Below are 111,360 nucleotides of genomic sequence, written 5' to 3' on the forward strand. Positions count from 1 at the left end.
TCAATCTCAAGAAGATGGCGGGCTGGGCATGGAAGAACACCCAGCCCGCCTGAACAGGGGCTCGGGCAGAGCGCCTCAAGGCCCTAAAACGACAAAGTCACGTTTCAGTTCGCCTGAAACGTGACTTTGTCTACAATCTGAAGAGAGTTGACCGCAGATGGTCAACTCTCTTTTTGATTAAGCTTGTTTTTTCTTGCGGAACCGTGCGAAGAATTCATACACGATCGGGACGATGAGAAGCGTCAACAGCGTCGAACTTGTCAGTCCGCCGATGACGGTCACACCGAGCCCTTTCGAGATGAGCGCACCGCCCTCAAGGCCGAGAGCGAGCGGTGACAAGGCACCAATCGTCGCGAGAGCCGTCATGAGGATTGGACGGAGTCGCGTACCGGCCGCTTCAAGGAGTGCCTCACGCGTCGACAATCCTTCCGCTTCTTTATGGATGACACGATCGATCAATACGATTGCGTTCGTGACGACAATCCCGATCAACATGAGGGCACCGATAAGGGCCGAGACAGAGATCGTCTCGCCGGTCACGAGCAAGGCGACGAGCCCTCCGATAATCGCATAAGGAAGCGAGAACAAGACGACGAACGGGGTGACGGCACCACCGAACGTGATGACGAGCACCAAGTAAACGATGGCAATGGCCGCGAGCATGGCGAGACCGAGCTGGGTGAACGATTCTTGAATTTGTTCCGTTACCCCGCCGATGTCATACGACACACCGCTTGGCAGGTCGATCGCCGACACGCGTTCTTCAATCGCGGCCGATGCCTCGGTCGCTTTGTCCGTGCTGAGCTCGACGTTGACCCGGGCGAGGAGTTTTCCGTCACGTTGGACGAGCGTGTCCGGTGTTGTACCTTCTTCGACTTCAATGAAATCGGCGATTGGACGGGGACCGAACGGTGTCGTGATTTCTTGGTCTTGCAAGTCTTCGATGCTGTCATACGTGACTTGTTCGGTCGGGATGATGACATCGAGTTGTTTGTCATCGACCGTCACGCTGGCGAGCGGGCTTTGTTGGGCTTGGAACTGACCGATCGTTTGAGCGATTTGGAACGTCGAGACGCCGGCTTCCGCCGCTGCCTGTTGGTCGACTTTGAACGTGTACTGCACGTACGACTCGCGCAAATCAGACGTCGCTTGACGGACGTAATCGGACTCTTGTTCAATCGTCTCAATGAATGTCGGGACGATCGCCTCGAGATCTTCGAGCGAGTTCGCATACACGTTGTATGTTACGCCGCTCGTTGCTCCGCCGCCTGTGAAATCTTGTTCTTTCCATTCACCGGCCGGGGCGAGTTCGTTCAAGCGCTCGATGTCTTCAAGTTTGACATCGGCGAAATCTTTCGTGGCCGGATCGTACTGGACGATGAAGATTCCTTGCTTATTGTTTCCTGGATTGAGCGGGTTTTCACCGCCGACGGTGAACTGGACGTCGGTCGCATTCGGCTGTTCGTTCATGAAATAGTCTTCCGCCACTTCAGCTGCCGCGATTGAATCATCGAGCGTCTGGCCGGGCTCTGGGTCGAACGTGACGAACAGCGTCTTCTCCGAATCTTGGTTCAAGAAGTTGACGCCGATGGCCGGGACGAGCGCGAAACTACCGACCAAGAGGAGTGTCGCGAGACCGAAGACGACGAGTTTATGGTTGAGCGACCAGTCGAGGACACCGCGGTACCATTCCGCGAGCTTGCCTGGTCCTTCTTCCGGCTTTAACTTGTCCCGGTTCTTAAAGAACGAGTCGGCCATCATTGGAACGACCGTGATGGCGACGAGAAGAGACGCGAGCAAGGCAAAGACGACGGTCAAGGCGAACGGCAAGAACAGTTCGCCGACGAAGCCGGTCACGAAACCGAGCGGCAAGAAGACCGCGATCGTCACGACTGTCGAAGAAGCGATCGGAATAAATACTTCTTTCGTCGAGGCGATGATCAATTCTTTGCCGCGTAACGTCTCGTTCGGACGCGTGAGACGGCGATAAATGTTCTCGATGACGACGATCGAGTCATCGACGACGCGTCCGATGGCGACGGTCATCGCTCCGAGCGTCATGATATTGAGCGTAATGTCGAGTTGTTTCAAGACGATGAGTGCCATGAGAAGCGAGAGCGGAATCGAGATGACCGCAATGATCGTCGAGCGGACGTTACGAAGGAAGACAAGAATGATCAAGATGGCGAACAAGCCACCGAGCAGTGCCTTCGACACCATCGTCTCGACCGATTCTTCAATCGGTTGTCCTTGGTCGAGGGTAATCGAGACGTTCGCCGAGTCATACTCGGCCTCAAAGTCGTCTAAAATCGTTTTGACGGCGTTGACGACGTCGACCGTGTTCGCATCTTGCGTTTTGGTCACTTGAATGCCGATCGAGCGTTCACCATTCGAACGCGAAATCGACTCTTCGATCCCGCGGTCCTCGATGGACGCCAGTTCGCTCAAGGCGACCGTCGGCACGGCAGTTGGTACATCCGCCGGTAAATCTGTCGGAACGTCTGTCGGTAGGTCGGCTGGCAGTTGCGGTGCTTCGCCGGTCGGGAGCTCACTTGGTGTACCCGGTGCCTGTGGTGATTCAGCAGGTGAGTAGGGAATTTGTAAGTCGCGGAACGCTTCGAGCGTCTCCGACTTTCCGTCGATGACGACGGCTTGTTCCGTGTCCCCGAGTTCGTACAAACCGAGGGCGATACGGGCATCATTCGCTTGAATCAACTGTTTGACCGTATCTTCCGTCAAGTTGTATTCGGCGAGAGCAGCCTCGTCAAATTGGAGTTCGACGCGACGGATCTCTTGCCCGGCGATTTGGACGAGTTGAGCACCTTCGACTCCTTCAAGGGCAGGTTGTAGTTCTTCCTCGACGAGCTTCGTCAATTCAGCCAAATCGAGGCTTTCATCGGAGACGGCCGCCCCGATGACCGGGAAAGCGTCGAAACTGAGCCGTGACACTTGCGGGTCTTGGACGGCTTCCGGCAAATCGACGTTACTGAGCGCGTCTTTCACTTGCTGCTCGGCTGCTTCCATATCCGTGCTGAAATCGTAGTCGATTTGAATGTTGGAGGCGTTTTGGAATGAGCTCGAACGGACTTGTTCGACCCCGTTCAAACTTTTCAGCCGATCTTCGAGCACTGTGCTCACTTCATCAAGTACTTGCTCAGGTGAAGCACCTGGATAGATTGTCGTCACCGAGACGGTCGGTGTCGTGATGTCAGGCAGTGTCTCTAACTTCATCGTCAGGCCGGCGAAGATTCCGGCGGCCGTCAAGATAATCGTCATCAACCAGACTGCGAACTTGTTGTTGACGGAAAAGGACGTGATTTTTTGCATGGGGTTCAATTCTCCTCTGCGTGCGGATTAGGTTTCCGTATCGATACGGCGGGCTCGCTCGATCAACCGAGCGATGATTTGTTGTTTTAATTCGGTCGGAGGGACGCCGACATGAAAATGTTCAGACATCATCATCCCTTCGAGTGCATAACGGATGATCATCGTCTCGACCGGATCGCTCGTCTGTTGAAACTGCGCAAAGAACGTGTCGATGTCATGCTTCCATCGTTCGGCGTAGTCTTGATCGACAGCGAACAGCGTCAAAAAGGCAATCATCTTCTCAGCATCGATATGGAGTGAAGAACGTTCTGGGTACAACTTCGTCTCGTCAAACAGCCGCACGAACGCCTCGATTGGACCGTAACCCTCTAGTTGAAGCGATTCGTACATGTCGTTTTGTTCGGTCTGCAACCGCTCGACAATGGCCGTCAGTAACGCCTCTTTCGATGGATAGTGGTAAAGCAATCCACCCTTTGACACACCAGCCGTCTTGGCGACTTCATCTAATGTGAGCTGATGGACGCCGTGTTCCATAATGATATCGCTTGCCGCGTCTAACAGTTTTTGTTTCGTCACATTTGATCGGTTCGTCATCCCGTCACTCCTTTCTATACCGACCAGACGGTTTTTTCTTTTTCATCATAAGTGCCTCATCATTTTGAAGTCAAGAAATGATATCTTCAAAACTGTTAAGTTATAGATAAATAACTATTGGTAACGATTTCAAAAAAAGGTTGACGTGAGAATGATTATCAGTGATGATAGTAATTGAGAGTAATTATCATTACCAATAAACAGACTAAAACGTGGGGGACTTACACATGAACAAGAAGTATATGGCATTAGGACTTTCGGCAGCACTTACGACATCGTTGCTTGCGGCTTGTGCGAGCACGGAAGAGACAACGACGACAGGGGACAACGAAACGGCTGAAGAGTCGAAAGTCGTCAACGTCTACTCAAGCCGTCACTATGACGTCGACAAAGAGCTTTATAAACAGTTCGAAGAAGAGACGGGCGTCAAAGTCAACGTCGTCGAAGGAAAAGGCGAAGAGCTTCTTGAGCGTTTGAACACAGAAGGCGCGAATACGGAAGCGGATCTCTTCATCACAGCGGACGCAGGAAACTTGCACCAAGCGAAAGAGAATGGCCATCTTCAAGCGGTCGATAGCGATGTGCTTGAATCGAACATTCCGGAAAAATATCGTGATACGGATAACGAATGGTTCGGTCTCACGAAGCGCGCCCGTGTCATCGTCTATGCAAAAGACCGCGTGAACCCAGAAGACTTGTCGACGTATGAAGCGCTCACGGAAGAACAATGGAACGGCAAAGTACTCGTTCGTCCATCTGAGAACATGTATAACATTTCGCTCCTTGCTTCGTTCATCGAAGTGAACGGTGTCGACAAGGCGAAAGAATGGGCTGAAGGCATGGTCAACAACTTCGCGCGTGACCCACAAGGGAACGACCGTGACCAAGCGAAAGCCGTTGTGGCCGGAGAAGGCGATGTCGCCATCATGAACACGTACTACATGGGTCTCATGTTGAACTCGGAAGACGCGGAAGAGAAGAAAGTCGCTGAAGAGCTCGGTGTCTTCTTCCCGAACCAAGACACGACAGGGACACACGTCAACGTCTCAGGGATTGCGATGACAAAAGCATCGAAAAACTCGGAAAACGCGAAGAAACTCATGGAGTTCATGTCTGACCCGTCAGCGCAAGAGCAGTTCGCAAGTGCGAACTTCGAATACCCAGTCAACGAATCAGTCGAGCCGAACGAGCTCCTCAAATCATGGGGTGAGTTCAAAGAACAAGACATCAACTTGTCTGTTCTCGGTGAAAATCAGCAAGAAGCCATCCGCATCTTCAACGAAGCCGGTTGGAAATAAGACGACTTCGGCTTGAACAAATGTTCAAGCCGGAGGTTTTTCTGTTTCCGGACAGTCTGACGGTACAACGAGTGGCCGGAAACTGATATGATGGGACAGGAAGTGATTGAACGAAAGAATGGGAGCGGTACGGCATGAACTGGTATGCGATGAAACGACAATTGAATGGATGGGCCATCTTGAGCTTTATCGCCTTGTTGTTCATCGTCTTGCCCGGCGTCGTCGTGCTCGTCGAGCTGTTCGCGCCAGTGAACGACAACTGGCAACATATACGCGAATATTTATTGCCGCGTTACGTCCGCAACACACTCTTCATCATGCTCGCGACCGGCGTCTTGACGACCATCATCGGGACGAGTCTCGCGTGGTTCGTGACCGTGTACGATTTCCCGTTCCGTCGATTCTTCAAATGGGCGCTCATTTTACCGCTCGCGATTCCCCCTTACATCGGGGCGTATACGTATCACGGGATTTTGAACTATACCGGGGTCATTCAGACGACACTTCGGAACGACTTTGGGATCACCGTGAATCAGTCTTATTTCAACATCATGACGATTCAAGGGACGATTTTTATCTTCACCCTGTTCTTGTATCCGTACATCTATACGATCACACGTGCGTTTCTCCACAACCAGTCGTCCTCGATGATCGAGAACGCCCGCATCCTTGGACGCGGGTCGTGGGATATCTTCTTTACCGTCGTCATCCCGATCTCTCGCGTCGCCATTATCGGCGGCGTCAGCCTCGTCTTGATGGAAGTGTTGAACGATTACGGGGTCGTGAAGTACTTCGGGATCCAAACGTTCAGCACGGCGATCTTCAGCACATGGTTCGGGATGAAAGATACGTCTTCGGCGCTCAAACTCGCCGGCACGCTCATGATTCTCGTCATCGCGATTCTGACGATGGAACGGCTCGTCCGGGGACGAAAACAGTTCAGCTATGCGACGACGAAAGTGAAGCCGCTCAAGCCGAGACCGCTGAACGGATGGCATCGTTACGCCGTGCTCGGCTACGTGGCGACGGTGTTCGGGATTGCGTTTCTCATCCCGTTCGTCCAGCTCATCGCTTGGACGGTACTGACGTTCGAGCAAGTGTTCACGGCCGCATTCTTCCGACTCGTCTGGAACACCGTGAGCGTCGCGTTCATCGCGACGGTAATCATTCTCGTGTTTGCACTCATCATCGCCAACTATACGCGGCTGTTCCCGTCGAACATGACGCGGGTCATCTCGAAAGTGACGACACTCGGCTATTCGATTCCGGGAGCGGCGATCGCTATCGCCGTTATCACGTTGTTCTTACTATTGGATGAATGGGTGCTAAAAGCAGCGCTCGCGCTAGACTTAGGTCAGACGTTCGTATTCCGCACGACGCTCATCATGCTCATTTTCGCGTACGTCATCCGCTTCCTCGCCATCGGGTACAACTCGATCGAGAGCGGGTTCGAGAAAGTCGGAAAGTCGTTCACCGAGGCGTCGCGCATGCTCGGGTGGGGAACGGTGCAGACGTTCTTCCGGGTCGATATCCCGATGATCAAAGGGGCGATCATGAGCGCGTTCATCCTCGTCTTCATCGACATTATGAAAGAGTTGCCGCTGACACTGTTTTTACAACCGTTCAACTTCTCAACGCTTGCGACTCAAGCGTTCAAATATGTCAGTGACGAGAAAATTCATGAGGCCGCGCTCGCCTCGATCGTCATCGTGCTCATGAGCGGATTGTTGATCTTTGTTTTCCATAAGGTGCTTGATAAGGAGGCCGACTAATGTTTGTTCAAATCAACGATTTACACTTCAGCTATAAAGGTGCGCATGCCGAGACGATCAAAGGGTTCTCGCTCTCGATCACGAAAGGTGAGATTGTATCGCTCCTCGGTGACAGCGGTTCGGGGAAAAGTACGATTTTACGCCTCATCGCCGGTCTCGAGATGCCGAATCAAGGTGTCGTCGTCGTCAACGATTGCGTCTGTTGTGACGACTGCCAGTTCATGCCGCCTGAACAACGCGGTGTCGGCATGGTGTTTCAGGACTATGCACTGTTCCCGCACATGACCGTTGAAAAGAACATCCGGTTCGGCCTCCACAAACTGAGCCGGAAAGAACGGAACGAACGGGTCGAGGAGATGCTTGCGCTCGTAAACTTGTCTGAGTTCCGTCATCGGTATCCGTACGAGTTGAGCGGTGGTCAACAGCAGCGTGGCGCGCTCGCGCGTGCGCTCGCACCAAGACCGTCGTTGTTGATTCTAGATGAACCGTTCAGTAACTTGGACACATCGCTTCAGCACCGGATCCGCGACGATTTGCGCCGGCTCTTGAAACAGACGGGCACGACGACAATCTTTGTCACGCACGACGAGGAAGACGCGGAAGCGCTCGCCGACCGCATCGTCTACCTCGGAGAAGGAAAAATCAAGAAACAGATCATGACAGAGAACAACAAGACGTTCAATCCGCAAATCCCATGTTTCGTGTAACAGAAAAGCTCCCACAGGACGGTCGTCCTGCGGGAGCTTTTTACGTTCACTTCGTCGTCTCAGAAGGGCTCGACTCGTTCCCGAGCCGATCGATCGCCGTCACGTAATACGTCGCTTGCTCATTCGTCACTTCGACGCTTTTACGAGCGTGTGACGGTACGCTCTCGATCCGCGTCGCGTCTCCAGCGATGACTTCATAGACACGGTAGCCGATGACGGCGTCGTCGCGGACCGCGTGCCACGTGAGCAAGTTACCGCTCAACGTGACATTCGTCGGGGCGTCGAGTTCAACTTCCGTATTCATCTCGCTATCGACAAGCTCCGTATAGACGACGAAACGTTGGTCGTAGCCGCCATCCCCGAACGTGCCGGAACACGTGATCAAGTTCAAGTTGCGATGCGACGTCGCTCCAAAAATCTCTTCGATCGGAGCGTTGCTCGTATCATAGCTTTCTGTCTTTGTGACGCGAAACGTCAACGTATTGCCGTTCTCGTCGATGATCGCCACGTCATCGCCCGCCTTCAGCTGATCGAGTTCATAAAAGACGGCAGGCCCTGTCTTACTGTCCACATGTCCGGCAACGACGGCGTTGCCTTTACTGCCAGGTTTGACACCGGGTTCGAACCAGCCGACTTGATCTTCATCAGTTGGTACGCCCATCTGTCCGTTGTCGAGCACGCCGACTTGTTCGATGGCGGTGTCGACAGCGATGCTCGGGATTTGAATACGGACAGGTGTCGCGGCTTTGGCACTTTCCTCTTCTTCGGCTAATCTGAGCTTCTTCACCTCTTCCTGTAGAAGTGAGAATTCAGCCGTTAAATCTGGGCTCTCCTCTATTTGTTTTTCTTCTACAGGTGGTGACGACGATTCTTGGGCGCTCGTCCACGTCCAGAAGCCAAAACAAAACAGAGAGAGCGCCAGAAACAAATGGCGCTTGTTCATGGGCTCCCTCCTTATTGGTTATTGAACAGATTCTTTACGGTTGCGAAGTGTGACAAAGGCGAGTAAGATTCCGCCAAGTACAGCAAGGCCAGCGTAGAGGGTGTTCATCGATTGTGTTTGTGCACCACCGAGACCTGTCTCAGGCATCTCTTCAGGCATCGTCGTTTCAGCGAACTTGTCAGGCATTTGTGTCACGATCGCGTTACCGAGTGTTTCACCAACACCGAACATGAACGCATAGCCTTCACGGAATGACATCCAAGCCGCGTCCGCGTCACCGGCTACATACTGATCGAACGTTTGAAGCACGAGTGCCTCGTGTTGCATGATCGCTTCTTGGCCAGCTGCTTGTGGCAAGTTGCCTTCTGTCGCCGCATCGAGGAACGTGCTGAAGTCGACAGCGAACTGATCGAGTTTCATACGTGCTTCTTCGATTTTAGCTTCGTCGCCTTCGAGTGTGGCGGCGACGATATCACCTTGAGCCGTGATGTGGTTGCCGTTCCATACTTTCTCGAACTGGGCCGCGCCTTCGTCACCATAGACCGAAGCGATTGCTGCTTTGAAGTCGAGTGTGTTCTGGTCTTCAGCCCAGCTCACGTAGTCGAAGTCTTCCGCTTTATCATAACCTTTCTGCATGCCGATCGCAGCGAGGGCGAAGTGTTCACCAGCGAGGCTATTCAATGTCGAACGGAGCTCGACGGCCGGTGTGTCGGCTGGTGTGTCGAACTTGTCAGGCATTTGTGTGACGATGGCGCCAGAGAGTGCTTTACTGATGTCGAACATGAGTTTGTAGCCTTCACGGTACGTCATGTAAGCCGACTCATAGTCACCGGCTACATAGTTGTCGAACACTGAGAGAACTTGATCTTCGTGAAGCTCGAGTACGTCAGCCGCTGCGTCTTTTGGAAGGTTCCCTTCTGTCGCTGCATCAAGGAACGTTGAGAATTCTTCGACGAACTCATCGACTTCCGCTTCCGCTTCAGCACGGAGTTCTTTGTCGTCCGACTTGGCCGCTTCGACGAAATCAGCCGAGTAGTCGTTATGACCAGCGAAGATGTCTTCGAACTGGGCCGCGCCTTCGTCACCATAAATCGAAGCGATGGCCGGTGTCATGTCGAGCGCGTTTTGATCGAGTGCTTTCATCGCGACTTCGGCGTCAGGTGCCCCGTCGTACGCTTTCATCATCGAGGTGACCGCTAAGACGTAGTGCTCAGACAGCAACTGATCGAGTGTCGCTCGAAGGTCTCCAGCTGGTGTGCTCGCTGTCGGTGCGTGATCTGCCGCCTGGGCATTGATTGGGACGAGTAATCCTAACGCTAATGCCGGTGCTACAATTTTGTTCATTGTTTTCTTCTTCATGTGAATCGCTCCTTTTTTTGTGAGTGTTGTCGTTGTTTACACCCATCTAACGGAGCGGTTCAAAAAATGGATCACTTTTTTTATTCTTTTTTTTCGTTTTTTTGTTGAAGTGTGCGATAAATCCCTGGTGCGACGCCATATTTCCGTTTAAAAATCCGGTGGAAATAAGGGTACGTCCGAAAACCAGACAGCTCGGCGATCCGTTCGAGCGAGTGTTGTGTATATCGCATTTGTTCTTCGGCGAGTTGCAACCGGATCGACTGGGCGTATTCGATAATCGTCATCCCGGTCACTTCTTTGAACAAGTGGACGGTCCGCGACACGCTCAAGTCGACAGCGTCGGCGACGTCAGCGATTTTAAAGTCGGTGGTGACGTTTCCTTCTATATAACGCATCATCCGGGACACGACCGGGGGACGGGTGTTCGACCGGACGTCGACCATCGCGCGGTCGAGCATGAGCAGGAGGGCCTCAATCAACGTTTCCATCAAGGCGGTGCTCTGTTCATCCGTGGGCCGTCTCGCTTCTTCGGTGACGTGTTGCCAAAGCGAGAGCAGGCGGGGGTCAATCGAGATTGAGGTGAGCCGGGAACGATTTCCCGTTGCCCACCATGCGTCGAGCGTCGGGCCGGCACAAAATAAATGGTAGTCGCCGCTTGCGGGAGTGTCGATGTTCAACTCATAGTAGTCTCCTGGTTTGACGAGCAACAGATCACCGGGACGTGCGACGTACGTCTCCCCATTGACGAGAATCCGGGCTGAGCCTTCTGTCTGCAAGCGGATCAAGTACGTGTCTAATCGGTTGGCGAACGGAAAAGTATATACGGCAGTATGATACGAATAGCCACAAAAGCCAATTTCCATCGAGTCACTCCTTTATAATAGCAAGATTGTGCATATATCGATCATATCATGAATGGGCACGGGCGTCGGGACAGGGTACGATGGTGACGTCAGATTGAACCGATGAGGAGGAGATATATATGAAACAATGGTGGAAAGAAGCGGTCGTCTATCAGATTTATCCGCGCAGCTTTAACGACTCGAACGGGGACGGGATTGGGGACATCCCAGGAATCACGGAAAAAATGCCATACTTGGCTGAACTCGGGATTGATGTCATTTGGCTATCGCCGGTGTACGATTCGCCGAACGATGACAACGGTTATGACATCCGTGATTATCGTGCCATCATGGACGAGTTCGGGACGATGGCCGATTTCGATACGATGCTTGAAGAAGCGCACCGTCACGGCATCAAAATCATGATGGACCTCGTCGTCAACCATTCTTCCGATGAACACCATTGGTTCATGGAATCTCGTTCGTCTAAAGATAGCCCGTATCGGGACTACTACATTTGGAAAAAAGGCGAGAACGGTCAGCCGCCGACGAACTGGGGCGCGTTCTTTGGCGGCAGTGCGTGGGCGTATGACGAAGCGAGCGACGAATACTATTTGCACTTGTTCAGCAAGAAGCAACCGGACTTGAATTGGGAGTCGGAGACGCTTCGTCGTGAAGTATACGACTTGATGACGTACTGGCTCGATAAAGGCGTCGATGGTTTCCGGATGGACGTCATCAACATGATCTCAAAAGACCAAAGTTATCCGGATGGCGAGACGCGCGGCACCGGGTACGGGGATGGGACACCGTTCTTCTTCAATGGACCGCGGATCCATGAGTTCATGCAAGAAATGAACCGTGAAGTGCTGTCGAAGTACGATACGATCACGGTCGGCGAGATGCCGGGTGTAAGCGTCGACGAGGCGAAACTGTATACGGCCGAAGACCGCGACGAGTTGAACATGGTGTTCCATTTCGAGCACGTCGACGTCGGTAGCGGCAGTTTTGGGAAGTGGAATCCGACCGATTGGAAGCTGACGGACTTGAAGACGATTTTCTCGCGTTGGCAAGAAGGACTCGAGGAAGAAGGGTGGAATAGTCTGTATTGGAGTAACCACGATCAACCGCGCGCCATCTCGCGTTTCGGCAACGATTCAGATGAGTACCGTGTCGTCTCCGGCAAGATGCTCGCAACCCTTCTCCATATGTTGAAAGGCACACCTTACATTTATCAAGGGGAAGAGTTCGGGATGACGAACGTCGCGTTCGATTCGATCGACAAGTACCGTGACATCGAGACGCTCAATGCATACCGTGATTACACATCGAACGGACTGTTGACGCACGAGGAGATCTTCCGCGGCATCCACGCCCGCGGACGTGATAACTCGCGGACGCCGGTCCAATGGTCGGCTGAAGCGCAAGCGGGATTCACGACCGGCACACCGTGGATTGACGTCAACCCGAACTACGTCGAGGTGAACGCGGAAGCGGCACAGAACGATCCGGACTCGCTCTTCCATTATTATCGTCAGCTGATCGCAATGCGGAAGCAGAATCCGGTCGTCGTCTACGGGAAGTATGAGTTACTGCTTCCGGAAGATGAGGCTGTCTATGCGTTCACCCGCAAGCTCGACGGGGAGACGTGGCTCGTCCTATGTAACTTCTCGGACGAGACGCAAGAGCGAACGCTTCCGCATGAAGTGAAAGAACGTGTCATCGGCAATATGGAACCGATCGAACCGTTCACGCTTCGTCCGTACGAGGCACAAGTGTACAAACTATGACAAAAAACTCGCCCGAGCGGCGAGTTTTTTTCAAGCGTATATATTCTCCCTTGCAATCGGGAATAGGAAAAATAGACTCTGACTTGCAAAGGGGGAAACGAGATGAAGACGTTGATCGCGTATACGTCGCGTTACGGTACGAGCGAGAAAGTCGCCCATCTTTTGGCTGAACGCCTGTCTGGAAACGTCCACGTTCAAAATTTGGTCGACGAGCCGGACGTCGATTGGGAGACAGTCGACCATGTCATCGTCGGAGGATCCATTCGGATGGGGAAAGTCCAAGACGAGTTGACGGACTGGTTGAAGCAAAACGAGGTGCCATTGCTCGAACGCCCGCTCGGGTTATATTTGTGCGCCGGCACGCCGACCGCGGCAGAACGGCAACGGGAGCTCGAGGGCGCGTACGGGGAACCGTTGCGGACGCACGCCTATTTCGTCGAAGTCGTCGGCAGTGGCTATGATTTTGAGCGGATGGGGTTCCTCGACAAAGCCATCGTGCGCATGATGGCGAAGCAGACGGTCAGCTCCCTCAACTTGGATGAAGCGCGGATAAACGAGCTTGTCGAGTCAGCTCAAGCGTCGTTACGCACCCGTTCTGAAAATCCGTAAGCAAATAAGTCGTGGGCTTCAAGCGGACTATGAGTGGAGATGAGAGCATCTCCGCTCTTTTGTTCGCCTTCAATGTGGGTGAGCACGACATCCGTCAAACGGCCACCGACTTTAATGGCGATCGGTGCCGAATGCCGGCACGTCACTTCTTCGACGGTGACACGGTCAGTCCGGTTTGCCCCCCCGAACAGTTCGATGTCGGCGCGTCCTGATACGAAGCCGCTCGTCGCGATCCGTTTCAAGCGGACGTCTCGTGACTTATACTGAACGGCTAAGGCCGGATTGCCTTCATAATCGTAGGACGGATCACCGATGGCCGTGAACCCGTTAATGAATACGTCTTGATAGGCGGACACGACGAGACTGCGCGGAGACGACCGCTCGTATAGCACGGACCGGACCGGCTCGATGGAGACCAAGTTCGTGCCTGAGATGAAACGGGCCGTCTTCGAGTCCGGGTCGTCCGCCAAGTGGTGGCCGATATGGCGGAAATTATACGAACGGTTGTCATGGTATGAGACGTGGCCGAAAATATGGACGTCGTGGGCGGCCGAGGACGTCGCATGTGCTTTTACCTCGATCCCGCCGAAACACCCCTCGGTCATGTTATTGACGAGCACGACATGCCGAGACCCGTCATCGACTTCGATTCCGTTTGAATTCGAGAATCCGGCCGTGTGCGTCCGGCCGTGTGGGTGATGACAGTAACAGTTCGTGACGTAGATGGCGTCACTATGATGGGTCGTGATGCCGTCGTCCCCATAGTTCGTCGCCTCGCAACGATCGAGCCAGATGTAGCGGCTTCCTTTCGCCGCCCGTAAGCCGTCACCGAGATAGTGGTAGTGGGGGGCGGTAATATCAAACGCATGCAGTCCAGCGTTTTTCGACGTGACGTGGTGAACCCAGCCGAATGTGACGTGAGCGAACGTCAACGCGCTTGAAGCCGTGTCTCCGCTAGACGTCCGGTCCACGGCTCCGAGCCGGTCGACGTTCCAATCGAGTGTCAGATGCGCGACTTCAATATGATGGTTTCCGAGAAACGGGGTCGCATTCCGGAGCAGTCGCCGGTGTTTGGGTGCCCGGTCGTCGAGCTTGATCGTCGTCTGATCCTGCCCGGCCCCTTCGAGCACACAATTCGACGGGACGCGGATGCCCCGGACGACATAGACGCCAGCTGGGACGTACACATGACGGTATGAGCGCAGGGCCAGGCGAAAAGCGAGCGTACAGTCGGTCTTGCCGTCCCCCACGGCGCCGTACTCGGTCACATCGATGCGTCGAGTCGTCGCTTGTCTCAAGTTTAAGTACTCGGCATCGAGCCGGCGCATCCAGACGGGGCGGACGAGATCGTCGACGATTTCAAGCGGGAGGGAACTCGTCACGGGGGCAATGCGTTCCGTCAGCGGGATGCGTGACGCATACGTCTTCCGTTGATCGGGATAACGGTCCCGTCTCGTCGCCGCGTGCCAAGCGAGCGTGTCGGAAAGCAATTGATCTTCGTTCCAACTGGAATGGGCTGCGATGCTTGCGCGAATATGTTTCGGGTTGATTGGGTCCATCATCTTGTTTCTCCTCCTAGCAATCGATTCACTTGAATCTACCCGTTTTCAAAGTATTTTTAGCAAACCGAAGTATTTAGTAGACAGAAGCATTTATCCGTGGTATATTACATATGTGCTTAATTAAGAATAGCTGGAAACATAATTCACAATCGCTTGGGATTATTTTTCATGAAAGATAATCCAACAAGGTTTGTGCTTTTTTTTGGTCAGTTTTTTCTAGTAAGGCACTACTAGAACGCACAGCGTTTATTTCAGGAGGGTTCATTATGAACACAGGTAAAGTAAAATGGTTTAACTCAGAAAAAGGTTACGGCTTCATCGAAATGGAAGGCGGAGACGACGTATTCGTACACTTCTCAGCAATCCAAGGCGACGGCTTCAAGACACTTGAAGAAGGCCAAGCAGTAACTTTCGAAATCACTGACGGAGCTCGTGGCCCACAAGCTTCTAACGTTGAAAAAATCTAATCTTCCTTTCTAAGGAATTTTATAACCTGCTCGCTTCGGCGAGCAGGTTTTTTTGTGTCCATGCGTTTAATCGCTTGCCCCCGGGGAAAGAGTATACGAGTGACGATCACAAGGAGGTTATTTGGAATGGATGCATTGCAAACAGCAAAACAAATTCTAGATCATAGTAACGTGGGCACGATGGCTACTGTCTATAAGGGGAAGCCGCACAGTCGCTACATGACGTTTTTTCATGATGATTTGACGCTCTATACCGCAACCTCAAAAGATACGGATAAAGTGGATGAGTTGAAAAACAACCCGTACACACACATTTTGATCGGTTATGACGGGGATGGCGTCGGAGACACGTATCTCGAGATTTTAGGTGAGACGACCGTTTCCGATGACGAATCGATGAAAGAGAAAGTATGGAACGAAAAATTAGAAGGTTGGTTCGACGGCCCGGACGATCCGAAACTCGTCATCTTGAAAATCTCACCGCAATCGATGCGGGTGATGAACAAAAAAGGTCAACCGCCTCAAGAAGTGACTTTATAAAAGAAAGAAGAGACGTCGGAAAGGACGTCTTTTTTTTGTTGACCAATTTCCAAAAAGTGACTGACTTGTGTCACACATATGAACGAAGCGTGAACGATTGTCATAACCTATGTGAATGAATGAACATGGATGGTATATTGTGAATGTAATCACATATAAGCCATCATTCAACCATTCAAAGGGAGGAATTATCATGTTCACAAAGTTTTGGCAAAACCATAACATCGCGACCGGCATCTTGACCGTACTCCGGATCTGGCTCGGTTATCACTGGCTCACAGCCGGATGGGGCAAAGTAACAGGCGACTTCGCCTCAGGCGGGTATCTTCAAAACGCGGCGTCGCTCGCAACAGGTGACCATCCAGCCGTCGCAGGATGGTGGGCCGCATTCCTTGAAGGGTTCGCAATCCCGAACGCTGCGTTGTTTGACATTTTGATCCCGTACGGTGAGGTCCTTGTCGGTCTCGGACTTTTGCTCGGTGCCCTCACTCGCAGCGCCGCTTTCTTCGGTCTCGTCATGAACATGGCGTTCTTGCTCTCGGGTACGGTCAGCACGAACCCGACGATGCTCATCGTCTCGGTCCTCATCCTCGTCGCCGGCTACAACGCTGGTAAAATCGGTGTCGATGGCTTGTTCCTTCGTAAATTCGTAGAAACAAAAGTTATGCACCGTTCACCAAATCGTCAAATAGCGTGACGAATTTATGAAGTTCTCCTGTGACAAACTGCTCGTTCTTCGGCTACGATGAACGTAGTATGGATTGAAAAGGAGAACAATCATGAATGCTACACAATTCAAATGGCTCGGATATACGGAAGGAATGTCATTCCTTCTCCTCTTATTGATCGCGATGCCGCTCAAGTATTTGGCAGGCATGCCGCTCGCCGTCAGCATCGTCGGAGCGGCTCACGGTTTCTTATTCGTCGCTTACGTGGCAGCCGCCGTCTACATGGCGTGGCGCTTCAGCTGGGGCTTCAAAGTGTTAGTCCTCGCGGTCATGGCGTCGGTCATCCCGTTTGGACCGTTCCTATTAGAGAAGCGAGTCCTTCCATCAACAGAAAAGACATCGAACTGAAACACGTTCGATGTCTTTTTTTGTTCATTGATGGGCGGACGCACTTTCAGATTCCACGAGGACGACGGCCTTCTCCGCAGCGATGTCATGGCGAATCCGATGCATCGCGATCAACGTGAGCGACAGTAGGCAGATCATGCAAATCGTATACAGGGATGCGGTCGATAACCACTCACTGAGCGCACCGAATAACACAAACCCGAGCGGTGTGATGCCCAAGGCGAGTGATTCGAGAACCCCCATGACGCGACCGAGATAACTCGGTTCCGTGTTCGTCTGTAAAAACAGCTGGATCGGAATATTGACGCGGAGAATGAAAAATCCGCTCAGCAAGGCGAACCCTGTCAGGAAGACGATGGCCGGTGTGACCGAGAAGTCGAAATAAAGCGGGATGGCCGGGGCGATGAACAGGCAACTGGTGACGAGGAGAGCCGTCCGCGTCGTCGCTAAACGATATTTGATTCGAAATACCGGTAACGCATGGGTGAGTGAGGCGACTAAGAAGCCGACGGCGAACATGCTTTCTAAAAAACCGAACTGCAAAGGACTGACTCCGATTTCTTGTAATGCGGCAATCGGGAATAGTACTTCTGAAGCGACGAAAAAGAAGTTGAGGAACGCCGCCAGAACGGTCAACGTCCACAGAATTCGTTGTCGCTTCAAATACCGAAAGCCGGAACGGACGTCGTCCCATGTCGATTGATCGGTAGGGACATGTTCATAAGCTCGGAACGCGAGGCGGGTGGCGAACAAGGCGGCAATGATGAACAAGAAGGAAGAGCTGAACAGGAATGCGGAGACAGGTAGCAACGTGAACAACGCGCCGGCTAAAAGTGGCGTACCGATGCTCGAGACGGAGATGATGCTCTGAATGAGTGAGTTTGCGCGTTGGAGTCCGTCTTCGTCGAACAAGAGTGGGATCGAACTGTTCAGCGTGACAGACAAGAAAGTGGAGACGATAGAAAGCAGACATGTAATAATCAAGAAAGCAGGAACACCGAACGTCCAGACAAGACTTGCGAGCCCGGCCAAGAAAAACAGCAGACCGTTCAGTGATTCCATCGTAATGATGACGCGCTTGCGGTTCAATTTGTCGGCATACGCGCCGGCAAACGGGGAAAGTAAGACACGCGGCAACGTTCCTGCGAGTAAGACGAGGGCGAACTGAAGCCCTGACCCTGACGTCGTGAGCACTGTCAATCCGGCGACAAACGTGAACAAGCTTGAGGCGAACAGTGACATGAACTTTCCGAGCAACAATACATACAAATTTGATGATGTGGTCGTCATACCGATTCTCCTTTACTATTAAGTTCAACCTGATTTAACTTTATAGTAAACGATAGAAACCCGTTTGTATACAAAAAAGTTCAATTAAATTTAACTTTTGAGAGGTGCCTTATGATTGGACAACGTATTAAAGCGTTACGAAAAGAAAAAAAGTTGACCCAAAGTCAACTCGCCGAAGGGATCATCACGAAATCGATGCTCAGCATGATCGAGAATGGGAAAGCCGAGGCATCGATGCGCAGTCTTAGAGAGATTGCGAAACGTTTGGAGGTGCCAGTGCAGTCTCTGCTTGTCGATCCAAAAGAAGAAGAATTACAACGACTTGTGGAGGAAATCGAGTATGCTCAATTAAGTCTCAACCCTTGGACGGAAGAAGCGACAATCGAGGCGCTAGAAGCCTATATATCGACAGAAATGAATTCGGTGTGGCAAGGAAAAGCGTTCGTGATCATAGGTGACAACATGGAGCACGACAAGAATCGTGATAAGTTGCTGTCCTACTATGATCGGGCCATTTCGATATTTGAGCGGCTTGGTGAAAAGAGTGAGCTAGTGATGGCGCTCATTGGGAAAGCCTATTACTATATCCTCTGGAATCAGTTTGACGAAGCGAGCGCGCAGATCGAACAAATGGAGCTTATGGACGTTCGGAATATGTCATCGAGGACACGGACGGAATATAGCATGCTTCTCGTCATGAAGGAACTGACGTATGATGGGAATCTTCAAGGTGCCATCGGTCATTTAGACGGCGCTTTGAGACATATGCATCAAACTCGGACGTATTATCGAGCTGACGATGTTCATCGAACGATTGCGCTATGTTCGTTGTATCTTAAAGACGAACAACGCATCAACGAGGCAGTTTTAAAAGCGAGGCAGTATATTCAGTTCACGGACGATCACGTGGCGAAAGTACGCCTGACATTGTCGGAAGCACTATACGCGATTCATTATCGACGTGTCGAACAACTTGGGCATCACATTCAAGAGATGGAGCGGTTGTTAGCCGATGACTATACGTTTGTCGCTGCGATTGAAATGTCCAAAGGTGTTTATCATGCGATGAAAGGAAATAAAGAATCTGGAGATGCTGCATTCGATTCTTTATGGAACGGTATGGATGGTTGGAAGTCGCATAGCTTGATTGATCAGGCCGTCTACTTTGAGGGTGTATTGATTGGGGCTAGCTATGGATGCGGGATTGATTTGGTACCGTCTATCCAGGAAGCTGTCGAGAAGTTTCCGAACGGGTTTTATCGGACACATTTGACCGATTTGCTACAAAAAATCAAGGGCTGACGCATCAGCCCTTGAACGTTTGTATGAGTGTGCCTTTCCCGTCTTCGACTTGAATCGAGGCGTGGGCACCGTTGACGAGCGTGAGTTGAGGCGGCACATGGCCGCAGTCGATGTCATAGATGATCGGCACGTCGAGCATCGTCTGAAGTTCAGCGTAGACATCTTCGGCCGTATATCCTTGCACCGGTTGTTGTGCTTCGCTCCGTCCGAACAAAATACCGCTCGTGTGATCGAACCAACCGGCCCACTTCATTTGAAGGAGGGTCCGTTTGAGTGCGGGCACATCGAATTCAGCGTTCTCGAAGTACCAAAGGATCGGTTCGCCGTTCAATCGGTCCCGTTGAAACGAAGCGATGTCGCCATAAGGCGTCCCGATTGTATGCAAGAGGACATCGATACAGCCGCCGAGCAAGCGTCCGGTCGCTTCATTGCCGCCGATCGACTTCCATTCTGTCGTCTCGGTCAAATGATAGATGTGCGGACTTGGGTTTCCGTGTTGCCATTCTTTTTGATAGTGCTCAGAGGCACGTTGAATGACCGTCTCGCCTTCTTTTGCCGAGATGACGTCGAGCCAGCGTGAACTCGTCTCGTCCCATTCCTCACCGCGAAGATCGACGAGATTCGTCCCGTGCGCGGAGGCAATTCCGGTCTTTAGCGTATAGACGAACAAAAACAAACTGACATCGGAATAACCGAGCATCCACTTGGCGGGCAGCCTATCCCAGTCGATTTGGTCTAAAATTTCAATCAAGAGTGTCCCGCCCCATGGCGGGATAATCAAATCAATCGCTTCGTCTTGAAATAATGCCGTCAACTCACGGGCTCGGACGTCCGCCGGCGCCGACTTCGCGTTTGACTGCGTCCAGCTCGACGGCTGGAAGCGTAACGTGAAACCACGACGCGAGAACGTCTTCTCCGCTTCATGCAGTAAGTGGTGGAGTTCGGTCGGGATGCCGGACGACGGTGCGGTGACACCGACCGTTCTGCCGGTTAATTGTGGATAGTGAATCATGCGAGCCTCCTGTGGATAAGTAGTGGGATTAAGTGTGGAATCGGGTTATCCACATGTGGACAAGTCACTTTTGACGCATGTGCTCCGCATGGCGGATGCCCCACGCGTTCATCGTCTCGAGTACCGGGATGAGCGTTTTCCCGTATTCGCTCAATCGATAGTCGACGCGAGGCGGGACTTCCGGATAGACGGTCCGAATGATGATGTCTTGCTCTTCTAAATCACGAAGCTGGGCAGTCAATATTTTTTGGCTAATGTTCGGCAGCGAACGCTTCAGCTCGCTGAACCGGAGTGTGTCGCCGTTGATAAGCGCGAGCAGGATCGAGTGTTTCCATTTCCCGGTGATCAGTTCGAGCGCCGTATCGACTTCGCAGCTTGATATTTTCGTCACGAGCTTCCCCCCTTCACTAGTATCTTTTAAGTAACTATACCACCTTTTTGTGCCGTCTTCTGTCGATTTCACTTAACGGGTATACTGAAGATAGAGGTGAGAAAACATGAAGTTAACCAATATCAAACTTGGCGCCGTCACGTTGCGCGTCAATGATTTAGAAACGATGAAAACGTTCTACGAACGCGTCATCGGAATGGCTGTGCTTGAAACGACAGTCGATCGCGTCACGCTCGGAACGAGTGAAATGGCGCTCGTCGTCTTACATGAAGTGAAAGGTGTTCGCCCGAATCTACGCACAGCCGGTTTGTTCCATATGGCGATTTTGTTGCCGGATCGCATCGAACTCGGGCGCATCCTCCGTCACTTGATCGAGCAACGGATCGAAGTCGGGCAAGGTGACCATTTGGTCAGTGAGGCGTTTTACTTGAGTGATCCGGAAGGTAATGGCATCGAACTGTACGCCGATCGCCCCCGCGAACAATGGGAATATGAAGCGAATGGACACGTAAAGATGGCGACGGATCCGGTCGAGTACGAATCGATGCTCGAAGCGGCAGCCGACCGACCGTTCAGCGGTTTACCGAACGGGACGACGATGGGACACGTCCACTTTAAAGTACGTTCCCTTGAAGCGGCGAAGTTATTCTATCAAACTCGCCTCGGTTTCACCGTGACGACTGATTCGTACCCGGGCGCGTTGTTCCTCGCGGCCGACGGCTATCATCACCATATCGGGACGAACGTATGGGCTCGTCCGAGTGAGCCGATGGGTGAAGAGGCCGGTCTAGAGGCGTGGACGTTGCTCGTCGACGCGGCGACGAACCGCGAACTTGGAGGAACGAACCCGGAATGGTCGCTCACCGACGAAGATGGAATCACGGTCAATATAAAAAGCGTGGACTGATGTCCGCGCTTTTTAGCGTGCTGAAATTTTCTTTTGACTCGAATCAAACGAGAGACGAATACCGCGTTTTTGATACGCTTGTTCGACTCGTTTTGAATTGATGCTGAGCTCGAGATGAGCCAGCTTCAAATGTTCGAGTTCTGGCACCGTGACATCGAGACGGACGAGCTCCATGTTGCGCTCGGCTTTCTTGCGGGTGCGTCTCAAGTTACGGGGCACTTCCTCTGACGTCAGTGCCGCGATCGTTTCATTGATTTGTTGTCGCTTGTCGCCTTTGACGCTGAGCGCGGTATACAATTTCTCGAGCGAACCAAATCGCTTGATCAACTGTACCGACTGACTCTCGTCAAGTCCCGCCACAGGCGGAATCCCGTCGGAACGGTCCCCGGTCAACGCTTTGACGGCGGAGAGTTGTTTTGGCTTCAAGCCTTCATAGAGTGCTGCAATTTCTTCCGGACGAATTTCGAGATGTCGCTTGAGCGGAAGCGGACGGTTGTCTTTAATGTCACAACGCGCCTGCATTTGTTGCAGTTCTTGTGTCTGAAGCCAGACGGTGATGCGTGGGCTCACGAGCTGAAGTAAATCTTTATCCTTCGTCATGATGACGACAGGAGCACTGCAGCTGAACTTCCGAGCGATGTGGGCAATCAAATCTTCACCTTCATACCCTTCTACTTGATATTGCGGGATTCCGCTCTCTTCAAGGAGTTGGCGCATGAGTTCCATTTGAGCCTTCAACTCGGGTGGGGTTTGGCGACGACGGCGTTTATAGCCTGGATATAGCTCTCGACGCCATAATGTTTCACGTGAGACGTCCCACACGACGACAAAATGGGTTGGACGATGTCTGCGTAGAATCGTCCGGATGAGGCCAGTCATTCCGATGACGGCACTCCGATCGTTTTTAGATACCTCGCGTCCTTTTTTCGTTCGGCTCGCGGCGGCACCGTAATAGGCACTGGCCAGCATGGAGTTACCGTCAATTAAAAATAGTTTACGTTCCATGCGTAACCTTCTTTCTGTAGTTGTTGGACCGAACAATCATGAATAGTTCGGTGATGTTGTGTCAATGAGTGACACGCACTCAAATAAGCAACATATGTGCAGTATATCACGACAACGCTTGAAAATATAGCGACAGTTCTGAGTACATAAGAAAAGCCTGCCCCGGTCGAGACGGGCAGGCTAGCGGAATGAGTCAGTTGACTTCGGGTTGAATGTCGTCTTTATGGGCTAGAATCAAATCGACGAAAACGATCCGATGATTGTCTACCTCACGAACGATCAATTCATGGTCACCTTGTAACGTGAACCGTTCGCCGGTCCGGGCGTTCGCTTTTTGTGACAAGACAAAACCGCCGATCGTATCGACGTCGTCTTCGATTTCGATACCGAAACGCTCTTCAATTTCTTGGGTGAGAACGAGACCTGACAACCGGTAATGTCCTGGTGAAATTTCCGTAATCTCGGCTTGCTCATCCCGGTCAAACTCGTCCCGAATCTCACCGACGATCTCTTCGAGAATGTCTTCAATGGTGAGCAGTCCGGCTGTTCCGCCATACTCGTCGATGACAAGACACATCATCGTGCGAGCGTTCTGCATCTTCACCATCGCTTCTTGGAGCGGTGTGAACTCGGTGACGAGCGGTAACTGATGGATGAACGACTCGAACGGGGCGTCACTGTTCGTAAGTTGTGCCGTGAACAGTTGCTTGGCGTTGACAAAGCCGAGCACGTCATCGCGATCGCCGTCACGGGTGACGGGATAACGCGTGTACTGGTGTTCTTGGACGGTTGCGATAATCGATTCGATTGAATCTTCCTCATCAATCGTCACCATATTCATACGGGGTACCATCGCATCCTTGGCAATCCGTTCATCGAACGAGAAGATGTTCTGAACGTACGCGAGCTCGTTCTCATTGATTTCTCCGCTCTTGAAGCTCTCTGTCATGATGATTTTCAGTTCTTCTTCCGAGTGGGCCGTCTCTTGGGCCGTCGTCTGTACACCGAACAAGCGAAGTGTGAGACGGGCCAGGCTGTTCAATACGCGAATGAACGGATACATCAATTTCGTGAACGCATAGAGCGGTCGGGCGACGAGAAGCGTCAATTTTTCCGCCTCATGCACGGCGAGCGTCTTCGGCACGAGTTCACCGATGACGACGTGCAAGAAAGCGATCAGCAGAAAGGCGAGTAAGAACGAGAAAATCGTGGAGACCGTCGGCGAGACGTTTAACAAATTGACGAGCGGTTCCATCATTCCTTCGATTTGATCGGCACCAATCCAACCGAGTCCAAGTGCCGAGAGCGTGATGCCAAACTGTGAAGCGGAAAGTGAGTCATCTAAATTTTCAATCACTTTTTTTGCGACGACTGCCCGTTTGTTTCCTTCGAGCACGAGCTGGTCGAGTCTTGCACTGCGTACTTTAACAATTGAAAATTCGGCCGCGACGAAAAATGCGGTCAAGAAGATGAGCAGGGCGACGATGAGTAAACTGAGTAACATGGGACTGTCCAAAAATTCCCCCAAAAATCGGGGAGTCACCTCCATCAAAATAAGATTATATGTCGTTCAGACGATTCCTAAGAACGAATAGTTGGTTTCAGTATAGTAGATTTGCCATAAATATTCAAAATAGAGGCCAAAAGGTTTCAGTAAGAAGGGAATGAGGAAACTACAAAACGAGAAGCTGAAGGAGGAAACGACATGGCCAACTATCCAGAATTAAAAGGAAAAGTCGCAGTTATTACCGGAAGTTCGAAAGGAATCGGTCGAGCGGTCGCTGAGCGTTATGCGAAAGAAGGCGTCAGCGTCGTCTTGAACTATCGCAGCAGTGAAGAAGAGATGAATGAAGTCATCCGTGGCATCGAAGAAGCCGGAGGAAAAGCCGTGGCGGTCAAAGGGGACGTCGCCGAGGAAGGCCTCGCCGAAAAAATGATTGAAACCGCCGTCTCGACATTTGGGAAGATGGATATCTTCGTCAATAACGCTGGTGTACAAGTCGAGGCGAAGACGCACGAGATGGAACTCGATAACTGGAAGAAAATCATCGATACGAATTTGACAGGCACGTTCCTTGGCGTGCGGGCCGCTTTGAAATATTTTGTCGAACATGAGATTCAAGGAAATATCATTAACATGTCGTCTGTCCATGAAGTCATTCCACGCCCAGGTTATACGCATTACGCGGCGAGCAAAGGCGGCGTCAAGATGTTCACGAAATCGGTCGCGCTCGAATATGCCCCGAATAAGATTCGCGTCAATGCGATCGCCCCGGGTGCCATCGATACACCAATCAATGAAGAGACGATGCGTGATCCGAAAGAGAAAGAAGGGCTTGAGGCGCTCATCCCGACGCATGAGATCGGTCGTCCCGAACAAATTTCGGCAGTGGCCGCATGGCTCGCTTCGGATGAATCGTCTTACGTGACCGGTACGACAATCTTTGCGGACGGTGGTTTATCGCTCTATCCCTCATTCGGTCCAGAAAATAAAGTCCAATAATAAAAGGGATGATTCGCGCAGGCGAGTCATCCCTTTTGTTTAGCCGCTCATCTTGTCTTCGGCGATATATTTCGGTAAGACGATTGTAAACGTCGAGCCGAGACCAATTCGGGAATCGACCCGAATCGATCCGCCGTGGCCTTCGACAATCTCTTTGCAAATGGCCAGACCGAGGCCGGTCCCACCGATTTTACGGCTGGCCGAGTTGTCGACGCGGTAAAACTTGTCGAACAGTTTCGGCATCGCCGACGTCGGGATGCCGATTCCGGCGTCTTGGACGGCGATTTCGATAACGTCTGACTGATCAGATGTGACGCATACGAGGACTTGACCGCCTTCCGGTGAATACTTGACCGCGTTATGAAGCAAGTTCGTGAACAGTTGGCTCAAGCGGTTTCGGTCTCCGTAGACGAGAAGGTTCGTATCACATTCGAGTGACAAATCGTGGTGCTGGCTCGAGCCTTGCTGGATAGCGATCGTCTCCGCAAGGATGTCGTGCAACGACTCAGGCTGATTATGATACGCTTGCTTTCCGGATTCCATCCGTTGCACATCGAGCAGATTGGAAATCAAGTCTTCGAGTCGGAGTGTCTCTTGATGGATCATCCCTAAATATTGATCTGTGCGCACAGGACTCAAGCTACGGTGGCGCAACAGTTCCGTAAAGCCGATGATGCTTGTCAGCGGCGTCCGTAACTCGTGGGATACCGTCGAGACGAGTTCCGTCTTCAACCGGTCGACTTCGGTCTCTTGGGTCACGTCCCGGAAGACGAGCATCGTACCGTGGCTCGTGCCCCGTAAATGGATCTTTTCAGCATACATTTGAATGAACCGTTCTTCTTGATTCATCGAGAACGTTTCACTTTCTTCCATGCTCTCTCCGGCGAAGGCGCGACGCATGAAGGAGAAGAACGAATCCTTCTGATCGACTTGAAGTCCGAGTTCTTCGAGATCGGCATCAAGGTGATATAAATCCATCCCATCGCGTTTCGTGATCGCTTGATTAAACATGACGAACAACGCCTGGTTGGCGAACTTCTCATTTGTCGTATGTTCCACATAAATGACCGCGTCCCGGATCGAGTGCAAGAGGCGAGCCGTTTTTTCGCGTTCTTCTTCGACTTGGTGACGTTGCATAGCGAGCGATGAGGCCATCTGTCGAAACGAGTCGGTCAGCTGTCCAACTTCGTTTCGTGAAGAGGCGAACCGCGTCGGAACGATTTGTTCGTCGGCAATGCGTTCACTGTTGGAGATCAACTCTTGGAGCTGGCCAGTCAATCGTTGCACATACGGACGAGCCGCGATGAAGAGAATGAGCAAGACGCCGAGCAACGCCAGTAACCAAAGCACTTGCGCCCACTTCGTATGTGTGGCGAGCTGCTCACGTAGTTGATTCTCTTCCTCGTTCAAGGAGTTTCGATATTCGGTGAAGACGGTTTCCATGTCGACGATGCTCGCGCTCATATCAGCCGCACTTTTCGAATTGATTTTAAATTTTCGGTCTGCTGGTGGTTCCGCCTGGGGCGTCACTTTTCCAAGTGTCGGCATTTGGAGGAACGGTTCGGTGACCGTACCAGCTCGTTTTGCCACGACGTATCGTTCGAGGCTCGGCATGACCCGTTCTTGATAGGCCGAGAAGAGGGTGCGAGCGTCGCTTGCATACGTCTGTTCTTTTTCAGTGACCGCGTTCGCTTCGAACCAGGCGGTCTGTGTCTCAATTAACGCTTGTTTATCTTTGACACGGGTGAGCATTTCCTCATCCCCGAGAATGACGTACCCGCGCATCTCATATTGCATCGACTGCCACGTCTCGAATAACTCGGTCGCGTTCGTTCTGCGTTCGCTAATATTCTCGAGCGAGGTCGTCGTCTGTTCGATTCGGTTTTCCGTATACACGTATACGGCGAGTGAAGTGAGGAGGATCAGTCCGATGAATAAATAGAAGACGAATAAAAACTGCCTTCCGATCCGCTGGTCAATCCAAGCTTTCATATAGACCGTTCCTTCCTGGAACTACGTACATTCCTGCTGTGACAAATATCCTAACTGCGCCGTCCCTTCATTGTACAGATTTCAACCAGTTGTTGCCACCAATCAAGAAATAAGCGGAAATTCAACTATTGTCTATTGAATAATAGCAAACGATGAGCTATTGTTTAATGTATAGTAGAGGAGGCGAGAAAATGAATCCTCAGTTTAAAAAGGGCGTGCTCAATCTTTGTGTACTCGCGCTCGTCGAAAAAGGCGATCGTTACGGGTATGAGCTCGTCCAAGCGATTTCGGTGAAAGTCGCCATTTCAGAAGGTGCTGTTTATCCGTTGTTGCGGCGGCTCACGTCTGAAGGATACTTCACGACGTACTTAAAAGAGTCGGCAGAAGGCCCGCCGCGTAAGTACTATACGATCACGGATCAAGGCAAGAGGCACTTAGACGAACTGCGCGCGGAATGGGAGTTGTTCACGACCGGTGTCAATGAACTGATCGAAGGGGGAGACGATGTATGACAGAAGAACAATATTTACTTGAACTTGAACGGTTGCTGATGGGGATGAGCGTCATCGAACGAGTCGACATTTTACGGGACGTGTCCGAATATTTCGCGAGCGGACGCCTCGATGGGAAGAGTGATGCTGCGATGATCGAGGAGCTCGGTACACCAGACGCACTCGCGAACGAGTTGCTTGGTTCGGTCGAGCCGTCGTCTGATGTGCCAAAAGAGCCTGCCGTCGTGAAAAGTCAGAACGTGGCATTTCGTAACGTTTCCATCAACGTCCTGCAGGCGCACGTCCAAGTGGTCCCGTCTCATGACGGTTTTGCCTATGCGACGTTAGAGACGGAACGGGATCACGGGGTGACGATGGATATCGTCGGGGACACCCTTGAAATTCGAATCGAATCGGAGCGCCGTTTCGGTCTGTCGAACTTGTTCGCTTGGGCGGTGACAAAGGCGCCGGTATTGCACGTCGAGCTGCCGCGTCATGCGTATGAGCAAGTCGTGATTAAAAATCGTCTCGGTTCTTGTGACGTGCGCAACCTCGAGGCCGCAACGGTCGAGGTCGAGAGCGAGAACGGTACCATCACGGCCAACGTGATCCGGGCCGAGCGTGGCTCATTCCGTTCCTCGAACGGAAAAGTCAGTCTCACATCGATGACGGGACAGACGCTTGACGCGCAATCATCGAACGGGCGTGTAGAGGTGCTTGCCTCGAGTGTGGACCGTCTCGATATTCAGTCGTCAAACGGGCGTCTCGATATCCAGGACGTGAACGGCGCGATCGATGCGAAGACGTCGAATGGACGCATCGACTGTGTGGTTGATGCGCTCGAGCATCCGGTCCGTCTGAAGACGAGTAATGGACGAATCGATTTGCGTCTGAAGGAGAATCCGAGTGACGCCGTCATCCGCGCCAAGACGAGAAACGGCAAAGTCGAGCTGTTCGGGGATCGGGCGAACGAGCGGACGTTCGGGGACGGGACAGTTGAAGTCAAACTGACGAGTTCGAACGGGAGCATCACCGTCGAATAAATGGAACGCAAAAAGACTCGCCGCAGCGAGTCTTTTTCTATTATAGGTCATGGACAAGTAAGTAGGCGACGCGCACCGGTCCGTGCACCCCGACAATCAAGTTCATTTCGATGTCCGCCGAGTTCGACGGTCCTGAGATGAAGTTGACGCCGTTTGGCGAGGCAAGTTCACCGTTACGATCAAGTTCCGCGAGCCGTTTCGCGGCCTGTGTCATCCGGGGCACGAGTACCGATTTCGGGACGATAGCGATATGGTCTTGCGGTAACAGGCTAATCGTCCGTGACTTTCCGGGCTTCGCATATTGAACGATCGTCGCGCTCTCAGCGAGTGCCTCGTCAGCGATGGTGATGCCGATATCGGCTTTGACGGCCAACGCGCGACTTTCATCCGGACGTTCAGCGTCCCACCAGTCAAACGATTGGCTCGTTTTAGGCGCCCATGCTCGGAGGCGGTCATCGTGTTCGGCGATGATGGCCGCTCCTTCGTAACGTTCGATGAGCAGGCGCAACGTATCGTCGAGGTTGTTTGCTTCGCACTCGATGACGTCCGTATGGATACGCATCGCGACCATACGGAACGTCTCAAGGAGCTCCTCTTCAGACGCGTCTTTCAACACCTCGTCTTGCGGACGGTGCTTGTACACACGCTTGGGCGGGGTCAAATCGACGTCGCGTCCGAGTTGTTTGGCAATCCGATTCAAAAAATCTTCCCGGTTCGTAATTGTTCCTGGATTCACTGTGTATTCCCCCGTTTCTTAAACCAGTCCCGTACGGTCTGTTTAGCCGGTTGGGGCATGTCTTTTGAGTCGGTCCAAGCCGGCAAGCCTTTATCGATTTGACCAGCCTTTGTGAACGGCGATGTCGCAAACGGCGCCATCTGTTCGGCCGCTTCAAATAGGAACGGGCTTGATGACGTGACAGCGAACCCTTTCATGGCGATGCGTTCGACGAACGGGGATTGTTTTTTCTCTTCAACGATGACGCGGCGATGCTCGATCAACAGCTCATGGAGCGGAATTTTGACCGGACACGCTTCTGTACAGGCACCGCATAAACTCGAGGCGTAAGGCAATTCTTTATAGTTCTCGTAACCGTCAAGCAGCGGGGCGAGTACGGCACCGATCGGTCCTGGATAAATCGAGCCGTAGGCGTGACCGCCGATGTGTCGATACACTGGACAGACGTTGATGCAGGCGGCGCAGCGGATACATTGGAGCACCGACTGGAACTGCGTGCCGAGAATGCCAGAGCGTTTGTTGTCGACGATGACGAGGTGGAACTCTTCCGGTCCATCGACTTCTCCGGCGCCTTTCGTACCGGCAAACGTCGTGATGTAAGACGTGAGCCGTTGTCCGACGGCGCTGCGGCACAACATGTTGACGAGCACTTCAAATTCCTCGTAGGAAGGGACGATCCGCTCCATTCCCATGACGGAGATGACAGTGTTCGGGAGCGATGTGACCATGCGGCCGTTGCCTTCGTTCGTGACGAGACCGACGGCACCGCTCTCGGCGATCGCGAAGTTACATCCGGTGATCCCGACTTCCGCTTTCAAAAAATCTTTACGCAGCTCGCGACGAGCGTAACGGCCGAGCTCGGTCGGATCATTCGTTCCGAAGTATCCGTGAGCGGTGAACGTCTCGTGGACGGCGTTTCGATCTTTATGGAGGGCAGGGGCGACGATATGGGACGGCGGGTCGTTGTCGAGTTGAAGGATCCATTCCCCGAGGTCCGACTCGACGACCGTACAGCCTTCCTCATGGAGCGCCTCGTTCAACCCGATTTCTTCCGTCACCATCGATTTTGATTTGACGACATGTTTCGCTTCTTTGGAGCGGACGACTTCACGGATGTATCGGTTCGCTTCTTCCGGTGTCTCCGCGAAAAAGACGTTGCCGCCGCGTTTCGAGATATTCTCACTTAGTTGGTATAAGTAATAGTCGAGATGTTCGAGCACGTGCTGGCGAATCTCTTCTGAATGGTCACGGAATGCCTCCCAGTCCCCGAGCTCACCGGCAGCGTTCAGCCGGCCGTCACGGAGCCGGTTTTGGGCCGAACTGACAGCTTGCCGCATGAACGGGTTGTCGATCCCGTCTTTGCGGCGTGCTTGAAACTTTTCATCTAATCGAATCCCCATACTCATGTTTGTTTCACCCCTTCGTTCAACACTTCTGCGATATGCATCACTTTGATCGGGTGCCCTTGTTTATGTAGGCGGCCGCCGATATTCATTAGACAGGAGGCGTCAGCACCGATCAAGACGTCCGCTCCCGAGTTTAAAATCGATGCCACTTTCTCATCGACCATCTGAACCGACACGTCCGGCATCTTGACGGAGAACGTCCCGCCGAACCCGCAACAGTTATGGACGTTTTCAAGCGGCAACATCGTCAACCCGTCGACGTTCCGCAACAGTTGTCCCGGGGCCGCTTCAATCCCGAGGAGCCGGGTCATATGACACGAGGCATGATACGTTGCTTTCGCCGGGAACTTCGCCCCGACGTCTGTCACTTCGAGAATGTCGACGATGAATTGGGTCAATTCGAACGTCTTCGACGCATGGGCCTCGGCCCGCGTCTTCCAGACAGGGTCGTCTTTGAACAAGTGTGGGTAATCGCGCATCATCATGACGCATGAACCCGACGGTCCGACGATGTAATCGGCATCCGCCTTTTCAAACGTCTCGATCATATGTTTGGCGACTTTTTTCGTCTCTTCATGATACCCGCTGTTATAGGCAGGCTGACCGCAACACGTCTGCTCGAACGGGAAACTGACGTCACAACCAAGATGTTCTAATAGTTCGACCGTCGCTTGTCCTACCGATGGGAACAACGTATCGGAGAGACAAGTGACGAACAGCGCCACTTTAGGCATGTTCATTCCTTCTTTCCTGTAAATAGTTATATTCGTAAACGGTTTCAACGCCATTATTCCATAACATCAGGATGAGAATAAAGAAAAATGGGACGATTCTCACAAAAAATTGTAAAATCCTGTCTAATTGAGAACGGGATGATAATGAATAGACGTTCACACCTTTTCTGCTATACGACAGTCATTCCCTGATTAATAACAGAAAAACCCTCGTCTTCCGACGAGGGTCAGTTTAAATATTATAGGAAGAACATTTCCAAAATGAACAATCCTGCGAATAAGTAGATGAGTGGATGGACCGTCTCTTTGTTCATCGCTTTAAAGATCGGATAAAGGATGAATCCGAAAGCGATTCCGCGCTCGATGCTCCCCGACAGCGGCATGATCAGTATCGTCATGAACGCCGGGAAGTACTCGCTGAAGTCCGACCAGTCAATGTAGCGGACGTTCGTCAACATGAGTGCGCCGACGATGATGAGCGCCGGTGCTGTGATGGCAGCGACACCTGAGATGGCACCGATGAGCGGGCTGAAGAAAAGTGTGAGTCCGAACAAGCCAGCGACGACAGCCGTCGTCAAACCGGTCCGTCCGCCTTGGGCGACACCGGCGGCCGATTCGATATACGCCGTGGACGGGCTCGTCCCGACGAGCGATCCGCCCATCGTCGCGAGTGAGTCAGCGAACAACGCGCGATGTCCGTTCTCGATCGTGCCGTCCTTTTTCATGAGGCCGGCTTGTTTGCCGACACCGACGAGCGTGCCGGTCGTATCGAACAAGGTGACAAGGAAGAATGACAAGACAGCGCCGAACAGTCCGTATTGGATCACATCGGTGAACGCCGTGACCGGGTTGACCATGAGCCCTTCCGGCAACGTCGGCATCGCCGTCACGCCTTCAATCTTCAACAGACCCATGAAATAAGCCGCGATGCCCGTGACGACCATCCCGATGAGGAGTGAGCCTGGCACGTTCCGGGAGAACAGAAGTGCCGAGACGATCAAACCGCCGAGAACGAGCAAGACGCTCGGGGACGACAAATCACCGAGACGTACGAGGTTTGCCTCGTCGGCGACGATGAGTCCTGACAGCTTTAATCCGAGTGAAGCGATGAACAACCCGATTCCGGTCGTGATGGCGTGCTTGAGTGACGCCGGAATCGCTTGAATCAGTTTCGTCCGAATTGGGGACAACGACAAGATTAAGAAGAAGACAGACGAGACGAAGACGACACCGAGCGCCGTCGACGGGGCAATTTGCTGTTGAGCGACGAGCGTGTATGCGAAGAATGCGTTCAATCCCATACCCGGGGCGACAGCGATCGGTAGATTGGCGTAAAGTGCCATCAAGCCGGTCCCGATCAAAATCGCGATAATCGTCGCCGTGAACGCCTGGGCGAACGGGATGCCGGCGTCCGATAAAATCGCTGGGTTGACGACCGAGATGTAAGCCATCGTAACGAACGTTGTGACCCCTGCGGTCACTTCTTGTTTAACGTTCGTTCCATGTTGTTCGAGACGGAATAAGTTCATAGAGAAAACTCCTTATAATGATGAATTTCCGAACATTCAATTCGGATATCAGATAAAACAGACGTTATCAACTTGATGACTATACAAAAAGGAAGAAGTATCGTCAATGTTTTTAAGCAAAAAGTCTAAAAAATTCTAATCGGAGTAGATAATGTTCGGAAATAGGTGGAAGCGAAAATAGTTCTTGCTCTGAAACGCGTTTCAGGAGGTACGGTGGAATCAAAGGAGGGGAGCCTGATGAATCCAACGACGTGGAAGACGTGGTGTAGCGGTATCGTCTATGAACTCGTGATCAATCAGTTGTACACACCGCTTGGAAAGATGTTGTGCACCCATTTCCAAGATGAATTTCTTCAATTGCCTATCGAGGAACGGTTCCGTCTCGTCCAAGCGATTCGGTCCCAAGTGATAGACAAAGGTGACAGTCAGGAGGCGCAGTGGGTACACTATATGCAAAGACTGACGAATTGAGGTGAGACAAGTTGGCGAATATTCGAGACATCGCCAAACGTGCCGACGTATCGGTGACGACGGTATCGCGCGTGATCAATGAACATCCCTACGTATCGACCGAAAAACGTGAGCGGGTGCGACGCGCGATGGAAGAACTCGGTTACTTGCGAAACCAGCAAGCGCTCACGTTATCGACGGGCCGGACGCAACGGTTCGTCGTCGTCCTGCCTTACATGGACCATCCGTACTATGGATTGTTCGTCAACGGACTGGCGAAAGCCGCACTGGCGAAAGACTATCGGCTCGTCATGTGGCAGACGGAGTATCGGCTCGACCAAGAACGGCAAGCGCTCGATTTGTTGAAGCACCGGGAAGTAGATGGCGCAATCGTGTTGTCGCATACGATGACGTTCGAAGAAATGGAGACGTATCGTGCATACGGACCGGTCGCCGTCACAACCGTCGGGGCACCGGAGACGATTTCGTCTGTCCATGTCGACCATTACACTGCCTTTTGCACCGGTTTGCGCTTGTTGGCGCAATCTGGTTACGAGGACGTGGGCATCGTCTTGTCGAGACCGGATAGTCCTAGTTCCATCGCGCGTCAGCGGGCGTACTTCGATGAAGTGGCGTCCGCGCGTGAGCGATGGGTATGGAGCGGTTACTTGACGAGCGAGGACGGTATTCGGTTGGCGTCGGTATTCTTGTCTCAACAAGAGCGCCCCCGCGCGCTCTTTTTCTCGTCTGACTATGTCGCCCTCGGTTTTTTAGGAGAGTTGCGCCGGCGCGACGTGCGAACCCCGGAAGACGTTGCGATTCTTGGCTTTGATGGACACCCGATCGGACAGGCGTTCGGCTTGGCGACGATGCACGCACCGAACGAAGACATCGGGCGTACGCTGTTTGATGTGACCTTCAATGAGATGAACGGATGTGCGCCGACGACGAAAAGCTTGGTCGTCACATATCTTCCCGGCACGACGCTCTAGGCAACTTCCTCGCTCGACTATTTAGAAACGATTAGAATGAAGACAGAAGTCGAGAGGAGGATGTCAGATGAAGATCAACGTGACAGAAGAAGCGCTGCAATTCTTTAAAGACGAGATGGAAGTCGAAGCGGGCCAAACGGTGCGTTTGTTTGCCAAGTACGGGGGATCGACCGATTTGACGCACGGTTTCTCGGTCGGGGTCATCACGGAAGACATCGACAACGCTGCTGTTGAGACAGAGGCGGACGGGATTCGTTTCGTCGTCGCCGAGCAAGATGAGTGGTTGTTCCAAGGGCAAGACGTCAATGTCGAGCTTCGCGGGGACGAGGTCGTGTTCGTTCAAGCGTGACATCACAGTTTATTTACAGATTCGAGACATCCGTTTGAATCAAATCTCCTTCGGGAACAGTCTACGACAAGACAATCAACCGAAAGGATGAGTCAGATGTCAGAAAAAGATAAACGTGAACAAGAAGAACGCGAGCAATTAAAACGCGATCAACCCGATATCTCACACGAGGAAGATTCAAAAGGGGATCATTCAGACCTCGAAGAGACCGATGAAGACGAACAATCGTAAAGAGCCGCCCTTTGGCTCTTTTTGTTTTGGAATTGAAAGAACGGGGATTGACGTTATAATGAATGAGGGAAAACTATTTTTAGTGAGGAGAATGAACTATGAGTACAGTACTTGTCTTCGGACACAAAAACCCAGATACGGATACGATCTGTTCGGCACTCGCCTACGCAGAACTTAAGAAAAAATTAGGGATGGACGCAGAAGCGGTCCGTCTCGGTGAAGTGAGCAACGAGACGCAATACGCACTCGACCATTTCCGGGTGAAAGCGCCTCGTCTCGTCGAACGCGTATCGGATGAAGCGAACTCGGTCATCTTAGTCGACCATAACGAATTCCAACAAAGCGCGGACGACATCGCAGACGTCCGCATCCTTGAAGTTATCGACCATCACCGCATCAGCAACTTCCAGACGGCAGACCCGCTCTACTACCGGGCCGAGCCAGTCGGTTGCACAGCGACGATTTTGCTCAAACTCTACAAAGAACACGGCGTTGAGATTGCGCCGGACATGGCCGGATTGATGCTCTCGGCAATCATCTCGGATTCGCTCCTCTTCAAATCACCGACGTGCACGGACGAGGACGTCAAAGCAGCGAAAGAGCTTGCTGAAATCTCTGGCACAGATGTCGAGACATACGGTCTCGAGATGTTGAAAGCCGGTGCCGACCTTAGCCAGAAGACGGTGGCAGAACTGATCACACTTGACTCGAAAGAGTTTGCGATGGGCGACTATCGTGTCGAAATCGCACAAGTGAACACGGTCGACGCAAACGACGTCTTGAACCGTCAAGCTGATGTCGAGGCAGCGATGGCTGTGAAAGTGTTAGACAAAAAACTCGACTTGTTCGTCCTCGCCATCACGAACATTTTGACGAACGACTCGGAAGCACTCGTCGTCGGAGACAAGCATCACTTGTTCGAAAAAGCGTTCAACGTCGAACTCCAAAACGGACTCGCGACATTGCCTGGCGTCGTATCACGTAAAAAACAAATCGTTCCTGTCTTGACAGAGACGGCGACGAAGTAAAAGATCGGTGAACATCCTGTGTGAGCAGGGTGTTCACTTTTTTGTGTATTTGGAAAAAATAGCCTTATAATAAAAAGGGAAGAACGTGAAACGAATTAAACGATGAACGGGGAGAGCAGATGAACAATAAGCGAATCGGCTGGATGATGGGACTTGGCTTCGGGGTGTGCGCTGGTATTTTTTACTTAGGGAATTTGCTGACTGTTGACCCGGCGGACATATCGGGGAACGGGAACCCGGCGTTCCTCGGTCTGTTTTTTCTTTTCTTTTTCATATTGTTTTTCATGCTCGGTTGGATGGAACTGATGGCGAACGTGCGCACGCGCTTGTTATGGAGCGGCTTCCTAGTCCTCCCGCTGATTTTTGTTGCGGCGTACCGGTATCAGATGAATGAATTCGACCGATACCGGACGTACGTGAAGGATATCGTCATGAATCAAGTAGGTCGTGGAGACTTGGACTACGCGAACAGCATCACGAGCGATGTCTTTTCCATCTACATGAACAACCAGCTGTTCAACGTCAACACGTTCTTCATGTATGTCGGGTTGACGCTGTGGATCGGGATTGCGCTGATGTTGTGGCACCGTTCCCCTTTCATGCAACCGAAACTAAACCGCTGAACGTAAAAAAAGGCTCGAAGCGTCTGCTTCGAGCCTTTTTAATGATGCTTGTTAGGATTTTTGTTGCAACCCATACGTTCCGATGCGCCACAACTTCTCGAACGGACCGTAGCGATGCGACTTGAGCCACCACATCGAGAAGAACGCTTGCGCGATCAAAATCGCGATGCTTACGAACACTCCTTGCGTCAACGACAGGTGTCCGTAATAACCGAGTGAGATCACGGGAATCACGACAACGAGCGTGTGCGTCAAATAGTTCGTCAGCGCCATGCGACCGAGTGCCTGAAGCGGACGGAACGCACGCCCTTTGCGAACGGCGATCGTGAACAAACAGACGTATGTCGTCGCGAGCAGTTTCCCCGAGACGAGGACGGCAATCAAGTTGACCCAATAATACACGTACCCGTCCCCATAATGATGCCACAAGATGACGCCGAAGAACGGCAGGGCAAGTACGGCACAGATGATCGCTGTTCGAGTCAAACCTTGGATCGTCCAGGTGAGTAGCTTCCGCTCTCGTCCGATATAGAGACCGAACAAGAACAGGCTGAAGATCTCCACACCGACGAGAAGGGAGTTCGAGATGGCAGAAAAGATTTCAACGTTAAGGCGATAATCGAACCAAGCGCCGAATCCGTCATTATATGCAGTCGGGAATGGAGTCCCGCCATAGAAATTACCGCCGTTCGTCCATTCCACGAGCGCAGATGATACGTAAAACAAGAAGAAGCTCCCAATCAACAAACTCCACGCCCATGTCAAAATCGCGCGATTGCTCAACCCATAAAACAATGGGAGCAATAAGCCCCACATCGCATACGTATGTAAGATGTCACCCGACCAGATGGCCAGGTGAGCGAGTCCGAATAAAAATAGAACGACGATGCGCCGGACGTAACGGCTCGCCGACTCCCCACGCGCATACGAGCGCTCGAGGAAAATCGAGAAGCCGATTCCGAATAAAAGCGAGAAAATCGTATAAAACTTCGTCTGGATGAACAAGTCGAACAACGTCCGGACGACAAGGTCGCTCCCGTAGTAGTCGGGGCGACCGAACATCCAGTCGCTTCCGAGCATGCTTGGGATATTGACGAGAAAGATGCCGCATAAGGCAAATCCTCGAATGATGTCGTACAGCACGATGCGTTCGTTCAGTTGGATCGGGCCATTCATGCGACACTTCCTCTACAAATTAGAATACTTTCGTCGTCCACGACTCGCAGTTCCAGACGTCTGTGACGATGTCTTGATAGAACTCCGGCTCGTGACTGATGAGCAGGATACTGCCTTTATATTCTTTCAAGGCGCGTTTCAACTCTTCCTTCGCGTCGACGTCCAAGTGGTTCGTCGGCTCATCGAGAAGAAGCAAGTTCGATTCGTTGTTTTGGAGCTTACAGAGACGGACTTTCGCCTTCTCCCCCCCGCTAAGGACGGCGATCTTACTCTCGATATGTTTCGTCATGAGACCGCACTTCGCGAGCATGGCCCGGACTTGTTGCTGGTTGAGTGACGGGAACTCACTCCAAATCTCTTCGATACACGTGTTGTTGCTGACGGCCGCTTCTTGTTCGAAGTACCCGATCTCTAAGAACTCGCCGCGTTCGACCGTTCCTTCGAGCGGGTTGATCATGCCGAGTAGACTCTTCAATAGCGTCGTCTTTCCGATCCCGTTCGCACCGACGAGAGCGATCTTCTGGCCGCGCTCCATTTGGAGGTCGAGCGGACGTGAGAGCGGCTCATCGTAACCGATGACGAGGTCTTTGGCGTCAAAAATGAGTCGGCCTGACGTACGTGCCTGCAAGAAGCGGAACTCTGGTTTCGGGCGTTCGGCGCTCAGTTCGATGACGTCCATCTTATCGAGTTTCTTCTGACGTGACATCGCCATGTTGCGCGTCGACACGCGTGCCTTGTTGCGGGCGACGAAGTCTTTCAAATCGGCGATTTCCGCTTGTTGGCGCTTATAAGCTGACTCGAGCTGCGACCGTTTCATTTCGTATACTTCCATGAACTTGTCGTAGTCGCCGACGTAACGCGACAAATCTTGGTTTTCCATATGGTACACCAAGTTGATGACGCTGTTTAAGAACGGGATATCGTGCGAAATCAAGATGAACGCGTTGTCGTAGTTCTGAAGGTAACGCTTCAACCACTCGATGTGGATCTCGTCCAAATAGTTGGTCGGCTCATCGAGGAGGAGGATGTCCGGCTTCTCAAGCAACAACTTCGCGAGCAACACTTTCGTCCGTTGTCCACCTGAAAGATCGGCGACGTCACGGTCGAGTCCGACGTCTAAAATACCGAGTCCACGGGCGACTTCTTCGACTTTCGCATCGATGATGTAAAAGTCGTTCGAGTCGAGCGTCTCTTGCAGTTCGCCGACTTCAGCGAGCATGTCGTCCATCTGTTCCGGCGTTGCGTCACCCATCTCCATGTAGAGTTCGCCGATGCGTGTCTCCATGTCGATCAAGTATTGGAACGCGCTTTTCAACACGTCACGAATCGTCATCCCGCGTGCGAGGACGGCGTGTTGATCGAGATAACCGACACGGACGTTTTTCGCCCACTCGATTTTCCCTTCGTCCGGTTGGAGTTTGCGTGTGATGATGTTCATGAACGTCGATTTTCCTTCACCGTTCGCTCCGATGAGGCCGATGTGTTCGCCTTTCAATAGACGGAAAGACACGTCGTTTAAAATGGCGCGGTCACCGAAACCGTGGCTCAAGTTTTGTACCGTTAATATACTCATAATTCGTATTCGTTCCCTTCAAATTTGACTATCCGATATTGTAGCATGAATTCAAAAAAATTAGTACGCCAGTCCAATCGATTGGCGGATGAAGAGCTGGTCTTCGGCGGCATTCAACATGAACTGGGCGACGTCGGCCCGTGAAATCTGTTTCCCGTTGTCTGGAATGCCATCGACGGAGACGCGATATACCGACGTCCGTGGACCGTCTGTCAATTGCATCGGCCGCACGATCGTATAATCGAACGACGAGTTACGCCACAGGTCGACCGCGGCCCGGTGATCACGGAGCGGCTTCCGGAGCATGAACGTCACGACCGTTCCGGCGATGCCTGGAATCTCTTTGTCGATGCCGGCCGACGCGAGATAGACGATGCGTGTCACGCCGTTCGCTTTCATGGCCGGGACGAGCGCATCGGTTACGCGGGCAAGGAAGTCTTCATCTGAAAGATCAGTTCCAAGACAGCAGATGACCGCGTCGTGTCCAACCATGGCGTCCGTCAAGGCAGAGACGTCCATCACGTCGCCCTCGATGATTTCAAGTTGCGGTGTCGGAATCAATTTTTTCTGTTCACGGACGAAAGCCGTCACGTGATGGCCGTGTTCTGTCGCTTGGTCGACGAACTGGTGACCGGTCCGGCCGGTCGCGCCTAATACAAATAGCTTCATCGCATAATCGCCCCCATCCTCGTTCGTATACGTTCAGTATACAGCAGTTTCAGAAAAATCGAACTTTTGACCGTTTATTCAGAAAGTGTTGCTTTTCCAAATATATCGTCTACAATAAGTTTTATCTTATAAATAAAAGATTCGCACTCGTATATCCGTGAGAATATGGCTCACAAGTCTCTACCGAACCACCGTAAATGGTTCGACTACGGGTGGCGCTAGTCGTGTGTATTCGTTGTGTCTCCATGCGGTTCGTTGCCTCCCGAGTTGGGGTGACGAATCGCATTTTTTTGTTGGAGGGAAAAACAATGAAGCAGTTAGAAGACAAGATCAGAGATGAAGGACAAGCGTTATCCGAACACGTATTGAAAGTCGATGCGTTCTTGAATCACCAAGTCGATCCCGCATTAATGCAGGCGATCGGCCGTGAATTTGCCGAGCGATTCCGTAATGAACAGATCGACCGGATTGTCACGCTCGAATCGAGCGGGATTGCCCCGGCGATGATGGCGGCGCTCGAGCTTGGTATTCCGTTCGTGTTCGCCCGGAAACGGAAATCGCTCACACTCCAAGACGACCTCGTTGAAGCGGACGTCTATTCGTTCACAAAACAAGAGACGAACCGGATCAGTTTGAGCCGCCGTTTCGTCAATCCGGGAGACCGTGTACTCGTCATCGATGATTTCCTCGCAAACGGAGAAGCCGCTCTCGGTTTGACGCAGCTCGTCGAAGCGGCCGGCGCGACGGTCGCTGGTGTCGGGATCGTCATCGAGAAGTCGTTCCAACCGGGACGGGAGAAGTTGCTGGCGCAAGGCTACCGCGTCGAGTCGCTCGCGCGCATCGCAAAGCTTGAAGCAGGACACATCTCATTCGTGGAGGGCGTTCGATGAATACGTTCAAAACTGCCAGTCTCGGGTTTCAACACTTACTGGCCATGTACACAGGGGCTGCCATCGTCCCGCTCATCGTCGGTGGTGCCATTGGGCTCGGTCCGACCGAACTCGCGTACCTCGTCGCCATCGATTTGTTCATGTGCGGGATCGCGACACTGTTACAAGTGTGGACGACACGTTTCACTGGTGTTGGCCTCCCAGTCGTGCTCGGCTGTACGTTTACCGCTGTCGGTCCGATGATCGCCATCGGCAACTCAAACGGGATCACGGCCATCTATGGGGCGCTCATCGCCAGCGGAATCATCGTCATCTTGATCTCAGGGTTCGTCGGCAAACTGGCGCGTTTCTTCCCGCCGGTCGTTTTAGGTTCGGTCGTGACGATCATCGGGCTATCGCTCATCCCGGTCGCCATCAATGATATCGGAGGCGGAATGCCAGGTGAGCCTGGCTTCGCTTCAATGCAAAACTTGGCGCTCGGCGGGTTGACGATTGCGCTCATCATCGTCTTGAACCGACTCGGAACGGTGTTTACGCGTGCCGCCGCCGTTCTGTTCGCTGTCTTGATCGGGACGGCTGTCGCTGCGTTTCTCGGACTTGTTGATTTCAGCCCGGTCCGTGATGCCGGTTGGTTCCAAATGGTGCAGCCGTTCTATTTTGGGATGCCGACGTTTGACGTCTCGGCGATTATCGTCATGACGCTCGTCGCCATCATCTCGATGATCGAATCGACGGGTGTGTTCTTCGCGCTTAGCGATATCACGAAAAAACCAATCGGGTCGAATGAGTTGACGAAAGGGTACCGAGCTGAAGGCGTCGCCACAATTTTGGGCGGCATCTTCAACAGTTTCCCGTACACGACGTTCAGTCAAAACGTCGGGCTCGTTCAACTATCCGGTGTGAAATCGCGCCGTGTCATCTTCTGGACGAGCGGACTGTTGATCTTACTCGGTTTCTTGCCGAAAGTCGCGACGTTCACGACACTCATCCCGAAACCGGTGCTCGGCGGGGCGATGCTCGTCATGTTCGGGACGGTTGCCGCATCCGGGATTCGCATCTTGAGCCAAGTTGATTTCTCGAAGAACGAAAACTTGATCACGATTGCGCTGTCGATTGGAATCGGCCTCGGAATCACCGCGAATCCAGCCATTGTGGCCAATATGCCAGACGCGATTCAACTGTTCACCGACAGTGCCATCGTCGCCGGTTCTTTCACCGCCTTGTTCTTGAACGGCTTCTTCCGTCTTGTCGACCGTTTCCGTCCGGTCGCAGCCGTTGCCGAGGAACGGCAAGTCAGCTAGACTGAAAGCAACTACGCAACAAGGGGGAACAAGCATGGGAAAAACAGCACTCGTGGTCGGCGCGACCGGTCTGATTGGCCGTGAACTCGTTGAGCAGTTACTAGAAGAAGAACGGTACGACGCGGTATGGATTGTCGTCCGCCGCACGAAACGGTGGAGTCATCCGAAGTTACATGAGGTCGTTGGCTTTGAACACATGGACGAGGCGCTACCGCACATCGATGACGTGTACTGTGCCCTCGGAACGACGATCGCCGTCGCAGGGTCGCAAGAGGCGTTCAAGCACGTCGATCTTGAGTTGCCACTCGAAGTCGCGCGCGTCGCAAGACAACACGGTGCCACACGTTACGCCGTCGTCTCGGCACAAGGGGCATCGCTTCGATCGCCGTTCTTCTACAATCGGGTGAAAGGGGAACTCGAGAACGGACTGAAAGTGTTCGGTTTTGAACACTTGGTCATTGCGCGCCCGTCGCTTCTGCTTGGAGAACGGGACTCGTTCCGGCTCGGGGAGAAGACGGCAGAAGTATTGAGCCGTCCGTTCCAAACGCTGTTGCTTGAGAACATACCGGATGCGGCTCCGATTCAAGCGCTCCACGTGGCCCGCGCGTTAATTATCGCCTCGGAAGAAGGGCAAGGCACAGAAGTGTTGACGTCCGGAATGATGCAGCGGATCAGCCGATGAGACAATTGACGAAAAGACGCACGCAAGCCGTCTTGATCGACGGTGTCATTGCCGGACTCGTCAGTTATGGCGTGGAGCAACTCGTTCGAAAGAAAGTGAAGAGCGAGTTCGTCCATGCCGTCATTACCCCGACGCTCGTCTCTTACGCTCTTGAGGCATGTCAAATGAGCCGAGGCGGTCAAACGATTGGCTACAAACTGATGGGTCTCGAACTGAAGAACGATGACGCGACCCCGGTCACGGCCGAACAAGCGTTCAAACGGGCGCTCCACCGCGACACGCTCTCGATTGCGGCCTACTTTAAAGACCGCACGCACTACGAAGCGGAAGACGGTGCCGTCTTGCCGCATGATGCGGCGTTCCATATGCACGTAAGCGAAAAGAACTGACCTCTCGCGAGGTCAGTTCTTTTTTAGTCGTGGATACGGCTCAAGATAGCCGTCGTCAACGCGACCACGGTTCCGAGGACGAGTCCGTTTGAGAAGACAGTCGCGAGAAGCGGCGGTAAATCGTTCATCGCGCCAGGCGGGAGAAGCATGGCTCCGGCCCCGATGACGAGCGGCAGGCCGACGGTGAGCGACGCCGTCTTCTGGTTCAATTCAAACGCCGCCTCGTTGATCCCGATGATGATCATCGTCGCGATGAGCGGGGTGACGATGGCATAGCCGACCGCGGCGGGGATGCTGGCGATGAGCGATACGAACGGTCCGATCAAGGCGAGCACCATCATCAAGGCGTGGGCGACGAGGTGCGGGGCACGATGGACACTTTCTGTCGACGATAAGAAGCCGGCAGTCCCGGAAATGGCGACCGGTCCTGGTGTTCCGAACAAACCGGCGACGATTTGACTGACACCGCTGACGACACCTGACGCCGGGACGTTGCCTTCGACTTGTTGTTTCGTCCGCGAACTGACGATGCGTTCAATCAATTTGATGTTCGCGAGCACGTTCGTCATGAGCAAAAGCGTGATGACGAACGCTGTCGGAAGTAAGTTCCAATCCCATACCCAAGCGCCGAACGGGAACAGTTCTGGGACGAGGAACCATGAATCGGAATGAATGATCGGGTTACCAAGCCCAAGCAGATTAAACAGGCCGAACCCGACGATGAGCGTCATGACGAGACCGTACTGTTTGAAACGGCTTCGTTCGAGCGTGAGCGCGAACAAGACGAGTCCAGCTGTCGCGACGGCCTGGACGGTGTTGATCCCGTCATCGGTCACACCGAAGCCGCCTTTAATGACGGCACCCGATAATTGGAGGACGAGCAGGATCATGTAAACGCCGAGCACTTGCGGCGTGAACAGCGACAACATGCGCCGGAGCAGCCCGGTGACGGTCATGATCACGCCGAGCACCCCGCTCAAGAACAGCATAAAGCCGAGCGCTTGAAGCGTCTCTTGCCCGCTTCCGTAAAGGGCTGGACCGATCGAAGCGTAAAGCGTGAACACACCCCACCAAATGCCGGCCGGTCCTTCTAAAATCGGCAACCGATGGCCGAACAGCGTCTGGATGATGCTGAACAGTGCGAAGACGAACAGTGAGCGTGAAATGAACGTCATCGTGTCGGCCGGCGACAGTTCAAATAAGGCAGCAATCGCGAGCGGTGGTACAATGTTCGTAGCTAAAATAAAAATAAACCACTGAATTGTCGTGGTTACAGAACTTTTGGTCATGGTGTCCCCCTGGTATTTCCCTTTTTTATTACTAGTGTACCGTGACGAGGAAATGGATGCAAATGGAGGTATATAATGAAGAAAAAACTGAAGTGGGTTGGGCTTGGCCTGTTCGGACTCATTTTGGTCGCCGTCATCGGCTTCCTTGTGTGGACGCAATTGACGTATGGACCGACAGAGGAAGCGCTCGGTTACGCGGCCGAGGCGACGGAAGTGGACAATCGGCTCGAATTCGGGGACCCGAAGAGCGAGGTCGGGATCATCTTGTATCCGGGAGCGAAAGTCGACAAAGAAGCATACGCTTATTACGGCGCACAGTTGGCGGAAGAAGGAATCTTTGTCGCGATTCCGTCACTCCGGTTGAACTTAGGGATTTTAGATATCGATGCGGCAGAACCAATCATCGAGGCACACCCGAATATCGAACGTTGGATCGTCGCTGGGCACTCGCTCGGCGGGTCAGCAGCGTCCGGATTCGCCCTCGAGAACGAGGGTCTCGTCGACGGTGTCATTTTCCTCGCCTCGTATCCGATCAGCTCGATGATAGAGAGCGAGCTGCGTGTGTTGTCTGTCTCAGGCGAAGTGGACGGCTTGGCCACGCCGGCCGATATCGAAGCGAGCCGTGAGGACGTCCCGAGTGACGCCACGTTCCATCAAATCGAAGGCGGCAATCACGCCAACTTCGGCATGTACGGCCCGCAGGACGGGGATAACGATAGTCCGCTCAGCGCGAAAGAACAGCTCGACGAAACGATTGCACACATATTGAATTGGTTATGAAAACAGCGTGCCCGCATCGGGCACGCTGTTTTAACGTCAGTCAAGACGATAGCTGATTGCTGTCAATAGCGCGGTCACGAGGGCGACGGCGCCTCCAACGAGGGCGAGCGTCATGACGGGTGCATTCGCATAGACGAGTCCGCCAAGCGCTGACCCCATCCCGATCCCGACGTTACTTGCGACAGGCATGAGTGACGAGGCGAGACCTTTCGCGTCCGGATTGAACTTCTCGGCCAAGTCAATCAAGTAAATTTGCGTCGACGTCGTGAGCAAGATCGCCATGAACGACATGAGTGCGATATTGATGAGGCCGAGCGTCACGTTCGCGGTCGTCACATAGAGCGCGGCGAGCACGAACGCCTGGATGAGAAAGACGAAGCGAAGGCGACCGATCGGATTGTGGCTCGCAATCTTTCCGGCCGCCATGTTGCTGAAAATCGAGATGAACCCGTAAGCGAACAGGATCGGGCTGACCCAAGCAATCGGCACCCCGAGCACCCCTTTTAAGATCGGGACGAGATACGTGTAGACGACGTACGTCGCACCGAAACCGAACGCCGGGATAAAGAAGGCGATTAAAATGCGGGGATTCGTTAACAGACGCAACTGGTCAGCAATCGACGTCCGCGCGCTCGTCAACTGACTCGGTACGACACGGTAGACGGCGAAAAATGCGACGACTCCTAAAGCGGTCGTCAAGATGAACGTCGTTTCCCAGCCGCTTCGTTGACCGATGAACGTGCCGAGCGGGACACCGAACACGTTCGCCATCGTGAACCCGCCGAAGATGAACGAAACGGCGATCCCGCGCTTTCCGGGCGGTACCGATTCGCTGGCGACGAGCATCGCGAGCGAGATGAGGACACCGGTCACGACGGCAGTCAACATCCGGAGTATGAGCAAGATGCCGTACGTCGGCGCCAAACTGCTGAATAAGTTAAAGACGATGAAGCCGAATGTGAGGACGAGCATGAGTTTTCGTTTCGGCAAATGGCTCGTGAATGACATCGTGAGCGGCGTCCCGATGGCGAACGTGATGGCGAACGCCGAGACGAGCGTACCGGCTGTCGCAATCGAGATGGACAGCCCGTCAGCGATATCCGGCAAGATGCCGACGATGACGAACTCGCTCGTCCCGAGCACGAATGTGAGGAGGGCGAGTGATAAGATAAGCGTCCAGTCGGTGCGACTGAGCGTTGAAGAAGTCGTCAAAATGAATCACTACTTTCAAAAATATAGTTGTTAGACATCAGTCGTTTCCAACGATACCGAAATTTCGTCAAAAGCAAAACCCTTTTCTCTCATCGAGTGAGAGAAAAGGGTCAAGTCAGCGCCAAAACGCGGTCGCTTCGACACCGGCATGATCGGAGACGACGGGGCCGTTCTCGCCGTCAAAGACGACAGCGTGCCGAGACACGTGAATCGGCGCGTTCGTCAACATCAAGTCGATTCGAAGCGCCTGCTTGTTCTCGTCCCATCCGGCAATTTTGCCTTGGACGGTGGCGTCACCTTCCCGTTCGGTCGCGAGGAAGAACAAGTCTTGGAGCCCGTTGTCCATCAAGTAATCATAACCTTCACCACGCAAAAAGGCGTCATTATTGAAGTCACCGAGGAGCAAGGCGCGGTCGTCGTCCTCGACACGCCGGAGCAATTCATCAAGTTGATGACGGACCGGCTCTTCCTCGTCGTGCCACCAGCCGAGATGACAAGAATAGACGGCCGTCGGCGCATCAAATCCGTCAACCATCGCTTTGACGATTTTTCGGGACTTGTAGTTGTTCGGGTCGGTCGTCTTCGAGACGAAGAACGATTCGGTTGCGAGGAATGGCGTCCGGGACAGGATGGCGACGCCTTCTTCATAAATATCATAGCCGTAATGAGCGAAGTCCCACGTCATATAGTACGTCACACCGACTTCTTTCAACCGTTCGACGAGTACGTGGGCGAAGTTATTCTCACGGATGATGCCGTCGACGATCGGTGCCTCTTTATGTTGGTTCACTTCTTGCAGCGCGATGATGTCATACTCTTCGCTCGCGATCCGTTCGACGATGGAATCAATTTTTTCTTGTTGGCGGTCTTCTAACCAGGCGTGGCAGTTGAGCGTCAAAATGTTCACGATGATCCTCCTTTAGAAAAAACAGGCCAACTCGTGCGAGCTGGCCTGTTGATTATGCTCCGATGACGTCTTGAATGTCTGACTTCAATACGTCGGCTTTCGGGCCATAGATTGCTTGGACCCCACGGTCTTTCAAGATGAGACCCATGGCGCCGTTCTTTTTCCATTCGCTCTCTTCCGAGACGAGCGACATGTCTTTCACCGTGACACGAAGGCGTGTCATGCAGGCGTCGACGTCTTCGATGTTCTCTTCCCCACCGAGGAGGGCGATAATCCCCATGACCTGCTCGTTGCCGGTCATTGTCGATTTCTCGCTCACTTCTTCCATATAGTTACCGTTGCGTCCTGGCGTCGGCAAGTTCATCTTCTTGATGAAGAAGTTGAACACACCGAAGTTGATGAAGAAAAACGCGATGGCGACGAGGAAGAAGTTGATCAAATCTTGAAGAAGACCGGCTTTCACGATCATCGGGATGCGTGTGAGCAACTCGATGGCACCGAACGCGTGAACGCGAAGGTCGATGATATCCGCCAAGGCGAAGGCGGCACCGGCCATGAGCGCATAGACGACGTAAAGCACTGGCGCGACGAACATGAACATGAACTCGATCGGTTCTGTGACACCTGTCAAGAAGACAGCGAGACCGGCCGATAGGAACATCGGCTTGTATTGTGCTTTCTTGTCAGCGTCGACGTTGCGGTACATCGCATAGGCAGCACCGATAAGCGCGGCGAACGACAAGAGCACTTGTCCGACTTTGAAGCGGGCTGGTACAACATCAGCGAGTAACGTGTTGTAAGCAGCCGTGTCCCCAGCGGCGCGAAGGTTGACGAGGTCCGTTACCCATGCCAACCAGAGCGGGTCTTGTCCGGCTACGACGGATCCGGCCGTTGCCCCTGTCAAAATCGTATACGTGCCACCAAGTTCCGTATAGTTCATCGGGACGGTGAGCATGTGGTGCAATCCGAACGGCAAGAGCAGACGCTCGAGTGCCCCGTAGATGAACGGTGCAAGGACCGGTGCCGTGTTACGCGACGTCGCGATCCACTCACCAAAGCTATTGAGTGCCCCTTGAATCGTCGGCCAAATGATTGACAGCGCGATTGCCGCGACGACTGAACCAAGGATGACGACGAACGGGACGAAACGCTTTCCGTTAAAGAACGAGAGGGCGTTCGGCAATTTGTTGAAGTTGTAGAACTTGTTATAGAGCGCACCACCGAGGAAACCGGCGATGATCCCGACGAACACACCCATGTTGAGGGCTGGTGAGCCGAGGACTGATGTGAAGTAGTCGGCGACGACGAGGTCGGCTCCGAAAAGCGACTTCACGGACGCTGTAGAGTCTTGAAGCATGGCACCGTTGACGTTGAAGATGGCGCCAGTGACGCGGTTGATCAAAATGAAGGCGATGAGTGCCGCGAAAGCACCGCCGGCTTTATCTTTTGCCCATGAGCCACCGATGGCGACTGCGAATAAAATATGTAGATTGACGATGATGCCCCAACCTAAGTCTTCAATGATGCGAGCCGTCGTCAGTAAGATACCGACGTCTCCGGCGGACATACCGATCAATTTACCGATAGAGATCATAAGACCGGCAGCTGGCATGACGGCGATGACGACCATTAACGCCTTGCCGAGTTTTTGCCAAAAGTCGAACGAGATGAGTTGTTTCATGCTATACGCTTCCTTCCTGTGCGGAACTTTTTATCTGGTTAATGCGAATGCTAATGCAATCGCTTGCATAAATGATTGTAATCGATTGCATAGATTTGTGCAACCGGTTTCCTAATTTTCATTTATTTTCATCGGCGAGCCGATCGTGCCATTCGAGGCGGCAACTTGTCAGGCGAAACGAATCTCGCTACAATACTAAAGGTTGAAAGGGGCGAGAATCATGGGTTGGAGACAGACGACGTCCGCTTTGTCGAAAGAGGAACAAGCGGTCTTATTAGATGAGTTGCTACAGACAGGTATATTGAAAGAAGAGGACAGATTGTTGTACGGGCTCCTCATGCCGGATCGGGTCAAGCGCATGTACGACGTCCTCGCACTGCGGACGAACCACATTACGATTTTGACCGAAGGGGTAGACGACCCGCACAATCAGTCAGCGGTACTCCGTTCGGCCGACGCGTTCGGTGTCCAGACGCTTCACGTCGTCGAGGGACGGGCCAAGTTCAAACCGAACTCGATTATCGCGAAAAGCGCCGATCGCTGGGTCGATGTCGTCGAACATCCGTCGATTGAGGAAGCGATTGACCGCTTGAAGGCGGACGGGTATCAAGTGTTCGCGACGGCATTGAGCGAAGAAGCGATTCCGCTCGAGGACGTCGACGTCACGAAGCCGACCGTGCTTTTGTTCGGGAATGAGCATCACGGCGTCTCCGAACGTGCCCTTGCGAAGGCGGACGGGAATTACATCATCCCGATGCAAGGTTACGTCCAAAGTTTGAACATCTCGGTCGCCGCCGCCATCTCTCTGTATGATGTCACGACACGGGCGAGGCACGTGGTGACGGAAGGTTACGGATTGACGATCGCCGAGAAACAACGGGTGCTCAAAGACTGGATGGTCAAGAGTTTGCCGAAGCGTTCACTCGGGGTGTATAAGCAAAAAGGTTTGACCGCTTTTGAGCGGGAGACAGGAAAATCTGAGTAGACGGCGAAGTAAACAGGCGTACGCGCACTGTTCACACGTTGAAAGGGGATGGAAAGATGAGTACGACCAGTTCATTTATCGTGAAAGATGTGACAACGAACTTTAACGAATTTGAAGAGGAGTTCTTTAATCTGTACCGCCGCCTGTATGGCGACATCGATCAACTGCGTTTCAAAGAACGACTGTATCGTCACGCCAACCCGCTCGTATTGCTCGCCTTCTCGGAAGACCGGCTCGTCGGCTTCAAAATCGGATATGAGGCTGAGCCGTATCGCTTCTATAGCTGGGCCGGCGGCGTGCATCCGGAGTTCCAAAAACATGGGATCGGCCGCAAGCTGATGGACACGCAACTCGAATGGGTGAAAGCGCAAGGGTTCCACTCGATTCGGACGAAAGCGCGCAACACGAACAAGGGCGTCATCATCTTGAACTTGTTGTGCGGGTACGACATCATGGGGGCGTATACGGAAGATAACGAACCACGCATCATGATGGAGAAACAATTGAACTGACGATTGAGCCGTGGCGAGTGCCGCGGCTTTTTTTGTAGGCATGAAACCAAACGAAGCGGCGTCCGTATAAAGGAAAAAAGGGGGAGAGGACATGGTCAACACGTTCGCGTTCGGGGAAGAAGGATACATCGATTCGACAGGGATGGGAGATTCTTTTTTTAGTGGGATGTTCAGTATTTTTCCGATTTTTATTATCGGCATTGTGACCGTGATTATCATCGCTATTATAGGCATGATTCGCCAAGTAACGAAGACGAAAGGTCTGTTGAAAGATATGCAACGCTTTGCGACGGAACTCGCTGACCATCCGGACGACGAGGCGGCGAATCGGCTCGCAGATTATTTGCGGGACGTGACGTCGTTCCCGATCGATCGGACATACATGGAGCCGTTCCGGGTCGCACTCGGCAGTTACCAGTTGGTCATGGAGTCGCCACACGTAAGCGACGAGACGAAGGCGCGGGTCGACCGCCAATACAAGCGGCTCGGCATATTGGACGGGGATAAGTTCGCCGATGAGCCGGCTCCGCGACGTAGTTCGAGCTCGCATCACCATCACCACAACGACCATCATAATCATCACATGTAAAACGCGTCGGGATTTGTCCGACGCGTTTTTGTTACATATAGCGGCTCGGATCGAAGTCGATTTCTGTCCGGTAATTGGCCGCGTCGATGGCGCTCGAGATTCGATTTGTCCGTTTCTCGACATCGCGTGCCTTCAACCGGTACAATTCCGGATCGTAGAGGGCATGTTTGATAATGACAGATTTTCCGCCATAACTCGATTGAAATTCACGTTTCGGCCGTTCGGCCAAGTCTTGATACATGCGGGCTTGAGCCTTCAATTGAATGGCGAACTCCATCGCTTCGACGAGCGGGAGCGGTCCGTCATTCGTCTCGATGATCGTTTGTAAGTTCGATTCACAGATCAGCCGGTCAAGGCGGCGCAAATCGGTGCGAATCGCTTGCAGCTCGACTTCGATATCCTCGATCGAACGGGATTGGATGGTCGGGAGCGGTTCATCTGTCTCAAGTTCGATGAACGCGACCCGCTCCACTTCCTCTGACAACTTATCAATCTGCTTTAAGAGCAGGCTCTTCAACTTGATGGCATCTGCCAAATACATAGGGATTCCTCCTTCTGCTTTTTTTAACCGTACCATAAGGCGCTCCCTAAAAAAAGGAAGGCGTTACTTTTGCGAGTCGAGGCGATATGATGAAAGAAAGAGAGGGGGCCGGCCGATGAACAAATGGAAAACGCAGTGGATGATCGCGATGGTGTTGCTCGTATTCGGGACAGCGACGCTCCTCTATCAGTGGATCGACTTGCGACCAGGAGAGATCCGCGATTACATCGTCCAGTTTGGCTGGCTCGCCCCAGTCGTGTACATCATCCTGTTCACCGTTCGCCCATTGATTTTATTTCCAACGTCCGTCTTGTCCGTCGCGGGCGGACTGGCGTTCGAGACGTTGCCGGGTGTCGTCTATACGGTCATCGGTGCCACGCTCAGTGCGCTCGTCGCCTACTATGTCGCGATTCGGTTCGGAGACCGCTTTTTGCGACATTTTGAATCGAGTGAGTATGAAAAAATCCAACACAAAATCGAGGAGGACGGTTTTTTTTACGTGTTGATTTTACGGTTGATTCCGCTCGTCAACTTTGACTTGGTCAGTTACGCCTCAGGGCTCGCGAAAGTGAGACTCCCGGCCTATGTATTCGCGACGATGGTCGGCATGGTCCCGGGTGCGTTCGCGAACAACTTCCTCGGCAGCAGCATCGCGAGTGGCGACTTGAAGATGGTCATCCTCGCCCTTGCCGTCTTCGTCGTCTTGACGCTCGTCGCGACCGTGTTCCGGGAACCGATCAAGCGACAGATCAATCGCTATAAAAAGAAGTAGACGCTCCTCGTCGGGAGCGTCTACTTTTTGAATTAACGGTTGTCGACCGTCTCCGGGTATAAGTCGTGATTGAAGAGGCGATGTTCGGCCATCTTCTCGTATTTCGTTCCAGGTTTTCCGTAGTTGTAGTACGGATCGATCGAGATGCCGCCGCGTGGCGTGAACTTGCCCCACACTTCAAGGTAGCGCGGTTCCATCAACTTGACGAGGTCTTTTCCGATGACGTTGATGCAGTTCTCGTGGAAGTCCCCGTGGTTGCGGAAGCTGAACAAGTATAGCTTGAGCGATTTCGACTCGACGAGTTTTTCGTCCGGGATGTACGAGATGTAAATCGTCGCGAAGTCCGGCTGATTCGTGATCGGGCAGAGCGACGTGAACTCCGGGGCGTTGAACTTCACGAAGTAGTCGTTTTCCGGGTGACGGTTCGGGAACGCTTCGAGCACGTCCGGTGCGTATTCAAAAATGTATGGGACGCTCTTCTGTCCGAGGAGCGACAAGTCTTGTAAGTCTTCTGGTCTCATATTCATTCTCCTTAGACGCCACGTTCGTTGGCGTACAGTAATGTGTGCAGTTGCGGCAAGACACGGACGCTTTGCCACGACGGGTCGCGCGCGACGTCTTCCCATAATTGTTTCAAACGACGGAGCTGGGCGTCGGTGATGTCACCGTCCGCACCAGGCTCTGGGTTACCGGCTGACAAGTACATGACGTCCGGTGTATAGCGCGTCTGGACTTGTTTCGCGTAGGCGAGATCGAGTTCGTCGAAGACGGCGACTTTGAACGTCGTCTGTTCCGGACGGAGGCGCTCGACGATGGCGTCGAGTTTCTCCCAGTCGGTCGACATGCCGGAAGACGGCGGTTTCGGGCTGAGCGTCACGTCGTCGATTTGCGTGAGCCAGTCTTGATAGCGGCTCCCTTGTGTCTCGACGGCTAGCTTGACGCCGCGTGCCTTCAGCTTCTCGACCAAGTCTTTCATGCCGGCGATGAGGAGCGGGTTTCCGCCTGAGATCGTGACGTAGTCGTATGCACCGAGCTCATCAAGCCGTTCGATGATCGTATCGGCCGAGAGCATGTCCGGTTTTTCCGAGCCGTCCCACGTGAAGGCGGAGTCGCACCACGAACAGCGATAATCGCAACCGGCGGTCCGGACGAACATCGTCTTCTGTCCGATGGCGCGGCCTTCTCCTTGGAACGTCGGGCCGAATACTTCGAGGACAGGGATTTTCATCAGTCCACCAACCATTCACGTCGGAACTCGGCGTACGATGTCGGCGTCTCATACAATTTGACGAACTCGACACGGACGTCGCGCTCATCCGGTAAGTGTTTGGCGAGTTGCTCGAAAATCCAATAGCACATATTTTCGGCGGTCGTATTCATATATGGTAATGATTCATTCAAATAACGGTGGTCAAGGTACGGTTCAAGCTCTTCTTTAAAGATGGCTTTTAAGTCACCGAAGTCGAGCGTCATCCCGCGATTGTCGAGGAATCCGCTAATCCCCATTTGGAGCTTATACGTGTGTCCATGGAGGGCGCGGCACTTCCCGTCGTAATCGAATAGATGATGCGCCGCGTCGAACGTCACTTCTTTGACGATTTGCACGCGATGCGGACAATAAATGAGCGAGCCGTCTTGTTTAGCTTCGACGTTCGTCGGGGCGAGGAACGGTGCGTTCTTCATACGCGCACCCCCTCATACGCGTCAAGGCCGTTTTGACGGAGCACACACGCCGGGCACTCACCACAGCCTGAACCGAGGATGCCGTTGTAGCACGTAAGCGTCCGTTCTTTGACGTAGTCGAACGCACCGAGACGGTCGGCCAGTTCCCACGTCTGTTTCTTATCAAGCCACATGAGCGGTGTGTCGATGACGAACGGATAGTCCATCGCTAAATTGAGTGTCACATTGAGTGATTTGATGAATTGGTCGCGGCAGTCCGGATAGCCGGAAAAATCGGTCTCGCACACACCGGTCACGATGTGATGCATGCCGAGTTGTTTCGCCATGACGGCTGCAAACGACAAGAAGAGATGGTTGCGTCCATCGACGAACGTGTTTGGCACGTCCGCATTGTCGATGTCGAGATCATGTCTCGTCAACGCATTTGAGGTGAGCTGTCCGAGCAAGGACAGATCGAGGATGTGGTGCGGGACGTCGAGTTCGGCCGCGATTTCTTTCGCGACTTCGATTTCCGCGTCGTGGCGCTGTCCGTAGGCGAACGTCACGGCTTCCACATGGGAGAATTGTTGTTTTGCCCAAAACAGGCAAGTGGTTGAATCTTGACCGCCACTAAAGACGACCAATGCTTTTTCGTGTTGCAAACTGCACACTTCCTTTTTCGCTAGTTTTGATGTCGGAGGAGGTTACGAACTCCGGAGGTCACCCTCGAGCGTTTACTTTACCATAAAAAGACGTTTGACAGGGAAAAGAGAAGCAGGTATAGTAAGGAACATCACTGAAACACTTTCGCGCATAAAAGCGTTTAAGCGGTTAGGTAGAAAATAATGGAACTGAAAGGAGGGGACGTCGATGCAGATGAAAGGAAAAGAGGCTGTATTCGTCGTGCTGCTGAGCGGAATTTCTTTGCTCGCACTGATGTTTTTGGCCAAAGCGACGCCACATATGGCGATCTTTGGCACAATGGTATTAATAGGGGTGTACGCGTATTATCGGACGCGTGACTTTAAACGAATCGAGACGGCGATGATCAATGGGATTCGCGAAGCGATCATGCCCGTCTTAATTTTACTGCTCATCGGGATGTTGATCGGTGTATGGCAAATGTCCGGCACGGTGGCGACGATCCTCTCCATCGGTTTAAATACGATTTCCGCTCAATGGTTCTTGCCGAGCGTGTTGCTTATCACGATGATCGTGTCGTCGTTCACAGGCAGCGCCTTCACGACAGTCGGTACGGTCGGGGTCGCTTTGTTCGGGATCGGGATGGCGCTCGGGATTTCGCCGGCGCTTGCCGCCGGTGCCATCGTGTCCGGGGCACTATTCGGAGATAAGATGAGCCCGCTCTCGGATACGACGAACTTCGCACCGGCCGTCGCTGGTGTGAAATTATTCGACCACATCCGTTTCATGATGGGGACGACCGTCCCGGCCTTCCTCATCACGCTCGTCTTGTTCACCATTCTCGGCCGTAGCGGTCAAGCGGCCGACACGGTTCAAATCGCCGAGGCGCAGGCTGCGCTCGCAGGCCGCTTCAACTTGTCATGGGTGACCCTCCTCGCGCCGATTCTCGTCGCCGTGCTCGCGTTCCGCCGGATGCCGGTGTTGCCGACGATGCTCGTCGGAATGTTCGCCGGTGTGTTGACGGCCGGGTTCGTTCAAGGCAACTGGAACATCTCGAACTGGTTAGGTGTCATGCAAGGCGGCTTCCAGTCAGGTGTTGAAAACGAAACGATCGCGGCTGTACTCGACCGCGGTGGCCTCGAGTCGATGCTCTGGTCGGTCAGTCTCGTCTTGATCGCGCTCGCGTTCGGCGGATTGCTCCGAGAGCTCGGTGTGTTCCAAGCGATCGTCGATGCGTTGCTTCGCCGTTTGAAGTCACCGGGCAGCTCGGTCTTGTCGGTCGTGCTCAGCTCGATTGGGGTCAACTTGCTCGCCGGCGAACAGTACTTGTCGATCTTGCTCCCAGGGCAAGCGTTCAAACAAGGATTTATCGATCGCGGCATCGACCCGCGTTACTTGTCACGTGCGCTTGAAGACGGCGGGACGGTCATCAACCCGCTCATTCCGTGGGGCGTGTCCGGCGCGTTCTTCGCGGCGACACTCGGTGTGCCGGTACTCGAATACGCACCGTTCGCCTTCTTCCTCTGGCTCAGCCCGATTTTCTCGATTATTCTTGGATACGTGAAGTTGGGAAAGCAACGTGAGGCGATGAAGATTGCATCGTAAGCACATAAAACGATCCAGGACCAATCGAGGTCCTGGATCGTTTTTGTTTCGTTGTGCCGTTTAAAGAATCGGTTTATAAGAGCTCTCAAGTTCCCACAACGTATCTCCGAACTGTTCGAGGAGCGAGTCTTGCGCAAAAAATCGCAGGTCTAGGCTCTCCCCGTCATTCATTTCCATCGTTCCGCTCACGTGCTTCGCATGAAACAAGTGGATGACGCCATGTGTCTCATCTCCGTTTGGATATTTGAAGTAGTATCGTGGTCCAGAACAGACGCCGATGAGTTCGAACTGTTGCGTCGTCAACCCTGTCTCTTCGTTCAGTTCTCGGGCCGCCACGTCTTCAAGTGTTTCGTCCAGTTCCATCGACCCTCCCGGAAAGCCCCAATCGAACGTATCGGAACGGTGTTGGAACAACAATTCATGCTTCTCGTTCGTGACAAGAATTGTGGCACCGACACTGATCAAGGGACGACTCCCAACCATCTTGCGTAAATCTGATAAATAACCCAACTTGATTCGCCTCACTTTCTCCTAACTACAGTTTCGCGCTTATTCCTTAAAAACCTGCGCATCGCGACCAGGTTATGAGACGGGCATCTTCTTTGTGCCCCCCGTCCTCATCTGAGAAAATGAGACCGAGGAGGGATGACGATGAAACGACTGCCTAAAGACTTTTACGAACAACCGACACTTGAACTCGCCCGCTCGCTACTTGGGCACTATCTCGTCCATCAGCACCCGACAGGCGAGATCATCGCCAAGATTGTCGAGACCGAAGCTTATCTCGGTGCCATCGACCGAGCGGCGCATAGTTTCGGGGGCAGACGGACGAATCGGACCGAGGTGATGTTTGGCCTGCCAGGTCACGTCTACACGTATCAGATGCACACGCATACGCTCTTGAACGTCGTCAGCGGACCAGTCGGGACACCCGAGGCCGTGTTGATTCGTGCGGTCGAACCGATTCAAGGCCAGGCGTTGATCGACCAGCACCGTCCCGGACTGAAGCCGGTCGACCAGACGAACGGACCGGGCAAGCTGACGAAAGCGCTCGGCATCACGATGAACCTGTACGGGCATTCGCTCCAACACGAGCCGCTTTTTATCGTGGAAGGTGAACCCATCATAGATGTCGAAGCCGGACCTCGCGTCGGCATCCCGAACACCGGTGAGGCGCGTGACTATCCGTATCGTTTCTTCGAACGGGCCAATCCGTACGTTTCAAAGTATCGCTGAAGGTTTAACCGAGAAGGTCGAGTGGAACACTCCCTATGTGTGAAAAAACAAATTGAGGGAGTGTTTCAATATGGCAAAAGTAGCAACGCTCATTACAGATATGTTTGAAGATGTAGAGTTCACAGAGCCACGCGACGCATTGGTGGAAGCGGGCCACGAAGTCGTCACGATTGAAAAATCGGCAGGGAACACGGTCGAAGGCAAACAAGGTGAGTCGAAAGTGACAATCGATAAATCCATCGACGACGTATCGCCGGAAGATTTCGATGCGCTGCTCTTACCAGGCGGCTTCTCACCGGACTTGCTTCGTGAAGACGACCGTTTCGTCCAGTTCGCGAAGGCGTTCATGGATGCGAAAAAACCGGTGTTCGCCATCTGTCACGGGCCACAGCTGTTGATTACGGCTAAGACACTTGAAGGACGCGACGCAACGGGCTACAAGTCGATTAAAGTCGACATGGAGTATGCCGGTGCGAAGTACGCTGACAAAGAAGTCGTCGTCTGCCAAGAGCAGCTCGTCACGAGCCGTCAACCGGATGACATCCCGGCTTTCAATCGCGAGATGCTCAACCTGTTAAAATAATCGCTCAGCCACGGATGCGTTCCGTGGCTTTTTTTGCGAAATCGGGAATAGAGGAGTAAGGAGGAGATGAAGATGAAACGAAGAGCGCGATCACCTAGTTAAGTTCGTCGAAATATCGGTTTGCTCAGTGCGATGCGGTGGTTTGAGGCGTTGATTCCAGCCTATACGATTGAACGGCTATTTTGGGAATCACGTGGTATCTCGATTCAAGAAGTCGTTTATATCGAGATCCTCTACGCCGTGATTGTAGTGATCCTTGAGGTCCCGACAGGCGTCTTAGCCGATCACATGGAGCGACGTCGTCTGCTTCAAATCGGAATCGCGTTGGAATGGTGCTCGTTTGTCGTGTTGCTGTTGTCGTTTTCATTTCTTGGTTTCGCTTTCGCCATCAGCTTGTCCGCAGTTGGAGCGGTCTGTCGAAGCGGCACGGAACATGCCCTCTTATATGAGACGCTCGAACAAGATGGACACGAATCCGTGTTTGAACGATGGGTCGGACGTTTAAACGCCATCGGCCTAGTGGCTGCTGTCGTGGCAGCCTTTAGCGGAAGTCTGCTTGCGGCAATGTTCTCGTTTGAATTGAATTATGTCGTGTCGATTTGCAGTCTGTTCATCGCCACGAGCTGTAGTCTATTGCTCGTTGAACCGGTTCGGAGGACGCACGATGAAGCGATGACGTGGCGTCAGTTGCGGGCTGGTTTCCGTTTCCTAAGGAACGACCGAGTGCTTCTCACGTTGACCCTCTCATTCGTCCTTGTCATTGGAGCCTTCAACTTCATCGAAGAGTTTTGGCAACTATATGCGCGTGACGTTCGTGTCCCGATTTATTGGTTCGGGGTCATCTCGACTGGTCTATTGCTTATCCAAATTCCAGGACAACTACTTGCCCCGTATTTACTTCGGATTGCGTCGGCCGTGCGTTGGCATCAGATGATTGGCTGGGGAATCGGGATTGGCTTTATTCTACTCGGAAGTATTCCGAGCCCGGTTGGCTTCGTATGGATGGCCATAATGGCCTGTTTCGCAGGCGCAATTGAGCCGATCTATGTTGGCGTGCTCCATCACCGCGTCCCTTCCGCCATACGGGCGACGACCGAATCATCCGTTTCGGTCTTGTTGCACGGAAGCATTATCGAGCTTGGTTTATTGTTCGTCGTTGGAGCCGAGCGCTCTTTATTTGGCGCATTTCTAATGATTGGGATCGTCGTCTGTTTATCCCACGTGAAGAAGCAGGCGACGTAGCGGGCGGAGCACATTGAACGGCTTGTTTTTTTAAAACAAGGGGAAAGGGGGCGTAACGCCCTCTTTTTTTACGTCTTAAGCCCGAGGGCGGGACGACTCACGCCGATGTATGATTAGACCTAATACAGGAGCAGGAGACACATTATGTCATGGTATGAGTTGTTCATCGGTTTTTTGTTAGGTGTCGTCGAAGGGTTGACCGAGTTCGCACCGGTGTCGTCTACGGGGCACATGATTGTCGTGGATGACTTGTGGCTCAATTCGAGCGCGTTTTTAGGACAGGAAGTCGCGAACACGTTCAAGATTGTGATTCAACTCGGCTCGATTTTAGCGGTCATCGTCGTGTTTCGGAACCGCTTTAAACAGTTATTGAATCCGAGGGAACTGGTCTCGTTCCGGCGCGGTCAGACCGATAAGTTGAATCTGCTACATATCTTGATCGGCCTGTTGCCGGCAGCGGTGCTCGGTCTCTTGTTTGAAGACTATATCGATACCCATCTTTTCTCGGTCAAGACGGTATTGATCGGGCTCGTCATCGGGGCATTCTTCATGATTGCGGCCGATCTGTCAGGAGTGAAGCGCCAGACGACGGCGACGCTTGACGAGATTTCGTACAAGCAGGCGCTCGGCGTCGGATTGATTCAATGCTTTTCGCTTTGGCCAGGCTTTTCAAGGTCGGGCTCGACGATTTCAGGCGGTGTTCTCCTTGGGATGAGTCACAGGGCGGCGGCAGACTTCACGTTCATCATGGCCGTCCCGATCATGTTTGGGGCGAGCGCGCTATCGCTTTACAGTAAGTGGAGCTACTTTACGATTGAAACGTTGCCGGTATTCCTTGTCGGCTTCGTCAGTGCTTTCTTATTCGCGCTGATGTCGATTCAATTTTTCTTGAAGTTGATCAACAAAGTGAAACTGACCCCGTTCGCGATTTATCGAGTCGTGTTGGCGGCGGTCATTTACTTCTTGTATTTCTAAAAAAACGCGTGCTTATGCACGCGTCATTGAAACCTATTGTTCAGTTAGTTCGTAAAACCAAGTAGAGGTGAGAACATGGAACATATCGTTGTCGTATTAGGGACGTTGATCGGTCTCGGGACGGTCGGAACATTGCTGTACATGACACGTCTCGCATATGAATCATGAGAACGGATAGTGATAAAAGCGCTCACGTTGGAGTAATTCCATGACGTGGGCGTTTTCTGCGTTGTCGATGGCACGGAGAAGTCCTTCCGTCTGCGAACGGTGAGCGAGGAGCGCTTCCCGCTTCAATGCGCTCTCACCACCGACCTCGATGATGACGTGCGGTTTGCCGAGCTCGGATTCGGTCCGGTGATCGAAGGCGACACCTAAAAATTCAGGACGTTCAGAGGCGTCGATGGCTTGAAGGGCACGGACGACGGCTCTAGCGGTCGCCTCATGGTCCGGATGGACGGCATAGCCTGGGTAAAACGAGATGACTCGGGCCGGTCTCACTTCTGCGATCAATGTGCTGAAGCGATCGGCGAGTTCGGCCTCGTCTTCAAATTCGACGGTCTTATCCCGGAGCCCCCACATGCGGAGGTCGTCGATGCCCATGACGGCACAGGCGGCCTCGAGTTCATGTTTGCGAATTTTTGGCAGCTCTTCACGCGTCGTGAAAATCGGGGATCCCATGTTTCGTCCCATTTCACCTAGCGTCAAGCAGACGTACGTGACAGGGAAGCCGTTCTTTTGATGTTGGATGATCGTTCCCGCGGAGCTGAACGCTTCATCGTCGGGATGCGGGAAAATGACGAGCAACGGTCCAGTCATTGGTCTTCCACCTCCGTGGCCCCTTGCGGGAGCGGTTTTATGTCTAAATGGAGCGCACAGGCGAGGCGTCCGAGCCGGTCGTGGCCAGCGAGTAACAACTGATCGCCGTGCTGTTCGAAATCGGTCAAGCCTTCGACATAGAGCCAACCGTGATCGAGTTTTAACCCGACGCGGTATGGGCCTTGTCCTTTGATTTGTCCGATGCTGTATTCGATGACGACATTGCGGATGAACATGCCGGCGTTATGGAAATCAGGGTCGTTATGGGTCGCATACGCCCCGTTCGTCGTCTCGACGTGGGCATAGAGCGGGGTCGTCACGTGTTTGTCTAAATACGATTGAATCAAGTCAGGTTGAATCGGGTTCACGCTATTCTCCTCCAATGGAAACGATGACCCGAAGCGTTCGCCCCGGGTCACCCGTTTAGGATTGTGTTGCTAATTTTTTACGGTAGCCGGTATGGTTCGTCGGTCCGACATATTGGTTGAGGCGGAACGAGTGGCGAACCGCTTCCGTGATGAACGCTTTTCCGATTTCGATCGCTTCGTCGACGGAATGTCCGTTCGCGAGTGATGCGGCGATCGCAGAAGAGAACGTGCAGCCGCCGCCATGTGTGAAGGCCGGCTCGATTTTTTCGCTCTCGAGGAGGCGATATTCGTTTCCGTCATACAGCACATCAAATGCCGTATCAAAACCGAGCTTGCCACCGACTTTGACGATGACGATGTCCGCGCCGAGCTCATGGATTAACCGGGCCGCTTCTTTGATCTCATCCATCGTTGACGGTGTCTTATCGAGACCGGCGAGCATGCGTGCCTCGAACAAGTTCGGTGTGATGATTTTCGCGACCGGGACGAGGTGCTTGCGCATAGCGATGGCGACGTCCGGGTTGAGGATCTCATCGGCGCCTTTACACGCCATGACCGGATCGACGACGGCGTTTTCGATGCCGTACTCTTTAATTTTACGAGCTGCCAGTTCGATAATCTCAGGCGTCGGGAGCATACCTGTCTTAACGGCGTCGACACCGATTCCGGCGAGCACGGTGTCAATTTGCTTCTCGATCAACGTCGTATCGATTGGAAATACTTCATGATGCCAGGCGTTGTGCGGATCTTGGGCCACGATGACCGTGAGGGCCGTCATACCGTACACACCGAGCTCTTCCATCGTTTTCAAGTCAGCTTGAATGCCAGCACCGCCGCTCGTATCCGATCCGGCGATCGTTAATGCTTTTTTCATCGTCATAGTCGTTCAATCCCCTTTGTCTGTTTGGATAGTTTCACTATAACGACTTTTTGGCGTTACGACAAATCCCATGACCAGGAAAGGTTCTCCTCAACTTTTCATTATAAGATGGCAGGATTTCAATCATATTTGGGGAATAGTAATGAATAGGGTGTAGACCACTTTCAATTGGGCAGGAGGAAAATCGCATGTTAGTGCACAGCTTATGCATTCCGAAGAAAGACGTCGTGACCATCAGTGAAAAAGCGACGTTACGGGAAGCGCTCGACACGCTTGAGAAAACAGGATACCGTTGCGTCCCTGTTCTCGACGAGACAGGAACGTTTTTCCGCGGTAACATTTATAAAATGCACATTTATCGTCACGGTATGAACGAGGGGAGCCTAGACGATAACGTCATGACGCTCATTAAGAACACGCAAAAGTACGTCCACGAGTCGGACGGCTTTTTCCAAGTGTTCTTCTCGATCAAAGAATTACCGTACATCGCCGTGTTAAAAGACGAAAGCAATGAATTTTACGGCATCTTGCCGCACGGCAAAATGCTCGGTATGCTCGAAGAGGCGTGGAGCCGGGACACGGGAAGTTACGTCGTCACGATCGCTTTGAGCGAACAGGCGGGGGCGCTTGAAAAAATCACGAAAATCGTCAGCCGGTACTCATCGATCGCGAGTCTCATGACGCTCGATGCGAAGAGTAAAGTACTGCGACGTGTGTTGATCACGCTGCCGCCGGACTGTGACGAACCGAAAAAAGACAAGATTGTCGCGAAGCTCGAACAAAAAGGGTTCCGCGTCGTCGAAGTCGAGAACTTGAACAACTGATAGGAAAAGCCCTTCCTCGAGCGAGGAAGGGCTTTTCTACGTCAATCGTTTCTCCATCCGGATGTCTGCCCAAAGTCGTCCATCCCAATAGGTGAACGCCTCAATCCGGGCAATCTCTTCGTAGCCGAGTTTCTCGTAAAGGCGGTGCGCCGCTTCATTGAAGGCGAACACACCGAGTTCGATGCGTGGGGTTCCTTGATGCCGGAGCCGATCTTCAAGCAGACGCAACGCGTTCGTGCCGACGCCTTTGCCGCGCCCGTGCGTCTCGCCGATGACGATTCCGAGCCAGGCGCTGCCTGGTTCTTGACGATACAAGTGCGCCGCGTCATACATCACGTTCACTTCTCCGACGAGCTCGTCGTCCGCATAAATTAAGAAGATATCGTGCGTGGCGAGGCGCTCGTTTAATTCATCGACTGTCAATCGATGTTCAGCCGTCAGTTCGGCTTCGGAGCGACTGGGGCGAATCAAATGGACGATGTCAGAATCGTTATTCCAGCGGTTGAACGTCTCGACGATCGCTCCGGAAGCCGCTTCTAGAGGAACGAGCGAGATGGTCATTCGATCCACTCCTTTTTATTTATGCCTCGTCTCAAGACATCGGTTTTAACACGTTCAAATGACTCGGCAGCACCTCGAACGTGAGCGGCAGCTTCCCGCCCGTGTCGCCGTCGGCATTGACGGGGAGTGACTCCGGTGAATCGACATGGACACGTTTCGTCGTGAACGATGTGACGCTTTCCGTCTCCTTCAATTTACCGGTGAACAGGGCCGGGGCGAGTTGAAGCGCGTCTTTGAAACCGAGACTTTCAAACAAATAGACGTGCAACAAGCCGTCGTTCAGTTCGGCGTCCGGCTCAAAGTTCTCAAAGCCGCCGACCGAGTTCGTGAGCGCGATGACGACAAGATAGGCGTCTCCGTCGAACGTCTTTTCCTCGGCCTGGACAGAGAGGGAGTAAGGACTATGCTCCCGGAACGCTTTCACACCTTCGATGAGATAAGCGAACGGTCCCCATTTCGTCTTCTCCTCGACACTCACTTCATCGACTGCTTCGGCAATCAGGCCGATGGCGATGACGTTCATGAAGTAGCCGTTCTCGTATTTGCCGATATCCATCGGTGTCGGCTCCGCTGTCTTCAATGCGTCAATCGCTTCTTCCGGATCGCTCGGCACACCGAGCGCGCGAGCCAAGTCGTTCACTGTGCCGAGCGGGATGATTCCGAAGTCGGGACGATGCGGCGCTTCAGCGAGTCCTGCGACCGTCTCGTTTAGCGTTCCGTCTCCGCCCATGGCGATGACCGCGCGGTAACGCTTCTGCGCCGCCTCGCGGGCGAAATGCGTCGCGTCGTCCGCTTTTTCGGTGAAGCGGACGTCCACGTTGCCGTATCGCTCTTTCAGTACCGCTTCAGCGTGTGGTGCATGTTCTTTTCCTAACTCTTTTCCTGATGACGGGTTGACGATCAACATGACAGGTTCCATTCAGACATTCCCCTTTTACGTTTAGATACTGTGCTATATTCCCGTCCATTCAAAAAGCTAGTCATCAAAAAAAAGCAACGGTCACCCGTTGCTCAGTAGTGGCGGAACGCCGACATGTCGAGATGGCTCGCCTCGGACTCGTCGACGGCGAGTTCGATTTTCAAATGTTCATGAAACGGCGAGTCGAACGCACCCATGCAGGCGACCGGTTCGTGGTCCGGGACGGGGGACTTGCGCTTCGTTTTGACGAACAAATAGTCCTCCCGCGGAAGCGTTAATAAAAACCGTTCAACCGCGTGCGGTTCGCGCGTGACGTTCGACCAAGGCAAGTGATTGAACAACAAAAAGACCGCGCCTTCTTTTCGTAGCGCATAATCGGGGGCAATCCCTTCCCGGTTCAACAACTCGATGACCGAATCCAAATAGTGTTGCTTGATCGTCAATGAAATCTCGTAATATTCACGCATGCCGTCCACCCTTTCTAAAAATCACAATAATTCCATTCTAAACGTTTCGTCGATGGGCGACAATGAAGAAGTTTCTTGACGAAGTGTTTTTCCCCCCGTATACTGCTCATGTCCTGCTATACTAAAAGTAAATGATGAACGAATTGAGGTGAGACCGACATGATTGAATCGCTTGAGTTGAAGGCATGGATCGTCTTGGCACGGACGATGGACGCGATCAGTGACCGTGTGAAAGAAGATCTTCGACGCCACCAATTGAATTCAACAGAGTTCGGTGTTTTATCCGTGCTGTACAAACGAGGGGATACCCCGTTGCAACAAATCGGAGATCAAATTTTGATTACGAGCGGCAGTGTGACGTACGTGATCGATAAGCTCGAGAAACGTGGGCTCATCGAGCGTGTCGCTTGTCCGTCTGACCGACGCGTCACGTACGCCTCGTTGACGGAAGCTGGTAAACAGTTGATGGACGTCGTCTATCCGGAACACATCGAAATCTTTAAAGACATTTATGGCCCGCTCAGTGAAGCGGAGACCGAGACGCTGATCGAGTTATTGAAGCGCGTCGGTTATAACGCGGCAGGCAAATGACGCCTGTCGTGTTTTTTTTTACATATATCTTGAATTCGAAATAATTGACGATGAGATATACAGATGATATAGTACAAACTGTTGTTATTAAAAATAGAGATTTCAATATATGGAGGAACCCATCATGAAAAAAGTACTTTACGTATCTGCAAACCCGAAACCAACTGAATTGTCATACAGCAAACAAGTCGCTGAAACGTTCATGACGACACTCAAAGAAGAGAACGCGTCACTCGACATCGAAGCGATCGAACTATACGACGTCGATGTCCAAGAAATCGATGGCGATGTCCTCAGTGCATGGGGCAAGTTCGCTTCAGGCGAAGCGCTCACAGACGTCGAAGCGCAAAAAGTCGCGACGATGAACGGCATGCTCGAGAAGTTCATGGCAGCAGACGTGTACGTGTTCGCGACGCCGATGTGGAACTTCTTCTTCCCAGCACGTATGAAGATGTTCCTCGACAGCGTATTGACTGCTGGTAAGACGTTCCGTTACACAGAGCAAGGGCCGGTCGGTCTTCTCGAGAACAAACAAGCGATCCACATTCAAGGAACAGGCGGCATCTACACAGGCACAGACCTCAACTTCGCTGACGCCTACCTACGCCAAGCACTTGCGTTCGTCGGCGTGACAGACGTGACGACGCTTGCCGTTGAAGGAATGAACCAATTCCCGGACAAGATTGAAGAAATCGTCGCTGACGCAAAAGCGAAAGCTGAGACGCTCGCGAAAGAAGTCGCAGGCGCGGTAACTGTATAACGTTCAAGGCGGGTCCTGACGGGCTCGCCTTTTTGTGTGTCATCGATTCGGGTATGATAAGACGGAAAGGGGAGAGTGGAATGGGAGAACAGTTATCAGACCGCTTGCTCGGCGATTGGAGCGATATGATCGAGAGCGAGATGGGGCGGCCGTACTTCAATGAGTTGGCTGCGTTTGTCGATGAGGCGTACGCGACAGCGACCGTATATCCGGCTCGACAAGATATTTGGAACGCGTTCGTCTATACGAAATTGAAAGACGTCAAATGCGTCATCCTCGGACAAGACCCGTATCACGGACCGAACCAAGCGCACGGCCTCAGCTTTTCAGTCCAAGACGGTGTTCGTTTCCCACCGTCTTTGCGAAATATTTTTCAAGAGTTACACGACGACATCGGCTGTGACATGCCGACGAGCGGCAATCTCGAGAAGTGGGCCCGCCAAGGTGTGTTGCTGCTCAACACGGCACTCACGGTCGAGGCAGGAAAAGCCGCCTCACACCGTGGGAAAGGGTGGGAGACGTTCACGGACGCTGTCATCGCGGAGCTCGGGAAACGTGAGCAACCGATCGTGTTTATTTTATGGGGCAACGACGCGAAGAAAAAACAACGGCTCATCGGCGACCAACACGCCATCTTGACGTCGGTCCATCCGAGTCCGCTATCGGCGCATCGGGGCTTTTTCGGCTCAAAGCCATTCTCGCAAGTGAACGCAAAACTTGTCGGATGGGGACAACCTGAAATTGATTGGTGTTTATGACAGTCCGCACATGCGGACTGTTTTTTTGGTTGACGTCATAAAAAAGGTCTGTTATCGTTACTACCAACAAGATGCTTTAATGCTTAAAAGCGAATGTGCATAAAAGCATAACTGCATAACAGTGATAAGCGATGACCAAACCGAAGTAGAGACATCTTCCCTGGCCCAGAGAGCGTGTGGTGCTGCGAACACGCCCAAAAGATGAATCGAATTACAGTTTGCGAGCTCTCAATGATTGAGCGGTCCCCCGTTATCGGAATGAAGTGACTAGGCGTCTGTCTAGTAATCAGGGTGGTACCGCGGCCAAAGTCGTCCCTATCGAGTGATTCGATAGGGACTTTTTGCCGTTTCAAACACAAAAGGAGGAACCAACATGTTGACACAACTCATCCCGCGCCACTTGGCCCCACATATCTCACCGCAGTTTTACGACGAGTACACGCCGACCGATCACGCCGTGTGGCGCTTCGTCTTGCGGCTCAATTTACACACGCTTGAAGGGAAGGCCCATCCGTTCTACATCGAAGGGCTGAAGAAGACGGGGATGGGTCCGGAGCGGCTGCCTAACGTCGAGACGATGACCGAAGAAATGCGATCGGCCGGTTGGTCAACAGTCGCCGTCGATGGACTCATCCCGGGCGTTGCCTTCTTCGACTTCCAAGGGAACGGCATGCTCCCGGTCGCAACCGATATCCGAAAAGTCGAGAATATTTTGTACAGCCCGGCCCCGGACATCATCCATGAAGCGGCCGGTCACGCCCCGATGTTGATGGATCCTGATTTTTCAAACATCGTCAAACGGTTCGGACAGCTCGGGGCGAAAGCGTTCATGAATCGTGAGGAACATGCCTCGTTCGCGGCGTTAAAACGATTGACTGTCGTGAAAGAGAACGCCAACTCGACCGACGAAGAGGTGGCTGCGGCGGAAGTTGCCGTCCACGCGGCGAAAGCACAAGTGACCGGCTTCTCCGAAGCGCAGCAAGTCGCCCGCATCTTTTGGTGGACGGTCGAGTTCGGTCTCATCGGGGACGTCGACAACCCGCTCATCTACGGGGCAGGGCTGTTGTCATCGGTCGGCGAGAGCCGGCATTGTCTGACGGACGCCGTCACGAAGCATCCGTTCGACTTGGAGCACGCGCTCGAGACGAAGCAGGATGTGACGAACATGCAGCGAGAACTGTTCGTCATCCCTGACTTTGACACTTTGACCGAGGCGCTTGACGAGCTAGAAGGGCGGATGGCCGTTCGTCAAGGCGGAGTGGCGTCACTCGAGAAAGCACTTGCCTCAGGGAGTCAAGCGACCGTCCGTCTCGAAGACGGGACAGACCGGGTCGGAGTCGTCCGTCACGTGACCCGGAGCGCAGGACACGCGCTCGTTCAATGGAACGACTGCGTGAAAGTCGACAATGGACAGTTGACGAACCTCGAGAACCACGGCTTACTCGTTCTCGACGGTCCGCTCCGGGACGTGTTGGCGACGACGGCACTTCGACTCGATGGGCGGGTCGTCAACGAGACGGCAGACGAGTTGCGTTTAGAAGAAGTAGTCTTGGAGATGGAAGGGCGCCGCATCGAACTGGCGACGCTTGAAGTGAGACAAGACTCGCTTCCTTCCGTCTTCCCTGGGACCGACGTCGAGGAGCTTGTCTTAATCGAGAAACCGGTTCACATCGAGCGAGATGCCCGCGTCTGGACGAATGACGACCCGATGTTCAACCGCATCCGGAACCTGCGGGAACAAGGGACCTCGATCGATGCGCTCATCCCGACGATTCTCGAGGAGCATGCGGACGCATGGTTGCTCCAAATCGAATGTCTTGAACTCGTTGAGTCTGAGACACTGAAACAGGCGCTGGTGGCTCGTCTCGAGGAACTGCGGGCGACATCACCGTCACGCAATGAGTTGATCGGACGGGCGTTTGGGCTGTTGAACGTCTGAACGCAAGGAACGAAAAAACACGACCATCCCTTCATGATCGAGGGGTGGTCGTGTTGTCGTTTCAAAGTGATCGAGTAACAGACGTCTCGCGTAAAAACGCGATGAGTCGACGATACGTCGCATTGGCAGCTGGCTTATTCATCTCGAAATGATAGGCGTGGCCGAGCTCATGTTCCGCTTGATCATAGAAGATACGCGTCACATCGGTGCGACCCGACAAGATCGTCGCGAATTCTTTCGCTTGTGTCTCGAACGATCCGGTGTTGCCATCCGTGATGAACGTCGGTACGAACGTCGCCGGAATATTGACGAGCGGAGACGCTTCAGAGACGACAGGGAGGTTCTCCCAATTATACGTCCCGAAGTACGCCCAACCGATTCGTTTGAACAAGAAGCGGTTGACCGCTTTTGAAGATTCGACAATCGCCCGTTTCAAATCATACGGGCCGGAGAAGAGAATTGCACCGAGAATCGACTCTTTCGGGACGACTTGCTTCACTTCGGCCGAAGGCGCGTAGCCGTCGTTCAATTGAATCCCGACGAACTGGGCGACGAGTTGGGCCCCGTTCGAATCCCCGGCGAAAAAGACGCGGTCGAGGTCGAGCCGGAAGCGATCGTTGTTTTCCGCGATATACGTGTACGCTTCTTCGATTTGTTGAAGCGGGACGGGATACGTGACGTCCGGGGCGAGCGCGTAGTTGATGCTGACGACGTTGTAGCCGTTGCTCGCAATCGACGCGGCATATTTGAAGACGTCAGCTTTGTCACCGCCGACGAAAGAGCCGCCGTGGACCCAAAAGATGGTTGGCACCGGTTTGTCTCCTTCGTAGCGAATCAAGTCGAACGTGCCGTTTTCGTAGGCAGAATAATAGTCGATATCTTTGCGGACCGACGTTTTTTGAACGACTTCGTCAAATCCTTTAATAGCGACTTCATTCCCGCCGGCGAACGAGGTTTTGACGAGGCGGGACGTCGGTTTCGGGGACAAGAATACGTACGCGGCTCCGGCGACGGCTGTCCCGACGAGTCCGAGTCCTGCTCGTTTCAATCCTTTATTCATCGTAATTCCTCCTCAGGTAAAGCGTCTTTCAAAAGTTTATTGATCAACGAGGACGCTGCTCATGAACGTCTCGATGACGTGGGCGATGCCGTCTTCGTCGTTTGACTTCGTGATGAAGTCGGCCTTTCCTTTGACGGTCGCATTGGCGTTCCCCATCGCGACGCCGAGGCCGGCCCATTCGATCATCGTCAAGTCGTTGTTGCCATCACCACAGGCGATGACATGCGCTTGTTCGATTCCGACATGTTTTGCTAAGAAAGCGAGGCTCGTCCCTTTCGTCACACCGGCTTCGGTGAACTCGAGGAAGAACGGTTTTGAGCGGGCAACGGCGAGCTCGCCTTCAAGCTCGACTTGCAATTTCGTTTCGATTGGGGCGAGCGTGTCCCCATCGGCGAGCATCAGACATTTGACGACCGGCGTCGTCACCGTCTCTTTGAAGTCGTTGACATGGATGACGGGCATGCCTGTCAATTCACCTTCGATGTTCGTGTATGGGTTTGGTTGATCGGTTACGATTTCGTTACCGATGTACGTATGAATCGCGATTTCCTCTCGGACACTGATATCATGGAGATATGCGACCGTCTCCGGTGTCAGTGTGCTCGAGAAAATTTCTTCATCTGTCGCACAATCGATAATGGAAGCACCGTTAAATGATAAGATGAAGCTTCCGTACTTGGCGAGCTCGAGCTCGCGGGCAGCTTCCCACATCGCATACGTCGGGCGACCGCTCGCGAGGACGACTTTATGTCCGCGTTCTTGGGCGTCAAGGAGCGCTGTCTTCGTCTTCGGTGAAATCGTATGATCACTCGTCAAAAGCGTGTCGTCCATATCTAATACAATCATTTTGTAACTCATAATCGGAATGAGTCCTCCTTCGGAATCTAATGACTCCATCCTAATACGATTTGAGGTCAATTGACAACCTTGTCGCAAAAACGTAACTATTATGTAGAGAATATGTAGAGAAGTGAACTATAGAAGAGGTGGAAACATGAATCGGATATTAGTAGCCGAAGATGAGCATGCGATTCGCAGCTTTATCATCGTAAATTTAAAGCGAGCCGGGTTTGACGTCTTTGAGGCGTCGAATGGTCGCGAAGCCGTCACGGCGTTTGACCGTCAACCGTTTGATATCGTCTTGCTCGACGTCATGATGCCGGAGATGGATGGATTTGAAGCGTGTGCGGCGATCCGTGATTTAGATGAAAACGTCGGCATCATCATGTTGACGGCACGGACGCTCGAAGAAGATAAGATTGAAGGGCTCGGGAAAGGCGCGGACGACTACATCGCCAAACCGTTCAGCCCAGGCGAGCTCGTTGCCCGGATTCAAGCGCTCCTCCGCCGTGTTGAAAAAGTGAAGCGCAAAGAGAAAAAACGCTTGAAGTCGGGACCGTTCGCCATCGACTTGGCAGCGAAGCAAGTGACGAAATACGGACAACCGATTGATTTGACACCGACCGAGTATGATTTGATTTGTCACCTCGTGCAAAATGAAGAAGTCGTCTTATCGCGTGACGCGCTTCTCGATGCGGTCTGGGGCGTCAATTACTTCGGCGACCGAAAGACGGTCGACGTCAACATCCGCCGGTTGCGTCAAAAGATTGAAGACGACCCGAGCCATCCTGCGTTCATTGAGACGCTGTGGGGACATGGGTATAAGTGGCGGAGACATGACGGATGAAGCAACAGCTCGTCATCCGCATCATGATTGTTATGACGCTCGTTTTGATTCTGCTCGTGAGCGTACTGTCCTACGGAACGTATCGCTATTACTATGAGTATGAATCTGAAGCACTCCTTAGCCACGCGACGACGAGTGCGTACTTGTATCCACAGGCACAAGTCGGGTTCGATACGCCGAGCGCGTTTTCTGTTCTCGTCCGGACGTTCGGCTATCCAGGGACGGATTTGACGATCGTCAACCGTTTCGGTGAAATCGTGAAGACGACCGGGCAACGCGACCATCAGGCGCTGTTCACCGAGCGGCAACTCGAGCAACTTGCGCGAGGAGAGTCCGTCGTTCAAGACTATGACGTTCAGGACGAACACTACTTGTCGGTGACGAGTCCGATCATGACCGGTGAGACGAGTGAACTCGCCATCAGTTTCACCCGGCCGCTAGAAGACTTAGATACACTCATCCGCGAGATATGGATGGCGGTCATCTTGATTGGCGTCCTCATCTGGCTACTCGCACTCTATGCGGTCATTCGCATCGCCGACCGGTTCGTCCGTCCGATTCGTGACATCATCGAGACGGCAGACGAGATGGCACAAGGTGACTTCGACGTCGAAGTCTATTCGAATGAAAAACATGAGCTCGGGGCACTCGCCCGGACGTTGACGTATTTAGGGGCGAAAGTCCAGCAGCATCAATCGACGCGGAACGAATTTTTATCGAACGTGTCACACGAGCTCAGAACGCCGTTGACCTCCATCAAAGGATGGACCGAGACGATCCGAGGCGGAAATGAGAAATTGTCAGAAGAGACTGAGCTTGGCCTTGGGATCATCCATTCCGAGACGGAGCGGATGATCGGTCTCGTCGAACAGCTTCTCGACTACACAAAAATCGAGGAGAGCCGGCTCGTGCTATACCGGCAAGAGCTCGATCTCGTCTCGTTGCTGCGAAAAGTATCAGTGCAGCTGAAACAATCACTCGAAGACAAACAGATTACGCTGGTCGAACGCTATCCTCAAAAATCGATCGGCCTGTTCGATGAGAACCGCTTGAAGCAAGTGTTTTTGAACTTGCTTGAGAACGCGATCCGATTTTCGCCGGACGGGGGGACGTTGACGGTTCGATTCGTCCAGTCGGAGCGTGTCGCCTTCATCTCGATTATCGACGAAGGACCTGGTATCTCGAAGGAACATTTACAGCGCATCACCGAGATGTTCTACCAGGCACAAGTGACGAAAGGGAGCAGCGGTCTCGGTCTTGCCATCGCCAAGGAATTGATCGAGGCGCACGAAGGGAAACTCGTCATTGAAAGTGAAGTCGGTCAAGGGACGACGGTGACCGTTCTATTGCCGCTCGACCCGAGTGAACTACATTAAAAGGGTTAAACCTCCTTGATTCAGGATACATGTAATTGTATGTAGAATAAGGGAGGTTTTTTTTGCGTGGCGACGAAATCATTGAAACCGATCAAAGGAACACCGAACGCTGTATCGACGCAAACATCGATCACGGCGCTCAAGATGGACCCGCTCCCGTACGGACGCGACCGTGCCCACACGGTCGAGACGATGAAAATGGTCATGAGCCAGATGCCTCGGACCGAACTTGTCGAGGAGACGGACGACATGCTTCGGTACGTCGTATCGACGAAAGTGATGCGGTTTAAAGACGACGTCGAATTTTTATTTGACGATGAGACAAGACAAATTGAGTTTCGTTCGGCCGCACGACTCGGGCATTCCGATTTTGGTGTGAACCGAAGACGGATGGAAGATGTGAGTGAACGATATCGGAGGTTGATGAAATGAAAGATTATCAGTTGATTGTCATCGGTGGAGGCGCGGCCGGCATGACGGTTGCGGCCGGAGCCGCCAACCTTGGCGCGAAAGTCGCGCTCGTCGAGAAGAAAAAACATCTCGGCGGGGATTGTCTTCACGTCGGATGTATCCCGTCCAAGGCGCTCATCGCCGCCTCGAAAGAAGCGAGTGCGATGATGCAGGCCGCACGCGTACTCGGCACCGAGTTTGACGGGCGCGATCATTATCAGACAACGAAAGCACGGGTCGACCGGGCCCGTGAGATCATTCAAGAGCATGACGGTACCGAGCGTTTCACAAAGTTAGGTGTCGACGTCTACATCGGGGAAGCGTCATTCCAAAGCCCTTATGAATTAAAAGTAGGCGAAGACTTGTTGATCGGCAAAAAGTTCGTCATTGCGACAGGTTCGAAGCCGACGGTACCGCCGATTGACGGACTGGATACGGTCCCATACTTAACGAACGAGAACGTTTTCCAAGAAGAGACGCTTCCGGAAAGTCTGATCGTCATCGGGGCGGGCACGATTGGACTCGAACTCGCCCAATCGTTCGCGCGTCTCGGCAGTCAAGTGACCGTGCTCGAGGCACTGGATACGTTTTTACCGAAAGAGGACGAATCGGTACAGACGCTTTTACGCACGCAACTCGAGATGGCGATGCGCCTGAAAATCGGCGTGAACGTCAAACAAGTCTCAGAAGTAAATGGAAAGATCCATGTCGACGCTGAAGTCGATGGGGAAAGCGTCCACTATGAGGCGGACAAGCTTCTCATGGCAACGGGAAGAAAACCGCGTCTCGATGCGCTCCGGCTTGACCGGGCCCGCGTCCACGTCAAAGACGGGTACGTCGATATCTCCTCGACGTACCGGACGTCGCAACCCCATATCTTTGCGATCGGGGATACGATCAACACGTTGCCGTTCACGCATGCGGCCGGTGAAGAAGGAAAAGCGGTCGTCGCGAACGCATTGTTCGGTCTGTGGAACAAAGTCGACTATCGGAAGATGCCGTGGATCACTTTCACAGACCCAGAAGTGTTTCATGTCGGGTTGACCGAGGCCGAGGCGCGGAAGCAGTACGGCGAAGACGTTGACATTTTTGAAGCGAAGCTGTCGGAAGTCGATCGGTTTGTCGCCGACCGACAAGAGACGGGATTCGTCAAAATCATTACACGAAAGAACGGGAAAATCATCGGTGGACATGCGGTCGGGATGACGGCTGGCGATTGGATGCAAATCGTCGTCTACGCGATGCAGCGTGGCGATAAGATCGGGAAGTTATCACGCATGATTTATCCGTACCCGTCCCGGAGTGAAGCCGTCAAAAAAGCGTCTGATCTGTACTGGCGCAAACGCCTGTTCAACAGCCCGCTCACAGAACTCGCGCGCAAGTATTTTGAATGGACAAGATGAACATGACAAAAGCCCACTCGGCTGAGTGGGCTTTTACTGTGGCAAGATAATCGTTTCAATCATTTTAGGAGACCCTTCCGATAAATCGACGAGCGGTTTGATCAACACTTCGACGCGCCGGTTTTTAGCGCGGCCGGCATCCGTGTCGTTCGACGCAATCGGTTTATACTCTCCGTAGCTCGCGAGCGTGAACTGGTTCGGATTTAAGGCGTCGTTCGTCAACAAGCCGCGCATGAACGCCGTCGCTCGCGCCGAGCTGAGCTCCCAGTTCGAAGGGAAGCGAGCCGTGTTGATCGGGACGTTGTCCGTATGGCCGGACACGACGATCTCCCGGTTGCCGGCTTGCTCGAGGATTCCGCTGATGGACCGGGCGACGTCACGTGCCTCGGCGTCGAGTGTCGCTTCACCCATGCTAAACAGCGCCCTGTCTTGAATCGTCAGGACGAGTCCGCTCGAGTTGATCGTCGCCTCGATCTGGTCTTGAAGTCCTTTTTCTTCGATATATTGAGTCACTTGTTCTTTCAACTCATCGAGTTTAGCAAGTTCGTACGTTCGCGGGTTCGCCGTCGTATCGGTGTTGTTCGTCCGGTTGATATCACTGTTCGAGGCCGTCGAGGCTTGAAAGACGCTCGTCCCACCAGAGAACACTTGATTGAACGAGCGCGACATCTTCTCGAGTTTCGTCTGGTCGACACTACTCGATGCGAATAAAACGATGAACAAAGCGAGAAGAAGCGTCAGTAAATCCGCATACGGGATGAGCCAGCCTTCTGGGATATGTTCTTCATGGTCATGCTTCTTTTTGCGCTTCATAGTCGGCTCGCTCCTTTGGAGACAAATACACGGACAACTTATCTTCTAACGTCTTCGGCGATTCGCCGCCTTGGATCGAGAGGATCCCTTCAATCATCATTTCTTTGATGAGCACCTCGGTCTTTGAATATTGCTTCAATTTATTGGCGAACGGGAACCAAAGCACGTACCCCGAGAAGATCCCGAACAGTGTCGCGACGAAGGCGGCCGAAATCGCATAGCCGAGCTTATCGATGTCAGACAGGTCTTTTAGGGCGGCGACGAGTCCGATGACGGCCCCGAGTACGCCGAGTGTCGGTGCGTACGTACCGGCTTGCGTGAACACGTCAGCGTTCGCTTTGTGCCGGATTTCCATGTTTTCGATATCACGCGACATGACTTCCGCGATATATTCAGACGGTTGCCCGTCGATGACCATCATCATGCCTTGCTTTAAAAACGGCTCTTCGACTTGTTCTAAGGCGGTCTCGAGTGACAAGAGACCTTCTTTACGAGCTTGTGTCGATAAATCGACGAATTGGGTCAACATGCCGGACTTGCTAGGCAAGTTCTGTTTTGTGAATAGGATTTTGAACAGCTTCGGCACGTTTTGAAGCTGCTCTTTTGAAACGGCGATACTGACCGCTGCTGCGGTCCCGACAAAAATGATGACAAGTGCGGCCGGGTTGATGAGCGGTGCCACACCTGCCCCTTTCAGAATCATCCCGCCAATCAACGTGAAGAAACCGAGTAAAAGTCCTACTAAAGTGACGACATCCATGTCTATGTTTTCCACCTTTCTAAATGAACAGGAATTAAAAAAAGCGAGAGACGCAACTCGTCTCCCGCATAATGCGTTCCCGATGGTTAAGCGCCGTTTTCGTCAATCAGCAATTGAATGCTGATATTTCGTTCTTCACGCTCTATATCGGTTAATACATCGTATTTTTTTAACAATGCGTACAATTGATTCACAACTTGTTGATCAAGCGACCAATGCAGCAATTCTTCGAGCTGGAAATAAAGATGGGCGGGCATGTACTGTGACTGACGCTCCAACCTTCGCGAGACATCCTTTAGCGAATGATCTACCGTACTAGGGTCCACGGTTTCATTCAACCTCCTCAACGTTTATAAAGTCTATCTATCATATTACCAAAAAAACAAAGAAAGGGTTAGCATGACATTTTCCTAGTTGGCAATTTCTATATTGAGGCGTAATATGGGGCTTAGAAACAGTGAAGGAGATACGAACATGCGACATCCATTGTCAGTGCGTGAACGGCAGTTTAAACGAATCGAGGCGTTGTACCGAATCGTTTTCGAGAAACCGGCCCGTTTCATCGCGACTGGTTTTTTACTCACGATTTTTGTCGGTGCGACGCTGTTGTATATGCCGTTCGCACAAAGTGAGCCGGTGTCTTGGATCGACTGTCTCTTCATTGCGACATCGGCCGGGACGGTGACGGGTCTGTCGACCATCGATATCGGGACGTCGTTCACGACGTTTGGAGAAATCGTCATCGTCGCTTTGATTCAAATCGGCGGACTCGGGTTCATGACGATCGCGCTCATGCTTTTGAGCGTGCTCGGGAAGAAAATCGGCTTGAAGCAACGGATTTTGCTGCAAGAATCCCTCAATCTATCGGGTCCGGGCGGAACGGTTCGGCTCGTTCGAAACATCGTCTTCACGACGGTCATCGTCCAGTTCCTCGGGATGTGTTTTTTGACGTTCGAGTTATATGGAACAGGGCGTTACTCGTTTGGGGAAGCGCTCTACTATGGATTTTTCCATGCCGTGTCCGCATTCAACAACGCGGGTTTCTCCTTATGGCCCGACAGTCTCATGCAGTTCGAGCAAAACACGTCCGTTATCATCACGATCGCCATGCTCATCATGATTGGCGGGCTCGGCTTCACGACGATTGCCGATGCGACCGAGGCGAGACGCTGGAAACGGCTAGCGCTCCACTCGAAGATTATGATCGCGTCGCTCGTCGTCATCAACGGGATTGCCTGGTTTGCACTTATGTTATTTGAATGGGTGTCGATTGAAGGCGCACTATACGGACGACCGCTTAACGAAGCGCTGCATGCGACGTTCTTTCAGGCGGTGACGACGCGAACGGCCGGATTCAATACGATCGACATTGCGGCGATGGCACCGGTCTCGATCGGTCTCATCCTCATTCTTATGTACATCGGGGCTGGGGCCGCGTCGACAGGATCAGGGATTAAAGTGACGACCGTGGCTGTCATTTTGGCTGATATGTGGGCGTTTATCGTCGGTAAGAAAGAAACGGTCATCATGGAGCGCACGATCGATGTGTTTCAAATTAAAAAGGCGTATATGGTGGCCATCACGAGTTTCTTCTTTATTCTGTTCCTTACCGCATTGACGATTTTGACGAACGGCCATTTGCCGGCGACAGCGATCTTGTTCGAGGTCGTGTCCGCATTCGGGACGGTCGGCCTGTCGCTTGGAATCACGGCGGAGTTGAACAACAGCGGGAAAGAGCTCATCATGTTCATGATGCTCCTTGGCCGTGTCGGCTCATTGACGATCCTCTTCACCGTGGCGAGACAATTGGACCGCAAGATTCGCTATCCGAAAGAAAAACTATTGATTGGATGACAAAAAGCCCTGATGATCAGGGCTTTTTGTGTGTGTCGTAATAGGCGACAACTTGTGGCAAGTAGTCTTTTAAATCGGGACAAATGATGCCGGTACCGTTTAATGCCCGCATCGTCTGGGTCGTGTCGAAATGGACTTGGTGCTTGAAGTAGTCGAGGAGTTCGCGAGGGACTCCGTAGCGTTCCGATAATTTGAGAGCCGAAAAACCGGCATCGGCGGCGACGTGAGGAATCGTCCCGCGTGGAGGACGGTGGAACATCTCTTCATGAATCATGCGATACACTTCGCGCGCCCCATGCGGGAACGGGTCTGTCAGATGGAACGTCCGGCCTAATCCAGCTGGTGCGTGCGCGAGATACGCCGTCGCCTCGACCACATAATCATACGGCACGAGGTTCACTTCGATATTTTGGCGTCCGATGTACGGAAGCGGTGCGGCCTGGCGCAACTGGTCCATCAATTTCAAGACGAAATAGACACCATCGAATTTTTTCGTCTCGCCGGTCAGGCTATGACCGATGACAATTCCCGGGCGGATCACGGTCACCGGCATCGACCCGAACTCGCGGGAGACGATCGCTTCGGCTTCATACTTCGTCGCCTCGTAATGGTTTTTGAAAGCGACGCGATGCCATAGTTCGTTCTCGTACACCGTTCCTTGCCGCCGTCCCGACACATAGGCGGTACTGAAATAGACGTACCGCTTCAAGTTCGGGGCGCGCTTCGCGAATGCCGTCATATGTTTCGTGCCGAGCAAGTTGATTCGATAACCGACCTCGTAAGGGATGCTCAAATCGTATGCGGCCGCCAAATGAAACACATAATTCACGCTCCGCTCGATGACCGAGCGCATAATCGGGTCGAGGATGACTTCCGGGAGTGTGATGTCCGCCTCGACGAGGACGAGTTGCTCGTCTTGGAGTGACGTCGTCGCCAATAGCTCTTGTTTCAACGCGAGCGCTTCACCGTGTTGGTTCGGAAGATGAAGCGCGTAAATTGTGCCGATTTGACTCGGTAAAGAAGCGAGATGGGTGATCAGCTTCCCGGCGAGAAAGCCGGGGAATCCGGTAAAGACGTAATGGTTCATATCGTTTCCTCCGCTAAGTCGAGCGTGAATGTGAACGTCGATCCGACACCGACCGTCGATTCGACTTCGATGCTGCCGCCATGTGATTCGATGATTTCTTTGCAAATCGAGAGCCCGAGCCCAGTCCCGCCGATTTGACGAGTATCGGAATTATCGACGCGATAGAACTTCTTGAACAATTCCTCGAACGCATGCTCCGGAATCCCGATGCCGAAGTCTTGAATCGAGACGTGGGCTTGGTTGTGCTCCCGACGGACTCGGACTTCGACTTCTCGGTGGTTCGGTGAGTACTTGATGGCGTTCGAGAGCAAATTGATGAGCACTTGTTCAATCCGGTCTTGATCGGCGACGAGCGGGAGCGGTTCATCCGCGTCATCGAAATGAATCGAATGGTCGTTCGTCTCCCGGAAACGTTCAACGACGTCTCGGACGAGTTCGTTCAAGACGAAATGATTTTGTTTATACTCTTGATTGCCGTCTTCCATTCGTTGAATGTCGAGGAAGTCGTTCAGCAAATCGGTCAACCGCTTCGCCTCTTTCGCCATCGTCTTCAAATAGCGCTCCCGCTTGTCGGGAGTCAGTTCACGGTTGAGCATGAGCTCGATATAACCGGACAAGGAAGACAGCGGCGTCCGCAGTTCGTGTGAGACGGGGCTGACGAGTTCGTTCTTGATTTGATCCATCCGTTCTTCTTCGGTCCGGTTGCGAAAAACGAAAAGGAAGCCGCTATCGACACCGATCTGTCGCTTCGTGTCCATGCCGGTCGCGTACATCTCGTAATATTGCTCGTCTCGGTCGTTCGGTTGCGGGATGGAGAAGCGCATCGAGACTTCTCGAGCCGACCCGTCAAGCAACAGGTCGATTTTCTTCAACATCTCGGTCCGGTCACGGGGACGGAACGTCGTGAGGAGCGGGATACGCTCTTGGATCTTGTTAGGAGCGATTCCAGGCAAGTCGAGGAGCCGGCGCGCGTGAACGTTCATAAACAGGACGCTCCCGTTCGACTCCGTCAAGACGAACGCCTCGTTCGACGCCTGGAGAATGGACTGAATGATATCGCGTTGACGGGCGATGGCATTCTTTTCGCGTTCGAGCATGCGCTCGACTTTTTTCCGGTCGCTAATATCGCGCATGACGGCGACACGGAGCGTCTGGCCTTGGTACGTTACTTCTTTCGGATAGACTTCCATCTCGAGGAACGTACCGTCCTCGCGGCGCCCGATTACTTCATAAGGTGTCTGGATGTGGTTGCGGATCCGGCGCAAAACGTCGGCCCGGTAACCTTCCGCGATGAACTCGATCGTTTGGCGCCCGACCATCTCTTCAGCCGGGATCCGGAAGATCGTCTCGGCAGCCTTGTTGGCGTCAAGAATCGTGCCGTCCTCATGGAACAAGACGGCCTCGATGACCGATTCGGCGAACATGCGATAACGTTGTTCTTTATGCAACAGTTCGCCTTTTAAGGCGATCTCTGGGCTGACGTCGAAGACGAAAAAGAAGAAGCCGATAATGCGCGCCTGTTCGTAGACAGGATGCATGAACAGCTTACCGACGAAGTGGGTCCGGTCTTTTCGTTGGAACTTCCATTCTCGGTCCCCGCGATCGAGCGCGACGCGCAACATTTGTTCGAACGACAAGAGACGTTCGGTCTCATCTTGGTAGTGGGTTCGTTTTTCGCTCAATTCGCGCGATTCGAAAAGCGCGAACGGCGTCATCTCATAGAGCACTTCATGGGGCGCGTAACCGAACAGTTCGGTCGCGCCTTTATTGAATCGATTGATGAGCAAGTTCGCATCGGTCATGATCATCGCCATGTCGAGCTCGGTGTGCATCATCGCCTCAAAAGCGTTGTGTTGGACCGTGACCCGCGTGTCGAGCGGGAGCGGTTCAATCGAGAGGATATAGACGTCCCCGTTCGGGATCGCATGGATGCGGATTGTCGGCATCTCATAGGTCCATGGAAGTCCTTGCTCCATTCGGCGGGACAGTTCCATCGTGATCGGGGACTGATTGACCATATGAAACACGTTGGAACGTGTCTGTAAGTCTTCTGGGAACTGCTCTAAAAACGGACGGTTCGCTTGAACGATGGTGCCGTCAGTCTGAATCAAGGCGACACCGTAAGGCAAGGCATGCAACAGGTCGTTCTGGAGATGCACTCTTTTCTCCATCAACGGGTGATCCCTCCTTCTGTAAATCAAACGGGTACATCTTCATTACATTCGACAGATGTGCCTTTGTTTTCCTGCCTTCAGACGGTAAAGTAATAGTGAACAAATGATGGAGAGGACGATGGATGTGAAAGGATTGGGGTTTAGTCTAGTGCTCGCGCTCGGACTGTGGTGGTGGGACGCGCCGTTCTGGACCGTTATCACGGCTGTCGCGCTCGGGCTCGCTTGGCTCGTGTGGCGAAAACGACTTTCGACGATCGATCGGATCGACCGGATGGAAGGGCGTGAGTTCGAACTGTTTTTAGAAGACGTGTTCACCGAACTCGGCTACACGGTCACCGTCACGCCGGCGTCACGCGACTTTGGGGCCGACTTGTTGCTCGAGACACCGGAAGGATGGTCGATCGCGGTACAGGCGAAGCGTTACGGAAAAGTCGTCGGTCTCGAAGCGGTCCAGCAAGTAGCGGCGGCTGTCCCGTATTACGGAGTGAACGAAGGATGGGTCGTGACGAACTCGTCATACACGGACAGCGCGTACGAATTGGCCGAGCCAAATCAAGTTCGTCTGATTGCAAGATCGGAGCTTGAACAGCTGTTGAAAGAAGCCGGTTTTAAGCGGTAATGACGCGTGTTTTCACATGTTTGACAAGATGACGGATTGTGTCGAAGAAAAAGGGGTTGTCTTTTTGTTCAAACGGTGCAATAATCATCTTCGTCATATGAAATATGTAGTAGTTGAATAGAGAGATTCGGCTGCTAGAAACTTTTTGGGGTTTCACAGAATGCCCAACCGGACAAATAGAAAAATCGTGGTTGGAACGTATTAGGAGGAAAAGCGGTGCGCAAATTAATTTATGTAAAAGGTTGCGTCTTTACGCAAGGCGAGGCGACCATTTATGACGAGACGAACGATGCGATCGGTTCTGTTCACCGCGACGCGGAAGGCAGTGTCCAAGTGCACAACTTGTCTGGTCGACAAATCGCTCACGGGAAGTATATCCCGAATTGCCAAAAGTGGGTTGTCATGAACCACGATGGACAGGCGATCGGTCAATTGAAAGACAAATTCTCGTTATTCGGGAAAAAGTGTGAGTACAACGTCTATGAACGCGGACTCTTTACGATTCAATACGATGTCGAGCGCTACAAGTTCAGTGTACGCGACAAGGCAGGGAAGCTCGTGGCGGAACTTCGCCGTCAAGAAGACGACTCTTTCTGTTTGACGAAAGAAGCCGATCAGCTTTCGATGTTCGAACTCTTGTCGGTATTGAAAACGTTGAGTGTGAAGTCACGGATGCCGCTCGCGGTCTCTGTTTAATCGATATGACGAACACCAGTCACAACGACTGGTGTTTTCTTATACACAAAAACCGCTCCATCAAATGAAGCGGTTCAAATAATGTTTTGCCTCGAGTTCGAGCGTCGTGACACGATGGGCGTATAGACAGAGCTTCAACACATGGACGATGTTCGGGTGCGTATGGCCCATCTTCTCGATGGAACGCTTGGCACGTGTGTCGAGCAAATCGATCGGACTCGTCGATTTCGCATATTCCGCGTACAACCGGTAAAAGTCAATCGGCGAGATGAGGTCGTCTTCGTCACGGTCCGGGTTGTTGAAGATGAGCGCAAGCAGTGAACTCGTCTCTTCAAGAGAGAACAAGTGCTTCAAATCATCGAGCAAATAGATAATCGCGGCTTGTTGCAACGAATATTTTTTGCCGACCCGGGGGACGCCGATGATTTTCCGGACTTCTCGTTTCGTCCAGTTTTGAATCGTCGTCGCGGATAAATGTTCGCCCGTCAAGGTGTTCGCTAAAGCGACGATTTGGTTGATGGACAGTCCGTTCTTTTCAATATGAAACAAATGGATTTTACGAAGTTCTTTCGGGAAGTGTTCACGCACTTCTTCCGGAAACAGGGCGATGGCCCGATCGACGTCGCCAACTTGCATGTAATGCAGGCAGTCCGCCAAAGTTTGAATTGAAGTTGCGTCGCGCATACAGCCACCCTTTCTATAGTCGGCTTCGATCGCCGTCTATACAGTCATTTGACCTCATTCTACCAAATGTTTGAAAAGGAAGCTAGGTTCTGGCCCGATTAAGGTATAATGTAAACGTATAAATTATGTAGCTAAAGGTGGTCTACCGATGAATGAATGGGTCAGCTCCATCCTGTCCATCGTCATAGTCCTAGTATTCCTCGTCGGGCTCGAACAAGTCGGCAAGCGTCTAGGATGGACGGATGAAACAATTCGTAAAAGTGTACATATCGCGGTCGGACATTGGGCGTTGCTCGCTGTCTGGTTGATGGAGACATGGTACGTCGCCGCTGTTCCGCTCGTCTTCTTCACGTTCGCGAACGCATTTCTTCTTTATAAAAGTCCGTCGCCGGTCCATCAAACCGAGCGGAAGTCGTTCGGCACGGTCTATTATCCGATCGCGCTGCTCGTGATCTTATTTTTCTTTTTTGAGACAGAACCGCTCGCCTTCTTGGCCGGGTCGCTCGTCTTGGCGTGGGGAGATGGATTGGCCGCCCTCGTCGGACGAAAGTATGGGACAGTGACGTACGACTTGTATGGGCAGAAACGTTCGTTCCAAGGCAGCATGGCCATGTTCCTCAGCTCCTATGCCGTGCTCTTTTTATTGTTTTTGTGGGATGATGTTCCGCTATGGCAAGTGGTAACATATGGGTTTATCATTTCCATCATCGCTACACTGACAGAAGCGATTTCTTATCGAGATTGGGACAATCTAACAATTCCTATCGTAGTAGCGGTCGCAACATCATTATTGTTATAAACCTTTTCGTTCATTGTAAAGAAAACGTTGCTTGTCACTTCTGTCAAACATTTGTATACTGTGTTTCGTACTGAAACCATTCAGCGACGTGCCCGGACGAGTCCGAAGCACCGATAAAAATAGAACGTAAAGGATTGAGTGAACGCATGAGCTTTTTAGACCAATTAGTAACGATCATCCCGGCCGATCGCGTCAAACAAGACGAGCCTTTATCGGCACACACGTATACAAAGCTCGGCGGCAACGCCGATTATTTCGTAGCTCCGCACACGTATGAAGAAGTACAGGCGGTGCTCGAGCTCGCACACCGCGAGCAAGTCCCGTTCATGATTCTCGGATTCGGATCGAATTTGATTGTTCGTGACGGTGGCCTCCGAGGGATCGTGTTGAACTTGAATGAGTTGAAGACGATTCGCCGGGAAGGTGATCGCGTGATCGCTCAAGCGGGTGCCGCCATCATCGATGTGTCGCGTCAGGCGCTCACGGAAGAGTTGTCGGGCCTCGAGTTCGCTTGCGGCATTCCTGGAACGGTCGGCGGCGCAGTGTACATGAACGCTGGTGCTTACGGCGGCGAGACGAAAGACGTCATCTTGAACGCGGTCGTCTTGACGCCGGCAGGGGAACTCTTGACGCTCACGAAAGACGAGCTCGAGCTCGACTATCGGTCGAGCCGGATTGCGACAGAAGGACTCATCGTGCTCGAGGCGACATTCGAACTAGAACCGCTCCCTTACGAAGAGATCAAAGCCGTGATGGACGACTTGACGTACAAACGTGAGTCGAAGCAACCGCTCGAATATCCATCGTGCGGGAGCGTCTTTAAACGGCCGCCGGGCTACTTCGCCGGGAAGTTGATTCAAGATTGCGGTCTTCAAGGGAAGCGAATCGGCGGGGCGGAAGTGTCGCTCAAACACGCCGGCTTCATCGTCAACATCGCCGACGCGACGGCGACGGAGTACATCTCGCTCATCCGTCACGTTCAAGCGACGGTCAAAGAAAAGTTCCACGTTGAACTTGAACCTGAAGTAAAGATCATCGGTGAAGACATCGCCGTCGAGAACGCCTAAATAAAACGCCCGAACGGAATCAGCCGTTCGGGCGTTTTATTTAGGCTTGCAGTTGTTTCGTGACCGCTTCTGAAGCCGGGACGAACGGATAGTCGAGGTCTCGGGCGACCGCCTCGTACGTGACCGTCCCATCGATGACGTTCAACCCTTTGAGGAGCGCCGCATTTTCACGGAGAGCCGGGAAGACGCCTTTTTGCGCGCACTCGATGATATACGGCATCGTCGCGTTCGTCAAACCGAGCGTCGACGTGCGTGGGACCGCGCCTGGCATGTTGGCGACCGCATAATGTTGAACCCCGTAGCGCTCATACGTCGGCGCGTCGTGTGTCGTGATATGGTCGATTGTCTCGCAAATCCCGCCTTGGTCGATGGCGACGTCGACGATGACCGAACCAGGTGACATTTGTTGAACCATCTCTTTTGTGACGAGCTTTGGCGCTTTGGCGCCCGGGATGAGAACAGCACCGATGACGAGGTCGCTCTCGGCGACTTGCTTGGCGATGTTGTAACTGTTCGAGATAAGCGTGTTGATCGTGTTCCCGAACTGATCATCGATTTGACGAAGCCGGGCCGGGCTGATGTCCATGAGTGTCACGTTGGCTCCGAGACCGATGGCGATACGGGCCGCGTTCGTTCCGACGACACCGCCGCCGATGACCGTCACGTTGGCACGCGGGACACCTGGGAGACCAGACAAGAGGATGCCTTTCCCGCCATGCGGCTTCTCTAAAATTTGAGCACCGATTTGTGCGGCCATCCGTCCGGCTACTTCACTCATCGGCGTGAGGAGCGGAAGCGTCCGGTCGACTTCGACCGTTTCATAGGCGATGGCGGTCATGCCTGACTCGACGAGCGCTTTCGTCAGTTCCGGCTCGGCTGCAAGGTGCAAGTACGTGAAGAGCGTCAAGTCGCTGCGGAAATAGCGGTACTCCGTAGGTTGCGGCTCTTTCACTTTGAGTGCTAGCTCGACGTGGTTCCAAACGTCTGCCGCCGTATCGACGATCGTCGCACCGGCGTCGACATATTCGATGTTCGTGAAGCCGCTCCCGATACCGGCTTCCGTTTCTACGAGCACGTCATGTCCGAGTTCCGTCAACACCGCTGCCCCCATTGGCGTCAAAGCGACGCGGTTCTCGTTATTTTTAATCTCTTTCAATACCCCGATTTTCATGATCCGTTCCCCTTTCGATCTGTTGACACAATTTGTTCACACTTCTAGTATAGACCGTTCCGAAAACGCTGTCTTTAGCCTGCATTCTAAAAACGAAGACCCCCGCTTTGTGAAAAATCACAAAAGCGAGAGTCAGTCGTCTTGACGATATTGTCCGGCTTTGATCGCCAAATAGATGGCGGCCCGTTCCGGGAGCGAGACGCGGGTAATTTGCGTCAACTCTTCGATCCGCCGGACCCGGTACAGCACCGTGTTCGGATGAATGTGAAGATGGGCCGCGACTTGCTTCACGTTGCCGTCGAAATAGAAGTACCATTCGAGCGTCGTCACGAGTTCGGTTTGGTGAGCGTGATCGTAAGCGTGCAGCCGTTCGAGCGTCGGATGCGTCTCGAGCCGGAGGCCGATCAGGCGAGCGAGATCGGGAACGAGTTGATAAATGCCAATCTGCTCGAACGCGCGTGCGGCGGCAAGCTCGAGAGGGAATTTCCGGCGCAGTGAGGTCACACGTCGCGCTTCCTCGGCCGCGTTATAAATCGTCTCGCTTTCGAAGAAACGGCGGCTGATCCCGAGGCGAGGTTCCGCTTCGGGAAACTTGTCCCCGAGCTGGGCCTCGAACCGTTCGGCCCATTCAACGAGCGCCGTCTCTTCTTCGGACAGCTCTGATTTCATGTAGTGCCAGACGAGCAGCTGTTGCCCGTCAATCGCTTGGAGGACGACTTCGATCGCCTGCTGGGTCGCGAGTACGTAAAAAAGCCGTTCCGCGAATTGCGGGGTGATCGGTTGCAAGCAATCAATGACCGTCAATCGGCTTGCCACAGCGATCGGTGCGATTTCGTTCAACCGTTCGTGTTGCGACAGGCTGAGTGTCGGCGTGGCCAAAATATCCAAGAAGAAACGCTCTAGTTCAGCGTCGATGCGTCGTTCGTGCATCGCGATCGTCATGAGCAGCTTCTTGGCGATGTTGGCGCCTTCTTGTAAGACGGTGAGCTCTTGTTCAGAAAACGGGTGCGTGCGAGCCAAACTCCAAATATAGCCGAGCACCTCGTCTTGTTGTTTAATGACGACGGCGGCCCGTTCCCCGAGCCCGACCGAAAGGCGGGCTGGAATGACGACCGGTTCGTCGCGATCGATCACGTTCTGCAAGATCCCGCTCTCCCACAAGTCTTCAATGACCGCTTCCGGGACGCGCCGTCCGATGATGGTCGCGATTCGAGCCGGGTCCGTCGAGTCGGGATGCGTGCTGTAGGCGATGAGTTGATGGTGGCGGTTCTCGATCGTGATCGGGGCGCGGATCGCTTGACCGATCGCTTCAGCGAGCGTGTCGAGTGACTCATAAGACTTCTGCAAAAAAGGCATGTCGATTCCTCCTCACTTTGAGTATACCGTCTTCATTGTGAAAGTTCACAAAAAGATGGTGGAGGAAGGCGACATGCCTTGCATCATTAGATTAGATAGGGAAAAACAAACCAACGACGAGACCGAGCAAGGCGCCGACGATGACTTGGAACGGCGTATGGCCGACAAGTTCATTTAAGATCGGGGTCTCATGCTTGATGCCTTTAAAGTAGTCGTTCAACAAGCGGGCTTGGAATCCGACCGCTTGGCGGACACCGGTCGCATCGTACATGACGATCGTCGCGAAAATCAAGGCGAGGGCGAACATACTGGAGTCGAGCCCTTCCATTCGGCCGATCACGGTCGCTAAAGCGACGACGGTCGAAGAGTGGGAGCTTGGCATGCCGCCAGAGGCAAACATGATTTGCAGTTCGAAATCTCTCGTTTTAATCAGTTCGGTCACTAGTTTTGCCGCTTGGGCGATAAACCACGCAAGCAGGGCGGCGAGTAAAGGTTCGTTAAACAGCAATCGATTCACTTCCTGTCTGACAATAGTATCTTCACTATACCCGATTCTCGTCATCGATAGACGTAAAGATTCTGTCAAAAAAAGCGCAAGAGGTAAGGTCCTCTGCGCTTTCTGGTCGATTTTTGTTACCCGACGACGCCTTCAGTCTCCTGAAGTTTATCCGCGATATTCTCGATGATATAGCGGTTGCGTGGATGCTCCTGGCACTCTTTCGAGCATGAACGCATTTGCTTCGGTTCACACTCTTCACAACAGAAATGCTGGGCATTACACACCGGGTTGGCACAATTCACGTAACGGACCGTCTTCGTGCCGCAGTGCATGCACGCGGATACGACCGATGGATTGACCGTGTTGACCGGGACGTTGATGCGCTCGTCAAAGACGTAAAGCTCACCTTCCCAATCTTCACCTTGTGTGGCTTCGTCTTTTCCATACATGGCGACGCCGCCTTTTAAGTGGAAAATGTTGTCGTGACCTTGGTCACGCATATATGCGGTAAATTTCTCGCAACGGACGCCTCCGGTGCAATACGTGAGTAAGGTTTTCCCTTCGTAGAGGTCCTTGTTCTCTTCGAGCCAATCTGGCATGTAACGAGAAGCCTCTACATCGATCTTGATCGCATTCTTAAAGTGACCAAGGTCGTATTCGTAGTTGTTACGAACGTCGAGGATGACGACATCGTCGCGATTCATCATCTCTTTCCATTCTGCCGGTTCGAGGTATGCACCGTGCTGTTTCGGCACGTCAAACTCGCCGTCAAAGCGCCACGTCACGAGCTCTTTCTTGTGACGGACAAAAATTTTCGAGAACGCATGCTCGTCGACTTCATCGATTTTGAACTCGATGTCGCTAAAGAGGGGGTTCGCCTTTAAATCAGTCATGTATTGCTCGGTCTGTTCCCAAGTACCAGAGCACGTCCCGTTGATTCCTTCAGAAGAAATCAAGATCCGTCCTTTGATGCCGAGGTCCTTACAATACTTGAGGTGCTCTTGTGTGAGCGTTTCTGGGTCTTCGATGTTGACGTACTTATAATACAGCAAGACCCGCATTGGTTTTGTTTCCATGTTATTACTCCCCTGTGTTCAGTTTTTTGCAGGAAAACGAACGTTGGGTTGTGTCGTTCGACGAATGGGCTTGCCTGCAACCACAAGTCCATTATTATATGATAGATATCACAGCGAAATTTCGCAAATACTTTTTAATTTTTTTTGAACTCGGCAGGGGGATGTGTCCTGTGGCACGAATTCGGGTAAAACAGAGTAACGAAAGCTGAAGGTGGAAACTGATATGCTCACATCTCTCGAACAGTGGATCATCCAATTGATTAAATGGCTTCAAGAGTTGCCGGGAGGGCCGTGGGCCGGTCTCGGCGCCCCTTTTTTAGAAGCGATTTTCCCGTTTCTTCCACTTGTCCTCATCATTTCAGCGAACGCGGCAACATACGGATTCCTGCTCGGTGCGTTATTATCATGGGTCGGCAGTTTGCTCGGGACAATTCTCGTCTTTTCTGCGGTGCGGTACGTGTTCCGAAAACCGATGACGCGTTGGCTCGAAAAACATAAGAAAGGTGTCTACTGGCTCGAACGAATCAATCATATGAGCCCGGTTTCGCTCGGGTTCTTGTACTCGTTACCGTTCATCCCGGTCAGTTTGATCACGTACTTACTCGCGCTTATTCAAATGCCGCTCCGGACGTTCATCATGGCGGCCGGGTTTGGGAAATTGCTCGTCGTGTTGATTTTCTCGGTGATCGGTGACCAATGGGAAGAGTTCATCCAAAGCCCGTTCCGCCTGTCGATGCTCGGTCTGTTGTTGCTCGTCCTTTGGGCGATCAGCCGTGGACTCGAAGAACTTCTCAAACGGCGTGCCTTCAAAAAACGGAACGAGTTGCTCAAACGTGAAATCGAAGCAAGACGCAAAACGACCTTTTGAAGCCGAGGCTTCAAAAGGTCGTTTTTGTCAGGCCTGCTTCTTGAAACGCGGGAAATTGAAGACGATAGCAAGTCCGCCGCAGATGAACAAGAGAAACGGGTAAAACATGTACGGCACGAGAGCCGGTGAGGCCGTGTTCGTCAACTCGGCGGCGATGAGCAGTTGTGCCCCATAAGGCAAGAGACCTTGCACGCCACACGAGAAGATATCGAGCACGCTCGCCGATTTCTTACGCTCGATGTCATACGTGTCGGCGATGTTCGCCGCAAGCGGTCCGGCGACGAGAATCGAAATCGTATTGTTCGCCGTGGCGACGTTCGTCGCACTGACGAGCCCGGCGATGCTCCACTCGGCACCGGCCCGTTGTTGAATCCGGGCGGTGAGGGCGTCTCGCAAATAAGTGAGCCCTCCGTTATGCGAGATGAGTCCGACGAGCCCGCCCATGAAGAGTGTCAAAATCGAAATCTCCGCCATGCCGATCATCCCGTCGGCCATCGCCGTGACGAACGCCGTCACGGACAAACTGCCGTCTAACAATCCGATGATGCCGGTCAAGGCGATCCCTCCGAGCAAAACGAGGATGACGTTTAATCCTATCAAGGCGAGGGCGATGACGGCGAGATAAGGGATGAGCTTGTACCATTCGAAAGCAGCGACTTCAATCGTCGATTCCCCGCTCGATAAGACGGCGAGTAGAATCGTTGTGATGACGGCTGCCGGCAAGACGATCCAAAAGTTTGTGCGGAACTTGTCGCGCATATTCGTCCGTTGCGTCCGCACTGCTGCGATCGTCGTATCCGAAATGAACGACAAGTTGTCCCCGAACATGGCGCCGCCGACAACGGCAGCTGCCGCGATGGCGATATTGACACCACTTTCTTCATGGATGCCGAGCGCGATCGGTGCGAGCGCCGCGATGGTCCCGGTTGACGTGCCCATCGCCATGGAAATGAAGGCCGCGATGACGAACAGACCGCTCAAGAGAAGGGACGGCGGTAGTAACGTGAGCGCCGCATTGACGGTCGCGTCAATCGCTCCGATCTCACCGGCGACGTTAGAGAACGCTCCGGCGAGGAGGAAGATGAAGATCATAATCAAAATGCCTGGGTTGCCCGCACCTTGCGCGATGCGTTCGACGGTTTGCGTGACGCTCCCTTTCGTCATCATCGCTGCGACGATCAAGGCGATGAGTGCCGCGATCAAGACAGGGAATTTATAAAAGTCACCGTAGTAAATCCCGGCCCCGATGAAGAAAGTAAGGAAGACGAGTAAAGGCAAGAGTGCCCATTTGTTTGCAGTTGGTTGTTCCAATCGTTTCACCTCATTCATAGAAATAAAAAAGAGAGCCCTTCGAAAAAGGCTCTCTCCATGTAAGAAGCGCCTTTTTCATCTTTCAAGCACGTGCTTGCTGGATTTGGCACAGGTTCCCCGCTGCCGAGACGTCACAGGGCCAGTCCCTCAGTCTCTCTTGATAAAAAAGTCGGATGATTTAATTATAAGACACGTTCCCTAACCTATCTGTTTCGAACCGGTTTGTCAATAGAAAATCCCCACGCTGTGTGAGCGTGGGGACGGGTCAAGTCGTCAAATAGTTGTAGTGGGCGACTCGGTTGCGCCCGGCATACTTACCGCCGACGTATAACGCCCGGTCCGCGTTACGAATCGTGTCATCGAGTCGTTTGTCACCGAACGCTTGAATCGTGTCGACCCCGATTGAGGCGGTCACTTGGATATCGATTCCGTCGACATGGAACGGTTTATCCTCAATCTTTTGGCGGATGCGCTCAGCGATTTCGACGGCTTGGTCGACGTCGCAGTGATTGAGCAACAAGATGAACTCTTCTCCGCCGTAACGGGCCGCAAAGTCCTCGGTCCGCAACGCCTGGCGGATGCGCCGGCCAAACTCTTGGAGGACGCCGTCGCCGACTTGATGGCCATGCGTGTCGTTGATTTTTTTGAAGAAGTCGATATCAAGCATCGCGACCGAGATCGGATACATGGAGGCGTCTGAAATTTGCTGAATCCCGTATTCATAAAATGCCCGAGCGTTCGCGAGGAGCGTCAAGCTGTCCGTCCGGCTCTCCGTAAAGAGGCGATCCCGTTCGTGGCAACGGCTGATCGTTCGATTGAACGACTTGAGCAGTTTGACGATTTCGCGCTGGATGATCAGCGGGTAGCCGTAGACGTGCTCGCCTGCCATGACGATCCACGTGCGAATCCCCTCGATTTCTTCGGAGCGGACAGAGATGAAGCTATGGTAATCGTCGTGGAACTCATCTGACATCGGTGCGTCCCATTCAAAACGCATCTCATACTCGACGGACGATTCGTTCGGATACGTCGAATCGAGCAAATCGAAGACGCGTGGGCGTTCAATCGGTTGCCGCGTCTTTAAATCGAAATAGAGCGAGCGGTCGAACAGCGTGAACTCGACGTAGCCGGCGTCATATTGATTCAACCGTTCACATTGGCTGAGGAACACTTCGATCGCTTGCGCCTCACTTTGCGACAGCGACACGGCTTCTTTTGCTTCATCGTATTGTTCGATGAGTGACTTGAACGCGTCTTGCCGTCCTTTTTGAATCAACAGTCGTTTGATGAAAAACGTGAGCGCGGCGGCGATACTGCTGACGACGAGCAAGTTCGTCTCGCGGAAGAAAGAAGCCGCGAAGATAAAGACGAGGCTGACGATATACGTGTAAAACGCGATGCTCAAGAAGTCGCGGACAGGCACGTCGACCCGGAACCACCAACCGACTTGGTATTTCTGGACGACCGTGTTAAAGATGATAGCGGCAATCAACCCGGCGACGGGGAGAAACGATTCTTGCGTGTAAAAGCCGAGTCCTGTCTCACCGCCGAGCGCCAAGTAGACGCTGGCCGGAATCGCTAGTTCTAAAAAGGAGGTGATAGCATTCCACGGATACGTGAAGCGGAAGCGCCGGAGCGCGACGCGCGGCTTCAAATTGACGAACTGGAAGACGAGCAACCCGATTTGGTTGACGAACAACGCCGTCTCAAAGTCAAAGAATAAAAAGATGATCAGGACGATACTTTCAGAAAATGTGAAATAGATGCCTTTGCGCTCGATGGAGTCGAGTTGGAAGATGATGACGAGCAGGGCGATCAAGATGAACGGCAGCGGCTCAATGGCCGGCGTATTCAACACGCCAGTAGCAAACAATGTAATCGTCAAAAGTACAAAAGCACTCCAAATACCCCAGCCGAGGGCAGACATCTTACGGAAATGGTTCATGGCCCCTCCTATGTGGGAAAATCGAATATGTATCGTAAAAAATTCGGCATCAGCAGGCGCGAGTCCTGCCTATTCCTCATAATGGCGGAATTCTAGCATTGAGTCTATATGAATTATCCTCTATAATGAAATTGCTTTTCAACCACATAGACGAAAGTCGATGAAAAAGAGAGTAACGACCGTTTAGTCAACAAAGCGACCTAGGGATTGGTGAGAGCCTGGGCTGACAGACGTCGCGAAACGCACTTTTGAGATGCTATCCGAAACGAGTAGGCGTAGCCGGGGGACCCCCGTTATCACCGATAAAGCGGTCTGCGTCAAGCAGGCAAGAAGAGTGGTACCGCGGGCCATCCCGTCTCTTTGCATCTGTGCAAAGGGCGTTTTTTTTATGTAACGATTGATCATTTAAGGAGGAATAATAATGAGTTATGAACGCAAGTATGCAGAAGCGTTGTCCCGTGTCATCGGCGACGAGTTGACGCTCGACCAAATCGAGGCCTTGATTGAAAAACCGAAACACGAAGCGCATGGGGATTTAGCGTTCCCGTGCTTCCAACTCGCGAAAGCTTACCGGAAAGCCCCGGTCATGATTGCGACGGACATCGCGGGCGAACTGAACGATGAACTGTTCACGAAAGTCGAAGCGGCAGGACCTTACGTCAACGTCTTCTTGAGCCGTGACGTCGTGTCCCAAGAGATCATCAACACGGTGCTCGATGAGTCGGCGGACTACGCGACGCACGCGACGCGCAACGAGACGATCGTGACGGACTTCTCGTCGCCGAACATCGCGAAACCGTTCTCGATGGGCCACTTGCGCTCGACGGTCATCGGTAACGCCATCAACCAGATTGCCCGTAAAAACGGCTATGACGTCGTCGGCATCAACCACCTTGGCGACTGGGGCACGCAGTTCGGAAAACTGATGGTCGCCTACAAGAAGTGGGGCGACGAGGAAGCGGTACGCGCCAACCCGATTGCCGAGCTGTTGAAACTTTACGTTCACTTCCATGAAGAAGTGAAGACGCAACCGGAACTCGAAGACGAGGGCCGTGCTTGGTTCAAAAAGCTTGAAGACGGCAACGAGGAAGCGACTGAACTATGGACATGGTTCCGCGATGAGTCACTGAAGGAGTTCCAAAAAGTATACGACCTTCTCGGTGTCGAATTCGACAGCTTTAACGGGGAAGCGTTCTATAACGACAAGATGGACCGCATCGTCGCCATGCTCGAAGAGAAGCAGCTTCTCGTCGAAAGTGAAGGGGCGATGGTCGTCTCACTCGACGACGAGAACTTGCCGCCGTGCTTGATCAAGAAGAAAGACGGCGCGACGCTCTACGCGACGCGTGACTTGGCGGCAGCCGTCTACCGTCACGAGACGTACAACTTCGTCCAGGCCAACTACGTCGTCGGCGGCGAGCAGGCGCTTCACTTCAAGCAACTGTTCTCTGTACTTCGTAAACTCGGCTATGACTTTGTCGACGGCATGCACCACGTACCGTTCGGCTTAATCTTACAAGAAGGGAAGAAGATGTCGACACGTAAAGGTCGCATCGTCCTTCTCGAGGAAGTGCTGAAAGAAGCGATCGAAAAAGCACAGGCGAACATCGCGCAAAAGAACCCGGAACTTGCGAACGCAGACGACGTGGCCCGTATGGTCGGCGTCGGCGCGGTCATTTTCCACGACTTGAAGAACGAGCGCATCAACAACATCGAGTTCGACCTCGACAGCATGCTCAAGTTCGAAGGAGAGACGGGTCCTTACGTGCAGTATACGAACGCCCGTGCGAACTCTCTCCTTCGTAAAGGCAACTACGACGGTTCGACGTTCGCTGGTGCGGACGACGATCATACGTGGGGTGTCGTGACGATGCTCAACGCCTTCCCGCACGTCATCACGCGTGCCCATGAGCGCCGTGAACCATCGATCATCAGCCGCTATGTTCTCGACTTGGCGCAAGCGTTCAACAAGTATTACGGCCACGTCCGTGTCCTTGAAGAAGACGCAGGCAAGCAGTCGCGTCTCGCCCTCGTCAAAGCTGTGACGATTGTGTTGACGGAAGGACTCCGGTTGATCGGGGTTCAAGCTCCAGAAGAAATGTAAGCATAACGAAAGGGACCTCGCAAGAGGTCCCTTTCGTTATGTCACGCTTTCATCCGCGTGACGGTCCGTGTTTCGGTATCGTACAGGCACCATTCGCGGTCGAAGATGACGGCGCCGACGTTGATGACGTAGCGTTTCTTCTTCAGCTTGAACGGTGTCCCGAGTTCCCATGGGATCGAGCGTCCTTTCCGGTAAATACCAGGGATATGGCTATGGCCGATGAAGACGAGCGGGTACTTCCCTTTCTCGACGAGCGGCTCCCAATCCGGACTCCACTTCACTTGGTGGCCGTGCAAGAACAGCGCCTCGTCGAGTGTCGTCTGTTCCGGAAGCAAGGCGATGCGTGTCTTGACCGGATGCGAGACGACGAGCACCTCGTCGATTCGTTCTTCTTGGTTGCCGCGCAGGCTCGGGAACGTGAGGAGTGCCTCATACTCCGGATCGTACGTCATCACGTCCGTCACATCGTGAAACCGTTCGTTGCGCCGCTTTTTGCCGATATGGCACTCGTACAAGTCACCGAGGCAGAGGATGTGCTCGGTCTCGCGGCGAACCGACGCAAGGACGGCTTTCAAATCATCAAACGAGCCGTGCGGATCACTGATGATGGCGAGTTTCATCGGTAGTTCGTGAACTGGGCGTCAACCGACAACTCGAGCTCACGGACGAGCTGCATGACAGCTTGCAGGTCATCACGCGACTTGGCCGTCACACGGATTTGGTCGTCTTGAATTTGTGGTTTCACTTTCAATTTCGACTCTTTGATGGCGTTGTTAATTTTTTTCGCGTCGTCTTTATCGATTCCGCTCTTCAACTTGACGCGTTGACGGACGGTGCCGCCGAGCGCGCGCTCGATTTTTTGATAGTCGAGGTTTTTCGTCGGGACGCCGCGTTTGATCAGCTTAGAAATCATGACGTCTTTTAACTGTTCGAGTTTATAGTCGTCGTCTGAGACGAGGACGAGGTCGCCGTTATCGAGTGACATCTCGCTTTTCGAGCCTTTGAAGTCATAACGGTTCAAGATTTCTTTTTCGGCGATTTGAATCGCGTTTTTCACTTCTTCGAGGTTCATTTCTGACACAATATCAAAAGAATTGTCTTTTGCCATGTTTCATCCATCCTTTATGAGGGTTTTGTTATAATGATAGCAGATTTGAAGTAGTGAAGGAGTGAAAGAATGGAACGTACTATCGATCAACAGACAAATGTAGATTTAGATCATATGGCTTATCACGGAAAAGACCTCGGGGTGACGTTTAAAAGTGACTTCATCCGATTGCGTGTCTGGTCACCCGTCGCGACCGAAATGGCTGTCAAACTGTACCGGACGCCGCGGGCGCGCAAGTTTGAACGGATGGCGCTCGAACGGGCAGAGAAAGGGACGTGGGTCATTGAACTCGATCGCTCGTTTGAAGGACAGTTTTACGTGTTCGAGGCGGTCGTTGACGGCAAGCGTGTCGAATCGCTCGATCCGTACGCGAAAGTCGTCGGTGTCAACGGGAAACGCGGATGTCTTCTCGACCCATCCGCGCTCAATCCCGACCATTGGGTGAAAGAACGCCCGCTCTTCCACTCTTCACAAGAAGCGGTCATCTATGAAGCGCACGTCCGCGATTTGACGAGCCACCCGGACAGCGGGGCATTGCATCGCGGCAAGTTTCTAGGCATGACCGAGGTCGGTACGAAGACACCGAACGGCTATCCGACGGGGCTCGACTACATCACGTCACTCGGCATCACCCATCTGCAACTCATGCCGTTCTTCGACTACGGATCGGTCAATGAGTCGAAAGAAAGTGAATCCAATTACAACTGGGGTTATGATCCGGTCCATTACTTCGCCGTCGAAGGGTCTTACGCGTCATCCGCGGACGATCCGGCAGCTCGAATCATCGAACTCAAAGCGATGATTCAGGCGCTGCATGACCGTGGCATCCGTGTCATCATGGACGTCGTCTTCAACCATACGTACGATGCGTTGACGACGCCGCTCGGTCAATTCGTACCTGATTATTATTATCGCTTGAACGAGGACGGGACACTCGCTGATGGATCGGCGTGCGGGAACGACACGGCGTCAGAACGGGCGATGATGCGTAAGCTCATCGTCGAATGTGTGACGTATTGGGCGAAAGAGTTCATGATTGACGGCTTCCGTTTCGATTTGATGGGGCTGCATGACGTCAAGACGATGAACCAAGTCCGCAAAGCGCTCGACCGGGTCGACCCGTCCATCCTTGTCATCGGAGAAGGCTGGGACCTCGACACGCCGCTGTCGGTGCGAAAGAAAGCGAACCAGCACAACGCCCGTAAAATGCCGCGTATCGCTCAATTCAACGATGCCATCCGAGACGGGGTACGCGGTGACGTGTTCATCGACGACTTACCGGGTTGGGTGAGTGGCAATCTCGACATGACGAGTGACGTGAAGCGCGGTATCGCCGGTGCCGTCACGAGTCAAAGTTTTGCGGACGAGCCGAACCAAGTCGTCAACTACGTCGAATGTCATGATAATTTGACGCTTTGGGACAAGCTTGCCGTGACGAATCCCGATGATGACGAGACGACGCGCCGTCGCCGGCACCGTCTCGCGACGACGATCGTCATGCTCGGGCAAGGCATCCCGTTTCTCCATAGCGGACAGGAATTCTTCCGGACGAAAGACGGGGACGAGAACAGCTTCAACTCTGGTGAAGTCGTCAACCGTCTCGATTGGACACGGGCCGAGACGGAGACGCCAAGCGTCGAGTATGTAAAAGGATTAATCAGCCTGCGGAAACAATATCCGTTGTTCCGTCTCGAGAACGCCGAGCAGATTCGCAAACATTTACGCTTCTTCGATGAAGAAGAAGGGGTCATCGCCTATGAGCTCAGCCGTCACGTCGAGGGCTACGTCGAGCGCCACCTCGTCTACCATAACGGACTAGAACAAGAAGTCGAAGTGAAACTTCCCTCCGGTAAGTTCGAGGTGAACGTCGAAGACCATACCGTCAACTTGACAGCGCCACGACTCATCGAAGCGCGGCATGTAACGATCGCCCCGCTCTCGACGCTCGTCGTGACCGAACGCCGTCCGGACTACAGCAAATATGCCGTCGCCGGCGGAGCCGCTCTTGCGATTCTCGGTCTCTGGTATGTGGCGAAAAAACGGAAAAACAAGCAAAAGTAAGCACAAAAAAAGGAGACGTCATTCCGTCTCCTTTTCCTCGTTCGCTTCCGATTGTGAGGCTTCAAGTTGCATCATTTTTTGTACGAGGATATGTTTTGGCATATGCATCAAGTCTTCGAGCGGGACGTTTAACTTCTTGGCAAGTTCGACAGCCGTCTCCGGTGACAATTGAAGTGGGCGCATTAAAAACTCTCCTTTCTATAAGTGGATTAGCTACCGCCAGTATACAGGAAAACAGGACGAAATGAGAATGTGTTCGTGGAACACATTCAAAATCGTCAAAACGTTCGGTCGTTGCTAAGCTAAAGTTAGGAAGTGATCAAATGTACAAACAAGTCGCAGACTATCAATTTCATCAGACGGTCGAATGGTTAGAGCGTGTCGGTGGAGGATGGATGTTATATTTGGCGCAAACGGGATTTTTATTCTTTGACGAGACGTTCCACGTCCAATGGGAACTCGAATGGGAATGGACACCGTGCGCCCTCTTTATAGAACCACATAGAAAGATTGCCGTCGCATTGTTCCGCGATCGGCAGACGTACGGCATCATCGACCTCAAAAGAGGCACGATGGAAAGTCATCCGCTACCGCGCGCGTTTCACGACGATTGGTTCAGCAATTTATATCATTGGGACGGGGACGACCTGTTTCTGTACTCGGCCGAATCCGATATCGTGGCGCTCAATGTGAGCGACAAGACGTTTCGTTACAGCCGGTATGAAGAAGTCCCGACGTTCGGAGCCATTATCGAGCTGGCGTATCAGCCAGATTACGATTTCGAACGTTTCACGTCCCCAGGTCTCGTCACATTGTATGACGAACGGAATCGCCAATTCCTCGTCGATGACGTCGGTGCCAATGAGCGCTGGGTCATTCCGTACGGGGGCGAACGGGATACCGTTATCGTCGATCAAATCGGCGAGACGACCGCGATCACCTCGTCGACAGCGTTCCAGCTGTTCGATCGTGAGCGCGAACTGTTTTCTTCTGAAGTATGTGCCGAAAATGAACTACTGAAAGTCGTTTTGCTAGACGAGGCGGGTGACCGGCTCGTCGTCTTGTCAACACCGCGTCGCTTTTGTCACAGTTGGCTTCAAGTGTTCGAACGTTGACGTTCCTGAACCCGATCAAGGTTCAGGAATTTTTTGTGAAGACTCTAGTGAAAGCCCGAGAAAACGGGAAGAGTCTTTTTAGACGGAGAGGAGTGGGAACGTATGGAACGGTTAGGACACGCGTTAGTCCGATGGCGCTACATAGTCGTCGCGATTTGGACCTTATTATTGGCGGTATCCGTGTATTTCGGGTTACAACTCCCAGGTGAACTACGGGGCAACGGTTTTGCCATCCAAGATGGACGGTTTGCTCAAGTCGAGGACAAGTTGAACGATCGGTTCGACCGAGCCGGCGCCTCGATGATCGTGTTGCTTGAAGGCGGGGACCTCGATGCCGTGCTCGAGGAGCAACGCGACCGGCTCGAATCCCTGCCCGGCGTCGATGGGGTCATCACGCCGGAAGAGAATCCGGATGCGCGTGTGGGGGACGTCGCATATTTGTTGCTCGAGTTTAACGACTACGACACGGCGGAAGCGTCAATTGAAGACGTCCGCAACGCCCTCATTCAAGACAGTGACACGGAAGTCCGTTTGACCGGGGAGCCGGTCTTTGCCGACGATTTGAACGAGGCGTCGAAAAATGACTTAATTCGGGCCGAACTGATCGGGATACCGGTCGCCCTCATCGTCTTGTTGCTAGTGTTCGGGACCCCGCTCGCGGCGTTCATGCCGCTCTTTGTCGGCTTGATCACGTTTATCGTCGCGGCCGGATCGCTGTTCTTCTTCGCTCAGACGATGGAACTGTCCATCTTCGTCTTGAACGCAGTGGCGATGATTGCCATCGCGCTCGGGATCGACTTCTCGCTTCTTCTCGTCAACCGTTATCGGGAAGAGCTTGCCAAAGGGAAATCACGAGAAGCGGCCATCGTCCGGACGGTCGCGACCGCAGGACGTTCGATTTTATTCTCGGGCCTTTGCGTGTTCGTCGGATTGGCCGGACTGTTGTTCATTCAAGTCGACGTCTTCCAAGCGATCGCACTCGGCGCGCTGATTGCCGTCGCTGGAGCCGTGCTGTCGGCGCTCACTCTCTTGCCGTCAGCGCTTTATATCGTAGGGGATGCGATCAATAAAGGACGCCTCGTTAAGACGAACGAGCTTCGTTCAGAAGTGCGCTGGCAACAACTCGCACGTTTCGTCATGAAACGTCCGGTCGTCATGACGCTCGTCGCGCTGCTCTTGTTACTGCCGAGTCTTTGGTTCGTACGAGATTTGGAGTTAAACATCCCGGATGCGGACGCGCTCCCGACGTCGTATGAGTCGCGGGCCGCGCTCGAACGCTGGGATGACGTGTTCGGCGAGACATCGACAGACGCAGTGTTGTTGTTTGAGACGAACGATTTGACCGATTCGATGATTCTCGAAGAATTGACGGCGCTCACCGACGAGTTGAACGAAGACCCGATTGTCGACAACGTTACGACGTTCTTGACGGCGTCCGGGCTGACACCGGAAGCGTTCCAGCAACTCGCCGAGGCCGCCCCGGAACAGCTTGAGGCGTTCGACCGCCTCGTCACGCTCGACGGCAATACGGACCTCGCTCTCGTCAACGTCAGTTTCAACGTTCCGCCAAGCGATAAAGAAGCGCAGGCGTTCGTCCGCGATTGGCGTGAGCAAGGGTTCGATGTCGGGGGACCGGCCGCATTTAACGAAGAGATTTACGAAGAAATCTATGACAGCATCCCATACGCGGTCATCACCGTCATCTTGGCGACGTTCGTCATTCTCATGTGGGCGTTCCGTTCGATTTTGATCCCGATCAAGGCGATCATCATGAACGTGCTTGGTCTCGGGGCGACGTTTGGCCTCTTGGTCATCATCTTCGAATCAGGTTACGTCTATGACGCCGAGACGATCAGTATTTTGACGCCGGTGTTCATCTTCTCGCTCGTCTTTGGGCTCTCGATGGACTACGAGGTGTTCCTCGTATCAAGGATTGAAGAGTACTATCGGGAGACGGGAGATAATGATTACGCGACGGAGATGGGACTTGCGAAGACGAGTAAAATCATCACATCGGCTGCGATTATCATGATTGTCGTCACGGGGGCGTTCGCCTTTACGGGTGTCAGTCCGATCAAGCAGCTCGGTGTCGGCATTGCGCTCGCAATCTTCATCGACGCGACCATCATTCGAATTCTCCTCGTGCCGTCTTTGATGAAACTGTTCGGGGATTGGAATTGGTGGTGGTTCGGAAAGAAAAATTTACCGAAACGTAATCTACATTAAATGTACATTTAATGAAACACTCGTTAAAGTATGTTAAAATAGTCCCATGAATACGCGCATTTATGGGAAAGGAAGGTCTTTATGGACACCGAGAGGGCATGGCCTCTGTTTCAATTACCGGACTTCTAGCGTTGAGTGTTTACAGATGAAATCAATGTAAAACATCAACAAACGGAAGATCGGAGATGGAACAGATGGAACCGCGGCTACGACTGAGGATCCTCCTCTCCGTTGAAAACGGGGAGGACAATCGGAATGAAACGAGTTGCTACCATAGTGCTCGGAACGCTGATCATGGCGTTCGGTTATTATTATTTGAATGAACAGTTTGGTTTGGCAGAAGGAGGCTTTGTCGGGTTAGCGTTACTCGGCCGCTATTTATTTGATATCGATCCTGCGATCTCGATGATCGTGCTCGACATTCCCTTCTTTTTAATCGCCCTTTGGTGGAAAGGCTGGCGCTTCGTCGGACAAGCGGTGCTCGCGGCGGCGTCACTCTCGCTCAGCTATGCGATGTGGGACCGGCTCGACCTGTTGACGTTTGACATCCAGGTTTGGCCTGCGACCTTATTTGCTGCGATCGCAAGTGGAATCGTGACCGGTTACGGTCTCGGTCTCGTCTTGAAGTCAGGCGGAGCGACCGGAGGCGACGATTTATTCGCACTCGGTTTGTCAAAGTGGACCGGCGTATCGGTCGGAACGATTCTCATCGCCTTCGATGTGATCGTCCTCGCGATCTCGCTCATCTACTTGCCGCTCTCGAACGCGCTTTACACGCTCATCGCGGTCTCGATCGCGGGTCGTGTCGTCACGAAGATGTTGACGGAAGACGCTGTCGAAGTAGCCGTACCAAGTGTGACCAAACTTGCACCAAAAAACGATCTCGCGTGAGATCGTTTTTTTTTTTTTGCGCGATACGTCCGAGCAGAATCGCAACTGGTCATTGGATGGAACTCGCAATGTGAAGTAAATCTTCTTTTGAGAGATGGTCTCCTGTATAGTCGATGGCGTATTCGACATTGTCTTGTTGCCAACTGACCATCTTCATATCATCAAATTCGGTATAGTGACCGTCTAATCCGTCTCTAATCCTGACTTCATCGTCCCAACTGCTGACATGATTCCAGCCTATGTCAGTGGTCGCCCAAACGGTGAGTGACTCGGTTTCATTTTTATAGACGAGCCTCACTTGGTTTAAGTTCTGGAGGTAGGCATGTTGCTCTTCTACCTGGAGGGGGAGGTGGGAGGGAGGTGCAACATGGAACGGCACGAACGAGGTTGCAACGGTAATCGGCATGGGGAGAGGTGTACGGCTGATGACCAAAAGCGCAAACGTCATAGCAAAGATCATGAGGAAAACGCCACGGCTCTTTCGCTGTTTTGTGTGCTGAATCACTTTCTATACCTCCTGTTTATCGGTTCACTTCTAGAATACAGGAATGAGAAGATAAAGAATGAATTTTTTTTACTAATTATGGATATACAAACGTTGGTAAGTTGTGCAATCAGTAACAATTATCACAGCGTCCAGAAAAACATTGCTTTACACTGAACGTAGAAGGAGTGAGAGAAATGAAATGGATGATTCCAAAACAACATGGTGCCTGGTCGATGCTCATTCTACCGTTCGTATTGGGCGGGATTGTCGGCGGATGGACACTCGCGCACGTGCCGTTCGCCGTCGCTTGGCTATTCGTCTATATGGGTACGTTCTTCCTATTCCAATATGTGAAACAACGCAAAAAGTCGAGTGACTTGTTGCGCACGGTCGTGACGTACCTTGGCATCAGTATCGTCGCGGCAATCCCGGTTTTCATCACGGAGTGGCGCCTCGTCTGGTTCGTGCTAGCCATGGTCCCGTTCGGGCTCGTCAACGGCTACTTCGCTAAACAAAAAGACGAGCGTAACGTCTGGAACGACGTCAGTGCCGTCACATCGTTTTGCATCGGTGGGATGGCGAGCTATTATTTAGGTGCCGGAACACTCGGATGGACGATCGTCTGGATGTTCTTATTCCCCTACCTTTATTTCCTCGGAAGTATTTTTTACGTCAAGACGATGATTCGTGAGAAGAAGAGCACGATGTACCGCAACGTGTCATGGGGATATCATCTCGTGCTTGTCGTGTCGTTCATCGTTCTTGGTTATCCGTTGTTAGCGCTCGCCTACGTGCCGAGTCTCGTCCGAGCGGTCGTGTTTTACGGGAAAAAGATCCCGATCATGCGAATCGGGATCGTGGAGATTGCGAACTCTGTGTTCGTGTTAGTCTGTCTGAGCGTTTATTTATACACATAGAAGGGGCGACCCTTCTTTTTTAGTTGTTTGATGATGTGGTCGAAATGACGGCGACGGTCGCGGCGGCGGTTGCAGCTTGTTGCATCGCGAGCAGATGGGCGAACGTGCCATGCAGGAGCAACTCACTCGCCTCTTCCGTAATATGTTCTGCGGCGACGAGTTGCAATGCGATGGTCAAGCTATGTGTATTGAACCAGCGCTGTCTTTCGACTTCGGCCGCGACGATATCCGCGATCACGCGTTCATCATCCTCGTTCGGTGCCGACACGATCGTGAGGAGGGCGAGCGGTGGTAAATGCTCGTTTCGCACCGCGATATTTTGCATGTTCAGCCGTTCGCGCCAGTCAAGGAAACGAGTGACGGCATCGTCTGGGGCAAGTTCACTGAAGGCGAGCAAATGCGAGACGAGCTGCAGTTCGTTTGAACGGGACACGTGTTGCTTTAGCGCCTCGTAGTACGCTTCGATGCGGTCGTTCAAGGCAGTGTGGTCATCAAATGCTTGAACAAGGACGAGCGCCGACAACAAATCTTCTTCACTCGTGAGCCAAGGGTGGTGGCGTTTGAACGTCTGGTATAGAGAACTCGCTTCATCGAGACGTCGTTCCGGGTCATCGGTGTTGAGCAGTTGGCTCGCGATGAACGGGCGTAACGTGCTGTAGCGGAAGTGCTTCCGGTCGAGTAACTGATCGAGTCGGAGCGCCTCATCGATGGCAGGGGCGACGTCCTCATATTTGGCGTCGAGGAATGACAACCAGACGAGGCTGTTCGTCCCTCGGAATTTCGAGAATATGCCGGTCTTCTGTTTCAAGGCGGCTTGGGCTGCTTCGAAACGTTCCGCCTCGAATGGTGCGTCATGGATGGCATAGTTGATGGCCATCAATCTTCGGAAGTCGTCGGTGAGCGACCATTTGGTCGCTTGTTTAATCGCTTCGAACGCCTCAAGGTAACGGGTGTAACGCGTCATCATCTGAAAAACCTCCTTTTCCTACATACGACACATCCACTGAGAATGTTTCAACACGTGAGCTTCATCTTCCTTCGTGTTCCCTTTATTCCTCAGAAGCGAAAGGGAAGACGTTTAGTTGAAAACGAAGAGGGAATCAAATGGATGTCAGAAGATTCTGGTTTCTTCGGGAGGTGTAAAGGGATGAAGAAACGTCCTTATACGTACGCGTTTCGAAATTTCGGTTCGGGATTTCTATTTGGGATCGGGCTCATCGCATTTGTTGATGAAACGGTCTTCCATCAACTCCTCGCGTGGCATCACTTTTATGATCGATCGACTTTAAAGGTGGGTTTGTTTTCAGATGGTCTGTTCCACGCCTTTAGTTGGTTCGCCACCGTCGCTTCTTTGTTTTTATTAGCCGATTTGCGAAGACGGCAATCCTTTTGGTTGAAGAGATGGCTGAGCGGGGTGCTCATCGGAGTGGGGTTTTTCCAACTGTACGACGGAATCGTTCATCATAAGGTGTTTCAACTTCACCAAATTCGCTATGGCGTGAACATTCTTCCTTATGACCTCACTTGGAACATTGCGGCCGCAGTGATTTTGATCGGTGGCATCGTGCTGTTCAGCCAGACGCAAAAACGGAAGAGACTTGCGGAAGAAGGGGGATGAGCGATATGCATTCCCACATGCACGTACCTGGGGGAGGGTATGAGGCGCTCGTCTCACTCGTGTTGCTGTCAGGACTGCTCATCTATCCGCTCGCCGCTGTGACGACGAGTCGCCACTACAAATCGTGGCCGCTTCACCGCTACGGATTTTGGATCGCCGGCGTGTTAACAGCGGGGCTCGCCCTCGTCGGACCGTTGGCAACCTACGCCCACGCCAATTTTGTCGGGCATATGATCGGACATCTGCTTCTTGGGATGTTGGCGCCGCTTTTGCTTGCTTTGGCGGCCCCGATGACGTTGATGTTACGGACGCTCCGTGTAGGGACGGCGCGGCACGTGACGCGGTTGTTAAAAAGCCGTGTCCTTCAATTCATCACACATCCTGCTACGGCGGCCGTTTTAAACATCGGAGGCCTATATGTGCTCTACTTGACGAACGTTTATTCGCTCATGCACGAATCGGCTTTGTTGTATGCGCTAATCCATCTGCACGTGTTTTTGGCAGGGTATGTGTTCACGATTTCGCTCATCTATGTGGACCTGCCCCCACATCGCTACAGTTACGTCTATCGCGCGACGATATTGGTGCTTGCCTTGGCCGGCCATAAAATATTGGCGAAACTCATTTATGCCAACCCGCCAAACGGAGTGCCAAGAGGGGAAGCGGAGGCAGGAGCGCTTTGGATGTATTATGGAGGTGACGTGGTCGATGTCATCTTGATTATTATTCTTTGTTACCAGTGGTACAAAGCGACCGCGCCTCGTCATCTCGCGCTGCGGGACAACGGCTGACGGTAAGAAAAAAGACGATTCTCCCGAACGGATCGGAGGAATCGTCTTTTTGTCTGGCGACTGACGTCGTCAGAGAAGTGATGGTCATTGTACTTGCGTATACAACTTCTGCATGTACTCGTTCACTTCATCAGCCGCTTGGAACATCATGAACGAATGTTGCAAGATGATCTCCGGCGAGAAGCCAAGGTCAAGGTCGAGCGTCGAGGCGAGCGTAACGTCACGGTCGCTGTCGAGTACGCAACGGAAGTATTTGAACTCTTGGTTGAACTCGTTCAAGGCGTTGAGGATCGGCAAGTCTTCGACGTAGTCCGGCACGTGCGTCACGGTCGCGGCATAGAGCTCGGCGTCCGTCGTCTTTTTGTTGAAGGCGATAATCATAACGGGCTGAGCCCCAGATTTAGTCGTTTCACGTGTCAAAAACGTAACGTGTGTTTCGGTCTCGCTCTCTTTGAACGTCATGTTGCGTTCAGCGACGAGCGCTTTAAATGATTCCACTTTTTCTTCGAAGTTCACAAAGAAGTCCCCCTTAAAAGTCGTTACTCTAACTTTCGCCCATTTGGGAAGGGAAAGCAAGGGGAACTAGCGTTTCATCAACATTTTGATGGCTTCTTCGACCGTTTCAGACGTATCTTCGCCATCTTGTTGTGCGGTGATAATGCACTGCTCTAAATTTTTCGCGACGATGATCGTCGAGGCGCGGTCGAGCGCCGATCGGGCTGCGCTCAACTGGGTGACGACATCACGGCACTCTTTTCCTTCTTCCATCATCCGGATGATGGCCCGAATCTGACCTTCGACACGCTTCATCCGGTTCAACACTTTCGTGTCATATTGATACTGTTCCATTTCTGTTCACCTCTATAGTAAAAATCGTTCAGTAACCCAACTATTTATTGTGTAGTCTCATCTTAATACGTGGGGGAGTATGTGTCGAGCGACAACCTTTGAAGTGAAGAATTTTAAAAGTTTGCGGTTTCGTCAAACATATTCCTTGCAATGAGATACCATAGGGGGTATATTAATGACGTGGACGCGAATTGTTCAACGAATCACAAACTTTGTTGGACGCCCGCGACCAAGCTGAGATAAAAACCGTACACATGATACATGAAGAAAAGGATGGGTTTACAAAGATGAAAGCATCGGCTTTAAAACGACAAATGGATTTTGAAGTACCTGTAAATATCGTCGACGTTCGTGAACGGGACGAATTTCAAGAAGCGCACATCGCCGGGGCGAAAAACTATCCGCTCTCTGAATTAGCAGAGTGGATCGACACGCTCGACCCGGAGCAAGAATACATCGTCTTATGCCGTTCAGGTGCCCGCAGCACGCAAGCGACTTGGCAAATGGAAGCAAAAGGCTATAAAGTGGTCAATATAGAAGATGGCTTGATGAGTTGGCCAGGTGAAGTCGTCAAAGGAGGAAATGAGCAATGAGTAAAAAAATCGTAATCGTCGGTGGGGTGGCAGGTGGTGCCTCGGCAGCAGCCCGTCTTCGCCGTTTAAATGAAGAGAACCAAATTGTCATGTTCGACCGTGGAGAATATATTTCGTTCGCGAACTGCGGTCTTCCATATTACATCGGAGACGTGATCCAAGACCGTCAAAAGTTACTCGTCCAAACGGTCGAAGGGATGAACAAACGATTCCAGCTCGACATCCGTAACTTGACAGAAGTGACAAAAATCAACCGTGCTGAGAAAACGGTATCGGTGAAAAACGTCAAAACGGGCGAGACGTATGATGAGTCATACGACGTACTCGTCTTGTCTCCAGGTGCGAAACCGATTCGTCCGAACATTCCTGGAATCGAAGAAGCAGAAGACATCTTCACGCTCCGTAACATTCCGGATACGGATAAAATCCGCAGCTACGTTGATGACAAGGCGCCAAAACACGCGACTGTCATCGGTGGAGGCTTCATCGGAATTGAAATGGCTGAAAACTTGCGTGAGCGCGGCGTCGATGTGACACTCGTCGAAATGGCCGATCAAGTCATGACACCGCTCGACCGTGAAATGGTATCACCTGTCCATGAACATATGCGTCTTCATGGCGTCGACCTTCAATTGTCTGATGGTGTCGACTCGTTCTCGGAAAAAGGGAAACGTGTCCACTTGAAGAGCGGTCGCGTCATTGAAACGGACATGGTCGTCTTGTCGATCGGCGTCGTGCCGGAATCTTCAATCGCGACAGAAGCCGGTCTTGAGACAGGCATTCGTGGCGCGATTCGTGTCAACGAGAAGATGCTCACGTCAGACCCTAACATCTATGCGATCGGTGATGCTGTCGAAGTACTCGACTACGTCTTCAAAGAGCCGACGGTCGTCCCGCTTGCATGGCCGGCTAACCGCCAAGGACGTCTCGTGGCCGACATCATTAACGGCCGTGACGTGAAATACAACGGTACGATGGGAACTGGGATTGCCAAAGTGTTTGATATGACCGTCGCTTCGACAGGTTGGAACGAGAAACGTTTGAAAGCGGCTGGTAAAGAGTTTGAAGCCGTTCACGTGCATCCAGGTTCGCACGCCGGCTACTACCCAGGATCGACACCGGTATCGCTCAAGCTCTTGTTCCATCCGACGACAGGTGAGATCTATGGCGCCCAAGGCGTCGGCATGAACGGCGTCGACAAACGCATCGACGTGATTGCGACAGCGATGAAAGGCGGATTGACGGTCCTCGACCTCCCAGACCTTGAACTCAGCTATGCGCCACCGTTCAGTTCGGCGAAAGACCCGGTCAACATGATCGGTTATGTCGCCTCGAACGTCGTCCTCGGGGACAACGAAGTCGTCCATTGGGACGAGATTGAAGGCTTGGTCGCGAACGGCGCGACATTGCTTGACGTCCGTGACGAGTCGGAACACGAACTTGGGAAAATCCCAGGATCGATTAACGTCCCGCTCAATTCGCTTCGTGACAACTTAGAAAACTACAGCAAAGACGAAACGATTTACGTGACATGCCAAGTCGGTCTTCGCGGATACCTTGCGTCCCGCATCTTGCGTCAAAACGGCTTCAAAGTGAAAAACTTGAGCGGTGGCTACAAAACGTGGTCACAAGTGAAGCGTGATTTCGATGCGATCGAGGAAGGTACGAAAACAGCGGCGGATGAAACAGCCGCGACAGCTACAAAGGAGGCACCACAAGCAATGATCAATGAACCAGTCGGGGAACCGATTTTCCTAGATACGTGCGGTCTGCAATGCCCGGGACCAATCTTAGAAGTAAACAAAAAAGTCGCTGAACTAGGCGAAGGCGAAACACTTCGTGTCCTCGCGAGCGACCCAGGATTCTTCGCTGACATCGAAGCGTGGGCGAAAAAGACGGGCAACAAACTCGTTTCGAAACAGTTCGTCAACGGTCGTGTTGAAGCGATCCTTCAAAAAGGCAACGGCCCTGCGGCCGTCCAAGCCGGTGCACCAGCAACTGACGGCGCTTCAATGGTCGTCTTCAGCGGTGACCTTGACCGTGCCCTTGCTTCATTCATCATCGCCCAAGGTGCTGCGGCGATGGGCAAAGACGTGACGATGTTCTTCACGTTCTGGGGACTTAACGTCATCCGTAAGCCGGACGCGCCGGAAGTGAAGAAACAAGGTC

115 protein-coding genes, 2 riboswitches and 2 other annotated features (1 of these 119 only partly in view) are annotated in these 111,360 nt (G+C 52.7%); of the genes, 59 read left to right on the forward strand and 56 right to left on the reverse strand.

Features of this window, described 5'->3' with window-relative positions:
- Nucleotides 1-177 precede the first annotated feature (177 nt).
- Nucleotides 178-3,327, reverse strand: a complete 3,150-nt coding sequence (locus JJU47_RS09080) for an efflux RND transporter permease subunit (RefSeq protein ID WP_228618467.1) — start codon at nt 3,325-3,327, stop codon at nt 178-180.
- 27 nt (nt 3,328-3,354) lie between these two features.
- Entirely contained in the window at nt 3,355-3,921 is a 567-nt protein-coding gene (locus JJU47_RS09085; RefSeq protein ID WP_228618470.1) for a TetR/AcrR family transcriptional regulator, read from the reverse strand.
- A gap of 227 nt (nt 3,922-4,148) precedes the next feature.
- Between JJU47_RS09085 and JJU47_RS09090 the strand changes: the two genes are divergently transcribed.
- The 3 genes from JJU47_RS09090 to JJU47_RS09100 all read left to right on the forward strand — a co-directional run bounded on the left by JJU47_RS09090 (nt 4,149) and on the right by JJU47_RS09100 (nt 7,698).
- Nucleotides 4,149-5,219 carry a Fe(3+) ABC transporter substrate-binding protein gene (locus JJU47_RS09090; RefSeq protein ID WP_228618473.1) on the forward strand — a complete coding sequence of 357 codons (1,071 nt, stop codon included), beginning with the start codon at nt 4,149-4,151 and terminating at the stop codon, nt 5,217-5,219.
- Nucleotides 5,220-5,353: 134 nt separating this feature from the next.
- Nucleotides 5,354-6,991, forward strand: coding sequence for an ABC transporter permease (locus JJU47_RS09095; protein ID WP_228618475.1), 1,638 nt, complete (start codon nt 5,354-5,356; stop codon nt 6,989-6,991).
- Nucleotides 6,991-7,698 (forward strand): ABC transporter ATP-binding protein, encoded by a 708-nt coding sequence (locus JJU47_RS09100; protein ID WP_228618478.1) that lies wholly within the window; start codon nt 6,991-6,993, stop codon nt 7,696-7,698. Before JJU47_RS09095 ends, JJU47_RS09100 begins: the two co-directional genes overlap by 1 nt.
- Before the next feature lie 46 nt (nt 7,699-7,744).
- On the opposite strand, the gene JJU47_RS09105 is transcribed toward JJU47_RS09100, so the two are convergent.
- The 3 genes from JJU47_RS09105 to JJU47_RS09115 all read right to left on the reverse strand — a co-directional run bounded on the left by JJU47_RS09105 (nt 7,745) and on the right by JJU47_RS09115 (nt 10,863).
- Nucleotides 7,745-8,641, reverse strand: a complete 897-nt coding sequence (locus tag JJU47_RS09105; protein WP_228618480.1) for a class F sortase — start codon at nt 8,639-8,641, stop codon at nt 7,745-7,747.
- A gap of 18 nt (nt 8,642-8,659) precedes the next feature.
- The gene (locus JJU47_RS09110) at nt 8,660-10,000 is read right to left on the reverse strand and encodes a globin family protein (protein ID WP_228618483.1); all 1,341 of its coding nucleotides are present in this window, start codon (nt 9,998-10,000) and stop codon (nt 8,660-8,662) included.
- A gap of 80 nt (nt 10,001-10,080) precedes the next feature.
- Nucleotides 10,081-10,863, reverse strand: a complete 783-nt coding sequence (locus tag JJU47_RS09115) for a helix-turn-helix domain-containing protein (protein WP_228618485.1) — start codon at nt 10,861-10,863, stop codon at nt 10,081-10,083.
- A 119-nt stretch (nt 10,864-10,982) separates the two neighbouring features.
- On the opposite strand from JJU47_RS09115, the gene JJU47_RS09120 reads away from it, so the two are divergent.
- Entirely contained in the window at nt 10,983-12,632 is a 1,650-nt protein-coding gene (locus tag JJU47_RS09120) for a glycoside hydrolase family 13 protein (protein WP_228618487.1), read from the forward strand.
- A gap of 102 nt (nt 12,633-12,734) precedes the next feature.
- Nucleotides 12,735-13,241 carry a flavodoxin domain-containing protein gene (locus JJU47_RS09125; RefSeq protein ID WP_228618490.1) on the forward strand — a complete coding sequence of 169 codons (507 nt, stop codon included), beginning with the start codon at nt 12,735-12,737 and terminating at the stop codon, nt 13,239-13,241.
- On the opposite strand, the gene JJU47_RS09130 is transcribed toward JJU47_RS09125, so the two are convergent.
- The gene (locus JJU47_RS09130) at nt 13,205-14,803 is read right to left on the reverse strand and encodes a glycoside hydrolase family 55 protein (RefSeq protein WP_228618492.1); all 1,599 of its coding nucleotides are present in this window, start codon (nt 14,801-14,803) and stop codon (nt 13,205-13,207) included. The genes JJU47_RS09125 and JJU47_RS09130 overlap by 37 nt on opposite strands.
- 266 nt (nt 14,804-15,069) lie before the next feature.
- Between JJU47_RS09130 and JJU47_RS09135 the strand changes: the two genes are divergently transcribed.
- The 4 genes from JJU47_RS09135 to JJU47_RS09150 all read left to right on the forward strand — a co-directional run bounded on the left by JJU47_RS09135 (nt 15,070) and on the right by JJU47_RS09150 (nt 16,886).
- Nucleotides 15,070-15,270 carry a cold-shock protein gene (locus tag JJU47_RS09135; RefSeq protein WP_016507985.1) on the forward strand — a complete coding sequence of 67 codons (201 nt, stop codon included), beginning with the start codon at nt 15,070-15,072 and terminating at the stop codon, nt 15,268-15,270.
- 126 nt (nt 15,271-15,396) lie between these two features.
- Nucleotides 15,397-15,810 (forward strand): pyridoxamine 5'-phosphate oxidase family protein, encoded by a 414-nt coding sequence (locus JJU47_RS09140; RefSeq protein WP_228618494.1) that lies wholly within the window; start codon nt 15,397-15,399, stop codon nt 15,808-15,810.
- 193 nt (nt 15,811-16,003) lie between these two features.
- On the forward strand, nt 16,004-16,507 hold the full coding sequence (locus JJU47_RS09145) for a DoxX family membrane protein (protein WP_228618497.1): 504 nt from the start codon (nt 16,004-16,006) through the stop codon (nt 16,505-16,507).
- A gap of 82 nt (nt 16,508-16,589) precedes the next feature.
- Nucleotides 16,590-16,886 carry a DUF3817 domain-containing protein gene (locus tag JJU47_RS09150; protein ID WP_228618500.1) on the forward strand — a complete coding sequence of 99 codons (297 nt, stop codon included), beginning with the start codon at nt 16,590-16,592 and terminating at the stop codon, nt 16,884-16,886.
- Nucleotides 16,887-16,910: 24 nt separating this feature from the next.
- Here JJU47_RS09150 and JJU47_RS09155 read toward each other — a convergent pair whose 3' ends face one another.
- The gene (locus tag JJU47_RS09155; protein ID WP_228618502.1) at nt 16,911-18,176 is read right to left on the reverse strand and encodes an MFS transporter; all 1,266 of its coding nucleotides are present in this window, start codon (nt 18,174-18,176) and stop codon (nt 16,911-16,913) included.
- A gap of 111 nt (nt 18,177-18,287) precedes the next feature.
- On the opposite strand from JJU47_RS09155, the gene JJU47_RS09160 reads away from it, so the two are divergent.
- Nucleotides 18,288-19,478: a helix-turn-helix domain-containing protein gene (locus JJU47_RS09160; RefSeq protein ID WP_228618505.1), complete on the forward strand. Its 1,191-nt coding sequence runs from the start codon at nt 18,288-18,290 to the stop codon at nt 19,476-19,478.
- A 4-nt stretch (nt 19,479-19,482) separates the two neighbouring features.
- Here the strand turns inward: JJU47_RS09160 and JJU47_RS09165 are convergent, their stop codons facing one another.
- Nucleotides 19,483-20,490, reverse strand: a complete 1,008-nt coding sequence (locus JJU47_RS09165; protein WP_228618507.1) for a S66 family peptidase — start codon at nt 20,488-20,490, stop codon at nt 19,483-19,485.
- 64 nt (nt 20,491-20,554) lie between these two features.
- Entirely contained in the window at nt 20,555-20,881 is a 327-nt protein-coding gene (locus tag JJU47_RS09170) for a winged helix-turn-helix transcriptional regulator (RefSeq protein WP_228618509.1), read from the reverse strand.
- A 106-nt stretch (nt 20,882-20,987) separates the two neighbouring features.
- On the opposite strand from JJU47_RS09170, the gene JJU47_RS09175 reads away from it, so the two are divergent.
- A complete protein-coding gene (locus tag JJU47_RS09175) occupies nt 20,988-21,788 on the forward strand; it encodes a VOC family protein (RefSeq protein ID WP_228618512.1) in 801 nt (266 codons plus the stop codon).
- A 12-nt stretch (nt 21,789-21,800) separates the two neighbouring features.
- Here the strand turns inward: JJU47_RS09175 and JJU47_RS09180 are convergent, their stop codons facing one another.
- A complete protein-coding gene (locus JJU47_RS09180; protein WP_228618514.1) occupies nt 21,801-22,793 on the reverse strand; it encodes a 5'-3' exonuclease in 993 nt (330 codons plus the stop codon).
- Nucleotides 22,794-22,986: 193 nt separating this feature from the next.
- Nucleotides 22,987-24,309: a hemolysin family protein gene (locus tag JJU47_RS09185; protein WP_228618517.1), complete on the reverse strand. Its 1,323-nt coding sequence runs from the start codon at nt 24,307-24,309 to the stop codon at nt 22,987-22,989.
- Nucleotides 24,310-24,498: 189 nt separating this feature from the next.
- Between JJU47_RS09185 and JJU47_RS09190 the strand changes: the two genes are divergently transcribed.
- Nucleotides 24,499-25,296: a glucose 1-dehydrogenase gene (locus tag JJU47_RS09190; protein WP_228618519.1), complete on the forward strand. Its 798-nt coding sequence runs from the start codon at nt 24,499-24,501 to the stop codon at nt 25,294-25,296.
- A gap of 39 nt (nt 25,297-25,335) precedes the next feature.
- On the opposite strand, the gene JJU47_RS09195 is transcribed toward JJU47_RS09190, so the two are convergent.
- Complete coding sequence (locus JJU47_RS09195) at nt 25,336-27,288, reverse strand: HAMP domain-containing sensor histidine kinase (RefSeq protein ID WP_228618521.1); 1,953 nt, start codon at nt 27,286-27,288, stop codon at nt 25,336-25,338.
- 191 nt (nt 27,289-27,479) lie between these two features.
- Here JJU47_RS09195 and JJU47_RS09200 point away from each other — a divergent pair, with 191 nt between their 5' ends.
- Both JJU47_RS09200 and JJU47_RS09205 read left to right on the forward strand, forming a co-directional pair.
- On the forward strand, nt 27,480-27,800 hold the full coding sequence (locus JJU47_RS09200; protein ID WP_228618524.1) for a PadR family transcriptional regulator: 321 nt from the start codon (nt 27,480-27,482) through the stop codon (nt 27,798-27,800).
- On the forward strand, nt 27,797-28,822 hold the full coding sequence (locus tag JJU47_RS09205; RefSeq protein WP_228618526.1) for a DUF4097 family beta strand repeat-containing protein: 1,026 nt from the start codon (nt 27,797-27,799) through the stop codon (nt 28,820-28,822). The genes JJU47_RS09200 and JJU47_RS09205 overlap by 4 nt, the downstream gene beginning before the upstream one ends.
- Before the next feature lie 40 nt (nt 28,823-28,862).
- Here the strand turns inward: JJU47_RS09205 and JJU47_RS09210 are convergent, their stop codons facing one another.
- The 4 genes from JJU47_RS09210 to JJU47_RS09225 all read right to left on the reverse strand — a co-directional run bounded on the left by JJU47_RS09210 (nt 28,863) and on the right by JJU47_RS09225 (nt 33,227).
- Nucleotides 28,863-29,558: a LutC/YkgG family protein gene (locus JJU47_RS09210; RefSeq protein ID WP_228618528.1), complete on the reverse strand. Its 696-nt coding sequence runs from the start codon at nt 29,556-29,558 to the stop codon at nt 28,863-28,865.
- A complete protein-coding gene (locus tag JJU47_RS09215; protein WP_300997799.1) occupies nt 29,555-30,958 on the reverse strand; it encodes a LutB/LldF family L-lactate oxidation iron-sulfur protein in 1,404 nt (467 codons plus the stop codon). The genes JJU47_RS09210 and JJU47_RS09215 overlap by 4 nt, the downstream gene beginning before the upstream one ends.
- A gap of 2 nt (nt 30,959-30,960) precedes the next feature.
- Complete coding sequence (locus JJU47_RS09220) at nt 30,961-31,698, reverse strand: (Fe-S)-binding protein (protein WP_228618532.1); 738 nt, start codon at nt 31,696-31,698, stop codon at nt 30,961-30,963.
- 239 nt (nt 31,699-31,937) lie between these two features.
- Nucleotides 31,938-33,227 carry an NCS2 family permease gene (locus tag JJU47_RS09225; RefSeq protein WP_228618535.1) on the reverse strand — a complete coding sequence of 430 codons (1,290 nt, stop codon included), beginning with the start codon at nt 33,225-33,227 and terminating at the stop codon, nt 31,938-31,940.
- 237 nt (nt 33,228-33,464) lie between these two features.
- Between JJU47_RS09225 and JJU47_RS09230 the strand changes: the two genes are divergently transcribed.
- From JJU47_RS09230 to JJU47_RS09250, 6 genes are all read left to right on the forward strand, one after another.
- Complete coding sequence (locus JJU47_RS09230; RefSeq protein ID WP_228618538.1) at nt 33,465-33,698, forward strand: hypothetical protein; 234 nt, start codon at nt 33,465-33,467, stop codon at nt 33,696-33,698.
- 11 nt (nt 33,699-33,709) lie between these two features.
- Nucleotides 33,710-34,669: a LacI family DNA-binding transcriptional regulator gene (locus JJU47_RS09235; protein ID WP_228618540.1), complete on the forward strand. Its 960-nt coding sequence runs from the start codon at nt 33,710-33,712 to the stop codon at nt 34,667-34,669.
- A gap of 67 nt (nt 34,670-34,736) precedes the next feature.
- The gene (locus JJU47_RS09240; protein ID WP_228618543.1) at nt 34,737-35,018 is read left to right on the forward strand and encodes a HesB/YadR/YfhF family protein; all 282 of its coding nucleotides are present in this window, start codon (nt 34,737-34,739) and stop codon (nt 35,016-35,018) included.
- A gap of 96 nt (nt 35,019-35,114) precedes the next feature.
- A complete protein-coding gene (locus tag JJU47_RS14625; RefSeq protein ID WP_300997752.1) occupies nt 35,115-35,249 on the forward strand; it encodes a hypothetical protein in 135 nt (44 codons plus the stop codon).
- Nucleotides 35,250-35,347: 98 nt separating this feature from the next.
- The gene (locus JJU47_RS09245) at nt 35,348-36,277 is read left to right on the forward strand and encodes a manganese-dependent inorganic pyrophosphatase (RefSeq protein ID WP_228618547.1); all 930 of its coding nucleotides are present in this window, start codon (nt 35,348-35,350) and stop codon (nt 36,275-36,277) included.
- A 119-nt stretch (nt 36,278-36,396) separates the two neighbouring features.
- On the forward strand, nt 36,397-36,900 hold the full coding sequence (locus tag JJU47_RS09250; protein ID WP_228618550.1) for a hypothetical protein: 504 nt from the start codon (nt 36,397-36,399) through the stop codon (nt 36,898-36,900).
- Between the two features lie 51 nt (nt 36,901-36,951).
- On the opposite strand, the gene JJU47_RS09255 is transcribed toward JJU47_RS09250, so the two are convergent.
- Genes JJU47_RS09255 through JJU47_RS09265 form a run of 3 tightly spaced genes read right to left on the reverse strand, consistent with a single transcriptional unit; the run spans nt 36,952 to nt 40,318 of the window.
- A complete protein-coding gene (locus JJU47_RS09255) occupies nt 36,952-38,076 on the reverse strand; it encodes a DUF418 domain-containing protein (protein ID WP_228618552.1) in 1,125 nt (374 codons plus the stop codon).
- A gap of 19 nt (nt 38,077-38,095) precedes the next feature.
- Nucleotides 38,096-39,649 carry an ABC-F family ATP-binding cassette domain-containing protein gene (locus tag JJU47_RS09260; RefSeq protein ID WP_071398843.1) on the reverse strand — a complete coding sequence of 518 codons (1,554 nt, stop codon included), beginning with the start codon at nt 39,647-39,649 and terminating at the stop codon, nt 38,096-38,098.
- A gap of 60 nt (nt 39,650-39,709) precedes the next feature.
- Nucleotides 39,710-40,318, reverse strand: coding sequence for an NAD(P)-dependent oxidoreductase (locus JJU47_RS09265; protein WP_228618554.1), 609 nt, complete (start codon nt 40,316-40,318; stop codon nt 39,710-39,712).
- A 127-nt stretch (nt 40,319-40,445) separates the two neighbouring features.
- Nucleotides 40,446-40,547, forward strand: a riboswitch (purine riboswitch).
- Nucleotides 40,548-40,626: 79 nt separating this feature from the next.
- Between JJU47_RS09265 and JJU47_RS09270 the strand changes: the two genes are divergently transcribed.
- Genes JJU47_RS09270 through JJU47_RS09285 form a run of 4 tightly spaced genes read left to right on the forward strand, consistent with a single transcriptional unit; the run spans nt 40,627 to nt 43,580 of the window.
- A complete protein-coding gene (locus JJU47_RS09270; protein ID WP_228618557.1) occupies nt 40,627-41,208 on the forward strand; it encodes a xanthine phosphoribosyltransferase in 582 nt (193 codons plus the stop codon).
- Nucleotides 41,205-42,509, forward strand: a complete 1,305-nt coding sequence (locus JJU47_RS09275; RefSeq protein ID WP_228618559.1) for a nucleobase:cation symporter-2 family protein — start codon at nt 41,205-41,207, stop codon at nt 42,507-42,509. The genes JJU47_RS09270 and JJU47_RS09275 overlap by 4 nt, the downstream gene beginning before the upstream one ends.
- 34 nt (nt 42,510-42,543) lie before the next feature.
- Nucleotides 42,544-43,191, forward strand: a complete 648-nt coding sequence (locus tag JJU47_RS09280; protein WP_228618562.1) for an NAD(P)H-binding protein — start codon at nt 42,544-42,546, stop codon at nt 43,189-43,191.
- Nucleotides 43,188-43,580: an RDD family protein gene (locus JJU47_RS09285; RefSeq protein WP_228618565.1), complete on the forward strand. Its 393-nt coding sequence runs from the start codon at nt 43,188-43,190 to the stop codon at nt 43,578-43,580. Before JJU47_RS09280 ends, JJU47_RS09285 begins: the two co-directional genes overlap by 4 nt.
- A gap of 23 nt (nt 43,581-43,603) precedes the next feature.
- On the opposite strand, the gene JJU47_RS09290 is transcribed toward JJU47_RS09285, so the two are convergent.
- A complete protein-coding gene (locus tag JJU47_RS09290; RefSeq protein WP_228618567.1) occupies nt 43,604-44,869 on the reverse strand; it encodes a purine/pyrimidine permease in 1,266 nt (421 codons plus the stop codon).
- A gap of 75 nt (nt 44,870-44,944) precedes the next feature.
- On the opposite strand from JJU47_RS09290, the gene JJU47_RS09295 reads away from it, so the two are divergent.
- Complete coding sequence (locus JJU47_RS09295) at nt 44,945-45,649, forward strand: alpha/beta hydrolase (RefSeq protein WP_228618570.1); 705 nt, start codon at nt 44,945-44,947, stop codon at nt 45,647-45,649.
- Between the two features lie 36 nt (nt 45,650-45,685).
- Here JJU47_RS09295 and JJU47_RS09300 read toward each other — a convergent pair whose 3' ends face one another.
- The 3 genes from JJU47_RS09300 to JJU47_RS09310 form a co-directional block, all read right to left on the reverse strand.
- Nucleotides 45,686-46,864, reverse strand: a complete 1,179-nt coding sequence (locus tag JJU47_RS09300) for an MFS transporter (protein WP_228618789.1) — start codon at nt 46,862-46,864, stop codon at nt 45,686-45,688.
- 112 nt (nt 46,865-46,976) lie between these two features.
- Complete coding sequence (locus JJU47_RS09305; protein WP_228618573.1) at nt 46,977-47,768, reverse strand: endonuclease/exonuclease/phosphatase family protein; 792 nt, start codon at nt 47,766-47,768, stop codon at nt 46,977-46,979.
- Nucleotides 47,769-47,820: 52 nt separating this feature from the next.
- Entirely contained in the window at nt 47,821-49,449 is a 1,629-nt protein-coding gene (locus tag JJU47_RS09310; protein WP_228618575.1) for a PTS transporter subunit IIBC, read from the reverse strand.
- Nucleotides 49,450-49,669: 220 nt separating this feature from the next.
- Between JJU47_RS09310 and JJU47_RS09315 the strand changes: the two genes are divergently transcribed.
- The 3 genes from JJU47_RS09315 (at nt 49,670) to JJU47_RS09325 (ending at nt 51,535) form a co-directional block, all read left to right on the forward strand.
- Nucleotides 49,670-50,434 carry a TrmH family RNA methyltransferase gene (locus JJU47_RS09315; protein WP_228618577.1) on the forward strand — a complete coding sequence of 255 codons (765 nt, stop codon included), beginning with the start codon at nt 49,670-49,672 and terminating at the stop codon, nt 50,432-50,434.
- Between the two features lie 56 nt (nt 50,435-50,490).
- Nucleotides 50,491-50,946 (forward strand): GNAT family N-acetyltransferase, encoded by a 456-nt coding sequence (locus tag JJU47_RS09320; RefSeq protein WP_228618580.1) that lies wholly within the window; start codon nt 50,491-50,493, stop codon nt 50,944-50,946.
- A 91-nt stretch (nt 50,947-51,037) separates the two neighbouring features.
- On the forward strand, nt 51,038-51,535 hold the full coding sequence (locus JJU47_RS09325; RefSeq protein WP_228618582.1) for a hypothetical protein: 498 nt from the start codon (nt 51,038-51,040) through the stop codon (nt 51,533-51,535).
- 31 nt (nt 51,536-51,566) lie between these two features.
- On the opposite strand, the gene JJU47_RS09330 is transcribed toward JJU47_RS09325, so the two are convergent.
- Entirely contained in the window at nt 51,567-52,076 is a 510-nt protein-coding gene (locus JJU47_RS09330; protein ID WP_228618584.1) for a DIP1984 family protein, read from the reverse strand.
- A 115-nt stretch (nt 52,077-52,191) separates the two neighbouring features.
- Here JJU47_RS09330 and JJU47_RS09335 point away from each other — a divergent pair, with 115 nt between their 5' ends.
- Nucleotides 52,192-52,848: a TVP38/TMEM64 family protein gene (locus JJU47_RS09335; RefSeq protein ID WP_228618587.1), complete on the forward strand. Its 657-nt coding sequence runs from the start codon at nt 52,192-52,194 to the stop codon at nt 52,846-52,848.
- 32 nt (nt 52,849-52,880) lie between these two features.
- On the opposite strand, the gene queF is transcribed toward JJU47_RS09335, so the two are convergent.
- Genes queF through queC form a run of 4 tightly spaced genes read right to left on the reverse strand, consistent with a single transcriptional unit; the run spans nt 52,881 to nt 55,172 of the window.
- Nucleotides 52,881-53,369, reverse strand: a complete 489-nt coding sequence (gene queF, locus JJU47_RS09340) for a preQ(1) synthase (RefSeq protein WP_029333812.1) — start codon at nt 53,367-53,369, stop codon at nt 52,881-52,883.
- A gap of 11 nt (nt 53,370-53,380) precedes the next feature.
- Entirely contained in the window at nt 53,381-54,076 is a 696-nt protein-coding gene (queE, locus tag JJU47_RS09345; protein ID WP_228618589.1) for a 7-carboxy-7-deazaguanine synthase QueE, read from the reverse strand.
- Nucleotides 54,076-54,531 carry a 6-carboxytetrahydropterin synthase QueD gene (gene queD, locus JJU47_RS09350; protein ID WP_228618592.1) on the reverse strand — a complete coding sequence of 152 codons (456 nt, stop codon included), beginning with the start codon at nt 54,529-54,531 and terminating at the stop codon, nt 54,076-54,078. The genes queE and queD overlap by 1 nt, the downstream gene beginning before the upstream one ends.
- Nucleotides 54,528-55,172: a 7-cyano-7-deazaguanine synthase QueC gene (queC, locus tag JJU47_RS09355; RefSeq protein WP_034805173.1), complete on the reverse strand. Its 645-nt coding sequence runs from the start codon at nt 55,170-55,172 to the stop codon at nt 54,528-54,530. The genes queD and queC overlap by 4 nt, the downstream gene beginning before the upstream one ends.
- A 208-nt stretch (nt 55,173-55,380) precedes the next feature.
- On the opposite strand from queC, the gene nhaC reads away from it, so the two are divergent.
- Nucleotides 55,381-56,757 (forward strand): Na+/H+ antiporter NhaC, encoded by a 1,377-nt coding sequence (nhaC, locus tag JJU47_RS09360; RefSeq protein WP_228618595.1) that lies wholly within the window; start codon nt 55,381-55,383, stop codon nt 56,755-56,757.
- Nucleotides 56,758-56,817: 60 nt separating this feature from the next.
- On the opposite strand, the gene JJU47_RS09365 is transcribed toward nhaC, so the two are convergent.
- Nucleotides 56,818-57,267: an NUDIX hydrolase gene (locus JJU47_RS09365; RefSeq protein ID WP_228618597.1), complete on the reverse strand. Its 450-nt coding sequence runs from the start codon at nt 57,265-57,267 to the stop codon at nt 56,818-56,820.
- A 135-nt stretch (nt 57,268-57,402) separates the two neighbouring features.
- Here JJU47_RS09365 and JJU47_RS09370 point away from each other — a divergent pair, with 135 nt between their 5' ends.
- The 4 genes from JJU47_RS09370 to JJU47_RS09385 all read left to right on the forward strand — a co-directional run bounded on the left by JJU47_RS09370 (nt 57,403) and on the right by JJU47_RS09385 (nt 60,793).
- Complete coding sequence (locus JJU47_RS09370) at nt 57,403-57,993, forward strand: DNA-3-methyladenine glycosylase (RefSeq protein ID WP_228618600.1); 591 nt, start codon at nt 57,403-57,405, stop codon at nt 57,991-57,993.
- 70 nt (nt 57,994-58,063) lie between these two features.
- Nucleotides 58,064-58,576: a type 1 glutamine amidotransferase domain-containing protein gene (locus JJU47_RS09375; RefSeq protein WP_228618603.1), complete on the forward strand. Its 513-nt coding sequence runs from the start codon at nt 58,064-58,066 to the stop codon at nt 58,574-58,576.
- Nucleotides 58,577-58,726: 150 nt separating this feature from the next.
- Nucleotides 58,727-59,818: an MFS transporter gene (locus JJU47_RS09380; RefSeq protein WP_228618605.1), complete on the forward strand. Its 1,092-nt coding sequence runs from the start codon at nt 58,727-58,729 to the stop codon at nt 59,816-59,818.
- A 144-nt stretch (nt 59,819-59,962) separates the two neighbouring features.
- Nucleotides 59,963-60,793, forward strand: coding sequence for an undecaprenyl-diphosphate phosphatase (locus tag JJU47_RS09385; RefSeq protein WP_228618607.1), 831 nt, complete (start codon nt 59,963-59,965; stop codon nt 60,791-60,793).
- 162 nt (nt 60,794-60,955) lie between these two features.
- On the opposite strand, the gene bshB2 is transcribed toward JJU47_RS09385, so the two are convergent.
- The 3 genes from bshB2 to pdxK are packed head-to-tail and all read right to left on the reverse strand — an operon-like array spanning nt 60,956 to nt 62,857.
- Nucleotides 60,956-61,609 carry a bacillithiol biosynthesis deacetylase BshB2 gene (bshB2, locus tag JJU47_RS09390; RefSeq protein WP_228618609.1) on the reverse strand — a complete coding sequence of 218 codons (654 nt, stop codon included), beginning with the start codon at nt 61,607-61,609 and terminating at the stop codon, nt 60,956-60,958.
- Nucleotides 61,606-61,977 carry a YojF family protein gene (locus JJU47_RS09395; RefSeq protein WP_228618611.1) on the reverse strand — a complete coding sequence of 124 codons (372 nt, stop codon included), beginning with the start codon at nt 61,975-61,977 and terminating at the stop codon, nt 61,606-61,608. Before JJU47_RS09395 ends, bshB2 begins: the two co-directional genes overlap by 4 nt.
- A 55-nt stretch (nt 61,978-62,032) precedes the next feature.
- Nucleotides 62,033-62,857 (reverse strand): pyridoxine/pyridoxal/pyridoxamine kinase, encoded by an 825-nt coding sequence (gene pdxK / locus JJU47_RS09400; RefSeq protein ID WP_024372484.1) that lies wholly within the window; start codon nt 62,855-62,857, stop codon nt 62,033-62,035.
- A gap of 188 nt (nt 62,858-63,045) precedes the next feature.
- Here pdxK and cbpA point away from each other — a divergent pair, with 188 nt between their 5' ends.
- Nucleotides 63,046-63,681, forward strand: coding sequence for a cyclic di-AMP binding protein CbpA (gene cbpA / locus JJU47_RS09405; protein WP_024372483.1), 636 nt, complete (start codon nt 63,046-63,048; stop codon nt 63,679-63,681).
- 36 nt (nt 63,682-63,717) lie between these two features.
- Here cbpA and JJU47_RS09410 read toward each other — a convergent pair whose 3' ends face one another.
- The 3 genes from JJU47_RS09410 to JJU47_RS09420 form a co-directional block, all read right to left on the reverse strand.
- Entirely contained in the window at nt 63,718-64,242 is a 525-nt protein-coding gene (locus tag JJU47_RS09410) for a GNAT family N-acetyltransferase (RefSeq protein ID WP_228618614.1), read from the reverse strand.
- Nucleotides 64,243-64,273: 31 nt separating this feature from the next.
- The gene (locus tag JJU47_RS09415) at nt 64,274-65,161 is read right to left on the reverse strand and encodes a diacylglycerol/lipid kinase family protein (RefSeq protein WP_228618616.1); all 888 of its coding nucleotides are present in this window, start codon (nt 65,159-65,161) and stop codon (nt 64,274-64,276) included.
- Nucleotides 65,162-65,253: 92 nt separating this feature from the next.
- Nucleotides 65,254-65,628, reverse strand: a complete 375-nt coding sequence (locus JJU47_RS09420) for a hypothetical protein (RefSeq protein WP_024372480.1) — start codon at nt 65,626-65,628, stop codon at nt 65,254-65,256.
- A gap of 159 nt (nt 65,629-65,787) precedes the next feature.
- Between JJU47_RS09420 and JJU47_RS09425 the strand changes: the two genes are divergently transcribed.
- The 4 genes from JJU47_RS09425 to JJU47_RS09440 all read left to right on the forward strand — a co-directional run bounded on the left by JJU47_RS09425 (nt 65,788) and on the right by JJU47_RS09440 (nt 69,676).
- Nucleotides 65,788-66,219 (forward strand): MarR family winged helix-turn-helix transcriptional regulator, encoded by a 432-nt coding sequence (locus tag JJU47_RS09425; RefSeq protein WP_228618619.1) that lies wholly within the window; start codon nt 65,788-65,790, stop codon nt 66,217-66,219.
- A 124-nt stretch (nt 66,220-66,343) separates the two neighbouring features.
- Nucleotides 66,344-66,979, forward strand: coding sequence for an FMN-dependent NADH-azoreductase (locus tag JJU47_RS09430; RefSeq protein WP_228618621.1), 636 nt, complete (start codon nt 66,344-66,346; stop codon nt 66,977-66,979).
- 80 nt (nt 66,980-67,059) lie between these two features.
- Nucleotides 67,060-67,737 (forward strand): uracil-DNA glycosylase, encoded by a 678-nt coding sequence (locus JJU47_RS09435; RefSeq protein ID WP_228618624.1) that lies wholly within the window; start codon nt 67,060-67,062, stop codon nt 67,735-67,737.
- Nucleotides 67,738-67,859: 122 nt separating this feature from the next.
- Nucleotides 67,860-68,057 (forward strand) — a binding site (T-box leader).
- A 53-nt stretch (nt 68,058-68,110) separates the two neighbouring features.
- Entirely contained in the window at nt 68,111-69,676 is a 1,566-nt protein-coding gene (locus tag JJU47_RS09440) for an aromatic amino acid hydroxylase (protein ID WP_228618627.1), read from the forward strand.
- A gap of 61 nt (nt 69,677-69,737) precedes the next feature.
- Here the strand turns inward: JJU47_RS09440 and JJU47_RS09445 are convergent, their stop codons facing one another.
- Nucleotides 69,738-70,736, reverse strand: coding sequence for an alpha/beta hydrolase (locus tag JJU47_RS09445; protein WP_228618630.1), 999 nt, complete (start codon nt 70,734-70,736; stop codon nt 69,738-69,740).
- A 36-nt stretch (nt 70,737-70,772) separates the two neighbouring features.
- A complete protein-coding gene (locus JJU47_RS09450; protein ID WP_228618632.1) occupies nt 70,773-71,594 on the reverse strand; it encodes a Cof-type HAD-IIB family hydrolase in 822 nt (273 codons plus the stop codon).
- A gap of 136 nt (nt 71,595-71,730) precedes the next feature.
- On the opposite strand from JJU47_RS09450, the gene JJU47_RS09455 reads away from it, so the two are divergent.
- From JJU47_RS09455 to JJU47_RS09470, 4 genes are all read left to right on the forward strand, one after another.
- Nucleotides 71,731-72,423, forward strand: a complete 693-nt coding sequence (locus tag JJU47_RS09455; RefSeq protein WP_228618635.1) for a response regulator transcription factor — start codon at nt 71,731-71,733, stop codon at nt 72,421-72,423.
- The gene (locus JJU47_RS09460; protein WP_228618638.1) at nt 72,420-73,799 is read left to right on the forward strand and encodes a sensor histidine kinase; all 1,380 of its coding nucleotides are present in this window, start codon (nt 72,420-72,422) and stop codon (nt 73,797-73,799) included. The genes JJU47_RS09455 and JJU47_RS09460 overlap by 4 nt, the downstream gene beginning before the upstream one ends.
- A 66-nt stretch (nt 73,800-73,865) precedes the next feature.
- Nucleotides 73,866-74,231: a DUF1499 domain-containing protein gene (locus JJU47_RS09465; RefSeq protein WP_228618641.1), complete on the forward strand. Its 366-nt coding sequence runs from the start codon at nt 73,866-73,868 to the stop codon at nt 74,229-74,231.
- The gene (locus JJU47_RS09470) at nt 74,228-75,652 is read left to right on the forward strand and encodes a dihydrolipoyl dehydrogenase family protein (protein ID WP_228618643.1); all 1,425 of its coding nucleotides are present in this window, start codon (nt 74,228-74,230) and stop codon (nt 75,650-75,652) included. The genes JJU47_RS09465 and JJU47_RS09470 overlap by 4 nt, the downstream gene beginning before the upstream one ends.
- Before the next feature lie 33 nt (nt 75,653-75,685).
- Here the strand turns inward: JJU47_RS09470 and JJU47_RS09475 are convergent, their stop codons facing one another.
- From JJU47_RS09475 to JJU47_RS09485, 3 genes are all read right to left on the reverse strand, one after another.
- Complete coding sequence (locus tag JJU47_RS09475; protein ID WP_228618645.1) at nt 75,686-76,465, reverse strand: flagellar motor protein MotB; 780 nt, start codon at nt 76,463-76,465, stop codon at nt 75,686-75,688.
- Entirely contained in the window at nt 76,443-77,225 is a 783-nt protein-coding gene (gene motA / locus JJU47_RS09480) for a flagellar motor stator protein MotA (RefSeq protein ID WP_228618647.1), read from the reverse strand. The genes JJU47_RS09475 and motA overlap by 23 nt, the downstream gene beginning before the upstream one ends.
- Before the next feature lie 86 nt (nt 77,226-77,311).
- A complete protein-coding gene (locus JJU47_RS09485) occupies nt 77,312-77,503 on the reverse strand; it encodes a hypothetical protein (protein ID WP_228618650.1) in 192 nt (63 codons plus the stop codon).
- A 196-nt stretch (nt 77,504-77,699) separates the two neighbouring features.
- Here JJU47_RS09485 and JJU47_RS09490 point away from each other — a divergent pair, with 196 nt between their 5' ends.
- Entirely contained in the window at nt 77,700-79,079 is a 1,380-nt protein-coding gene (locus tag JJU47_RS09490) for a TrkH family potassium uptake protein (RefSeq protein WP_228618652.1), read from the forward strand.
- Nucleotides 79,080-79,095: 16 nt separating this feature from the next.
- On the opposite strand, the gene JJU47_RS09495 is transcribed toward JJU47_RS09490, so the two are convergent.
- Together JJU47_RS09495 and JJU47_RS09500 are read right to left on the reverse strand one after the other, a co-directional pair.
- Complete coding sequence (locus tag JJU47_RS09495) at nt 79,096-80,166, reverse strand: SDR family oxidoreductase (RefSeq protein WP_228618654.1); 1,071 nt, start codon at nt 80,164-80,166, stop codon at nt 79,096-79,098.
- Nucleotides 80,163-82,337, reverse strand: a complete 2,175-nt coding sequence (locus tag JJU47_RS09500) for a PAS domain-containing sensor histidine kinase (RefSeq protein WP_228618657.1) — start codon at nt 82,335-82,337, stop codon at nt 80,163-80,165. Before JJU47_RS09500 ends, JJU47_RS09495 begins: the two co-directional genes overlap by 4 nt.
- A 121-nt stretch (nt 82,338-82,458) precedes the next feature.
- Here JJU47_RS09500 and JJU47_RS09505 point away from each other — a divergent pair, with 121 nt between their 5' ends.
- Both JJU47_RS09505 and JJU47_RS09510 read left to right on the forward strand, forming a co-directional pair.
- Nucleotides 82,459-82,959, forward strand: a complete 501-nt coding sequence (locus JJU47_RS09505; protein ID WP_228618659.1) for a restriction endonuclease — start codon at nt 82,459-82,461, stop codon at nt 82,957-82,959.
- Between the two features lie 216 nt (nt 82,960-83,175).
- Nucleotides 83,176-83,655, forward strand: a complete 480-nt coding sequence (locus tag JJU47_RS09510) for an LURP-one-related family protein (protein ID WP_228618662.1) — start codon at nt 83,176-83,178, stop codon at nt 83,653-83,655.
- A gap of 60 nt (nt 83,656-83,715) precedes the next feature.
- Here the strand turns inward: JJU47_RS09510 and JJU47_RS09515 are convergent, their stop codons facing one another.
- Nucleotides 83,716-84,339: a DUF1836 domain-containing protein gene (locus tag JJU47_RS09515; RefSeq protein ID WP_228618665.1), complete on the reverse strand. Its 624-nt coding sequence runs from the start codon at nt 84,337-84,339 to the stop codon at nt 83,716-83,718.
- Nucleotides 84,340-84,487: 148 nt separating this feature from the next.
- Here JJU47_RS09515 and JJU47_RS09520 point away from each other — a divergent pair, with 148 nt between their 5' ends.
- Entirely contained in the window at nt 84,488-85,138 is a 651-nt protein-coding gene (locus JJU47_RS09520) for a diacylglycerol/polyprenol kinase family protein (RefSeq protein WP_228618669.1), read from the forward strand.
- 146 nt (nt 85,139-85,284) lie between these two features.
- Nucleotides 85,285-86,205, forward strand: coding sequence for a UDP-N-acetylmuramate dehydrogenase (gene murB, locus JJU47_RS09525; RefSeq protein ID WP_228618792.1), 921 nt, complete (start codon nt 85,285-85,287; stop codon nt 86,203-86,205).
- Nucleotides 86,206-86,245: 40 nt separating this feature from the next.
- Here murB and ald read toward each other — a convergent pair whose 3' ends face one another.
- The 4 genes from ald to trhO all read right to left on the reverse strand — a co-directional run bounded on the left by ald (nt 86,246) and on the right by trhO (nt 90,307).
- Nucleotides 86,246-87,376, reverse strand: coding sequence for an alanine dehydrogenase (ald, locus tag JJU47_RS09530; protein WP_228618671.1), 1,131 nt, complete (start codon nt 87,374-87,376; stop codon nt 86,246-86,248).
- Nucleotides 87,377-87,508: 132 nt separating this feature from the next.
- Nucleotides 87,509-88,732, reverse strand: coding sequence for a PucR family transcriptional regulator (locus JJU47_RS09535; protein ID WP_228618673.1), 1,224 nt, complete (start codon nt 88,730-88,732; stop codon nt 87,509-87,511).
- Nucleotides 88,733-88,823: 91 nt separating this feature from the next.
- Entirely contained in the window at nt 88,824-89,249 is a 426-nt protein-coding gene (locus JJU47_RS09540) for a divergent PAP2 family protein (protein WP_029333791.1), read from the reverse strand.
- A 116-nt stretch (nt 89,250-89,365) separates the two neighbouring features.
- Nucleotides 89,366-90,307: an oxygen-dependent tRNA uridine(34) hydroxylase TrhO gene (trhO, locus tag JJU47_RS09545; protein ID WP_228618676.1), complete on the reverse strand. Its 942-nt coding sequence runs from the start codon at nt 90,305-90,307 to the stop codon at nt 89,366-89,368.
- A 223-nt stretch (nt 90,308-90,530) separates the two neighbouring features.
- Between trhO and JJU47_RS09550 the strand changes: the two genes are divergently transcribed.
- The gene (locus JJU47_RS09550; RefSeq protein WP_228618678.1) at nt 90,531-91,175 is read left to right on the forward strand and encodes a TVP38/TMEM64 family protein; all 645 of its coding nucleotides are present in this window, start codon (nt 90,531-90,533) and stop codon (nt 91,173-91,175) included.
- A gap of 27 nt (nt 91,176-91,202) precedes the next feature.
- On the opposite strand, the gene JJU47_RS09555 is transcribed toward JJU47_RS09550, so the two are convergent.
- Both JJU47_RS09555 and JJU47_RS09560 read right to left on the reverse strand, forming a co-directional pair.
- The gene (locus JJU47_RS09555) at nt 91,203-92,486 is read right to left on the reverse strand and encodes a Na+/H+ antiporter NhaC family protein (RefSeq protein ID WP_483298124.1); all 1,284 of its coding nucleotides are present in this window, start codon (nt 92,484-92,486) and stop codon (nt 91,203-91,205) included.
- Nucleotides 92,487-92,558: 72 nt separating this feature from the next.
- Nucleotides 92,559-92,653, reverse strand: a riboswitch (SAM riboswitch).
- A gap of 98 nt (nt 92,654-92,751) precedes the next feature.
- Nucleotides 92,752-94,431: a GGDEF domain-containing protein gene (locus JJU47_RS09560; RefSeq protein ID WP_228618683.1), complete on the reverse strand. Its 1,680-nt coding sequence runs from the start codon at nt 94,429-94,431 to the stop codon at nt 92,752-92,754.
- Nucleotides 94,432-94,582: 151 nt separating this feature from the next.
- Nucleotides 94,583-94,794: a binding site (T-box leader), on the forward strand.
- Nucleotides 94,795-94,852: 58 nt separating this feature from the next.
- Here JJU47_RS09560 and argS point away from each other — a divergent pair.
- Nucleotides 94,853-96,535 (forward strand): arginine--tRNA ligase, encoded by a 1,683-nt coding sequence (gene argS / locus JJU47_RS09565; RefSeq protein WP_228618685.1) that lies wholly within the window; start codon nt 94,853-94,855, stop codon nt 96,533-96,535.
- Between the two features lie 41 nt (nt 96,536-96,576).
- Here argS and JJU47_RS09570 read toward each other — a convergent pair whose 3' ends face one another.
- Both JJU47_RS09570 and JJU47_RS09575 read right to left on the reverse strand, forming a co-directional pair.
- Nucleotides 96,577-97,155, reverse strand: coding sequence for a metallophosphoesterase family protein (locus tag JJU47_RS09570; RefSeq protein ID WP_228618687.1), 579 nt, complete (start codon nt 97,153-97,155; stop codon nt 96,577-96,579).
- Complete coding sequence (locus tag JJU47_RS09575; RefSeq protein WP_228618690.1) at nt 97,152-97,643, reverse strand: YajQ family cyclic di-GMP-binding protein; 492 nt, start codon at nt 97,641-97,643, stop codon at nt 97,152-97,154. The genes JJU47_RS09570 and JJU47_RS09575 overlap by 4 nt, the downstream gene beginning before the upstream one ends.
- 69 nt (nt 97,644-97,712) lie before the next feature.
- Here JJU47_RS09575 and pulA point away from each other — a divergent pair, with 69 nt between their 5' ends.
- Nucleotides 97,713-99,704, forward strand: a complete 1,992-nt coding sequence (gene pulA, locus JJU47_RS09580; RefSeq protein WP_228618692.1) for a type I pullulanase — start codon at nt 97,713-97,715, stop codon at nt 99,702-99,704.
- An 18-nt stretch (nt 99,705-99,722) separates the two neighbouring features.
- Here the strand turns inward: pulA and JJU47_RS09585 are convergent, their stop codons facing one another.
- Complete coding sequence (locus JJU47_RS09585) at nt 99,723-99,887, reverse strand: YycC family protein (RefSeq protein WP_081977035.1); 165 nt, start codon at nt 99,885-99,887, stop codon at nt 99,723-99,725.
- Between the two features lie 140 nt (nt 99,888-100,027).
- Between JJU47_RS09585 and JJU47_RS09590 the strand changes: the two genes are divergently transcribed.
- The 3 genes from JJU47_RS09590 to JJU47_RS09600 all read left to right on the forward strand — a co-directional run bounded on the left by JJU47_RS09590 (nt 100,028) and on the right by JJU47_RS09600 (nt 103,936).
- Nucleotides 100,028-100,819, forward strand: a complete 792-nt coding sequence (locus JJU47_RS09590; RefSeq protein ID WP_228618695.1) for a hypothetical protein — start codon at nt 100,028-100,030, stop codon at nt 100,817-100,819.
- 102 nt (nt 100,820-100,921) lie between these two features.
- Nucleotides 100,922-103,045 (forward strand): MMPL family transporter, encoded by a 2,124-nt coding sequence (locus JJU47_RS09595; RefSeq protein WP_228618697.1) that lies wholly within the window; start codon nt 100,922-100,924, stop codon nt 103,043-103,045.
- A gap of 255 nt (nt 103,046-103,300) precedes the next feature.
- Nucleotides 103,301-103,936: a YitT family protein gene (locus JJU47_RS09600; RefSeq protein ID WP_228618700.1), complete on the forward strand. Its 636-nt coding sequence runs from the start codon at nt 103,301-103,303 to the stop codon at nt 103,934-103,936.
- A gap of 49 nt (nt 103,937-103,985) precedes the next feature.
- Here the strand turns inward: JJU47_RS09600 and JJU47_RS09605 are convergent, their stop codons facing one another.
- Nucleotides 103,986-104,441, reverse strand: a complete 456-nt coding sequence (locus JJU47_RS09605; RefSeq protein ID WP_228618702.1) for a hypothetical protein — start codon at nt 104,439-104,441, stop codon at nt 103,986-103,988.
- A gap of 176 nt (nt 104,442-104,617) precedes the next feature.
- Between JJU47_RS09605 and JJU47_RS09610 the strand changes: the two genes are divergently transcribed.
- Entirely contained in the window at nt 104,618-105,340 is a 723-nt protein-coding gene (locus tag JJU47_RS09610; RefSeq protein WP_228618704.1) for a YwiC-like family protein, read from the forward strand.
- Nucleotides 105,341-105,359: 19 nt separating this feature from the next.
- On the opposite strand, the gene JJU47_RS09615 is transcribed toward JJU47_RS09610, so the two are convergent.
- Nucleotides 105,360-106,307 (reverse strand): DUF4003 family protein, encoded by a 948-nt coding sequence (locus tag JJU47_RS09615; protein ID WP_228618707.1) that lies wholly within the window; start codon nt 106,305-106,307, stop codon nt 105,360-105,362.
- Nucleotides 106,308-106,487: 180 nt separating this feature from the next.
- Between JJU47_RS09615 and JJU47_RS09620 the strand changes: the two genes are divergently transcribed.
- The gene (locus tag JJU47_RS09620) at nt 106,488-106,958 is read left to right on the forward strand and encodes a DUF2243 domain-containing protein (RefSeq protein WP_228618709.1); all 471 of its coding nucleotides are present in this window, start codon (nt 106,488-106,490) and stop codon (nt 106,956-106,958) included.
- 5 nt (nt 106,959-106,963) lie between these two features.
- Nucleotides 106,964-107,749 (forward strand): cytochrome c oxidase assembly protein, encoded by a 786-nt coding sequence (locus tag JJU47_RS09625; protein ID WP_366511952.1) that lies wholly within the window; start codon nt 106,964-106,966, stop codon nt 107,747-107,749.
- 84 nt (nt 107,750-107,833) lie between these two features.
- On the opposite strand, the gene JJU47_RS09630 is transcribed toward JJU47_RS09625, so the two are convergent.
- Nucleotides 107,834-108,265, reverse strand: coding sequence for a type III secretion system chaperone family protein (locus JJU47_RS09630; protein WP_016509669.1), 432 nt, complete (start codon nt 108,263-108,265; stop codon nt 107,834-107,836).
- A gap of 66 nt (nt 108,266-108,331) precedes the next feature.
- Complete coding sequence (locus tag JJU47_RS09635) at nt 108,332-108,598, reverse strand: metal-sensitive transcriptional regulator (protein ID WP_016509666.1); 267 nt, start codon at nt 108,596-108,598, stop codon at nt 108,332-108,334.
- Nucleotides 108,599-108,885: 287 nt separating this feature from the next.
- On the opposite strand from JJU47_RS09635, the gene JJU47_RS09640 reads away from it, so the two are divergent.
- Nucleotides 108,886-109,191 carry a rhodanese-like domain-containing protein gene (locus JJU47_RS09640; RefSeq protein ID WP_228618715.1) on the forward strand — a complete coding sequence of 102 codons (306 nt, stop codon included), beginning with the start codon at nt 108,886-108,888 and terminating at the stop codon, nt 109,189-109,191.
- Nucleotides 109,188-111,360, forward strand: partial view of a CoA-disulfide reductase gene (locus JJU47_RS09645; protein WP_228618718.1) — the 5' portion only. 299 nt of this gene lie beyond the right edge of the window; 2,173 of the gene's 2,472 nt are visible here — the first part of the coding sequence; it begins with the start codon at nt 109,188-109,190; its stop codon lies beyond the right edge, outside the window. Before JJU47_RS09640 ends, JJU47_RS09645 begins: the two co-directional genes overlap by 4 nt.

It is taken from the genome of Exiguobacterium sp. (assembly GCF_020832205.1).
GTDB lineage: Bacteria > Bacillota > Bacilli > Exiguobacteriales > Exiguobacteriaceae > Exiguobacterium.

What these genes read in the sequence shown, in the direction of transcription:
- JJU47_RS09080 (WP_228618467.1), bottom strand. Translation starts at nt 3,327, where the DNA reads ATGCAAAAAATCACGTCCTTTTCCGTCAACAACAAGTTCGCAGTCTGG.
- JJU47_RS09085 (WP_228618470.1), bottom strand. Translation starts at nt 3,921, where the DNA reads ATGACGAACCGATCAAATGTGACGAAACAAAAACTGTTAGACGCGGCA.
- JJU47_RS09090 (WP_228618473.1), top strand. Translation starts at nt 4,149, where the DNA reads ATGAACAAGAAGTATATGGCATTAGGACTTTCGGCAGCACTTACGACA.
- JJU47_RS09095 (WP_228618475.1), top strand. Translation starts at nt 5,354, where the DNA reads ATGAACTGGTATGCGATGAAACGACAATTGAATGGATGGGCCATCTTG.
- JJU47_RS09100 (WP_228618478.1), top strand. Translation starts at nt 6,991, where the DNA reads ATGTTTGTTCAAATCAACGATTTACACTTCAGCTATAAAGGTGCGCAT.
- JJU47_RS09105 (WP_228618480.1), bottom strand. Translation starts at nt 8,641, where the DNA reads ATGAACAAGCGCCATTTGTTTCTGGCGCTCTCTCTGTTTTGTTTTGGC.
- JJU47_RS09110 (WP_228618483.1), bottom strand. Translation starts at nt 10,000, where the DNA reads ATGAAGAAGAAAACAATGAACAAAATTGTAGCACCGGCATTAGCGTTA.
- JJU47_RS09115 (WP_228618485.1), bottom strand. Translation starts at nt 10,863, where the DNA reads ATGGAAATTGGCTTTTGTGGCTATTCGTATCATACTGCCGTATATACT.
- JJU47_RS09120 (WP_228618487.1), top strand. Translation starts at nt 10,983, where the DNA reads ATGAAACAATGGTGGAAAGAAGCGGTCGTCTATCAGATTTATCCGCGC.
- JJU47_RS09125 (WP_228618490.1), top strand. Translation starts at nt 12,735, where the DNA reads ATGAAGACGTTGATCGCGTATACGTCGCGTTACGGTACGAGCGAGAAA.
- JJU47_RS09130 (WP_228618492.1), bottom strand. Translation starts at nt 14,803, where the DNA reads ATGATGGACCCAATCAACCCGAAACATATTCGCGCAAGCATCGCAGCC.
- JJU47_RS09135 (WP_016507985.1), top strand. Translation starts at nt 15,070, where the DNA reads ATGAACACAGGTAAAGTAAAATGGTTTAACTCAGAAAAAGGTTACGGC.
- JJU47_RS09140 (WP_228618494.1), top strand. Translation starts at nt 15,397, where the DNA reads ATGGATGCATTGCAAACAGCAAAACAAATTCTAGATCATAGTAACGTG.
- JJU47_RS09145 (WP_228618497.1), top strand. Translation starts at nt 16,004, where the DNA reads ATGTTCACAAAGTTTTGGCAAAACCATAACATCGCGACCGGCATCTTG.
- JJU47_RS09150 (WP_228618500.1), top strand. Translation starts at nt 16,590, where the DNA reads ATGAATGCTACACAATTCAAATGGCTCGGATATACGGAAGGAATGTCA.
- JJU47_RS09155 (WP_228618502.1), bottom strand. Translation starts at nt 18,176, where the DNA reads ATGACGACCACATCATCAAATTTGTATGTATTGTTGCTCGGAAAGTTC.
- JJU47_RS09160 (WP_228618505.1), top strand. Translation starts at nt 18,288, where the DNA reads ATGATTGGACAACGTATTAAAGCGTTACGAAAAGAAAAAAAGTTGACC.
- JJU47_RS09165 (WP_228618507.1), bottom strand. Translation starts at nt 20,490, where the DNA reads ATGATTCACTATCCACAATTAACCGGCAGAACGGTCGGTGTCACCGCA.
- JJU47_RS09175 (WP_228618512.1), top strand. Translation starts at nt 20,988, where the DNA reads ATGAAGTTAACCAATATCAAACTTGGCGCCGTCACGTTGCGCGTCAAT.
- JJU47_RS09180 (WP_228618514.1), bottom strand. Translation starts at nt 22,793, where the DNA reads ATGGAACGTAAACTATTTTTAATTGACGGTAACTCCATGCTGGCCAGT.
- JJU47_RS09190 (WP_228618519.1), top strand. Translation starts at nt 24,499, where the DNA reads ATGGCCAACTATCCAGAATTAAAAGGAAAAGTCGCAGTTATTACCGGA.
- JJU47_RS09195 (WP_228618521.1), bottom strand. Translation starts at nt 27,288, where the DNA reads ATGAAAGCTTGGATTGACCAGCGGATCGGAAGGCAGTTTTTATTCGTC.
- JJU47_RS09200 (WP_228618524.1), top strand. Translation starts at nt 27,480, where the DNA reads ATGAATCCTCAGTTTAAAAAGGGCGTGCTCAATCTTTGTGTACTCGCG.
- JJU47_RS09205 (WP_228618526.1), top strand. Translation starts at nt 27,797, where the DNA reads ATGACAGAAGAACAATATTTACTTGAACTTGAACGGTTGCTGATGGGG.
- JJU47_RS09215 (WP_300997799.1), bottom strand. Translation starts at nt 30,958, where the DNA reads ATGGGGATTCGATTAGATGAAAAGTTTCAAGCACGCCGCAAAGACGGG.
- JJU47_RS09220 (WP_228618532.1), bottom strand. Translation starts at nt 31,698, where the DNA reads ATGCCTAAAGTGGCGCTGTTCGTCACTTGTCTCTCCGATACGTTGTTC.
- JJU47_RS09225 (WP_228618535.1), bottom strand. Translation starts at nt 33,227, where the DNA reads ATGAACTTATTCCGTCTCGAACAACATGGAACGAACGTTAAACAAGAA.
- JJU47_RS09230 (WP_228618538.1), top strand. Translation starts at nt 33,465, where the DNA reads ATGAATCCAACGACGTGGAAGACGTGGTGTAGCGGTATCGTCTATGAA.
- JJU47_RS09240 (WP_228618543.1), top strand. Translation starts at nt 34,737, where the DNA reads ATGAAGATCAACGTGACAGAAGAAGCGCTGCAATTCTTTAAAGACGAG.
- JJU47_RS14625 (WP_300997752.1), top strand. Translation starts at nt 35,115, where the DNA reads ATGTCAGAAAAAGATAAACGTGAACAAGAAGAACGCGAGCAATTAAAA.
- JJU47_RS09245 (WP_228618547.1), top strand. Translation starts at nt 35,348, where the DNA reads ATGAGTACAGTACTTGTCTTCGGACACAAAAACCCAGATACGGATACG.
- JJU47_RS09250 (WP_228618550.1), top strand. Translation starts at nt 36,397, where the DNA reads ATGAACAATAAGCGAATCGGCTGGATGATGGGACTTGGCTTCGGGGTG.
- JJU47_RS09255 (WP_228618552.1), bottom strand. Translation starts at nt 38,076, where the DNA reads ATGAATGGCCCGATCCAACTGAACGAACGCATCGTGCTGTACGACATC.
- JJU47_RS09260 (WP_071398843.1), bottom strand. Translation starts at nt 39,649, where the DNA reads ATGAGTATATTAACGGTACAAAACTTGAGCCACGGTTTCGGTGACCGC.
- JJU47_RS09265 (WP_228618554.1), bottom strand. Translation starts at nt 40,318, where the DNA reads ATGAAGCTATTTGTATTAGGCGCGACCGGCCGGACCGGTCACCAGTTC.
- JJU47_RS09270 (WP_228618557.1), top strand. Translation starts at nt 40,627, where the DNA reads ATGAAGCAGTTAGAAGACAAGATCAGAGATGAAGGACAAGCGTTATCC.
- JJU47_RS09275 (WP_228618559.1), top strand. Translation starts at nt 41,205, where the DNA reads ATGAATACGTTCAAAACTGCCAGTCTCGGGTTTCAACACTTACTGGCC.
- JJU47_RS09280 (WP_228618562.1), top strand. Translation starts at nt 42,544, where the DNA reads ATGGGAAAAACAGCACTCGTGGTCGGCGCGACCGGTCTGATTGGCCGT.
- JJU47_RS09285 (WP_228618565.1), top strand. Translation starts at nt 43,188, where the DNA reads ATGAGACAATTGACGAAAAGACGCACGCAAGCCGTCTTGATCGACGGT.
- JJU47_RS09290 (WP_228618567.1), bottom strand. Translation starts at nt 44,869, where the DNA reads ATGACCAAAAGTTCTGTAACCACGACAATTCAGTGGTTTATTTTTATT.
- JJU47_RS09295 (WP_228618570.1), top strand. Translation starts at nt 44,945, where the DNA reads ATGAAGAAAAAACTGAAGTGGGTTGGGCTTGGCCTGTTCGGACTCATT.
- JJU47_RS09310 (WP_228618575.1), bottom strand. Translation starts at nt 49,449, where the DNA reads ATGAAACAACTCATCTCGTTCGACTTTTGGCAAAAACTCGGCAAGGCG.
- JJU47_RS09315 (WP_228618577.1), top strand. Translation starts at nt 49,670, where the DNA reads ATGGGTTGGAGACAGACGACGTCCGCTTTGTCGAAAGAGGAACAAGCG.
- JJU47_RS09320 (WP_228618580.1), top strand. Translation starts at nt 50,491, where the DNA reads ATGAGTACGACCAGTTCATTTATCGTGAAAGATGTGACAACGAACTTT.
- JJU47_RS09325 (WP_228618582.1), top strand. Translation starts at nt 51,038, where the DNA reads ATGGTCAACACGTTCGCGTTCGGGGAAGAAGGATACATCGATTCGACA.
- JJU47_RS09330 (WP_228618584.1), bottom strand. Translation starts at nt 52,076, where the DNA reads ATGTATTTGGCAGATGCCATCAAGTTGAAGAGCCTGCTCTTAAAGCAG.
- JJU47_RS09335 (WP_228618587.1), top strand. Translation starts at nt 52,192, where the DNA reads ATGAACAAATGGAAAACGCAGTGGATGATCGCGATGGTGTTGCTCGTA.
- queF (WP_029333812.1), bottom strand. Translation starts at nt 53,369, where the DNA reads ATGAGACCAGAAGACTTACAAGACTTGTCGCTCCTCGGACAGAAGAGC.
- queE (WP_228618589.1), bottom strand. Translation starts at nt 54,076, where the DNA reads ATGAAAATCCCTGTCCTCGAAGTATTCGGCCCGACGTTCCAAGGAGAA.
- queD (WP_228618592.1), bottom strand. Translation starts at nt 54,531, where the DNA reads ATGAAGAACGCACCGTTCCTCGCCCCGACGAACGTCGAAGCTAAACAA.
- nhaC (WP_228618595.1), top strand. Translation starts at nt 55,381, where the DNA reads ATGCAGATGAAAGGAAAAGAGGCTGTATTCGTCGTGCTGCTGAGCGGA.
- JJU47_RS09370 (WP_228618600.1), top strand. Translation starts at nt 57,403, where the DNA reads ATGACGATGAAACGACTGCCTAAAGACTTTTACGAACAACCGACACTT.
- JJU47_RS09375 (WP_228618603.1), top strand. Translation starts at nt 58,064, where the DNA reads ATGGCAAAAGTAGCAACGCTCATTACAGATATGTTTGAAGATGTAGAG.
- JJU47_RS09385 (WP_228618607.1), top strand. Translation starts at nt 59,963, where the DNA reads ATGTCATGGTATGAGTTGTTCATCGGTTTTTTGTTAGGTGTCGTCGAA.
- bshB2 (WP_228618609.1), bottom strand. Translation starts at nt 61,609, where the DNA reads ATGACTGGACCGTTGCTCGTCATTTTCCCGCATCCCGACGATGAAGCG.
- pdxK (WP_024372484.1), bottom strand. Translation starts at nt 62,857, where the DNA reads ATGACGATGAAAAAAGCATTAACGATCGCCGGATCGGATACGAGCGGC.
- cbpA (WP_024372483.1), top strand. Translation starts at nt 63,046, where the DNA reads ATGTTAGTGCACAGCTTATGCATTCCGAAGAAAGACGTCGTGACCATC.
- JJU47_RS09410 (WP_228618614.1), bottom strand. Translation starts at nt 64,242, where the DNA reads ATGACCATCTCGCTCGTTCCTCTAGAAGCGGCTTCCGGAGCGATCGTC.
- JJU47_RS09415 (WP_228618616.1), bottom strand. Translation starts at nt 65,161, where the DNA reads ATGGAACCTGTCATGTTGATCGTCAACCCGTCATCAGGAAAAGAGTTA.
- JJU47_RS09420 (WP_024372480.1), bottom strand. Translation starts at nt 65,628, where the DNA reads ATGCGTGAATATTACGAGATTTCATTGACGATCAAGCAACACTATTTG.
- JJU47_RS09425 (WP_228618619.1), top strand. Translation starts at nt 65,788, where the DNA reads ATGATTGAATCGCTTGAGTTGAAGGCATGGATCGTCTTGGCACGGACG.
- JJU47_RS09430 (WP_228618621.1), top strand. Translation starts at nt 66,344, where the DNA reads ATGAAAAAAGTACTTTACGTATCTGCAAACCCGAAACCAACTGAATTG.
- JJU47_RS09435 (WP_228618624.1), top strand. Translation starts at nt 67,060, where the DNA reads ATGGGAGAACAGTTATCAGACCGCTTGCTCGGCGATTGGAGCGATATG.
- JJU47_RS09440 (WP_228618627.1), top strand. Translation starts at nt 68,111, where the DNA reads ATGTTGACACAACTCATCCCGCGCCACTTGGCCCCACATATCTCACCG.
- JJU47_RS09445 (WP_228618630.1), bottom strand. Translation starts at nt 70,736, where the DNA reads ATGAATAAAGGATTGAAACGAGCAGGACTCGGACTCGTCGGGACAGCC.
- JJU47_RS09450 (WP_228618632.1), bottom strand. Translation starts at nt 71,594, where the DNA reads ATGAGTTACAAAATGATTGTATTAGATATGGACGACACGCTTTTGACG.
- JJU47_RS09455 (WP_228618635.1), top strand. Translation starts at nt 71,731, where the DNA reads ATGAATCGGATATTAGTAGCCGAAGATGAGCATGCGATTCGCAGCTTT.
- JJU47_RS09460 (WP_228618638.1), top strand. Translation starts at nt 72,420, where the DNA reads ATGAAGCAACAGCTCGTCATCCGCATCATGATTGTTATGACGCTCGTT.
- JJU47_RS09470 (WP_228618643.1), top strand. Translation starts at nt 74,228, where the DNA reads ATGAAAGATTATCAGTTGATTGTCATCGGTGGAGGCGCGGCCGGCATG.
- JJU47_RS09475 (WP_228618645.1), bottom strand. Translation starts at nt 76,465, where the DNA reads ATGAAGCGCAAAAAGAAGCATGACCATGAAGAACATATCCCAGAAGGC.
- motA (WP_228618647.1), bottom strand. Translation starts at nt 77,225, where the DNA reads ATGGATGTCGTCACTTTAGTAGGACTTTTACTCGGTTTCTTCACGTTG.
- JJU47_RS09490 (WP_228618652.1), top strand. Translation starts at nt 77,700, where the DNA reads ATGCGACATCCATTGTCAGTGCGTGAACGGCAGTTTAAACGAATCGAG.
- JJU47_RS09495 (WP_228618654.1), bottom strand. Translation starts at nt 80,166, where the DNA reads ATGAACCATTACGTCTTTACCGGATTCCCCGGCTTTCTCGCCGGGAAG.
- JJU47_RS09500 (WP_228618657.1), bottom strand. Translation starts at nt 82,337, where the DNA reads ATGGAGAAAAGAGTGCATCTCCAGAACGACCTGTTGCATGCCTTGCCT.
- JJU47_RS09505 (WP_228618659.1), top strand. Translation starts at nt 82,459, where the DNA reads ATGGATGTGAAAGGATTGGGGTTTAGTCTAGTGCTCGCGCTCGGACTG.
- JJU47_RS09515 (WP_228618665.1), bottom strand. Translation starts at nt 84,339, where the DNA reads ATGCGCGACGCAACTTCAATTCAAACTTTGGCGGACTGCCTGCATTAC.
- JJU47_RS09520 (WP_228618669.1), top strand. Translation starts at nt 84,488, where the DNA reads ATGAATGAATGGGTCAGCTCCATCCTGTCCATCGTCATAGTCCTAGTA.
- murB (WP_228618792.1), top strand. Translation starts at nt 85,285, where the DNA reads ATGAGCTTTTTAGACCAATTAGTAACGATCATCCCGGCCGATCGCGTC.
- ald (WP_228618671.1), bottom strand. Translation starts at nt 87,376, where the DNA reads ATGAAAATCGGGGTATTGAAAGAGATTAAAAATAACGAGAACCGCGTC.
- JJU47_RS09535 (WP_228618673.1), bottom strand. Translation starts at nt 88,732, where the DNA reads ATGCCTTTTTTGCAGAAGTCTTATGAGTCACTCGACACGCTCGCTGAA.
- trhO (WP_228618676.1), bottom strand. Translation starts at nt 90,307, where the DNA reads ATGGAAACAAAACCAATGCGGGTCTTGCTGTATTATAAGTACGTCAAC.
- JJU47_RS09550 (WP_228618678.1), top strand. Translation starts at nt 90,531, where the DNA reads ATGCTCACATCTCTCGAACAGTGGATCATCCAATTGATTAAATGGCTT.
- JJU47_RS09560 (WP_228618683.1), bottom strand. Translation starts at nt 94,431, where the DNA reads ATGAACCATTTCCGTAAGATGTCTGCCCTCGGCTGGGGTATTTGGAGT.
- argS (WP_228618685.1), top strand. Translation starts at nt 94,853, where the DNA reads ATGAGTTATGAACGCAAGTATGCAGAAGCGTTGTCCCGTGTCATCGGC.
- JJU47_RS09570 (WP_228618687.1), bottom strand. Translation starts at nt 97,155, where the DNA reads ATGAAACTCGCCATCATCAGTGATCCGCACGGCTCGTTTGATGATTTG.
- JJU47_RS09575 (WP_228618690.1), bottom strand. Translation starts at nt 97,643, where the DNA reads ATGGCAAAAGACAATTCTTTTGATATTGTGTCAGAAATGAACCTCGAA.
- pulA (WP_228618692.1), top strand. Translation starts at nt 97,713, where the DNA reads ATGGAACGTACTATCGATCAACAGACAAATGTAGATTTAGATCATATG.
- JJU47_RS09585 (WP_081977035.1), bottom strand. Translation starts at nt 99,887, where the DNA reads ATGCGCCCACTTCAATTGTCACCGGAGACGGCTGTCGAACTTGCCAAG.
- JJU47_RS09590 (WP_228618695.1), top strand. Translation starts at nt 100,028, where the DNA reads ATGTACAAACAAGTCGCAGACTATCAATTTCATCAGACGGTCGAATGG.
- JJU47_RS09595 (WP_228618697.1), top strand. Translation starts at nt 100,922, where the DNA reads ATGGAACGGTTAGGACACGCGTTAGTCCGATGGCGCTACATAGTCGTC.
- JJU47_RS09600 (WP_228618700.1), top strand. Translation starts at nt 103,301, where the DNA reads ATGAAACGAGTTGCTACCATAGTGCTCGGAACGCTGATCATGGCGTTC.
- JJU47_RS09610 (WP_228618704.1), top strand. Translation starts at nt 104,618, where the DNA reads ATGAAATGGATGATTCCAAAACAACATGGTGCCTGGTCGATGCTCATT.
- JJU47_RS09615 (WP_228618707.1), bottom strand. Translation starts at nt 106,307, where the DNA reads ATGATGACGCGTTACACCCGTTACCTTGAGGCGTTCGAAGCGATTAAA.
- JJU47_RS09620 (WP_228618709.1), top strand. Translation starts at nt 106,488, where the DNA reads ATGAAGAAACGTCCTTATACGTACGCGTTTCGAAATTTCGGTTCGGGA.
- JJU47_RS09625 (WP_366511952.1), top strand. Translation starts at nt 106,964, where the DNA reads ATGCATTCCCACATGCACGTACCTGGGGGAGGGTATGAGGCGCTCGTC.
- JJU47_RS09635 (WP_016509666.1), bottom strand. Translation starts at nt 108,598, where the DNA reads ATGGAACAGTATCAATATGACACGAAAGTGTTGAACCGGATGAAGCGT.
- JJU47_RS09640 (WP_228618715.1), top strand. Translation starts at nt 108,886, where the DNA reads ATGAAAGCATCGGCTTTAAAACGACAAATGGATTTTGAAGTACCTGTA.